Consider the following 113,260-nt stretch of genomic DNA (forward strand, 5'->3'; position numbering starts at 1 on the left):
GGCGCCAGCGCGCTTTAGAAGGCGCAGAATGAAGGGGGAAGCAATTCCGATCAGGACCAATGTTCCCGCCGTGCCGATCAGGAGCATCATCCATGCTGATAGTACGCCGTCTTCATGGAGCGACGACTTGTTTTCCGGCCGTTCTGTCAGGAGGGCATGCCAGAATTTGGGCGCCAGCGGAGATACTGTCCGTTCAGACAGAGCGGCATTTTGCAGGCGTGTCCGACGCGTGGCGATGGCGGAATTGAGCTGCTTGGCCTGAAGATTGTAAAGTTTGGACCGCATCAGGGCAGACTTCACACCCTGGGAGTTCTGCTGCAGTCGCGCGCGCTGTTCCGTGACAGACGGGTCTTCGTTTTCTGCGGCCTTGGGCCCAAGAATTTGAAGATAGGAGTCCGTGATGTCGTCGTAGTTCTGAATCTGTGTCAGTGCGTCCTGTGTATTTTGCTGAACACGCTGAGCACGCGCAGACAGATTGTCCAACTCGGTACTGCCAAGATTGGCGTCTGTCCGGTTAAGAACATTGAGGATCTGTTTCAGCGTTGCTGAACTGTCTTCAAGTTGGCGGTTGATCGTGTCCGATACGGCCGTCCAGCCCAGACCGCCGTTCTTGTCCACAACGGCTTTCTGGGTTGTTGTTGGTGCTGCCTGTGGGGCCGCAGCGGGGGCGGCATGGCCTGTGATCGGTACGCCACACAAGAGCGTCAGGGCAAGGAAAGCGCTTCTGCACGTGAAGCGGGTTCGCCGGCGGGTTTCCGGCCCTGTGAGGTGGGGCTCTTGCATGTGGGGCTTTCACTCCTGGTTTTGATGTTGGGTTTTAACGATCCGAAGAGCCACAAGGTTCAGGAAAGCCTTGCAGAGGCGACGATCGGGGTCTTTTTCGGCTGGCGAGCAAAAAGAAAGCGCCTCTGCCAGACTGGGCAAAGGCGCTGGTATTGATAACGTTTTTTGAAACGAGACGCAGGCTTCAGACGGAAAGAGCGGTCCCGTGTGCGTCTGCAATGGTTTCGAACCCTTCCCGACGCATGGCATTCAGAAGTTCCGTCTTAAGGCGACTGAGAAGAGCGGGCCCCTGGAGCACGAAAGACGTGTAGATCTGGACCATGTCCGCACCCATACGGATACGGTCCAGCACGTCTTCTCCTGTTTCGATACCACCGCAGGAAATGAGCGCGATGCGGCCCTTGTTCAGGTTTGAGACAACCTTGAGAACTTCACGCGACCGGGATGCCAGAGGTCTGCCAGACAGGCCACCGGTCTCGGCTGCCAATGGGCTCGTTAAACTTGCTGGGCGGGCAATTGTCGTGTTGGTCAGGATTAGTCCTTGTGCCCCGCCCGCAATGGCAGCCTCAAGAATGGGCTCGTAGGAGCTGTCGTCCATGTCTGGAGCCAGCTTGACCAGCAGAGGCAGACGATCCGGGTTGCGCGTGTTGATGGCACTCAGCAGGTCCGTCAGCATCTGGGCGGACTGAAGGTCCCGCAGGCCGGGTGTGTTGGGTGAGGACAGGTTCATCGTCACGTAGTCCACATAAGGACTGACGCGGGAGACGAGTTCCGGATAATCCCGCAGAGGCTCTGCGCCGATCTTGTTAATGCCGATGTTCGCGCCCAGAGGCACTGTCGCACCGCGTGTGCGGCCATTAGGCATCGGGCGATGCAGGCGTGCGAGATTGCGGCAGAACCGGTCAATCCCGCAGCCGTTGAACCCCATGCGATTGATGATCGCGCCGTCTTCCGGCAGGCGGAACAGGCGCGGTTGGGGATTTCCCGGCTGCGGTCGTGGTGTGACGGTGCCCGCTTCCACATGGCCGAATCCGAGTTTGGCCAAGGGGCGAACGGCGCGCGCATTTTTGTCAAAACCCGCAGCCAGACCAATTGGGTTCGGAAAGCGGAGTCCGAAAGCGCGGGTGGCAAGTGCCGGTACGTCTTTCGGAGCAGACCCTCCCAGCCCAAGGGCCATGGAGTTTATGGCAAGCTCGTGCGCCGTCTCCGGATCGAAGCGATGCAGGAGGGGCGTGGCCAGTTTTCCAAGATCAATCATGAGTCTTTCCCTTACCGCAAACCTGAGCAGCGTGCACGTGGTGGGGCAGAACGTGAGGGGAGAGGGGTTGGCGGGAGCATGGGGACGCGATAGACGCGAAACAATGTGGGAAGAACCCTATCTAGAAACATGTTGCCGCTCGACCCTGCACCGACTTCTGCTTTGTGGCGATGCAGGGCGGCCAACAGGTCTGCGTGACCAGCCCTGCCTTGAGCGCCTGGAGCGCATGGGGTTCGTTCGCCTGCGCGAAGACGGTCGTTTTGTGATCACGGATGCCGGCATGACCCGGCATCGGCTGGAAATTGGTCCGACTGGCTGATGTCAGGCCTTGTTCCAGGCATTCTCCAGTCCCTTGCGTGATTGACTGATAAGAGCCTCGAGATCTCCGTCATAGAGACTGTCCGGAACCTCTGACGAGAAAATTTCGACGGTGCAGGCTCCACGAAAGCCCGCCTCCCAGGTGGCGCGAAGCATGTCATGCAGAGGAATGACGCCATCGCCGGGAATGAGCCGATCCGTGGCAGAATATGGCGTCCGCCAGTCGCTCACCTGAAGAACGTTGATTTTCTTGCCAGCTTTCCGAATGGCACCACAGACGTCGTCTTGTTGCCAGATGTTCCAGTAATCCAGGCAAAGGCCCATCGCTGGGTGGCCAACACCATCAATGATCTCCAGGGCCTGCTCTATCGTCCAGATTGCGCTCTCAACATTGACGGATGTGGGATTTAGCGGCTCCAGCGACAGGGAAACGCCCAGATCAGCCGCCAGCGGGCACAAGTCTCGCAGATAACGTGCGGTCTCATCCATGACGCGATGCATGTTCCCATTGGGTGGAGCGCCTGTGTTGGTGACAAAAACGGCGCCGGGCGCATAGGGCGCAAGAGTCTCAAGGCTTTTCCTGAGGCATGCTGCACGCTGGGCCGGGTCGGTTGGTTCAGGGGCCATCCGGCTGTCGAAGAAGGTACGGACAGAAGGCTGAATGGCGCTGATGGTCATGCCGCTGTTGGCAGCAAGAGACATCTGTTCATGGATGCGTGCAGGGTCCAGCTTCGCTTCGCAGATCTCGATTGCCTGTACGCCTGCTGCTTTGTAGCGTGCGACATCTTCTTCGAAGGACCAGGGCTGGGTGGTAAATTCGTTCATGCCGAACAGAAAGGGCAGGGACATCGGAATCAGCCTTTCAGGAACTCGATAACGGTCCGATTGAATTTTTCGGTTTCGTCGATGAAGACCATGTGCGCGCTATCCTTAAAGAAAACGGCTTCACAGTTCGGCATATGATCGGCCACCCAGGCTGGCCCCCCTGCGGGCAGGATTTTGTCCTTCTCCGCGACCATCATAAGGGATCGCAGTTTGAGGTGCGGCAAAACGTCCCGCCAGTCCTGTGTGGTGTGATCGGCCATCATGGCGGCGCGGGCATAGTCCGGGCTGGCGGCCATTTCCCGAAGCAGGAAAGCTTTCTCGTCTTCTGGAATGTCCCGGCTCAGGCAGTCTGCCAGATTGCCGCGGTCAAAGTTTTCAGCATCCAGAAAAACCTGCTGCTGAAGATAAGCCAGACCGGCCTGATCGTAGCAGGTTGCGTGACCCAGCTTCCATTCCGGAGAGTAATACTGTTTCGGCGTCTGTTGAACGAAAATGGCGCTTCTGAGCCGATCCTGCCCGAACAGTTCCAGATAGGACCAGATAACGGGGCACCCGATGGACCAGCCCAGAACGGTCGCATCCTTTAGGTTCAATGCACCAATCAGGTCTCGCAGGTCTGCGGCTAGTCTTGCGATGCGGTAACCGTGTTTTGGTTTGTCCGAGCGTCCGTGTCCGCGCAGATCCATGGTGATGACACGTGCATGCTCGGACAGGGCTTCGACGTTGCGGTGGAAAAACCGGCCAGAAAATGTCCATCCGTGGATCAGGACGAGGGGGCGTCCATGCCCCTGTTCTTCGTAATGAATGCGTGTTCCGTCGCTCGCGGTGATGTGGGGCATGAAAACCTCCTGCGTCGCATTGCAAAGTATGAAAGAGATGCAAGTCGATAGCGTTTCAGGGGCATTAACGGTTTCGTGGCAAAGGACCGTTTGCGCTTGAGAGAGTGCATCGGTAAATTAACAGTGTCATGACAGCTTCCTCCTCTTCCGCTCCCCCGAACCGCGTTCTCGCGCCCATTGATCTTGGCCAGGGCGTAGTGATCGAAGATCCGGTGATCCTTGCTCCGCTTTCAGGGGTTACGGATCTGCCGTTCCGCCAGCTTGCGCGCGACCTTGGCGCGGGACTGGTAGTGTCTGAAATGATCGCATCCTGGGCAATGATCCGGGAGAACGAGAACACCATGCGCATGGCGCGTTCGGCCGGGAATGGCCCGAATGCGGTTCAGCTCGCAGGGTGTGATCCGGATGCGATGGCGCAGGCTGCGAAAATTGCGGTCGATGGCGGTGCAAACCTCATCGACATCAATTTCGGTTGCCCTGTGAAGAAGGTCGCGATCGGCCAGATGGCGGGTTCCGCCCTGATGCGGGACGAAGTGCAGGCTGGAAAGATTCTTGAGGCTACGGCAAGGGCCGTGAACGTTCCCGTGACGCTCAAGATGCGGATGGGCTGGGATCACGACTCCCTCAATGCACCACGGCTTGCGAAAATTGCGGAAGAGAGCGGAATCCGGCTCGTGACGGTTCATGGGCGCACCCGTCAGATGTTCTATAACGGAACTGCAGACTGGCGTTTCGTAAAGACCGTGAAGGATGCTGTGGGTCTGCCGGTGATCGTGAATGGCGACATCAATACGATCCGTGATGCACGTGAGGCACTTCATCAGTCTGGCGCGGATGGCGTGATGATCGGGCGAGGGTGTTATGGCCGTCCGTGGTTCACGGCGCAGGTGGCTCAGTCCCTGAAAACCGGGCAGGACGTTCCGGACCCGGATCTGGCAACGGAAAAGTCCATTGCCCTGCGTCACTACAGGATGATGCTGGATCATTTCGGGGAGCGCCCCGGTCTGCGTCTGGCGCGCAAGCATGTGTCCTGGTACTCCGGCGGTCTGCCCGGCTCTGCAACATTCCGTTCCGCCATTAATCGTGTGGATAACGCGCCGGAAGCAATCTCCATGTTGGAAGAGTTCTATGACCGGAACATCGAAGCGGGCGTTGTCCGGGACCGTGAGAACGGACCAGCCGGCAGCATGCCGCGTGATGGATGCAGTGAAGCAGCCTGACCGGCCAAGGTTTAGTCAGGGATGGTGATGCAGGCTGAGCCCTTGCTGGCGGATGAAGCATGCCGTCCGATGTTTCTGTATGGGGCATCCCGGCTTGATCGTCAGGACGTGGCGCGTCGACTGCACACGCATAGTGTTCGGGCGCAGCAGCCATTTGTGGTCGCGGCGCTGACAGCTACCCCCTGTGCACTGCGCGAAGATGCTCTGTTCGGAGGGCGTGAAAGCGGCTGGTTCGAGCAGGCGCAGGGCGGGACTCTGCTTGTCGATGAGATTGACTGCCTGTGCCCTGCGTTACAGGTCCGGTTTGTTTCGGAGATTGAGCGTCCGGAGACGGATCTGCGTGTGATTGCCGCCAGCAGGCATGACCTGACCCTTCTGCTGCGGCAGGGTAATTTTCAAAGCGGTCTGCATCGCTGGTTGGCCGCATTCGAGCCGTCGCAGCGCCTCGGACCTGAGCGCATTAGTGCGGTCTGTCGTCTGCCAGGCACTAAAAATGATCGGCCACGGGGGCTGGCACGGGCTCTCGAACGTCCGTTGATTGAGTATTTTGAGACGGGTCTGGAAAATGATGCGGGTGATCTGCATGCCAGCGTGGTGGGGGAAGTCGAGCGGCCGCTTATCACCATGGTCCTGCGGAGAACAGGCGGGAACCAGCTTCGCGCGGCCGCCATGCTTGGGCTGAACCGCAACACGTTGCGCAAGAAAATCAGGGAACTGGATATTACGGTTCCAAAGGGAAGTGACGAGTGAGTTCTTTTTCTCCGGGGCGTGTGCTGAGACGACTGACAAGCGCCAACGGGGTGGTTCTTCTAACCGTCATGGCACTGATTCTGGCGTTCGCGACTTTTGTCGTTCTCGCGGGCGGCATGTCACTGGCGCATCGTCCGCAGGTGCAGGCCATCATCTTCCTGCTCGACTTCATCATGCTCATGCTGATCACGGCAGCAGGCGTGGTGCAGATCGGGCGCATGATGGCGGAACGGCGGCTTGGGCTAGCCGGTGCAAGGCTTCATGCGCGCCTCATTACCCTGTTTGGAATTGTCGCTGTTGCACCGACCATCGTCGTGGGAGCTGTAGCAGCGCTATTCTTCCATTACGGCGTGGAGATCTGGTTTTCCAATCGCGTCAGTAATGCTCTGACGGAGGCCCGCTCTGTAGCTGCGGGGTATTTGCGGGAGCATAACGACAATATCCGTACAGAAGCATTTGCCCTCGCAAATACGCTGATCCTTATTCAGAACGATGAGCTGTTCACGCACGGGACAGACCTGTTCCACAGTCCATCCCGTCTGCAGGAACTGCTGGACGATGAGGTTTACGAGCGTGGTTTGACCGATGCGGAGGTCTTCGATCCGCTCACGGACAAAGTCCTGGGTGTCGGTGGTCTTCTTGGCAAGACGGACATGAATACCCTGCCGCCTTTACCGCCCAAGTCTGTGGTGGAGATGGCACGCGGGGGAGACGTCGCCATTCTCAACCGCCCTGATCAGCGCATGGTGCGCGCCATTGTCTCGCTGGGCGGGAATTCGGGGCTTATGCTGGTCATTACCCGACCTGTCGATCCTGATGTCCTCGAGCATATGCGGCGTACCAACGAGCTCGTGCAGGATTACCAGCACATGATTGCCAATCGGGGTAAAACGCAGGTCACTGTTGTGGTGATCTTCGGCCTGATGGGATTGCTGGTGTTGGCTGTTGGCATGTTGACAGGGCTTGCGCTGGCCAACCGTATTGCAAACCCGCTAGGCCTTCTCATTCTTGCAGCAACGCGCATTTCCCAAGGCGATCTGGGTGTTCGTGTTCCGGTGCCAGCAAAGACGAGCCGCGAAAAGGACGATGAGGTTGTGGGGCTCTCCAGGGCCTTCAATCGTATGACCGACCAGCTTGAGAGTCAGCGGTCAGAACTGATGCAGGCTTACGATCAGATCAATGAGCGTCGGCGATTTACGGAAACTGTTCTGGCGGGCGTGTCGGCGGGCGTCATTGGTCTGGACCGGGGACAGGTGATCGAACTGCCGAATAGGGCTGCTTCCGTCGTGCTCCAGCGGGATTTGCAACCCGCGATCGGTATGAGGCTCTCTGTCAGTGTCCCGGAATTTTCAGCTTTGCTGGACAAGGCAAGGCAGGCGCCGGAACGCGTCCATACTGATGAAATTCAAGTGGATACAGATGGCGCACAGCGCCCGGGAGGGCCTGGTGACGGTGGCGGTGCCGGTGCCGGACGAACACTCCTGGTGCGGATTGTGGCCGAACTCCGCGGCACGGATGTCGCTGGATACGTCGTAACCTTCGATGACATCACGGCGCTTCAGTCAGCGCAGCGTAAAGCGGCTTGGGCTGACGTGGCCCGACGCGTGGCGCATGAAATCAAGAACCCCTTGACGCCAATCCAGCTTGCAGCAGAGCGGCTGAAAAGGCGCTTCCTGAAAGAAATTCAGAGCGATCCCGACACATATACGCAGCTTGTAGATACAATTGTCCGGCAGGTTGGGGATATCGGCCGAATGGTGGATGAGTTCTCTGCTTTTGCACGGATGCCACAACCCGTGATGCAGAACGAGGACTTTTCCCGGATCTGCCGTGAAGCACTGGTGCTGCAAAGAAACGCTCATCCCGACATTGTGTTCGAAACACGGGATCTGCCGCCCTCAGGGCCTATCGTTCGGTGCGATCGGCGACTCATAGGGCAGGCATTGACAAACCTTCTGCAGAATGCGGCAGATGCCATAACCATGACAGACCGCGGAAAATCGCGGGAAAACGCGTCTGACGCCCTGATGCAGCCAATTGGACACATTGTGGTGGGCTTGCACATTCGGGACGGGCATGTCCTGCTAGGGATAGAAGACGACGGGATTGGTCTGCCGACTGGGGAACGCCACCGGTTGACCGAGCCTTATGTGACACACAAGGCGAAGGGCACAGGTCTTGGCCTTGCGATTGTCAAAAAGATCATGGAGGACCATGCCGGGATGCTTCAGCTCACCGATCGGGACCCCGATCCGTCATCCGGACGGCGCGGGACACTCGTCACACTGTCTCTGCCTCTGGCGGAGCTGGGTGGTGCAGGAGAGAAGGAAGACCGGATCATGAGGGTGACAGATGGAACATGAGATTCTGATCGTCGATGACGAGCCGGATATCCGGTTCCTGATCGAAGGTATCCTGAACGACGAAGGATATGCGACCCGCACGGCCGCGAACTCCGATCAGGCTTTGGAACTTTTCAGGGCACACAGGCCGTCCCTGGCTATTTTGGACATCTGGTTGCAGGGTTCCAAGCTGGACGGGATTGAACTGCTCAAGGTCATGCAGGCTGAAGAGCCAGGTCTGCCGACGCTGATGATTTCGGGTCACGGCACCATTGAGACGGCTGTCGCCAGTCTTAAGCATGGTGCCTACGACTTCATTGAGAAGCCGTTCCAGTCAGATCGTCTGCTTCTGGTGGTTCAGCGTGCCTTGGAAGCTGCCCGTTTGCAGCGCGAAAATGCAGAGCTGCGACTGCGGGCCGGGCCTGAGACGACGCTATCGGGGGAAGGGGCTGCCGTTTCGGCTGTTCGGGCCCAGATCGAACGCGTGGCCCCGACCAACTCCCGGGTGCTGATTACCGGCCCAGCCGGTTCAGGCAAAGAAGTGGCCGCGCGGATGATTCATGCGCGCTCCCGTCGTGCGGAAGGTCCGTTCATCGCGCTGAACTGTGCCACGCTCGCGCCGAACCGTTTTGAAGAAGAGCTGTTCGGTCTGGATGGTACGGACGGCCAGCCCGCACGCCGTGGGGTTCTGGAACGTGCTCATCGCGGAACGTTGTTGCTCGACGAGGTGGCAGATATGCCGCTGGAGACGCAGGGCAAGATCGTTCGTGCCTTGCAGGACCAGACTTTTGAGCGGATTGGAGGCAACACGCGCCTCAAGGTTGATGTGCGGGTTATTGCCACGACAAACCGTGATCTTCAGTCCGAAATCATGGCGCATCGCTTCCGGGAAGATCTATATTACCGGTTGGCCGTGGTCCCTCTGCGCATTCCTTCACTCCGGGAGCGTCGTGAAGATATTCCGGGATTGGCCAAGCACTTTCTGGAGCGTTGCGCACAGTCTTCGGGATTGCCGATCCGCGAACTTTCCGTGGATGCGCTTGCGGCGTTGCAGGCTTATGAGTGGCCCGGCAATGTGCGTGAACTGCGCAACCTGATGGAGCGTCTGCTCATCATGATGCCGGGCTCGGGCAGTGATCCCATTCGTGCAGATATGCTGCCTTCCACCATCAGTCAGGGCGCGCCGTCGATGACGCGTCTGAACTCGGGGGCGGACGTGATGAGTCTTCCGTTGCGGGAAGCCAGAGATCTGTTTGAAACGCAGTATCTACAGGTTCAACTCATGCGGTTTGGTGGCAATATCAGCCGTACGGCCAATTTCGTTTGCATGGAACGCAGTGCATTGCATCGCAAGCTGAAGCAGCTTGGTGTTACCACACAGGAAGATCGCTCGACGTCACCGGCAGTCGGGGGATAAACGGGCAGTGATCCCAATTCCTTTTTTCCTCAGGGCCGGCGAGTCAAAATTATCGTGACGTCAGAAACTTCATCCACTTCCGCCGGAAGAGACGCTGTGCAGGAAGTTTTCCTCCAGCATCTCCATCAGATCGAGGCACCCGTCACGGTGTTTCTCGTCAATGGCGTGAAGCTTCAGGGGGTCGTAGCTCAGTTTGACAGCCACACGCTGCTGCTGCGCCGGGATGGGCATGTTCAACTCATTTACAAGCATGCCATCAGTACAATCATGCCCGTGGGAGCCCTCCCGCGGTTTGCGGACAATGAACTTTGAGCGGATTTGATACCAAGAAGCCTGCCACGCGTGCTGCTGTTATTCTCCCTTGGGAGAAATCGGGACAGCAGGAAGATATCCGGGCTGCAGATGCCCGCCTGGAAGAAGCGGTGGGTCTTGCGGCCTCCATCGGACTGGTAATCGTTCGGCAGGCGGCAATTCTGCTTCGGGCGCGTCGCCCGGCAACGCTGCTGGGTAGCGGGCAGGTTGAACAGCTTGCCGAAGCCGTGAAGCTGGATCAAGTTGATGTCGTCATTATCGATGCCCGCCTGTCTCCGGGGCAGCAGCGCAATCTGGAAAAGGCGCTGGGGTGCAAGGTTATGGACCGGACGGGTCTGATCCTTGATATTTTCGGCGCCCGTGCCGCCACCCGAGAGGGTGTGTTGCAGGTCGAACTGGCCCACCTCGAATATCAGCGCTCTCGTCTTGTACGTCTGTGGACCCATCTTGAGCGTCAGCGCGGCGGCTTTGGCTTCCTTGGTGGACCGGGCGAAACGCAGATCGAAGCAGATAAGCGAATGCTTGCGGACCGGATCGGCCGGATCAAAAAAGAGCTGGAGCAGGTTCGGCGCACACGTGGCTTGCATCGGGATGCCCGCAAGCGGGTTCCATTCCCGATTGTTGCCCTTGTGGGATACACCAATGCGGGTAAGTCCACGCTCTTCAACGCGCTGACAGGCGCGGCAGTCCATGCTGAAAACCAGCTCTTCGCGACGCTGGACCCTACGATGCGCGCGCTGCGTTTGCCTTCAGGACGGAACGTTATCCTGTCTGACACGGTGGGATTCATCAGCGATCTGCCGACAGAACTGATTGCTGCCTTCCGGGCGACGTTGGAAGAAGTCTCGCAGGCAGATGTCATTCTGCATGTTCGTGATGTGGCTCATCCGGATAGTGCCGCTCAGCGTGCTGACGTGTTGAATGTTCTGGACGGCATGGTGCGGGACGGCATGCTGGATGCCCAATGGCCGGAGCGAACAATTGAGGTTCTGAACAAAGCAGACCTGATCGGCGGTGTTGAAGCCGTGCCGAAGCGTGACAACGCTGTGGTGATTTCGGCCATCACAGGCGATGGTATCCCTGATTTGTTCGAGACGCTGGACCAGTACCTGACGCAGTCCATGCAGGATGTGAAAGTCAGCCTGTCCCTGCAGGATGGTGCGGCACTGGCCTGGCTTTACCAGCATGGCGAAGTGGTCGAGCGGTTTGATCATGAGGGCGGGATGGATGTGCAGGTCCGTCTCTTCCCCATGGACTGTGAGCGCTTTGAGATCAGCTATCCCGGACGTGCTGCTACGGCTTGAGGGGCCATGCGTGCACGGGCCGCTTTCGCCTTCTGGCGGGAGCGGTCCAGCGGGATTGCCAGCGCGAAGGTCAGAATAAGCCCCAGAACATTAATAATGATCTGAAGGCCCAGGCCTGTTCCAAAACTTCCAAGGATCAGGCGTCCCAGCAAATCCAGCACTGTGCCGAACGAGAACACTTCCAGTGAATTTCTGCCAAGCAAGGCCAGGATCTGGCCCAGACGATCGGCTGAAAAACGACGTAGAACACGTGAAGACTGCACGAGATAAAAGATCGACATAATGTCGAACAATCGCCAGACGGCGAGAGTCGATTTCCCATTATTGGGTGGGGCCGGAAACAGGCGCAGCCCGCTCAGGTGCCAGTATTCATACGGAAAGCAGAGGATAAAGGCACCAATCAGGTAGCCCCCGCAGAGCACCTTGGCCCATGTTCTGGCTGGCAGGTCGCCATTATGCTTGGATGCCCAAACGGCACCGAGCACACCCAGAATATATAGAAACTGCCAACCGAACGGATTCATGTACCAGCCATTTGGGTCCAGCCAGTTTGGAACCGTGATGCGCGGATCGATATTGGCAATCGCCCAGATGGCTGCGCTGACGCCAAGCAGCAGCCAGACGCTTTTCTTGAGGGCAGCGTAGATCAGCGGGAAAAGAGCCAGAAGAACAATGTAGAGCGGCAGGATGTTGAGGTAGCTCGGTAGCGCATCGAAGGTGAGGATGCGCCATAGCCAGCCGTATCCGTGGGCGAGTTGCGGCTCAAGAATATATTCCGGGACGGGCTCGTAATGGCGCCAGTGCCGAACGGTCCAGACGAACACCAGTGTCATGGCTGTCTGATAAATATACAATTTGGCGCAGCGCGACAGGATGCGGCGGATACCGCTGGTCCACCCGTCGCGGTCGATCAACCGACCATATGCCAAATAGGACGCATATCCTGCCAGCATGACGAAGATTTCAGCTGCGTCGGCAAAACCGAAATTGCGAATGGTGATTCTGTTGATGAGATTATCGGGCACATGGTCAGCCAGCATCATCAGCAGAGCAGCGCCCCGCAAGGCATCAACGCGATGGTCGCGAGTATGCTTGCGCGGTAAAGACTGTGCATCGGATGATGAGGCTGGCAGCTGCATGGTGCCTTAATACAGTTTTCATCAAACGGGAGTATGAAGACTGGATTACCGCAACATTAAAGATTGTATGGAAAACTGCATCGCGGTCTGAAGCAGATTCATTCACCTGCTTCAGGAAGAGCAGTCAGATCATTCTTTTAATACTGCAGGGAATTCAGGGATATTAAATTTCTTGAAGGAAATGAGCCTGGTGCTGGAGGCATCACCGCGGTGGGGTCAGGATGTAATCATCGGCGGTGAAAGGGGGAGCCGAGATTGCGTAAAAACTGAGGGGCGAGTGCGGGGAAGCCGCAATCTTGTGCTTCAAATGTGGGCTGATGCGAATGATGTCGCCTGCTTTGACAAGAGTTATCTGATCTCCAAGCCAGACGGTGCCTTCTCCCTCATGGATCAGGAAGATTTCTTCCGAACGTCGATTGTAACTCTCAGGATAGGTGGTTCCTGCGGTCAGGGTGAAGAGTGCAATGCTCTGATGATGGGACGGGAGTGCAGATCCAATACCGATAAATTCCTGCAGGGTACTGCCTGGTGCGGGGTAAATTGCTGGAACATGGTCTGGGTGGACAACCTGCGCGGCTGCAAAACCAGGTGCGAACAGAAGCGACAGAATACCAAGGCTGATCTTCATTGGGTCTGGACTTTCACACGGGTGAGGGCAGTAATCTGCTTGCGGAAGGCAGGATAACGCTCGCTAAGGGCTTTGCGTTCACCCAGTTGAAAGTCTTCGGGAATAAAGCCCGGAGCCATGGTCGTGCCAACAAATGACCAGCCAGCGGGACCGATAGGTGCCGAGCCCTGCCAAACACCTTCAGGAACGACATAGGCAGGATGGTCCCGGTCCAGCGTGATACTTTGGCCTCGGCCGTCAGGATGAAGCAACAGAAGATGAACGGGATCTCCAGCGTAGAAATGCCAGATCTCGGCTGTCTTCAGGGTGTGAAGTGCAGAGAAGTCCCGTCGTGTTTCCACGAACAGGATCGCTGTGGAGAGAGGGTGTGTGACACCAGCATAGCGTGCAGGCAAAGCCGAGCCCGCAATAGTTTCTGTGGTGCGCTGAAGCTGGGAAAACCAGCCACCTTCCACAGGAACGGGCTGCATGTTGTAGCGATTGATCAGAGCCTGTGCGGCAGCAGGTATCTGAGCTGTGGCGTTTTTATTGTGAAACGCGGGTTGTGCGGAGGCAGAGCTTCCGGAAGCGAGGATGGAGCATAGGAGGCTGGTGATAACAAATCTGCGCATCCGGGCAGGTTCCCCTCTCACAATCATGAGTAGGTCTTTGTATCCTGCTTCCTGTCCGGATGCGATATTCCGTGAAAGGCGTGTCACATTGCCAGAAGCGTATTGTCCGACTGAGATGCAATTATGCCATGCTGCTCATGCTTCAGGCCTGTGACTTCAACTGTACGTCCATGACTTCGAAGCTTGTCCAGGACCTTTTCCAGTGCCTGAACGGACGTGACATCCCAGAACCTTGCATGCGTTAAATCGAGTACGACGAGTTCAGCGTTCGTCAGATAGTCAATCTCGGCCGAAAGGCCGTCTGCGGACGCAAAAAAGACCTGCCCGGAGATGGTATAGGTCTCTGTTGATCCGTCGCGGTGGCTGGTTACAGTCAGCAGGCTGGCAGCGCGCCAGGCAAAGAACACGCCCGACAGGAGAACCCCGGCTAGAACGCCGGCAGCCAGATCATGCGTCAGCACGACCACAACGACGGTTACAAGCATTGTCAGGCTTGAAAGCTTGGGTTGGCGCGTGACGTCCCGCAGGCTGCCCCAGGAGAATGTGCTGATCGAAACCATGATCATGATGGCGACCAAAGCGGCCATCGGAACCTGTCCCACCCAGCGATGAAGAAGGACCATCAGGGCAAGCAGAAAAGCGCCTGCCGTGAAGGTGGAGAGACGTCCGCGGCCGCCGTAACGCAGATTGCCGACTGTCTGGCCGATCATGCCACACCCGGCAATGCCGCCGAATGCTCCAACGAGAATGTTGGAGATGCCAAGGCCTGTGCACTCCATACGTTGATTGCCGTGCGTGTCCGTCAGGTCATCGACGACTGATGCTGTCATCATGGATTCCAGCAAACCCACGGCAGCCATGGCGACGGCATAGGGAATAACGGCTGACAGGGTCGCCCAATCCAGGTTGATGTGGGGAATAGTGAGGTGAGGGAGACCCGTTGGGAGTTCCCCTAGATCTGACACCGTGTGAACAGGCATTGGATGGACCATTGTGATGGCCGTCAGCAGGACAATGCAAATCAACGGGGATGGGATGGCGTCAGAAATCTTGGGAAGCAGGTAGATGATGACGAGACCCAGAGCGATCAGGGCGTAAGTTTCCCAGCCAACACCCAATAGCTGTGGCATCTGTGCGGAAAAGATCATGATGGCCAGCGCATTGACGAAGCCTGTGCGAACTTCCGCAGAAACAAACCGCATAACGGCCTGAAGGCGCAGAAGGCCGAACACAATCTGTAGAGCGCCGGCGATCAGGGTGGCGAGCAGCATGGCTTGCACGCCGTGGGCATGTACGAGTGGTGCGGCAACAAGAGCAACAGATCCTGCGGCTCCTGAGATCATTCCGGGTCGGCCACCAAAAATTGCGATTGAGACCGAAATGACAAAAGACGCGAACAGCGAGACCGCAGGTGAAACACCGGCGATGTAAGAGAAGGCAATGACTTCGGGAATGAGGGCAAAAGTGCCGACCATGCCAGCCAGAACCTCACGCAGCGGGTTTTGTCCCCACTGGCGGCGGTAGAGAGCGGGTGTCATGACAATCCTTGAGAGTGAAGAGCTACAGGGTGCGACGTATTCGGGCCCGGCGCGGCAATGGTGCGGCCAGTGTACCGTGCCTTAGAGCAGGATTGAAGATGTTCACGTGGAAAGATGATTGAACATTCACTGCATTCACAGCGTTGGCATGAGAACAACTTAAGGAGTTCGACATGAGCCGATATCCGAAGCCCCCGTTCGACACACCATTGCAAAAGCATATTCCGGGCCAGACGTCAGAAATGACACCCAAGCCTGATCATGGTGAGCAGACCTATGTGGGGAATGGACGCCTGAGGGGAAAAACGGCGATTATCACCGGAGGCGATTCCGGGATTGGCCGTGCAGTCGCGATTGCCTTTGCGCGGGAAGGGGCGGATGTAGCGTTGTCATTCCTGCCCGAAGAATTGGACGACGCCCGCGAGACTGCAGCATGGGTCGATAAAGCGGGACGAAAAGCGCTGCTCTTGCCGGGAGACATTAAAGAGCGCTTCGTCTGCAAGGAAATCGTCGACAAGACGGTGGCCGAGTTCGGCAAGGTGGATGTGCTCGTCAATAATGCTGCTTTTCAGATCGAACGTGAATCTCTGGAAGATGTCAGCGAAGACGAATGGGATCTGACGTTTGATACGAATTCAGGCGCAGTGTTCCGGCTATCGCGGCTGGTTGTTCCTCATATGCCTGAAGGCGGTTCCCTGATTCACACCGTCTCTGTCAATGCGGATCGGCCAAAGCCAAAGCTGTTGGCCTATTCTGCAACCAAAAGCGCCATATTGAACTTCAGCGGTGGTCTGGCAGAGTTGCTGGCGGAACAGGGAATACGCTCAAACACGGTTGCTCCCGGACCAATCTGGACGCCGCTGATTCCCGCAACCATGGGTGGAGAGCACGTTCGCAACTTTGGAGCAGATGGTCCGATGAAAAGACCGGGGCAACCTGCGGAGCTCGCCGGGGCCTATGTCTTTCTGGCCAGTGATGAGGCAAGTTACGTTTCGGGTGCCAATATTGCTGTAACTGGTGGTGTCCCTGTTATCTAAGCAGAAAATTGAAGAAAACTTTGAGAAAGGGCTAGACGCCAGCTGAACCTTTCTCTAAAGAACGCATCGCTGTGTGGCGGATGTAGCTCAGTCGGTAGAGCGCCGGTTTGTGGTACCGGTTGTCGCGGGTTCGATCCCCGTCATTCGCCCCAGCAATCTCTCTTAAAATATTGCCCGACTAAATCCCATTACGGGTTTGGGTGCGTTCTTTCGGATGTGTGACTGCGCAATCCGTATTTGATGCCGATCAGAAGCTGGAAAGCCTGATCTGTGGTTGTCAAAGCTGTAAAAACTCCTGTTAGTATTGAACTGACAGGAGTTTTTTGTCGTCAGACGATGCGATGCACCCAGCCATGGGCGTCATTGGTGCGGCCGCCCTGAAGATCGGTCAAAATTTTCTTCAGTCTGGTGGCCACCGGACCCGGCGTCTCGCCGTCGCCAAACACGGCTTCCCCGGAAGGCCGGACCAGCTTGCCAACGGGTGAAAGTACCGCAGCCGTGCCGCAGGCGAAGGCTTCGGTGTATTTCCCGGATGCGGCTCCCGTGAAGATCTCGTCGATTTCAACGGGTTCTTCGATAACTTCGATGCCGTTGTCGGCAGCCAGTCTGATCAGGCTGTCACGGGTAATGCCGCGTAGAATGGTGCCTCCGAGGGGAGGCGTGACGATCTTGCCGTCGTTGCGTACGAACATCACGTTCATTCCACCCATTTCTTCGACATAGCGTCGTTCACGGGCATCGAGGAACAGAACCTGATCGCAGCCTTTCTCCTTGGCTTCGGCCTGAGCGACAAGGCTGCCGGCATAGTTGCCGCCGCACTTGGCTTCGCCCGTGCCACCAATCGCTGCTCGGGTGTAGAACTCGGAAACCCAGACAGAAACGCAGCCTGCGCTGAAATAGGCGCCTACCGGGCAGGCGATGACAATGAACAGGTATTCGCTTGCAGGCTTTACGCCGAGGAACACCTCATTGGAGATCATGAAGGGGCGAAGATAGAGGCTTTGTCCTTCACCAGCCGGAACCCAGTCCTGGTCGATACGGACGAGTTCATCAACGGCTTGAATGAAGAGGTCTTCGGGCAGTTCAGCCATGCCCATCCGGCGGGCAGAGGCTGCAAAACGGGCTGCGTTGGCTTGCGGACGGAACGTCGCGATATGACCATCTGCTTCCCGATAGGCTTTCATGCCCTCGAAAATTTCCTGTCCGTAGTGCAGGACTGTGGATGCCGGGTCGATGCTCAAGGGGCGGCGCGCTGTAATTTTGGCGTCGTGCCAGCCTTTTTCGCTCGTATAGCGAATGGTCGCCATATGATCAGTGAAAACACGACCGAAAGCCGGGCTGACAAGAAGCTGCGCGCGATGAGCCGGATCCATCGGGGTTTCGGTTTTTTCAATAGTGAAGGTCGTCATGAAAAGAACTTCCGCAAGCTACTCTGATAAACGTGCGGGGCACTCTGCCACAGGAGTTGGGGAGAGGCGATAGGGAAATATTATTTCCAAATTCACTTTCTGATGGAAATTAAAGTTTGCGCCTCAGGCATGAAAAAACCCCAGCCACAGAGTGACCGGGGTTTCTCCAAAGCTTCGAAAAGCTGACGGATCAGCGCTTCGAGAACTGGAAGGAACGACGTGCCTTCGCACGGCCGTACTTCTTACGCTCGACAATACGGCTGTCACGCGTCAGGAATCCGGCAGCCTTCAGGATGCCGCGCAGGCTCGGCTCGTAGTGCGTCAGTGCACGGGAGATACCGTGACGAACTGCACCAGCCTGGCCGGACAGGCCACCACCAGCGACTGTGCAATACACGTCGAACTGGTTGTAGCGGTCAGCGATCAGGAACGGCTGCGTCAGAAGCATGCGCAGAACCGGACGGGCAAAATACGTCGTGACCGGACGGCCATTGACGATGATGTCCCCCTTGCCAGGCTTGATCCACACACGGGCTACGGCGTCCTTACGACGGCCGGTAGCATAGGAACGGCCCTGGGCGTCACGCTTTACTTCGTGAACCGGGGCGGCGTTGGTGGCTACTGCAGGAGCAACGCTCGCAAGGTCCTGCAGCGTGCCGGTGCGCTCTTGGGTCTCGGACATGGTCAGGCCTTACGACTCGTGTGAGATTGTGTTCTTGCGGTTCAGGGCAGCCACGTCCAGCTTGACAGGCTTCTGGCCGTCATGCGGGTGCTCGGAACCAGCGTAAACATAAAGGTGCTTCATTTGAGCACGCTGCAGCGGACCGCGCGTGATCATGCGCTCAACAGCCTTCTCGACAACGTGACCCGGGTTCTTGCCCGTGAGACGCTGCGTGATGGTGCGCTCCTTGATGCCACCCGGATGACCCGTGTGGTAATGGAAGAGCTTCTGGCCGAACTTGTTACCCGTCAGAGCGATCTTTTCTGCGTTGATGACAACAATGTTGTCACCGCAGTCGACATGCGGGGTAAACTGCGGCTTGTGCTTGCCGCGGAGACGAGTAGCGATGATGGTGGCGAGACGGCCGAGAACGAGCCCTTCGGCGTCGATCAGCACCCAGTTCTTCGTCACCTCCGCCGGCTTCAGCGAACGTGTGGTCTTCATTAGTGACATTCCAGCTTGGGGCGCGACAGGGCCGCGCCGTGGATGGCGCTTTCACAAACAGAAGAATTCTCTGATGAGAATGCTGCTGCCTAGAAAGCGGATCAGGTGCGGCCTTATTGCGGGCTCGCGGCTTTCCGTCAAGTCATCTTTTGGAATCAGGATGGCTGATTCGGCCCGGTTTCCAGCCATTTTGAGCTATGAGGTATTATGATACCGCAATTTTTTTGGGTCTGATTTGCCCCGGACGCCCGGAATGGTATCCTGCCCTCAATTCAGGGACCGCATCTTCCTGTCCCCAGTGTCGATGAAAAACAGGAAAAACAACGTGAAACGCCCTTGGCTCACAACGAGCCTGCTCGCAGTCATCGCTGGAATGAGCGCGATTGGTATCCATCACGCAGCCTCTGTTGCGCTTGATCGGGGGATTTCCCGGTTCCGTGCCTCCCTTCCTGTGGGAGCAACCCTGAGCTATTCCGCCGCGCGCCCGGCCATTCTCGCTCGTGGAGCGTTGCTGACGGATGTCATTCTTCAGAATGGCAACATGACGTTCCGGGCACATACTTTACGTCTGGGTCATCCAATCCCGACACCTGATGGTGGCCTGACGCTGTCCCATATGGATATGGTGGATCCGTCTCTCCAGACGCCTACTGCGGTCATCCGGGCTCATTCCGTCACTCTGAATCATCTGGTGACTCCTCCGCCTCCCGCAGGGAAAAGCGGTCTGGAGTCGCTTGATCTGGGGCATCTGAATCTGGAGCGTGGATATATTGATCATCTGTCGGTGCAGAATCTTTCGCAGGTTCTTCAGCCGAACAGCATGCACTTCAACAGTCTGACGTCAGATTCGATCCAGATTGATGGTTACGGCCCGGGACGCACGACAACGATCGCGATCCAGAACGGCCTTGCCATTGCGTCCCGTACGACGCTTCAGCCTGACGGAACGCCTCGCGCCATGTCAGTGCAGATGTCTCTGAAAAATTTCCAGCTTCGCCAGCCTGAACTTGCCACCCGGATTGCCTACGAGCAGGCGGGGAACGAGGCCGCTGCCTATGCGCTGCCACCTCTTGAAAGCATGAAGCTGAGCGGCACGCAGATCATTTCGGCAGACAGAACGTTCAGCATGGATACGCTGATTGGTACAGGAACGCGTAAAAGCGGCAAAGACACGACGGTTTTCGAAGGAGAGGGTTTTCACACACACTCTTCAAGCGGCAAGGTGCCGGTCCATATTGATGGGCATTCTTCAACCTTGAAATATACGCAAGAGCGGATTGCGCAGACGGGCGAACTGCATGTGCAGGGTGTCTTGAACATTCCAAACTTCACCGAAGCTCATTTCGGCATGAATTTGCTCGGTCCTTCGGATCAGCAGCTCAAGGTTGGAACAGCCAAAAATCCGCATGATGCCATTCAGCTGGCGCAGGTGACTCTCACGTTGCATGGCGATCGTCTGGTCCAGTCTCTTCCGTCCCTGAATGCAGGACGCCCTCTGGACGGTGCAGCGCAGGACCAGGCAAGAACGGTTCTCGCGCAGGGCATGGAAATGGGGCTGTCGCCATATCCTGCCCTGGCGGCTCTGCCGGATTACTTCGCCAACCCCAATGACCGCACGTTATCGATTACTCTGACACCAAAGCCGCCTTTGACGCTCACGGCATTAGCAGCAATAGCGTCGTCGCCTACGGCAGCCATGACGTTGATGTCGCCGGATAATCTCAAGGTGACCGTCCAGTGAGCCAAAGCGTCAGCACGTCTACGATCTGCGTTATTGGCGCCAGTGGTCGTTCAGGCTCGGCGCTCTGTCGTCAGCTGATTGCTCAAGGGCAAAGTGTCATCGCGGTTGTGCGGAGCCGAGGAAAACTGGCTCCTGATCTTGCAGAGATGTGCACAGCCGTAAGACAGGCCGATCTGACAGATCCGGTTGCTCTTCCAATTGCGCTGGAGCATGCGGACGTTGTCGTGAATACAGCTCATGCCCGTCATCTTCCAGCCATTCTGCTTGCAACCCGTGCGCCTGTTGTTGCTCTTGGCAGCACTCGCAAGTTTACGCGTTGGCTGGATGATCATGGTCGTGGGGTGTTGGCCGGCGAAGCTGCCCTCAAGGCAGATGGCCGCCCTTCCATTCTTCTGCACCCGACGATGATTTATGGTGCTCAGGGAGAGGATAATGTGCAGCGGCTTGCGCGGCTTCTGGAGCGTCTGCCGATTGTTCCGCTACCTGGTGGCGGGCGCTCGCTAGTTCAGCCCATTCATCAGCAGGACGTCACACGCTGCGTTGTTGCGGCCATTGATCTTATTCTGGGTGGGAAAGTCAGCGGGCCAGAGGTTTTTGTCATAGCTGGCCCCAATGCTGTTCCCTACCGAACGTTTGTTCGGATGATTCTCTACTTTTCAGGGCTCGGTGGTCGGCCAATCATCTCGCTTCCTGCGTGGTTTCTGATCGCGGCTGCTCACATCATGCGGCACGTTCCTAAGCTGCCCACAATTGCGCCGGAAGAAATCCGACGCCTTTTGGAAGACAAGAACTTCGATATTGCTCCGATGAGGGAGCGCCTGGGCGTGAACCCGATGCCGTTGGAGATAGGGCTGCAGAATCTTTTGGCAGTACCGCCCGCTCATCAGGATCATACAGTTTAGTTTTAATGTTTTGTCACATTGACTGCGCGGCAGATGAGGTCTCCATAGTCTCCGGGCCATTATGTACGGTCCGGAATGCGTGGAGACTCATCGGGTGAATCTGAAGTTCCTCTCATCAGGCATGATGTTGTCTTTCGCGGCTTTTGCCCTTTTTTCCATTAGCGATGCCTGTTCCAAAGGCCTTGCTGGGCAGCTGGATCCGTTTGAAGTTGCTTTTTCAGGCGGTATTTTCGGTTTTCTGATTCTGCCCTTCATCCGAAAGCCACAGGAATCCTATTCCGATATTTTCGCGACGGATCGCCCGTCCATGTGGCTGTTGCGTGCGTTTGCGACATTTGTGTCCACGGCTTCCAGTGTCATGGCTTTTATGCTGCTGCCGATGCCAGAAGCATTGTCACTCATGTTCCTGATGCCATTTTTCGTGACCCTGATTTCCGTCGGAATTCTGAAAGAAAAGGTTTCTGGGTGGACCTGGCTTTCAGTCGGTGTGGGATTTCTCGGAGTCCTGATCGTTCTACGACCGGGTGTGCGGGCGTTTCATCTGGGGCACCTCTGTGCGGTGATCGCAGCCATGGCGAATGCTGCCAGTGTGATCGCATACAGACTGGCCGGAAACCAGAGCGCCCGACTGTCCTTGTTTGGCTCAAGCCTGTTTGGCCCGTTGATCGGCGATGGTCTTTTGATGCTGGCACACGCCACGTGGCCACATGGTGCTGGAAACTGGGCGCTTTTGTTCGGATACGGTTTCCTGGCCGCTCTTGGTCAGCTCTTCATGATGATGGCAACGGCTCTGGCGCCGGCTAACCGGGTTGCACTGCCCCAGTACAGTCAGATGCTCTGGGCAGTCGCATTCAGCTACCTCCTTTTCCATCAGCCCCTGGATAGCTGGACGTTCGTGGGCATCGTTATCGTGACACTTTCTGGCATGCTGCACTGGATGCGACAGAAGCTTCATTACGAACGATTGGCGTTGGAAGAGCACTGGCAAAGACATCATCCGTCTTCTCGCCCGCCCGTTGAAGCCGGTTGAGAGGAGAATTGTATGTTTCGTGCGGTGTTAAGATGCATCAAAGGAGCTGGCAGCACTGAAGAAACGTATGTTTTCTATATAAAGGAGTGTTGATCGTCAGAATTAGAGGCTTTTCCCTTCTGTACGTAAAACGTCGATGTTTGGCGCTGTTTCAATTTTTGATTTTTTGATCTTATTTTTGTCGCGTTGTGACCGTATGGACTTTCGGGCATCTTCAGCGTTCTTCACGTGTGGTGCGATTGGCAACGCTCCTCAGCCTCTGTAAAATCGTCTGCAAATATGGCTGCGGACGTGCGTGGCTACTTCATCAACTGATGGAAGAATATCTGCTTCATGGTTCAGAACGTCGTCCCAGTGATTCTGTCTGGTGGGTCCGGAAGCCGCCTCTGGCCGGTTTCCCGCAAGAGCTATCCGAAGCAGTTCTGGCCCCTGCTTAGCGACAAGACCCTCATTCAGGAAACAGCCCTGCGCGGCCGGGCCGCAGGCTTTGCCGATCCGGTCGTGATCTGTAATTCGGAGCATCGTTTCATCGTCGCCGAACAACTGCGCGATGCTGGAATTCGGAAGCCGAAAATCGTTCTCGAGCCGGTCGGCCGGAATTCAGCCCCTGCCATCGCGGCTGCTGCTTTCATGGTTGCAGAGCAGAACCCGGATGCCATTCTCTGGATCATGGCGGCGGACGCTGCGATTACTGATGAGAAAGCGCTTCAGGAGTCTTTGAAAAATGCCCTGAAGGCTGCTGATGCGGGTCGGATCGTGACGTTTGGAATGAAACCGACGCGCCCTGAGACGGGGTACGGGTACATTGAAGTTGGCTCCGAGCTTGCCGATGTACAGGGCGTTTATGGCGTGTCCCGTTTCATTGAGAAACCGCAGCCCGCCCAAGCCGAAGAACTCATTCAGTCCGAGAAATATCTCTGGAACTCGGGTATGTTCTTTGCAAAGGCCAGCGTATTCCTGAAAGAGACGGAACAATACGAGCCACGGATTTACGAAACCGTCGGGGAAGCAGTTCGCAAGCGCCATACGGATATGGATTTCGAACGGCTGGAAGAAGAAAGCTTTGCAGCTGCGCCTGATATCTCTGTTGATTATGCCATTGCAGAACGTACCAAGCTTGCGGCTGTCGTTCCGGGCAATTTTGGGTGGTCGGACATCGGAAGCTGGGATGCCCTCTGGGATCTGACGCCCAAGGACGCTGAGGGAAATGCAACCTTTGGTGACGTTTTCCTTGACGATGCGCGGAACTGTTACGTCCGTTCTGATGGTATCATTGCCACCGTTGCTGGTGTGGATGATCTGATTGTGGTGGTGACACCGGATGCGGTCATGGTCTCTCATCGCGATCGCGCTCAGGACGTGAAGCATATGGTAACCCGCTTGGTACAGGCAGGGCGCAAGGAAGCGGTCGCGCATAACCGGTGCTATCGTCCATGGGGCTTCTATGAAAGCCTCATTCAGGCCGATCGTTTCCAGGTCAAGCGTATCGTAGTCGAGCCCGGGGCAAAGCTCTCACTGCAGAAGCATTTCCATCGTGCGGAGCACTGGGTTGTTGTTGGTGGAACCGCCATGGTGACACGGGATGAGGACCTGGTGATGGTTCGTGAAAACGAAAGCATCTATCTCCCGTTGGGCTGTGTTCACCGACTGGAAAATCCGGGCAAGATCCCTTTGACCCTGATTGAGGTTCAGTCCGGTCCTTATCTCGGGGAAGATGATATCGTTCGTATCGAAGACGTATACGCACGAAGCTGATCTGAGGCGTCAGGCAGGCGGATCAATCCACCCTGCCTTGACGGCTTCGGCCATTTGATCAGGAGTATCGAGGTCTTCGAGCAATTCGGGGGCCTCGATTTTTTTTGGTGGTAGGTCTGCCCACAGGTCCCGAAACCCCTTGTCCCCACTGAGTTCGGGGGCCTTGGCTAATGTGGCGGCAGACATGCGAACCGGGATCCCCATCGCGCCTTTTTTGTACTGTGTGACGACATTCGCATTGGCTGGGAGGGTGTCCCTCAGCCGGAGCAGGTGTGGCAGAGATAGCCTCGGCTGGTCTGTTCCCGCGATGAGAATTGACCTGTCCCGTCTACTCAAAGCTCGTGCTGCGCATTGAATGGAACTCGCCAAACCGGTGTTCCAAAGCGGGTTGTAGCATATGTCCACAGGGAGCCCGTTAAGGGCTAAAGCGACGGCTTCGGCGGAGCCTCCGGTGATGATGACCAATCGGTCCGGAGATGTGCTCAGGAGAAGTTCTGCAACGTACCGGACAAGCGGTGTGCCCTGACGGGTGAGCAACTGCTTGGGTCGCTTCAGTCTCGTGCTGCCGCCTGCGGCAAGAAGAACTGCGTCATGAGGCATTATGCTGGGCGGTTCGCTATGATCTGGGATAAAATCGACAGAGCAATTTGCATCGGATTACGCGCGTTGATATCCATCCCTGCGGGCAGGTGCAGTTTCTCTAGATCTTCTGAGGTGATGCCGGCTGCGTGTAATGCAGCAAGCCGGTTGGAGATTTTGCGTCGGCTCCCCAGAATTCCAACGCAGAAGGCGTCAGATTTCAGAGCTTTCGAGGCGATGGCCAGGTCAGTGTGAGCATCGTGGGTCAGAGCGTAAACTGCGCTCCAGGCGTCCAGACGCAAGTCATGCAGAGCCTCGTCCAGATAGCGACGATCGTAGCACTCCGGCGCTAATCCTTCCGGCGGAAGCGCAGGGCCCAGTGGGCGTAGCAAGAAAGGCTCAACCCCGAACTGGGGGGCCAGCTTCAGCAGAGCCAGTGTCACCGGATCTCCTCCCGCGACAATCAGTCGAATCGGCGGCGTGTATCGTCGTACAAACAGAGTACCCTGGGTTTGCACAGCTGAAGGCGAAACCTGCATCTCGCCGGTTGCGAGATCCGTTTGTACGGTGATGGCCTGACGGGCTTCTCTCGCCTGACGGAGCGCAGCGACATAAGTCGCAAGGTCTCCGATAGGCCGAACGAAGATACCAATCCTGCCACCACAGGTCAGTTGAATATCGAGAACCGGACTACCTGCGCCATAATCCAGGGTTCTGGGTTGGCGATCTTTCAGGCATTGCAGGGCTTCTGCGGCTACTGCTGCTTCCACGCATCCACCAGACACATAGCCTTGCACGTCTCCCGCGCTGGAAATGGCCATTTCACTGCCAAGGGGGCGTGGAGACGATCCGGTGATTGACACCAGCGTAGCGAGGGCTACCTCTTTCCCCTGTGCCAGCCAGATCTCCAGGTAAGGGAGGAGATCGTCTGTCAGGCCATAGTCTGGCCACTGGGGAAGAGGAACAAGCCCGTCCGGCCCAATCATGAAATATCCTTTCCTTTATGGGGCCATGAGACTAATCCCAAATGCGCTTGTGACATAGCCTGTCACGCTGGGGAGTTGATCAGGACCGCATTGGGTCTATATCGGCAGGAACGGACTCCGGCACGGATCATCAATGGAGCAGAAATTGGTCGAACTCCTGAGCGTCGCACAAGCCGTGGACCTCGTCCTCGGATATGCAGGTCATTTGGGAACAGAACACGTTCCGTTGGCCGAGGCTTCCGGCCGCATCCTACAACAGAGCGTCCATGCCGAACGTGATCAGCCTCCTTATGACCGGGTCATGATGGATGGTATGGCCTATCGTTACGGCACAGGCGCAGTGCTGGGTTGTCATGGCGTCCAGCGTGCTGGGGTGCCCGCGCGGCCTTTGCCCGATGGGGCGACCTGCCTTGATGTCATGACGGGAGCTGTCTTGCCGGAAGGGGCGGATACCGTTGTCCCCGTCGAGCGATTGATCCGGGATGGTCAGCGTGTGCACTTTGAGGCGGGGTACGAGCCGCAGAAAGGCCAGTTCATCCATCTGAAGGGCTCAGACTGCAAGGCGGGACATGAACTCCTGAAGCCAGGCTTGCGTCTGAATGGACCGGCTTTGGCTGTGCTGGCAGGAAATGGATATCCGACCGTTGAAGTGTCCAGCGTGCCTTCGGTCGGGATTATTTCCACGGGCGACGAACTCGTCGATGTCGGCTCGACGGTTCAGAGTTGGGAAATCCGACGTTCAAATGAATACGCCCTGACAGGAGTGCTGGCGTCCAGAGGGTTTACTCGCCTTGAACGCTCGGTTGTCCCCGATGATCTGGCTGAGACCATGCTGGCACTGGAGAAGCAGCTTGCCCGGCATGAGGTGCTGATCCTGAGTGGCGGCGTCTCAATGGGGCAGTTCGATCACGTCCCCAAGGCGCTGACGAAACTTGGTGTAGAGCGGGTTTTTCATAAGGTTGCGCAACGTCCCGGCAAGCCGCTCTGGTTTGGTGTTGGCCCTGAGGGACAACGCGTTTTTGGTTTGCCCGGCAATCCTGTCTCGGCAACCTGCTGTGCTACACGGTATGTCATTCCCATGCTTTTGGCAGGGCAGGGTGTGGCTCGGCCAGAAACCTATATCGTGAAGCTGGAAGCCGATGCTGCACGCGTTTCAACATTGACTCGTTATCTGCCCGTTCGTGTTCAGCATGACGGCTCGGGACAGGCATTGGCCACGCCCTATCCGATGCCGACATCCGGTGATTTCAGTTTTCTCGCGGCAACCGATGGATTTGTAGAGCTGGCCGCCGGAGAGGGCATTGCGCCTGCGGGCTCATATGCTGTGTTCCATGGCTGGTAGCACGACTGACAGATTTGTTCGGGACCGGTTCAATCGTCCTCTGCACGATTTGCGGATTTCGGTGATGGACCGTTGTAATTTCCGGTGCCCTTACTGCATGCCGGAAGCCACGTATCATGAACATTTCCGCTTTCTGGAGCCTAAAGAACGTCTGAGCTTTGACGAGATCGTTCAGGTGGCACGGGCGGCGGTTTCCCTAGGCGTGACCAAGTTGCGCCTGACGGGCGGCGAGCCTCTCCTTCGGCCTGATTTGGTATCTCTGGTTCGCAGACTGGTGGAGATACCGGGCGTCGAAGATGTGGCACTTACGACCAATGGTGTTCTGCTTGATCGTCACGCGCAGTCCCTGAAAGATGCGGGGCTGGGGCGCATTACCGTGAGCCTGGATAGTCTTGATCCGGCTGTGTTTGCACGAATGAGCGGTGGTAGGGCGCAGCTGGAGCCGGTGCTACGTGCGATCGAAAATGCACAGGCGTTGTCATTCCCCGGTGGTGTCAAGCTGAACACCGTCGTGCAGCGAGGTGTAAATGATGATGGTGTGGAGGCTCTTGCGGCCCGCTTTCGTCATACAGGCGTCATTGTGCGCTTTATTGAATATATGGACGTGGGCACGCGGAATCACTGGGAACTGGGTGAAGTCGTCCCGTCCCGCGAACTGGTCGAGCGGTTGAATGCTCTCTGGCCGCTTGAGCCATTAGGCGCGCAGTATCAGGGTGAGGTTGCGCGTCGGTATCGGTATCAGGATGGTGCGGGAGAGATTGGGTTTATTTCTTCCGTCACCGCTCCGTTCTGTGGGGATTGTTCACGGGCGCGGCTGTCGTCGGACGGGCAGATCTATACGTGCCTTTTCGCTTCGGAAGGGACAGACCTGCGGTCACTTCTTCGCAGCGGGGCGGATGAAGAGGCTTTACGCGAACGTCTGGCTTCGGTGTGGCGGATGCGTACCGACAGGTACAGTGAAGAACGAACCGCCGGTGAGGTATCTTCGACGAAACGTCGGATAGAAATGAATTATATCGGTGGTTAGATCGGGAGGTCAGGACGGATGAAAACGCTCACTCATGTTGATGAACGTGGTGAAGATCCGCGCATGGTGGATGTAAGCGGTAAGACCGTGACAGACCGCACGGCTCATGCTCAGGCCCGTGTTCTCTTTCCCCGGGACGTTGCGCAGACGCTAAATGATGCCGGATTCATGACCAAGAAGGGCGCGGTTTTGACTGTTGCTCAGATTGCGGGTGTCATGGGTGTGAAAGCGACGTCCCAGTTGATTCCGCTGTGTCATCCCCTATCCCTGAACGGATGTCGTGTGGAAATCACGATGGAGGGCGATGAAGCCGTCATCGACTGCCGCGTGTCCTGCCAGGGCAAGACAGGCGTGGAAATGGAAGCCCTGACGGGTGCCTCCGTTGCTGCTCTGACGATCTATGACATGTGTAAGGCTCTGTCTCATGACATGGTCATTCGCGAAGTGAAGCTTATGGGGAAGGCCGGTGGGAAACGTGATTTCCAGCGGATTGAAGCATGAGGCCGCTTTACGGTCTGGTTCTGGCGGGTGGCGTCAGTGCGCGGATGGGGCAGGACAAGGCTGAACTGTCCTATCACGGAGCGCCCCAGTTACAGGTTGGGTTTGAGGCGCTCTCTCCTCTTGTCGAGCGCTGTTTTGTTTCCGTGCGTCCGGCACAGAAGGAGGACCCGCTGCGGGCGCAGTTTCCTCAGATTGTTGACGCGGTCACAGTAGACGGTCCCGCTGCGGGCCTCCTGTCCGCGCATCAGGCTTTTCCAGAGGCCGCCTGGTTGGTTCTGGCGTGTGATCTGCCGCTTCTTGATCAGGTTACGCTTGAAACTTTGATTGCTGCCCGGGATGATCAGCATGTTGCGGTAGCCTATCGCAGCGAACATGATGGGCTGCCAGAACCTCTCTGTGCGATCTGGGAGCCGGAAGCGCTGGACGCTCTGGCGCGTCAGGTCGAAGGGGGGCGGAAATGCCCCCGTAAGCTTCTTATCAATAGCCGGACGCTACTGCTTTCTCCGGAGACAGTTGGTGCTCTGGATAACATCAATACTCCGGAAGAGCGTGCAAGCGTCTCACGGCGATTGGGAGGACAGATGATCCGCCTCGATGTGGAATATTTTGCTCAGATGCGTGAACTTGCAGGGCAGAAAACTGAAACTGTGGAAACGCATTTCGGAACGGTCGGTCCGCTTTATGAGCAACTGAAAGAGAAATATGGCTTTCCGTTTGAGGCTGATCGTCTCCGGGTTGCCTTGAATGGAGATTTCGCACCTTGGACGCAGCCTCTGAAGAGCGGGGACCACGTTGTGTTCATTCCGCCGGTGACCGGCGGATGACCCATTTTCTGATGGCTGATGCGCCAGTCGATCTGGACATGCTGCGAGAGGGCTTACATCTGGCCGAAGCTGGTGGCTTCTGCACTTTTGAAGGCTGGGTTCGCAATAGCAACGAGGGCCGTCCAGTGGATGGTCTGGAATATGAATCCTACGCTGCCCTCGCAGAAAAAGAAGGTGCGCGGATTATTGAAGAAGCATTGGCCCGATTTGAAATCAGCCATGCTGTGGCCATGCACCGGACGGGAACACTACGGGTTGGGGATGTTGCCGTCTGGATCGGCGTGTCTGCGCCTCATCGCGATGCAGCGTTCCGGGCATGTCGTTATATCATCGACGAGATCAAGCACCGGGTGCCCGTCTGGAAGAAAGAGCATTATCTGGATGGTGACGCCGAATGGGTGGCCTGCCATCACTGTCAGGTCGCTCCCCGGATAAGCGATGACGATCACGATCATCATCATCACGATCATGGGTCTTGCGGTCACAAGCACTGATCTATTGTCCGGCGAGTACGTCTGACTCTTGCCGGGCATTCTCTTTCTTTTTGAAAATCAGAGTGTTGCTGTCCTCTTTCCAGAAGAGGGCGGCAAGCATTTTTTTCGTGCCACAAGCGTGCGGTCACGCATTTTTAGTTTGATATTGCAAATCATTCTCAATTAGAGTGTCTCTGGTTCTGCTGATTCGGAGATTGATCATGACACGGACACCGCTTTTCCTGTCTGACCTGTGCTGCTGCGAAAGACTGGCACTCTGGAGTATCCGGTGTCTGGTCAGCCGATACCGCCTGCCGTACTGCCATGAAACCCGCACGACGGATGGCATGTTTCCGGCATCTTTCCGTCCTGTTCTTGATGCCGCGGAGCGAGCGTTCGAGGATGCAGCCCAGCATCTGAGAGAAGCCGGGCTCCCTGTGCTGGATATCAATCCGCCGGGCTCTCAGGGGCTGAGTGCGATGGAGGAGCGCTTTCTCCAGGGGATCCAGACGGTGCAGAATGATGGCCAGAAGGAAGTCTTTCACCTTCTTGCTGACCTTTTCCCCGAACGACTGATGCAGGGTTACATTGTCACGGCTCTCGCCCTGATTTCAGACTGTATGGCTGGGATTGGTCACTGGCTTCCGCGGCATGAGCGCAAGACAGCAGGGGCCGGAGCTTTGTCATCTCTGGCGCGGTGGAAAAAGATTCATCCGGCTGAAATGCGCGTGCTTTGGCCACGGGATATCCCTCAGGCCTGGGCGGGACGTACCCTGCACTGAATTCTGCTGAAATCTGCAAGAGACGAAATACCACAGCCTGCAGGGCTTGGATTTAAAAGCGGTCAGACCTCACCAGACTGCCCTGCAATCTGAGTGAAGTCTGGGCCAAGTAGGTGCGTGGGCTCAGTCCACGCCGACCATGACGCTGGAAGCCTTGATAACGGCATAGGCTTCCTTGCCCGCTGTCAGTGACAGTTCCTCAACAGCTTCATTGGTGATGGCACTTGTAATAATCGTCCCGTTGACGTCGATCGTGATGTGAGACGTCGTTGCGCCTTTTACGATCTATGTAATCTGACCTTTGAGCTGATTACGTGCGCTGAGTTTCATGGTGCGGTCCTTTTACTACCCCCTTGGAGATGGGGGTGACACATTAGGACACAAGGCCTGAGGGAGTAGACAAGGCTTTTTTCGGGGATGGTCTGTGCCACCCCCAATCAGAAGCAACTTAGATATAGTGCTCGGTCAGAGGCGGAAAACCATTGAACCCGACGGAGCAGTAGGTCGAAACATAAGCGCCAGTCGCCAGGATTTCGATGCGATCTCCAGACTTTAGGCTGTTCGGCAGCGGGATGCGGTTCTTCTCATAGAGAATATCGACACCATCGCAGCTTGGTCCTGCCACGACGCAGGGGGAACGTGAGCTGTCTGTGTCGTCGCGAGACGTGCGGAATGTGTAGCGAATGGCTTCACCTTCCGTCTCTGCGAGGCCACCGAAGCGCCCGATGTCCAGATAGACCCAGCGTGGGTCTGTTTCTGCACCGCCACGACGGCTCACAAGAATGACCTCGCTCGACACTACACCGGCCTGACCGACCATATATCGGCCCGGTTCCAGCAGAACTTCTGGCTGCTCGTCAGGAAAGTGCTCGCGGAGAGCGGCCTGAATGGCGGCGCCAAATTCCTGCACAGACGGAATGTCTTCCCGATAATGGGTTGGGAAGCCGCCGCCCAGATTGATCATCTGAAGGTCAAGGCCTTCCGCGCGCAGCTCATGATAGAGGCGTGCGGCCGTAGCAATAGCGTGCTGGTAGGCGGCGATACCCGTCTGCTGGCTTCCGACATGGAACGAGAGGCCATAGGGATGCAGGCCCAGATCGCGCGCGCGGATCATCAGGTCGCGGGCGTGGGCAATTGTTGTGCCGAACTTGCGCGACAGCGGCCAGTCAGCGCCTTCGTTCTCAACAGCCAGGCGGCAGAAGACGCGCGCTCCCGGTGCGTTCTCTGCAATCTTTTCGAGCTCTTCCATGCTGTCGAGCACAAAGAGATCAATGCCCATGTCCCGGGCTTCACGGATGGCACCAACCTTCTTGAGCGTATTGCCGTAGGAGATGCGATCAGGTGTGGCGCCAGCCTTCAGGCACATCCGGATTTCTTCGAGCGATGCTGCATCGAAAGACGATCCCAGAGCGACAAGGCGCTTCAGGATGGACGGTGCCGGATTGGCCTTGATGGCGTAATAGATCTTGCCAGCTGGTAGGGCGTCGTGAAGGGCACGATAGTTGCTTTCCACAACATCGAGATCAACGACGAGGCAAGGGGTTGCCGGCTGCTGCTCGGCAAGAAAACGGGTGATTTTGGGAGTCATGACACTCTTTCCCAGAACCGGACTCGTCAGGGAACAGTTACACCCTGCGAGTGTGTTGCGAAACGGTCGAACGGACCAGCGAATAGCGGGGACCCAAAAGAAGCGGGACCCGGAAGGCCAGAACGCTTGACGTCGTTGCGTAACCTCGAGAGGGCCAGTGGCACGTGCGTTGCTGCGTGACGGGGCGTATGAAACCAAAGCCCCGCCGTTGCAAGAGCTAATTTTGCATTATTTGTGTTTTGGAAATATTGAGGAGAGTGAAATCAGGGCAAATTCGGAACGCAGAAGGTGATTTCTGCGTATGCTAGGTTCTGTCGATCTCGAGAACGGAACGACTTAATCTCGCCTGTTGCCCATAACAGGAACTGCCGAGGACCCCTGAGTGAGCTTATTTCCCGATTCTGCGTCAGCTTCCGGTCCAGCGCCAGACGCACCTTCGGACCCTGACCGGAAACAAATCCATCAGGATATCCAGCGTGTCCATGAACTGACGCCTGAACCTAGCGAAGAAGATATTCGCAAGGCACGTGAGCTTGGTCCCGACGCCCCGGGCACGGGAGCGAACTCTCCCCTAAGTATGCCCAAGGCGGGCTGGAAGATTGTCTTACGTCAGGTCTTTTCGGAAGTGGGATCGTCCCAGACGTCCCTCTCTGCCGCGGGCTGTGCGTTCTACGCCACGCTCTCTCTCTTTCCAGCCATATCGAGTCTAATCTCGCTATATGGTCTGGCTTTCGATCTGCAGACCGTTGAGCCGCAGCTTGAAGTGCTGCGTCATCTGCTGCCCCCAACAGCTTATTCGCTGATTGGCAATCGTATTCACGAGCTGGTTTCCCAGCCGCATACGTCTCTGACCATCGGGCTGATTTTTTCTGTTTCCGTCGCGTTGTGGTCCGCTTCAGCCAGTACGAAGTCGATCCTGTCCGCGTTGAACATGGCATATAATGCCACCGAAACACGCGGCTTCCTGAGGTTCCAGGCGACTGCTCTGGCCACCACTCTGATGGCTGTTGTTGGGGCTGCGCTGACATTGGCGCTGATGGTGGCTGCGCCTGCGCTGGTTGATTACCTTCCGCGCTATCTGGGTTTCAGAAAGCCGCCGCCGCCGTTTGATCTGCTGGTGTCTTACGGTGCGCCGCTTGTCGTGCACACGCTTGCACCGATCCTGATGCTGCTGTTCGTCTTCGTGGCAGTAACGATGCTTTATCGCTTTGCCCCCAGTCGGGAGCCAGCAAAGTGGCGGTGGATATTTCCCGGATCAGCGCTGGCGACCGTCCTGTGGGTTCTCATGTCGCTCGGATTTTCGTGGTACGTAGCGCACTTTGCGAGCTACGGCGCAACATACGGGCCCTTGGGGGCGGTTGCGGCGATCATGATGTGGTTCTTTGTGAGTGCGTACGTCGTGCTCTTTGGGGCGGAGCTGAACGCGGGGCTGGAAGAACGCATCAAAGGGGCGCAGCCCCGGATTGCCGGTCTGCCACAGACAGACCCTTTAATTGCTGAAGCCGTTACGGCTGAAAGTACGCCCCGGTAAACACCGGGGTAACTCAGCCCGTCCGTCGTTTTAACGGTGGGTGGGCTGCTTCGTAGTGTCAGACTGGGTGCCCGCAGCCTTGATGGCTTGTTCGCTCGTATCCTTGGACTCGGCTTCCGCGACTTCGCTCGCGGCATCTGACGCGGGCTTGTCAGCCATACGGGCAATGGTGACGTGGGCAGTTCCGCTGTTCAGCATTCCGATCTTCGCCGCTGCCGCATGTGACAGATCGATGATGCGGCTATTGAACGGCCCGCGATCGTTCACTGTGACGACAACAGAACGGCCCGTATCTTCAGACGTCACCAGCAGTTTTGTGCCAATTGGCAGGGAAGGGTGTGCGGCCGTCAGATCATTTGTGTTGAAGATCGTCCCGCTACTGGTGCGACGTCCGTGGAAATGACGCCCATACCAGCTCGCCATGCCATGCTGGGTCCAGGACGCGGCCTTGTGGGCCCGGTTTGCCAGCGCGGATCGAACAGAGGCTGCCCAGCTGGTCCGGACCGTCCCCGCTGCATCACCAGAAGAATCGTCTGCTGCATGGGCAGTCGTTCCAGCTGCAATTCCGGCAAGCGCGAGTGCAAATGTCATGCTGCGCAGGGGAGACAGTCGACGGGATGAGCGAATGGCAGGCGGGGCAAATTTCACTAGACTGGTATCTTCTCCAGTGGACGAAAACGGGCTTGAGCCGTGCTTCCTAGCACAAAACCATGGGCCTGTCCCCCTTTTGAACCCTCTGAAGACGGCAGGATTAGGGCGATGACGCTTTCATGACGGCTCCGAAAGTGCTATCGCGCGGCCAGATGAAACGTCCTCTCATTGCCGTTCTGAACGGTCCGAATCTCAATATGCTGGGTCTGCGCCAGCCTGGAATCTACGGTCACGCTACGCTCGACGATGTCGAGCAGGTGTGTATTCAGGCTGCTGAACGCCTCGATGTCGCGATCGATTTCCGCCAGACAAACGGTGAGGGAGAACTTGTGTCCTGGGTGCAGGAGTGTCGCGGCCGCGCTGATGGAATCGTGATTAATCCTGCTGCTTATGGGCATACCTCGATTGCCCTGCTCGACGCGCTTCTTGCGGTTGAGTTGCCGATAGTTGAGGTTCATATTTCCAACATTCATCGCCGGGAGCCATTCCGCCATCATACCTACGTCTCGCAGGCCGCCATCGGTGTGATCTGCGGCCTCGGCGTCAGGGGATACGCGCATGCGCTTCAGGCAATAACCGACATGATCGAAGACGAAGGATGAGCCGCATGCTCGTGGACAAGGATGCCATTCGGGCATTGGCCGATATTCTGACGCAGACCGGCCTGACCGAAATCGAGATCTCCGAAGCTGATAGCCGCATTCGCGTGGCGCGCAACGTCAACGTGGTTCAGGCTGCTGCACCAGCCGTTGCGGCCGCTCCCGCCGCAGCGCCAGCCGCTGCTCCTGTTGCGGCACCTCCGGCTGATCCTGCCAAGCATCCTGGTGCGGTTCCAAGCCCGATGGTGGGTGTCGCCTATCTGGCACCCGATCCGGCTTCTCCGGCATTCGCTCAGGAAGGTCAGACGGTTTCTGCCGGTCAGACGATCATGCTGATCGAAGCTATGAAAACCTTTAACCAGATTAAGGCTCCCCGCTCTGGTACCCTGACAAAGTTCTTTGTCGAGTCCGGGCAGCCTGTTGAATTTGGCGAAGCTCTGGCGATCATCGAGTAATGATTTCTAAAGTCCTTATTGCCAATCGAGGCGAGATCGCGCTGCGTATCCAGCGCGCCTGCCGTGAGATGGGCATCAAAACCGTGGCTGTGCATTCAACGGCCGACGCCGATGCAATGCATGTGCGTCTTGCCGATGAAGCCGTCTGCATCGGTCCACCAAGTGCACGCGATTCTTATCTGAACGTCGCTGCCATTCTGTCAGCCGCCATGATTACGGGCGCGGATGCCATTCATCCGGGTTATGGCTTTCTGTCAGAAAATGCCGAGTTCGCCGAGACTGTTGAAGAGCATGGTCTGGCGTTCATTGGCCCGACGGCGGAGCATATCCGCACGATGGGCGACAAGATTACCGCCAAGACGACCATGCGCGCGCTTGGCGTGCCGCTGGTGCCGGGCTCCGATGGGGCGCTGGTCGATATTCAGGCTGCCCGTGAAGTCGCCGAGAAGGTCGGTTATCCGGTCCTGATCAAGGCCGCTGCCGGCGGCGGTGGTCGCGGCATGAAGGTTGCGCAGACCGCAGATGATATCGAGGAAGCCTGGTCGGTAGCTCGTGCAGAAGCCCGCGCCGCCTTTGGCAATGACGAAGTCTATCTTGAGAAGTATCTCGATCGCCCGCGTCATATCGAGCTTCAGGTCCTTGGGGATGCCCATGGCAACGTGGTGCATTTCGGCGAGCGTGACTGCTCCCTCCAGCGTCGTCACCAGAAGCTGCTTGAAGAAGCCGGTTCCCCGGCTCTGACAGATGCCGAACGTGAAGAAATCGGTCGGACTTCGACCGAGGCTCTGGCACGCATGGGCTACCGGAATGCTGGCACACTTGAGTTCCTGTATCAGGACGGCCAGTTCTGCTTCATCGAGATGAATACCCGCCTTCAGGTGGAACATCCGGTGACGGAAATGGTGTGCAGTGTCGATCTGGTGCGTGAGCAGATCCGGATCGCTGCTGGTGAGCAACTCGGTTATACGCAAAAGGACATCAAGATGTCCGGCCATGCGATCGAGTGCCGCATCAACGCTGAGAACCCGGAAACCTTTGCGCCGAGCCCGGGCACGGTCAATGTTTTCCATGCACCTGGCGGCCTTGGTGTGCGAATGGACAGCGCCATTTACGCTGGCTATCGCATCCCGCCTTACTACGACAGCATGATCGCCAAGCTTATCGTTCATGCGCCGACGCGCCAGGAAGCCATTGCCCGCATGCAGCGTGCTTTGGATGAATGTGTGGTGGATGGAGTGGAAACGGTTATCCCGCTTCATCGGAAAATTCTGGCGGATCCGACTTTCCAGAAAGGTGACTACACAATTCACTGGCTGGAAAACTTTGTCGCCGCCCAGACCAAGTCCTGAAGCGGAGATGATATGATGAGTTATGTAGAGACCATCTTTCTGGACGTTCAGCCGGGGCATATCCCGCAGGTGGTCTCTGCTCTCTCAGGTCTTGAGGGGGTAGGGGCATGGGTGACCGAAATAGGTCGCCTGAACCGCATTACCCTTCTCAGGACAGCGCAGACCTACGAGGCGCTCTTGAATGGCCGTCCAGACGTCTTGTCTAGTCTGCCTCATGAGAACCTGTTTCGGGTGGAAGTGACATCCTGGCGCGCCATCACGCCTGTCGCTAACCCCGGCTCTTATGGAAGTGTCTATGAATGGCGCTGCTATGGGGCCAAGCCGGATGGCATGCCTGACGTTGAGGAGCGTTTCCTCGCTGCTGTGCCGGAGAGAGAAGCGGTCTCCCCGCTGACGTGCACACTCGTCTCTCTTGAGGGCACGCCGCGCATTGCGCATCTGTGGCCTTATGCAGACCTGAATGCACGATCGGAAAAGAGGGCCGCTGCTGTGGCTACCGGAAGCTGGCCGCCAAAAGTCGCGCCGTTTCTGACGCGGATGGAAAGCGAGATTTTGCTTCCATTGGCGATCTCTCTCTGGAACTGAAGTGTTCGGTCTTTAGTGTCCGTATTCAAAAAAGGCGGCCTGCAGAATATGCAGGCCGCCTTTTTTTTGTTTCTGGTTTCGCGCGTTAGATGGGCGCGGGAGCTTACTTCTTGGTCGGATTTGCTGGGGCCAGTGTCGTAACGAAGTCTTCGGACACGAACACAATGGAATCCAGAGCTTCATCCAGAGCCTCTACAGCTTGTTGCGGATGGCGACCTTCCGTGAAGACAGTTGCCCGATTGATTGCACCCTGGAACGGAGCAATCGGGGCAAGAGCGAGAATGAAGTCCGCATTCTGGCCGACGACTTTCATTGTCTGGGCAGCTGAATCCGTATCACCGTTTTTCAGCTGAGCATTGGCAGATGCGACGGCTGCTTTCTGCTCTGGGGCAAGTGTCTCGCTGGCAATGAACTCACCACCTACGGGTAGCCAGTCAACCTGGCCGGAGATCGCATGATGCGTTGAGGGAATTGGGTGCTGTGGGGCTGCGTGCAGATCGTTTTCTGCAGCCTGGAACTTCTGACTGGCCGTTGTTGCGGCTGTCAGTCGCTTCTGGGCGTCGTAGAGAGCCGGAATGGCCGCATCTGTCTGTCCGGCACTCAGGATCTGACGTGCCTTGAGAATGTCCGTAACGGCGCGTTGTCCGTCAGCAGACAGGTGATGAAATGCCCGATGGGCTTTGAAAGATTCCCAGTCCTTATGAAGAGATCCGGCATGCGCTGGCATGGCGGAGAGTGTCAAAGCTGCTGATGCAAGGATGGGAAGTAGAATTCGCATGATGAGATCCTAATGAATATAAAATCAATATCGGGAAACATAAAAATATAATTCAGAACCTATCAAATGAAAGTTGATTTATATTTCATCATTAATCCGGATCAATTTCGTTCTGATTTCCCGTGGTGGGAATTCATTTTGAGTATTTGCTCATCATCGCATCTGCGTATATGAAAATACATAATATTGAAAATACTGGGTAAATCTGAATTTGTACTTTATTTTCATTTTTTCGAAAAAAAACGGTTTAAATGAAAAGATAAAAAGCCATTCTGAGAAATAAAAATAATAAATTTTCTCGGAAAGGCATTGTGAGGTGTTGCTGTTCCAAGTTCGGTTCCGTATGAAAGTAGCCCCTTCACGAGGCTGTGTCTTTCAGCGGAAAGAGCGTTTTTTCCGTCTGGCAGCGCGTGTGTCAGTCGAGCAGCGAGTGTTCCAATGTCTTTGAATTCCGTCGTCGAGAGCGTGACCGCCCGGATCATCGAGCGTTCGAAAGTCTCCCGTCGCCGTTATCTTGCTCTGATGGAGCGAAACCGGGCTAAAGGCGTCTCCCGCCCACGCCTGGCCTGCGGAAACCTCGCTCACGCCATTGCAGCGGCTGCGTCTGACAAGCCGGAGCTCATGCGTCCGGCCAGCACGAACCTCGGGATTGTGACGACTTACAACGACATGCTGTCGGCGCATCAGCCATATGGACGTTACCCGGACCAGATGAAGCTGTTCGCCCGCGAAGTTGGTGCAACTGCTCAGATCGCCGGTGGTGCGCCAGCAATGTGTGATGGCGTGACGCAGGGACAAGAGGGAATGGAGCTTTCCCTGTTCTCCCGTGACGTTATTGCCATGTCCACGGCTGTCGGCCTGAGCCACGGCATGTTCGAAGGTGTCGCGCTTCTGGGGATCTGTGACAAGATTGTCCCGGGCCTGCTGATGGGCGCACTGCGCTTCGGGCATCTGCCGACAATGCTGATCCCGGCCGGCCCTATGCCGTCAGGCCTTCCTAACAAGGAAAAGCAGCGGATCCGTCAGCTCTATGTGCAGGGCAAGGTCGGGCAGGATCGTCTGATGGAAGCGGAAAACGCCTCCTACCATAGCGCCGGCACATGCACCTTCTACGGCACGGCCAATACGAACCAGATGATGGTTGAGATCATGGGCCTCATGATGCCTGATTCTGCGTTCATCAATCCGAACACGCCGCTTCGGCAGGCCATGACGCGCGCAAGCGTCCATCGTCTGGCGGAAATCAGCCTGAATGGCGAAGATGTCCGCCCACTGGCGCAGTGTGTTGATGAAAAGGCCATTGTGAATGCGGCAGTCGGCTTGCTGGCAACTGGCGGTTCGACCAATCACACCATCCACCTGCCTGCCATTGCCCGAGCTGCTGGTATCATTATTGACTGGGAAGATCTGAGCCGCCTCTCAGCAGCAGTTCCGCTGATGACGCGCGTTTATCCCAGTGGCTCTGAGGACGTGAACGCCTTCAATCATGTGGGTGGTATGCCGACACTGATTGCCGAGCTTTCCCGTGCTGGTCTTTTGCACACGGACATCATGACGGTCTCACGCGGCGGGTTCGCGGATTATGCCTGCCGTGCCAGCCTGCAGGACGACGAAGTCGTTTACACGCATGCCAAACCATCGCTGGACCGTGATATTCTCCGGGACGTCAAGGAGCCGTTCAAAGCTGATGGTGGTATCAAGCTCATGCAGGGCAATGTCGGTCGTGGCATCTATAAAAGCAGTGCCATTGCTGAAGAATTCCTGACCATTGAAGCCCCGGCGCGCGTTTTCCATGATCAGCATGATGTCGCCACGGCGTTTCAGAAGGGTGAACTTGAGCGGGATGTCGTTGTTGTTGTGCGGTTCCAGGGGCCGGAAGCCAACGGGATGCCGGAACTGCACAAACTGACGCCAACGCTCGGCGTGTTGCAGGATCGGGGCTACAAGGTGGCTCTTCTGACAGACGGACGGATGTCAGGTGCGAGTGGTAAGGTGCCTGCTGCCATTCACGTCGGCCCGGAAGCTCAGGTCGGCGGCCCGATTGCCCGCGTTCGGGATGGTGACATGATCCGGGTGTGTGCCGTAACGGGGCAGATTGAGGTTCTCGTCGATCCGGCAGAATGGGAGGCACGCGAACCTGTTGCGCCGCCGCCGCCTGCTCTCGGAACTGGGCGTGAGTTGTTTGCCCTCATGCGTTCAGTGCATGATCCGGCCGAAACCGGCGCATCCGCCATGCTGGCCCAAATGGATCAGGTAATCGAAGCCGTTGGCGACGCCATTCACTAAGGACCAAATTTCATGACTGATACTGCCAAACTTGATGCTGTCATGACCCGCTGCCCGGTTATTCCGGTGCTGGTGGTCAATGATGTTGCACAGGCTCGTCCCTTGGCTGAAGCGCTGGTCGCTGGTGGCCTGACCACTCTGGAAGTGACGCTGCGGACGCCTTGTGCGCTTGAAGTGATCGAGGAAATGTCCAAGGTGGACGGTGCGTTTGTTGGTGCCGGCACTGTGTTGAACCCGACGGATCTGGAGCGTGCAGTCAAGGCTGGCTCCCGCTTTATCGTGAGCCCTGGCTTAACCGCACCGCTGGCTGACGCTGCCCGCGACCATGACATGCCTTTCCTTCCGGGCGTCGCAAATGCTGGTGATATCATGCGCGGTCTGGATCTGGGCCTGACACGCTTCAAGTTCTTCCCGGCTGTGACCAATGGTGGCATTCCGGCGCTGAAGAGCTTGGCCAGTGTATTCGGCAATGTCCGCTTCTGCCCGACAGGCGGCATCACTGAAGGGAGCGCTCCCGACTGGCTGGCACTTCCTTCCGTATCCTGTGTTGGCGGATCGTGGATTACGGCAGGTGAGTTCGACGCAAAGACGGTGACGCAGCGTGCTACGGCTGCTGCTCTTTTGCGCCAGAGCTAAGATCCCTTGTAAATTTTTCGCTCCATTGAAAACAGGAAGGCGGTCTGGAAGTGATCCGGATCGCCTTTCTTTTTTCATTAAGGGCCTGTTTCTCTGACTGAGAACGGATAAAGAACATCTCCAGAAGAAGATGGGGGATGGAATTTATGAATATCTTTGCAGGAAAAGGGGTTACGGCCCTTTCCGATAACGTCCGAATCGGATCATAAGAGCCCGTGACTGGACGTTCTCATCTCCTGATTGGCGGATTTGCTGTCTTGTGTGCGATGCGCTGGCATGTGCTGTCGCCTGACCCTTTTTCGGTTTGTACAGGGTTGCTGGGCAGCCTGCTTCCAGACATTGATACGGAGCGCTCCATGCTGGGAGCGCGAGTCAAATTTCTGTCCCGTTTCCTGGCTCGAACCTTCGGCCACCGGGGGATGACGCATTCCGGCGTTGTGCTGCTTCTGGTTGCAGGGCTGGTTGGAGCTTTTATGGGTGAAGGGGCGCTAAGGGGGCCCATTGGTGCTCTTCTTCTGGGCGTTGCCACCCACATTGCGGCTGACCTGCCAACCGGTGGCTGCCAGCTTCTGGCACCTCTTAGCCGGTCCAGACTGTCTTTCTGGCCCTATGTCCGCACAGGCGGCCTAGGCGAGATCATGCTTCTTCTGCCTACTCTCTTTCTATTAGGGTGGGCAGGGTTCGCGGGACGTGACCCATTTGGTAGTCACGCTCCTTACGTCGTGCATCACCAGCGGTTGCACGGACATGTTTTGAAGGATATTGCATTTCCATCATGACTGAGACCCGACTCCCCGTCCGTCGCGCCCTTCTCTCCGTTTCTGACAAGACGGGACTGATTGAACTGGGGCGCGCACTTGCCGCCCACGGTGCAGAACTGCTTTCGACGGGGGGCTCGGCAAGGGCGCTGCGTGAAGCGGGTCTGACTGTCAAAGATGTTTCAGAACATACAGGCTTCCCCGAAATTCTTGACGGTCGTGTCAAGACGCTGGTTCCGCAGGTTCATGGCGGCATTCTCGCACGTCGTGACCTGCCGGCTCATCTGAGCCAGATGGAAGAACACGGCATCGTGCCAATCGATCTGGTCTGCGTTAACCTGTATCCTTTCGCCGCTACGGTTGCATCCGGCGCGGGCGATGAAGACTGTATCGAGAATATCGATATTGGTGGTCCGGCCATGATCCGTGCTGCGGCCAAGAACTTCGATCATGTCACGATCCTGACGTCTCCTCAGCAATACGGTGATTTCGTTCAGTCTCTGGACGCGGGCGGAACGTATCTAAGTGAGCGTCGTGATTATGCCGGTGCTGCGTACGCCCATACGGCGTCTTATGACGGTATGATCTCCCGTTGGTTCGCGGAGCGTGCGGGCGAATTGTTGCCCCCTGTTCTGACGCTCAGTGGCTCTCGCGACGAGCTTCTGCGTTATGGTGAAAACCCACATCAGAAAGCTGCTTTCTATCGTGATGGCAGCACACGGGCGGGCATCGCGACGGCTCGTCAGGTGCAGGGCAAGGCGCTGAGCTACAACAATCTTAATGACACAGACGCAGCGTTCGAGGCTGTTGCTGAGTTTGATGCGCCGACTGTCGTGATCGTCAAGCACGCTAATCCATGCGGTGTGGCGTCTGCTGAAACGCTGGAACAGGCATGGATTGCGGCGCTGCGGTGTGATCCGGTTTCGGCATTTGGTGGCATCGTCGCTGTGAACAGAACGCTAGATGCAGAAACGGCTCAACGCATTAGTGCGATTTTCACGGAAGTGATTGTTGCCCCAGATGCGGATGCGCAAGCTATTGAAATTCTTTCTCGCAAGAAGAACCTGCGTCTGTTGCTCACAGACGGAATGCCTGATCCGGAAGCTGAAGGTCTGGCTTTTCGCTCTGTCGCCGGTGGTTTTCTGGCGCAAAGCCGGGATGCAGGTCGCGTCCTTGAGAGCGATCTGAAGGTCGTCACTAAACGCGCGCCCACGGAAAAGGAGATGAAAGATCTCCTGTTCGCGTTCCGAGTGGCCAAGCACGTGAAATCCAACGCAGTCATTTATGTTCGCAACAATGCGACTGTCGGGATCGGGGCGGGGCAGATGTCCCGTGTTGATAGCGCGCGCATTGCGGCTCGCAAGAGCGAAGATGCTGCGAATGTTGCGGGTGAGACTGCCCCGTTGACCAAGGGATCTGTGGCCGCATCGGATGCGTTCTTCCCGTTCGCAGATGGTCTTGAGAGTGTTGTTGCTGCTGGTGCTGTGGCTGTGATCCAGCCCGGTGGCTCAATCCGCGATCAGGAGGTGATCGACGCTGCCGATGCAGCTGGAATCGCCATGGTCTTCACTGGCATGAGGCATTTCCGGCATTGAAACCTTTCGCTCTCGCAAGCCTGCTTCTGGCTTTCTCCGCCCCGATGGTCGCCGAGGCAGCGCCATGTCTGTATGACATGTCACCGCTGCCCGTCACGAAAGGGATTGTCTCCCGTATTACGCCTACAGGTGTGATGCTGCGTGATGGGACGACTGTCATTCTTCCAGAAGAGCTTCTGGCAGGTGTACGTCTGGCACAGCCTCTTGCTGTGAGAGGACTTGTGGCAGCTTCGTCCCATACGGTGCAGGCCTTTGCGCTTGATGGAATACCGCCGGTTTGTCCGGCACCAGCAGCGATTACGCGAGGACCATTTCCTGGTTCTCCCGGATACGATCACATTCAGAACTGAGTTTGATACGCGGCTTCTTGGAAAAGGGCCGCGTATAAACCTTTTCTTTACGCCTGTCGTGCCACTCTTCTTTCCGGTTGTTTCACCGGGTGTAGGAGGGCTTATCATTGTCGCAGATTTTGCCCGTAGCAACGCCCGCGATAGCGCTTGGTGGCAGCGTCTTTCCTGTTGGTGCACAGCTTGCTTCCAAAGAACGATTTCAGGATTTTCTGAAAAGCTACGTTCACGAGAAGACACAGCCGCCTGACGCCAAAGCTGTCTCTAGCAAAAATACTCCTCCGTCGCCGGGTGAAAAAAGTACCCAGACGGCCAGAGTACCTGAAGGCGGCCAAGGCCCCCGTGTTTCAACGGAAAACTGCGGGGGGGCTCGAAGCTTAAAATCTTCGAGCCCGGCTACAAAGGTCTCCGAACAGCCTGTTCAATCGAGTTCGCTTCCAGAGAAATTTGAGAAAACATCGAGTGCGACCAAGGTGGTTCAACGTCCCTCGGAAGTATCGGCTCAGAAGATTTCTATGGGTCCCTCTACAGAGGAAGTTACAGAAACGTTTTTGCCCGCGCTGCAAAATGATAACGTATCCGCACCAGGGAAGACGGATGAACCTGGTTCGGGCGAACGCGTTGAGTTGCCTACACAGTGCGTTTCGGATCTAGAAGACGATAGCACTCAAAGTTCGGTATCTGAGCCTTCTCTCAGTGTCGCTTCGTTCAATTGTGAAACGAAACCCGCGACAGATCAGCTTGAAGTAAGCAAAGACCTGCAAGTTTCTGAAACAGAGAGTGCAGGGGTGGTCTCTCTTGCGTTGGTAGAAAATGTTGATGTTGCGCCAGCACCGATTGCTGAGGTCCCGGGGTTATTCCTGGAACTTTCGACCTCGAAATTGCAGAACTCTGATTCCGGACATAATAGCCTTCTAACACCGACGCAGGACGAGGCGCGTCAGTCAGCTTTGAACGGCCCTGTCATCACGCACCAGGCAACAGGTCAGCACCTCAATACCCAGATTGAAATGTCCTTAGAGCGTGAAGGCAAAATCCGCATGTCTGTTGAGGAAGACAAGGACGGGGGACGCCACATCCACATTCTGGCTGAAAGTTCAGATGCACTGCGAAGTCTTTCAACAAATAAAGAGAGCTTATTGTCCTCACTGAACCAGAGAATTTTGCCTGTCTCAGCAGACCGGACTGCAATATCCACAGAAGTTACGTTTGGTTTTCTGGGATCTTTCTCTCAAGACTATCCCAGAAGTTCTGATCGGGAAGGCAGTCAGCAACGATCGCCCGCTGTTGGTGGTTCTTCCGAGGTCTCATCTGAAGATCTTAATGAGAGAGCCTCCGTATTTCCTCGAAAAATTTTACGCGGTGTTGTTGATCTGACCGCATAAAGGACGCTTGTTTTATGGTCTCTTCTGTCAATTCATCATCGCTTCTCAGCCAAGCTGTTTCGGCAGCCAAGTCCAGTGCATCATCGCAAGCGTCTGGTGCAGCCACATCTACGGCGAGTAGTGTCGGCAGTGCTGCGCTGTCCTCCATGGCGGGAAATTTTAATCAGTTCCTGACGCTTCTGACTACTCAACTCCAGCATCAAGACCCGAGTAATCCAACCAGTACCGACAGCTTCACAAGTGAGTTGGCGCAGTTCGCAGGTGTGCAGCAACAGGTTGAGACGAACACCAATCTTACCAGCCTGATTTCTGCTACTCAGGACACGCAGATTACGTCTGGTGTCGCTCTTGTGGGTAAAACAACCACGGCCACAACTGCTTCGTTGCCCTTACAGAATGGCAACGCGAGCATGACATTTACGGCGCAGCAAGCCGGACCTGTAGCCATTGCAGTTACCGATGCCAGCGGTCAGGTCGTCAAGACCGACACGATGACGGCGACTGCGGGGACGAACTCCTGGTCATGGGATGGTATTGATAGCAGTGGAACAAAAATGTCTGACGGTCAGTACTTTGTTGCTGTCGAAGGGACTGGAACAAGTGGGGAAACGGCGTCTTTTCCAACAACGGTTTCCGGTACGGTAACAGGTCTGACGCGGACATCGAGTGGTATCAATGTACAAATGGGAAGTGCAACAGTGCCGCTGAGTGACTTGGATGGATTTTCGGGAGTCTGAACGACGAGCGGGGGAAATTCTGTCGTTTTAAGCGGACGTTAACCTTTCCTGTCCACAATACCTGTCAGTAATTGCAGCAGGACAGGGTGAACGCACATGTGGGCAGGGCTTGAGGCACCTCCTGGAAAAGCTTGTACGCAGATGACCGCATGGTGGGCGCATAAGTGAAGGCTCTTCTCACAAATCTGAAGCAGCTTGGCCTCCCGCGTCTGGCTGCCCTGGGTGCAGTGGGTGTGGCTCTGCTTGTGCTTCTCGGAGTTTTGGTCATGCATGGTGTAAACTCTGCTACCGGGCTGCTTTACAGAGATCTCGATCCCAGAGAAGCCGGTGAAATCGTAGATCAGCTTGCTAAGGCCCATATCGTTTATCGCCTGCAGGATCAGGGGGCGACGATTATGGTCCCTGATGATGAGGTTGCTAAGGCGCGCCTTCTTCTCGCAAAAAGTGGACTGCCGTCGGGAGGCTCGGTCGGGTACGAGATTTTCGATAAGGGAAACAGTTTTACAGCGACGCAGTTTGAGCAAACAATCAATGAAACGCGTGCGCTGGAGGGAGAATTGGAACGGTCAATCCGTCTGATTCACGGTGTTCGTAATGCGCGTGTTCATCTTGTACTGCGCCACAGAGAACTCTTTTCGACGAACGAACAGGGAGCTCAGGCGAGTGTGCTTCTTTCCATGGAAGGTGCGCGCCGTTTGGATGAGGAGAGTATTGCGGCGGTCGTTAACCTGGTTTCCGCAGCCGTACCGGGTTTGGAGGCACAGAATATCTCGCTTGTCGACAATCGCGGGCATGTCCTGCTGCGGCAAGGCGCGGGAAGTGTCGATGGTAATCAAACGGCGGAAATGCAACGGCAGGCGCTGGAGCAACGCATCGCTCGTGAAGTTGAGGATATGTTGGGAGCTTCTGTTGGCATAGGGCATGTGCGGGTGGAAGCGACCGTAGCGATGAATAATGATCGTGTGCGGGAAACTCAGGAAAGTTACGATCCTGACCAGCAGGTTCTTCGTTCTCAGCAAACCAAAAACGACAAAAGTATAAATACACAAGGAACAGCGAATACGACGGTTGGAAACAATCTGCCGAACGCTAATGCTGGTCAGCCGCAGAACGGAAGTCAAAGCAGCAGGCAGGAGCAGACGGATAATTACGAGATCGGCAAGAAGGTTCGGACCCTGGTACAGGATCAGCCTCGAATTGCTCGTATCAGCGTTGCTGTCATGGTTGATGGAGCCGTCCAGACGGATGTGAAAGGTCAGCATGCCTGGCAACCAAGGAATACTCAGGAACTGGATAGGCTAACGGCTCTGACCAAGACGGCCATTGGTTTCGATCAGGCTCGTGGCGATGTTGTGACCGTAATGTCGATGCAGTTTTCTGATCTCGAAGCGGCAATGCCCGCACCACAGCAGCCTTTTCTAAAGGGTTTCCTGAGCCGCTCGAATGAAATGGAAGCCGTTCGTTTCGGTATTTTTGCTCTGTGTCTTTTGATGGTGCTCTTCTTTGTTGTGCGGCCCCTGCTACGCCCGGCTGGGGGCGGAGTTACGGCAGGAAATGTTCTTTCTGATGAAAGTCGCGGCGTTGTTTCCATGCGTGAGTTAGGAGGTGCACTGGCATCTGAGACTGGAAACCCTACTGCTCTTTTGCCTGCTCCATATGATGCCACAACCCCTCTAACGGAGAGTGATGAAGAAACAATCGCTGTAAGTGGCGTTTCCGGCCGTATTCGAGCTTCTTCTGTTCAGAGGGTTGTTGATCTCGTCGAAACGCATCCTGCGGAAAGTATTGCACTGATGCGTAATTGGCTGATGCCGAGACAGGAGGGGCACTGAAAATGATTGGATTGGAAAAATCTGTCACGGGTGCGCAGAAATCCGCGATTTTAATGATGGCATTAGGAGAAGAAAACTGCGCTCGCTTGTTTGAGCAGATGCATGAAGAAGAAATTCGAGAGATTTCTGCCGCCATGTCTCAGCTTGGAATGGTTTCTGCAGAAACTGTTGAAAGTGTCTGTCACGAATTTAGTCGGAGCCTTGGGTCTTCAGAAGTCTTGATCGGGGATATCGAGACAACAGAACGATTGCTCAAAAATACGCTCCCCGCTGGGCGAGCCGCAGCCATCATGGAAGAAATTCGTGGTCCTGCCGGGCGAACTATGTGGGACAAACTCGGAAACGTTTCAGAGGTAGTACTCGCGAACTATTTAAAAAATGAATATCCACAAACTGTCGCTGTTATTCTCAGTAGAATCAAAGCTGCACATTCTGCGAAAGTATTAGCCCTGCTTCCAGAAGAATTTTCGCTCGATGTTATGACGCGAATGCTCAAAATGGAGAATGTGCAGAAAGGTGTTCTGCATAGTGTAGAGCAGACGTTGAGATCTGAATTTGTCTCTAATCTCCCTCGTGGCTCACATAGAGACAGCCATGAAGTCCTCGCAGATATCTTCAATAACTTTGATCGAAGACTTGAAGCGCGCTTTATGACGGCCCTGGATGAGCGCAGTCATGATGATGCGGAACGAATTAAGAGCCTTATGTTTACTTTTGAGGAGTTGGCTCAGGTCCCTGTAGAGGGCCTCATGGTGTTGCTCAATCAGATCGCCCGAGAAAGTTTGCCAATTGCTCTCAAAGGCGCAAGCGACAAACTGCGAAGTGCATTCCTCGCTGCAATGTCTGAGCGTGCAGGGCGCATTCTGATAGATGAAGTTGAGGCATTGGGGCCTGTGCGCGTTAAGGACGTTGACGCGGCCCAGAGTGATATTCTTCTTGTTGCGAAAGTTCTGCTTGATCGTGGGGAAATTGAACTCCTGGACCAAGAGCAGGCTGCAAATGAGATGCTTGTATGATCATGACTGACTATGACCGTCGTGTTCAGGTTTCTAAGGCTCTTTATGCTGAAGATTTTGACGTTCCTGCTTTGCCAACTGTCGAACCAGAGTCAGCTTCAGAAATGTGTCCCGTAGAAGTAAATACACCTGAGATCTATACTGAAGAAGATTTGGATCGTGCTCGGAGGCAGGAAAAGGAGCGTGTATCTGCATTAGAACGCAGTTATTATAAAAAAGAAAAATCTGAATGGAAGAATTGCATTGAGAGCAGTTCTTTGAATATTCTAAAAAAAATTTCGGATCAGGCAAACCAGTGTGCACATCAAGCGGCCGAAGATGTTGCACATGCTATTTTCTCTTATTTGGCTAAAATTTTTCCAACCCTCCTAGAGAGTTACGGGCCAGGAGAACGGGATGCCTTGGTTGATAAAATCATGCCGACGCTCCGGGAAGCAGCGCGCGTCAGAATAGAAGCTAAATCTCAAGAACTTCAGCATTTATTAACGCTGTGTGAGCGAGAAGGAGTGGAAGTGATTGATTGTCGTGCAGATGACACTTTGTCTTCGGGAGACTTTCGAATTTCCTGGTCGACGGGAAAGGCCAGCCGAGAGGCAGGAAGCCTGGTGCAGGAAATTTTGAAGGTATTTTCTTTGGATAAAATTTCACCTGCCGTTAGCGCGGAATAATTGAAATGCCTGATACACAGAATAATTTCGATCTTGATGACGTCGAGGCAGTATCGGCGCAGTCTGTAGAACCGCCACGCTTCGCTCATGATCTCGAAGCGATCTACGATATCCCGGTAACGGTAAGTGCAGTTCTGGGACGTGCGAATATGCAGGTAAGCCAGTTATTACGCTTGGGTCGTGGGGCCGTTGTGGAGCTTGATCGCAAAGTCGGTGATTCGATTGATATTCTTGTGAATAATCGTCTGATAGCCCGTGGTGAAGTGGTGATGGTTGATGAAAACCGACTTGGGGTAACCATGACGGAAATCATCAAATCTGGAAAAGTTAAAAACTGAAAAAATTTCCGAATATTTAACTTATAGGGATGTATTTTTCCTGAGGTGAAAATTTAATCAGGTAAGATTATTATTATGAATACATCAGAAGGGGCTCTTTCTTCCATTGTGAAAAAGACCACTCTCTCTGGTTACTTTCAGAAATTTCCTTTGCCTGTCTGGTTGCGAGGAGGGCAGCGTTGGTTGCCGGGCACCGATGTTGGATTGGCATTGGCTGTTGCGGCATTGCTTTCAATCCTCGTCTTGCCGCTTCCGACATTCATTCTGGATGTGGGGCTTGCGCTCTCAGTGACGGCGTCTGTGCTCGTTTTGATGGTTGCCTTGTTTTTGACGCGACCACTCGACTTCACCTCCTTCCCCACATTGCTCCTCCTCACAACACTGCTCCGTCTGTCGTTGGAGGTTGCGACGACCAGACTCATTCTTAGTCACGGCTATGAGGGGATGTATGCAGCAGGCCATGTCGTAGCTGCTTTCGGGGGCTTCCTCATGGGAGGTGATGTCGTAATCGGCGCGATCCTGTTTGCAATCCTTCTGGTTGTGAATTTCATGGTGATCACCAAAGGATCAGGACGTATTGCCGAAGTGGCAGCACGCTTTTCGCTGGATGCCATGCCTGGAAAGCAGATGGCGATTGATGCTGAACTGTCTTCTGGCGCCATCAGTGACAAAATTGCTCGTCAGCGTCGCAAAGAGCTTCAGGAAGAAAGCGGGTTTTATGGAGCGATGGATGGTGCGGCCAAGTTCGTTCGTGGAGATGCAATCGCAAGTCTGATTATTACGGCAATCAATATCGTCGGGGGGTTGGCAATCGGCATTGGGCGTCATGGAATGTCTGTGGCGGATGCAGCTTCTGCTTTTACGACTTTGACGATTGGCGATGGTCTGGTGTCGCAAATTCCTGCTCTGCTGGTCTCTACGGCCTCGGGTATTGTGGTGACTAAGGGAGGGACAGAAGGAGCAGCAGACGTGGCTTTGGTGCGGCAACTTGGGGGTAATCCCAAACCGCTGGCTCTGGCTGCTGGCTCAGCGGCTGTTCTTTCATTGATGCCCGGTCTGCCAACGCTTCCTTTTCTTGGTTTGGCGGCTCTTGCAGGAGGAGGAGCATGGTTGCGGTACCGCTCTCCGGTTACGGATCATGATGCTGAAGAGGATGCCGTTAGCCTTCCTGAAAATACGCAACCCGGTGAGCCCCCTCTTACTGAGAGCTTACGCGTCGATTTGTTGCGTTTGGAATTGGGTTTCAATTTACTGTCAATCGCGAGCGGTGATGGCGCGCGTTTGACAGAGCAAATCAAGGTTCTCAGGAGAACAATTGCTGGAGAAATGGGGTTTATTTTACCTCCGGTTCGTATTCAGGACAATTTACAGCTATCGTCCAATGCCTATTCTGTAAAAATTAAAGAAATCGAAATTGGGCATGGGGAAGTACAGATAAGCAGGCTTCTGGCAATGAACCCTAAGGGCGGATTACCGGATTTGCGTGGCGAAGAAACACGAGAGCCCGCATTTAATCTACCGGCCTTGTGGATTGATCAAAGTGAACGAGAGAACGCGATAATTAAAGGTTATACTGTTGTTGATCCAGCAAGTGTTATTATTACGCACTTAACTGAGTTGGTTCGGGAAAACATGGCAGACCTTCTCTCTTACTCCGAAACACAGAAACTTCTGGATGAAATGCCACGTGATCAGCAAAAACTGATTGTCGATCTCATTCCGTCTCAAGTGTCAGTAAGTGTTGTTCAGAGAGTTCTACAAAGTCTTCTGGCTGAGCAGATTTCAATTCGTGATCTGTCGGGTATTTTAGAGGCGCTTCAGGAAGGCTGTGGGCAAGGTCTGAAATCTGTTGTGGCGTTGACCTCACATGTCCGTAGTCGTCTGGCGCGTCAGATCAGTTTCGCTGTGACCGGGCCGAAAGGTTATATTCCTGTTCTGACACTCAGCCCCGATTGGGAAGTCGTGCTGTCAGAGAACATGATTGGTCCTGCAGATGACCGCCAGTTGGCTCTCCCGCCATCTCGCCTTAGCGAATTGGTAGGAAAGCTGAGGCAGGCGCTGGATGTAGCTTTGGGGCAGGGTGAAAACCCGGTTATTCTTGTCGCCGGGGGGATGCGTCGTCCCATGCGAATGATTGTGGAGCGTATCCGTCCTTCGACAATGGTGCTCTCGCAGACAGAAATTTCTACTCGCGCAAAGATACGGACCGTTGGGGTAATCCAGTAAAAACGCGAGAGATCATGTCCTCATGCATTGAAAGCGGCGACTGTAACTCGAGAAATCCGGGCTTACCTCGGACTCTGTGATCGCTTATGGTCTCGGGTCATTGCTTAAGGAAATGTACTGACCATGCGTGTTGCACTGATCCAGATGGCTCCTTCGGCTGACCGGGAGGCGAATATTTCCCAGGCTCAGCGTCTCGTCGCGGATGCTGTAAAAGCTCGAAACCCTGCGCTGGTCGTTTTGCCAGAGGTGTGGAGTTGTCTAGGCGGGACAGCCGAGACAAAGCATGCAAATGCTGAGAGACTGCCTACTCCAGGAGAGCAGGGCGGCCCTCTGTACGAAGCTTTGCGTGCGATGGCGAAGGAGCATGGGATCTGGGTTCATGGTGGCTCGATTGGGGAGATCGTGTCGGGTGAGGGTAAAAACAAGTTGGCGAATACGTCGCTGATTTTTGACCCTCAAGGTAATGAGTGCGGTCGCTACAGGAAAATTCACCTTTTTGATGTGGTGACGCCGAATGGTGAGGGCTATCGGGAGAGCGATAGTTATGTGCCGGGTGACAGTGTAGAGGTCGTGGACATCTCGAGCGTCCCGACTGGTCTTGCCATCTGTTACGACCTGCGATTTGCTGAACTGTTCCTCGCATTGCGGGCAGCCGATGTGGCGATGATCATCTTGCCTGCTGCGTTTACACAGCAGACAGGGGAAGCTCATTGGGAAATCCTGATTCGGGCGCGTGCCATAGAGGCGCAGGCATGGGTTATTGCTTGCGGTACAGCCGGTTGGCACACGGATGCTGCTGGAAACGAGCGTCAAACGTATGGGCACTCCATGATTGTGAATCCCTGGGGCGAGGTTGTTCTGAAACTGGGTGGTGAAGCCGCTTGGGGAACTGCCGATCTCGATTTTGATCAGGTGCGTCAGGTGCGTGAGCGTATGCCCATTCAGGCAAACAGGCAGTTGATCTAACCCTCATGAAAATTGCTTTTGTAGCGGCGTCAACAGATGTCGCCCAGGATGCGCTTGCTGTTCTGGTTGCCCGGTATGGCAATGTGCCGCTCGAGAACGCGGATGTAGCTGTCAGTCTTGGGGGCGACGGCTTCATGCTTGAAACGCTTCATCGTGTCCTTGGACTTGAACTGGCTGTGTACGGCATGAATTACGGGACCATCGGGTTCCTCATGAACACGCCAAATGAAGATAATCTTCCGGAACGCCTGTTAAACGCGCAGCCTTCTTTACTGCATCCGTTGCATATGACAGCGAGAACAGTCAGTGGGGAGGTTTTCGAAGCACGCGCGTTCAATGACGTGTTCCTGTTTCGGCAGACACGTCAGACATCCCGTATTCGCATTGAAGTTGATGGGCGGGTCAGATTGGAAGAGTTGATCTGTGATGGCGTGATCGTCGCGACCCCTGCGGGATCGACGGCATATAATCTTTCGGCACATGGGCCTATTGTGCCGTTAAGCGCTAACATATTGCCCCTGACGCCGATTTCTGCTTTCCGGCCCAGGCGCTGGCGGGGTGCCCTTTTGCCATCGTCAGCCGTGGTCAGACTGACTTTGATGGATACAGACAAACGGCCAACAGCTGCAGTAGCAGATTTTAAAGAAATTCGTGATGTCGCGGAGGTCATCGTAAAAGAGGACCGTAAGCTGCATGCCACGGTCCTCTTCGATCCAGATCATGGACTGTCCGAGCGTATTATTGCCGAGCAGTTTCTGGAGTAGTGCTTTTTACAGGATTGGTGTCAGCAAGGGTTTTCCGTCAAAGTGCGCGATGAGATTATCTACCATCAGGTTGCCCATGATGGTCCGTGTTTCTACGGTTGCTGAGGCCTGGTGAGCTTGTAGGACCGTATTGTCCAGCTTGAAAAATGCTGGATTGATATTTGGTTCATTCTGGAACACGTCCAGTCCGGCGCCTGCAATTCGCTTTTCTTGCAAAGCTGAAAGCAAAGCCGCCTCATCGACAACCGATCCGCGAGCAATGTTGATCAGGACGCCGTCTGGCCCGAGAGCGTCAAGAATTTCCGCGTCAACCATATTGGCTGAGCGAGGGCCTCCCGAGACTGCCAGAACGAGAATATCGCTCCATTCAGCCAGTTTCTTCAGATCACTTTCGAAACGTACGGCGCTTTCAGGACGAGGCTTCGAATTGAAATAGGCCAGTTCCATACCGAATGCGGCTGCACGGTGGGCGATGGCTTGCCCGATCTGACCAAAACCTGCGATGCCCATCCGTTTTCCGGTCACGCTTCGGGAAAGTGGGAGGGAGTTTTTGGACCACTCACCAGAGCGAACAAAGCGGTCATTCAAGACCGTATCGCGCATCACGGAAAGGGTCAGAACAATGGCCATGTCTGCAACGTCATCGGTGAGCGTGCCAAGCGTTGTGGCAACACCAATTTTGCGACGGCGTGCTTCTTCAAGATCGATCTGATCTGTGCCAACGCCATTGACAGCGATGACTTCCAGCGCGGGGAGTGCGTCCATGATGGGGCGTGGAAGTCCTGAACCTCCCCCTGTAGCAACTCCCCGGATTTTATCTGCGAGTGGCTTGAGCTGATCGAGATCACTATATTTGTGCAGGTTAAAATGCTCTGCAAGTCGCGCCACGATCCCGGCTGGGAATGGGTCGATCATGAGCAGGTCAGGTTTGGAAGACAAGGCAGTTCTCCTGTTGATCAGTGACGGGAGGGGAGGGCGTCGAGCTCTTTGTCCGCAAGGGCGCGGCATGCTTGTTCAACGTCGTTCCATGTGACTGTAAAGCCGCTCTCTGGGCCATAATAAGGGTCATCGACGTCTTCACCCTCTCGGCCAGGAATGTGGTCAAGCATAAGGGAAAGGCGTGCTCTGCTATCCGCAGGCTGTATATTTTGCAGGTGGGTCAGGTGTGAGTGATCGAGAGCAATGATGTGGTCAAAGCGGTAGAAGTCATCTTCGCAGACCAAGCGTGATCTGAGTGCCGAAGCATCCAGGCCATGTCGACTTGCCACCTTGCAGGCTCTCGGATCAGGGGGATACCCGAGGTGCCAATGGCCGATTGCTGCAGAATCAATATCGAGTTCAAGCTGTCGCCTTGCAGCCTCTCGGCGCATGGCGAGTTCAGCGAGTGGAGAACGGCAGATATTGCCTGTGCAGACAAACAGAAAGCTACTTAAGCGCCGGTTAACCATATAAAAAATGCCATTGTTGCAATGGAGGTGAGTGTTCCGAAAAACAGGACGGAAGCGATTTCGCGTTCCAGAACGTGATACCGCATTGCCAGAATAACGTTGATGGAGGCACTTGGGATCGCCATCGTCAACACACTTTCCTGAAGGGCCTGCGGCGGAAGGTGCCATGCGCGTGCCAGAGCATAGATTATGCTTGGAATGACAATGTTGCGGATCCCCACAATTGTGCCCACCAGAGGACTGAAACGGACCTGTCGCGTAAATAACACCACGCCGGATGCGAACAGGGCCGCTCCTCCGGTCGTGTGGCCAAGCAGAAGAAAAGATCCCTTCAGAAAGACGGGAAGGAAAGCGCCAGCGCTGACCAAAACAAGAGCTAACAAGGGCACCCAGACCACGGGTTCGCGGCATGAATGAAGAAGGTGTCCTACCAGCTCTCTGAATTCGTTACGTGTTTCCGTGGCAGTATCGCGAGCCGGTTGATTGCCGTGGTCGTGACCCATCAGAATAAGGGTGATGGGCAACTGGATCAGATTCATGGCCAGGGCGGCGATAGAAATCGGTACACCGCTGGCGGCCCCGAAAATCTGCCCCAAGACGGGAATACCAATAAACGGGACCGAAGGCCCGGTGATTGTCATGGCAATAATTGCGGCTTCGCTCAGTCGGCGCTTCAGTGCAAAACGGAACACGCTGAAAACGGCGGCATATCCGCCCACCATAGCCAAAAGTATGAGCGCCGCTACCGGGCCAGCAGATAGCACCTGTGCTTTGGGTGTGCTCAGAATGGAGACGAAGAGTTCGAGCGGAAGGGCATAGAGCATGACCAGTCGCGTCAGAACGCCTGCCTGCTGGGCATCGAAATCTTTACGGTATGCGGCGAAATAGCCGAAGCCCAGTGTGACCAGAATGGGCAAAATAGCCTGGATGATCGTGAGCAGCAGGTTGGGCGAAGAGGTCATGAGATGCTCATAAAAAGTCTGATGTTCCAGGTGGCGCTACCCTCTTTCGTAATGACATCGTTATCATCCGTCCATCCCCGGCTCTGGAAGCGATTGACCGAAGGAAGAGGGTGATGTCTTTGTAGGATGCTTCTAATTCAATTCATGCCCTGGGCGACCCATGCAATCCATTTTTGACACCTTGCTCAGTTTCATCCTGATGCTGCTGGGCTTCATCGTTGCGGCTGTAGCCTTTGTGGAGGTTTCCGCACGTGCCGTGCTGAGTAGTATCGGAGTACATGGGCAGTTTCAGACAGTCCTTTTATTCTGCCTGTTGTGTGCTCTGATTGTTTTGGCATTTCGCATTTTTGGACGGTTACTGGCGGTGCTTCTGACAGCGGCTATCGTCGTATATTTATTGCATGCGCTTCTTGGTATTCCTCACAACATTCCCGTCAGGGGCACGGCGCAGGATAAGGCAATTACGCTGTGAAGTTGTGGTGTCCGCGAGAGGATTCGAACCTCCGGCCCCAGGATTCATACCACTTCGACTTTCGCCGCCACACTCATAGCTGAGCATGTTCGTGGTCTGGACTGTCTCTTCACCACGACCCCGCGAGAGGAGCCAAGGTGTCACCCGTACAGTCTCTACACCTTCTTTCCGCTAAGGGCGGAAAGCTTGGCTCGGGATTGGCACGGCTTAAGTGAGCCAGAGCGTTCCCCGAATTTGAGTGAATCCACCATGAAGTTTCCTGTCATGGCGCCCAATTCAGACTTTAGGAATCCTGTGCTCTATCCTGCTGAGCTACGCGGACACACGTGCAGTTTGTTATCCCAAGATGCCTGCGGCTGCAAGCTGGGCTCTTGGATGTATATAAATTGAAAACTTGTGTTAATATATTAAAAACGTTATATGATATCAGTGGGATGCACTCATTGCGCGTGTTGCAATATAATTACTAAATTAACATAAAAACGTAATTTATATTTCTGTTTGTGGGGGTTCTGGCATATTTATGTATTCAAATTGGACTTCGAAAATGGAAGAAGATTCTTGCACTTTCGTTTTGTCTGTGGTTCCAGTCATCCCTGTCTAGGAAGTTTCTTGATATCAAACTTTCAGAAGTGTCTGTGTCAAAAACTGTCTTTGGTGGTGCGCCATACTCGTGGCTTACCCTCAGGGTAGGCGGAGACTAGTGCGTAAATAGGTGGAATATTTTTCACGTCGGAAGATGTGTGGAAAAGTTCGACCTTTGAAATAGATCTTTCCACAGGGATTTTAAAAATCTTTTGCTGGAAAGGTGGTTGCTGGACATCATCAGCACCTGGGTAGGGAGGATGGCAATGCCACAACCTGTTCCTACAGCGAGCGTTTTGAAGCGCCTGTTTCAGGTCTGTCAGGGTTGAGAGTTGCTTGCCATGGTTTCGTATCGAATATCTGATCAAGATAATCTTCGTCTTTTTCATGCATTTCGGTCTGACTGCGGGTATTGATGGGTATGACTAAGATGCTTTCAAGTTCAGTGCGACAGGCCCGTGAAGCAGACCCGACACTTTTACGCCTCAAGCTGATTGGGCAAATGGAAGCACGGACCCTGACAGGGGAGAGTGTTCTTCCTGTTGGGGGTAAAACACGCGCGCTTTTGGCCATTCTGGCTCTCTCTGACAGGAAGCCCGTCCTTCGTTCTCGGCTGGCTGAATTGCTCTGGAGTCGCCGGCCAGAAGATATGGCTCGTGCGTCGTTGCGGCAGGAAATTCATCGTCTTCTTGATGCTCTAAGCCCGCTTGGCGTCGAAATCATAGACGTACAGCGGCATTCTCTCATGCTTAAGCCTGCCCTGACTTCTGTAGATGCAGAACGTATTCTGACGGCGAGCGTAAGAACCATTGATAGCATCCCGGCTCCTGAGGAAGTGCTGCTTGGGGAGTTGAGTGGCATTGATGTGGCCCTGGATGAGTGGCTGAACCAGCAACGCGCCCGGCTGTCGCATCATCTACTGGGGCTTTATGAAAGCTGCCTGCGTGAGTTGACTGACCCGGAGCAGGTTGATGACGTTACTGACCGTCTTCTGAAAGTTGATTCTCTGAATGAGGCTGCATGGCGCGCTAAAATTCAGAGCGCCCTCCGTCGCGGTGAGCAGGCAAGGGCCGTACTCCTGGCGGAGCAGGCTGTGCGGGCTTTCGGGCAGGAAGAAGGGCATGTGGCAGGCCCTGTTACTCAGGCACTGATTTCGAGTGTTCTGAAAGCGGCGGGGCTTGAGCCAAGTCTTACGACCGCTGGAATTGCAGAACTGGAGAGTACGTCTGTACTGTTTCCGGGGAGCGACGAAAATCTTCTCGGCGCTGCTGGCGCACAACGCACCGATCCAATGCTGGCATTGCCTCTGCATCTTTCGCAAATGGCGGCTGGGCAGTCTCGAAAGATTTCGTTGCTGGTCCTTTCGCCCTTTGCCGCTGACGGGTTGAAAGATGCTGAGTTAAAATGTGCGACCAGCCTTAGTGATCAGTTTGAGTTGCTGTTCGTCCATGTCGATACATTCGACATCGTTGCAAAGCCTGAAGGGTTTGTGCCTGATCCGGCTAATCCGATGGCATCGTATCGGGGGCTCGGGGCTGATTATGTTGTCACGGGGGCTGTCCGTTCAGGGGCTTCGGATAATACCTTCCGGCTTATCCTGAAGGTTCTGGACGTTCGGGCGGGCGGATTTATTGTCTGGGGTACGTATTACGATCTGCCTGATCTGGACCCGATGTCAGTCAGTAACGGGCTGATCGGCCCGGCGACAGCAATGCAATGGGGTCTTCTTCTTGCCGAGGGGCGCCGTACAGCGAACCGGGCTGACACGGAGCTTTCGGCTCTGGGTAAAGCCACTCGGGTCTTCATGTTGCTATTGAAGCGGGACAATGCCCTGTTCCCGAGGATTAGGCAGCTTCTGGATGCTGCCGGACTGGAAGACCCCCGGGAAGGCACTGTAGCGGTCATGCAGGTGCTTTACTGCCTGATCCGCTACGAAAATGACTGGAGTGCTGAAGGTACAGCTCTACTTGCGAATGGTATCAAGTTCGCGCGGTTGCTGGTTAATCTCAAGCCAGATGCGCCTGGTATGGCTATCCTTTTGTCGGCGTTTCTCATGCATGATCCGGCATCTGTGCCTTTGGCACGGTCAATCGTGCGGATGTGTGAAAAGTCCATGGCGGGGCCTTCCGGGACACATAATCTGCACGATGTGCTGCTCTGTCGCGTCCTGCTGCATGTTCTGGACGGAGATCTGGAGGGTGCAGCTGCGATCGCTGGAAAACTGCGCCATAATCCGTATCATTCTCCGCTTTCCACATTGATCAGACCATTTTTCATGATGATCATGATGCTGGGTGGAGAGAGGCAGGACGTCATTGAAATGGGGCGCCTGATGGCAGGGCTACACCCCAATTATTCAAGTGCGTTGGTCTATTATCTGGCGGCTTTGGTGCTGGAGGGCGAAAGTGCTGAGGAGATCCAGCAGGTTCGCGAGCACTTGCACCGGTTGGTCCCCGACCTGACAATTGAGAAGATTTTGAGCCGTTTCCCATATCTGAATGCCACTAAAAAGGCAGAGCTTCAGCAGGCTTTCAGCTCGACAGGTCTTTTATAAACCGCTCATGTGCGGGTAGGGCGCTTGGCCTTACCCGGTGAGCGCGATATGAACACGGAATTGATGTTGCCCGGATTCAGGTTTCGCCAGTCTGTCTCCATGCCCGTGACGGCCCTGGCCCGGCCCGCAGGACCACCATGATGTCTCGTATGCAGATGATTGTTTCCAGCTCTTCCCGTCGTTCCGCGTTCCGGACGGCCCTAGGCATTCTTGCCGTCGGTACAGTTGCAGCCTGTGGCGGCGCTCGTGATCCCAGTAGCCTTACTGCCCCCCGTAATCATCTGCTTGGCGTTGATCGCGGTGCAGAGGGTGGTGCGGACCAGCTCAAGGGCGGCGTTAATGCCTATCTGTGGCGTGGTGCGATTGATACGCTCTCGTTCATGCCATTGGCTTCGGCAGATGCTGTTGGTGGGGTCATTCTGACGGATTGGTATCAGCCGCCATCCAGCAAGGATGAGCGTTTCAAGATTGCTGCGTATGTACTCGACCGCCGGATGCGCTCTGACGCGCTTCGTGTCTCGGTATTCCGGCAGGTGTTCCAGGATGGTGAATGGCAGGATACTCCGGTTTCAGCCACGACTACATCTGACATTACGACCCGCATCCTGACCCGCGCCCGCCAGTTGCGCGCAGAAAACGGCGAACAGGGTAACTGAGTTAGACATGAGCGATACGACAACCACGGCTTTCGATTTTCAGTCCCGGGAGCCATTCTGGCAGGCAGAGTGGAAGCAGCGAAATGTATTTGCTGTTCCAGATGTGCCTCCTGCTGACCGGCCAAAATATTACGTTCTGGAGATGTTTCCGTACCCCTCCGGCCAGCTGCATGTTGGCCATGTGCGGAATTATACGCTTGGAGACGTCGTAGCGCGTTACAAGCGCGCACGAGGGTTTTCGGTGCTTCATCCCATGGGATGGGATGCTTTTGGACTGCCCGCTGAGAATGCAGCGCGGGAACGCAATGTGCATCCTGGCAAGTGGACGATGGAAAACATCGCCACAATGCGCGGCACGCTGCAACGTCTCGGCTTTTCCTTGGACTGGGACCGCGAAATCGCGACCTGTCTTCCGGAATATTACGGCAAGCAGCAGAAACTGTTTCTGGACATGCTCGCCGGTGGTCTGGTTGAGCGCCGGGATTCGTCTGTAAACTGGGACCCGGTCGATGAGACGGTTCTGGCCAATGAGCAGGTTGTCGAGGGACGCGGATGGCGGTCCGGAGCGCTGATTGAGAAGAAAGTTCTTTCTCAGTGGTTCCTGAAAATCACCAAATTTGCTCAGCCGCTGCTTGATACGCTGGGGCAGTTGGATCGCTGGCCGGAACGCGTGCGGACGATGCAGGAGCGCTGGATTGGGCGTTCAGAAGGTGCGCGTGTCCGTTTCGCTCTTCATAGCCCGCCGTCGGGCTTCGACATTGAGCTGGATGGTATCGAAGTCTTCACGACCCGGCCGGATACGCTGTTCGGATTGAGCTTCGTTGGTATTGCTGCGGATCATCCGCTGGCAGCCAAGGTCGCGCGGACCAATCCTGCTGCGGCTGAATTTATTGAAGAATGCCGTCGTCTTGGAACATCCGAAGAGGTGATTGAGGCCGCTGAAAAGCGTGGCTTCGATACGGGTCTTCGCGTCAGTAATCCCTTGAATCCGGATCAGACGGCGCCTGTCTGGATCGCCAATTTCGTGTTGATGGATTATGGCACGGGGGCAGTGTTTGGGTGCCCGTGTGGCGATCAGCGTGATCTTGATTTTGCTCACAAGTATGATCTCGCTGTGCCGCAGGTTCTGCTGCCCGCTGGTGAAGATGCTGAGACATTCCGCGTTGGCCGGAAGGCAGTCTCGGGCGAAGCTACGCTCTACAATTCGGGATTTCTGGACGGTCTGGCTGTTGCAGTCGCCAAAAAAACAGTCATCGAGCGTCTCGAAGGCATGGGCGTTGGGCATGGCGTCGTAAACTGGCGTCTGCGGGACTGGGGAATTTCCCGTCAGCGCTACTGGGGCTGCCCGATCCCCATTATTCACTGTGAGAAGTGTGGTGCAGTTCCGGTTCCGGATGATCAGCTGCCAGTTGTCCTGCCAGAAGATGTGACATTTGATCGGCCGGGCAATCCGCTGGATCATCATCCGACCTGGAAGCACGTTTCCTGCCCAAGCTGCGGGTCTGCCGCCACGCGTGAGACAGACACGTTTGACACGTTTGTGGACAGTTCCTGGTACTTTGCCCGCTTTACCAGCCCGCACGCGTCGACGCCGACCGTGCCGGCTGCGGCTGATGGCTGGCTGCCCGTCGATCAGTATATCGGCGGAATTGAACATGCGATCCTCCATCTGCTCTATGCGCGCTTCTTTACCCGCGCCATGCATGAGACGGGTCATTTGGGTCTGGATGAGCCGTTTGACGGCCTCTTCACTCAGGGCATGGTCACGCACGAAAGCTACAAGGACGGGGCAAACTGGCTCTATCCGGAAGAAGTCGAGCGTCGCGGTGATGTGGTTGTCCGACGCGACACGGGAACGCCCATTCAGGTTGGACGCTTTGAAAAGATGTCCAAATCCAAGCGCAATACGGTCTCTCCGGTAGAGATTATTGAGCGTTTTGGTGCTGATACAGCGCGGTGGTTTGTTCTGTCTGACAGTCCGCCAGAGCGTGACATGGAGTGGACAGCGTCTGGCGTGGCTGCTGCGGCCCGGTTCGGGCAGCGTCTGCATCGTCTGGTTTCGGCTGTGGCTGCGGCTGATCCGATTGACAGTGTGCATAGCCCGGCTGGAGATGATCTGCGCCGTGCTACCCATCGGGCGATTGCAGCGGTCACAGAAGCTTTGGAAGCGTTCACGCCGAACGTCGCAGTGGCTCGATTGCATGAGCTAACCTCCGCTCTGGCAGAGGCGCAGGGCAAAGAAGGGGCTGGTTTTGCTGCCGCACGACGGGAAGCTGCCTCCGCGCTGTGCCTGCTGTCTGCGCCAATGATGCCGCATCTTGCTGAAGACATGATGGCGGTTCTCGAACCTGGTGGTGAACTCGTTGTGGATCGGGCATGGCCTGAGGCGCAGGATGAGTGGCTTGCAGTTCAAAGCGTCACGATCGGTGTGCAGGTGCTTGGCAAGTTGCGTGGAACGATCCAGGTGCCGCCTGATGCACCAAAGGATGACGTTCTTGCTGCGGCTAAGGCTGAGCCTAATGTTGCCCGCGCCCTTGAGGGTAAGCGTCTGGTGAAGGAAATCCACGTTCCCAACCGGATCGTCAATTTTGTGGTAGCAGGCTGATCGTGAAACATCGCAGTTCCCTGACTCTCTCTGCGTTCCTTCTGTTGGGAGGGTGTGGTTTCACCCCCCTCTACGGCAAGATGGACACGAAAACCGATATTTCGGCTGAACTCGCACAGGTTTACGTCGCGAATATTCCGGGAAGATATGGTCAGGAACTGCGGCTGGCCCTGCAAAAAAATCTTGCAGGCGCCGGTCCGGAAAATCCTCAGCGTTATACGCTGCGGGTCAACTCGGGCGCGAACAGTGAAGCCATTGATATTCACCAGGACAACACGGCTGGCCGTATCCGCGTTTCCGGTTCCGCGCACTGGCAGTTGTTCACAGTGGAGCAGTCTCCCCAGTTAATCACGCAGGGAGATGCAACGACACTGGACGGTTACAACGCCAGTTTCGAACAGTATTTTGCTCAGACGCTGAATGACGAAACGACCAAGGGGCGCGTTGCGGACACCCTGGCTCAGAGCCTTACGCAGCAGCTTGCTGTCTGGTTCCGCTCTCATAATATGCCGTCTAATGCGGCACCTGTTGATATGCCGCGGTATATCAATACGGATAGCATGCCGTCTGATAATGGATCGGCGACGGATCGTGTTGGCGTGGATGGCTTCCCAGCCTCTGCGACAGGACGTCTCTCTCAGGGCACCACAAGCAATTAATGAAAATTGAGGCCCGTAATATTGGCCGCGCCTTATCCGATGCCGGAACGTGGCGCGCCATTCTTCTTCATGGCGAAGACACGGGGCTAATACGGGAAAGAGCGGCTCAGGCCGTTCGGCTCGTTGCAGAGACGCTGGACGATCCATTTCGCGTCTCCCAACTCGATCGCGAGACGCATGATCGTCTTGAGGAAGAGGGCACTGCTCTTTCGTTGATCGGTGGTCGGCGTGTCGTGTGGGTTCGGAGCGGCACGGATGCTCTGACGCCCATGCTGACGCGTGCTCTGGAAGTTTCGACGGACACGCTGATCGTTATTGAGGCGCCCGGCCTTTCGTCAAGATCCACCTTGCGTGCATTCGCCGAGCGCCGGAAGGACGTGGCATCTATTGCCTGCTATCCCGAGGAAGGGCGGGCATTATCCCAGACGGTCACAGATGCACTGTCTCAGGCTGGAGTTTCTATCGATCGGGATGCGTTGACCTGGCTGATGGGGCGGCTTGGTGCAGATCGAAGCGGCGTTCGTGGAGAAATCGAGAAGCTTGTGCTCTATGCGGGCCCGAATGGACGGCTTGATCTGGATGCTGTTCAGGACTGCGTAGGCGATGCAGGGGGAAGCTCTTTGGAGGATGCAGTATTTGCTGCATTGTCCGGCCATCGGGCAGAAGCAGATCAGGCCCTGGAGCGCGCTTTGGCCGATGGGGCTAATCCCGTAGCTGTCGCGCGTGCGGTATTAAGCGTGCTGACGCGGCTTCAGAAAGTGGCACTTGCAGTGAAGGCTGGCCAAGGCCGCGCAGAAGCCATGAAAGCGCTCAAACCCCCGGTGTTTTTTAAACGGACAGCCGCCTTTAATCAGGCTCTTGATCGTTGGTCTCTGGCTGCGTTGAGCCGGGCGGCACGCGAAACGCAGACTTTTGAACTGGCCTGCAAGCACAGCGGGGCACCTGATCTGGCGCTTTGCCGACGTCATATCTCGGCGCTGTGTGGCATCTGGAAAGTCTGAGTTTCCAGCGTCTGCATTAAGTGGATGGGTTGTCAGTGTTGTGGTTATGGAAAACGGCGGAGTTGAGCTCCGCCGTTTTGCGTTCTGGCTTAGAAGCGCGCAGACACATCCAGATAATAATATCCGCCAGCAATACCGAGCTGGTTGGTGCTCATGTAATACTTGGGCGCACCAAGATAGCGGTTTTCCTTTGGCACGACGGAGGGGTACGCAGCAAAGATGTTGTTGCCGCCAATCGTCGCACTCCAGCGGGTGTTGATGTTGTAGGTTACAGACGCATTGGTGGTCCATTTAGGTGCATTCTGGAACTCACGATAGTTCGTTGTCGAGAACGCGTTCGGGCCAGTGTAATAGGTCAGGTTTGATGTCGTCTGGCCGTAGCGGATTTCATGAATGGCGACGGCCCATGTGTTGTTGGGCGAGTGCCAGCGACCGCCAAAGATAATCTTGGAGCGTGGATAGGCTGTCGTCAGATAGGCGAGAGTGGGGATGGTCAGCAGGTCTGCACCGCTGGTGGTTGTACCCTGGTGACGCAGGCGCGTCCGGTTCAGGTTGATGGCAACGTCCCAGTCCACATGACCGAAGCGGCCGAACTCGCTTGGGTAAGTTGCATTGATGTCCAGACCCTGTGTGCGGGTCGTGGCGACGTTCGCGAACCAGTAAGCTGACAACTGGCCAGCACCCCAGTTTTCGGAGCCTGACGGCAGTGGGAAGCCGTTTGCGTAGAGGGCCTTATACGCCTGTGAACCGTAGATCGTTCCGCCTGGCTGGATACGATCACGCAGATCAATTTGATAGGCGTCGACCGTGACGTGAAGCTTACGGATCGGCTCAACAATGATGCCGCCTTCGACGCTTGTGGCCTGCTCCGGCTTCATCTGTGAAGCGCCGTTAGCCAACGCGCCGGTGGAGTTGGCTGCAATCAGGCCGCGCGCTGCTGTTGGGGAAACGGCAAGCGCGGAGTAATGCTGCTGGGCCAGTGTCGGGGCATGGAAGCCACTGCTGAATGTTCCGCGAACAGCAAATCGCGGGCTGAAGTCGTAGCGTGTGGAGACTTTGCCGGTTTTGGCGTTTCCAACATCTGTATAGTGCTCGACGCGGCCCGCCAGATCGACCTGCCAGTTCTTCATCAAGTGGGTAGAGATATCGACGTATCCAGACGCGACATCACGGGACCAATTGCCGGCGTTGTAAGTTGTCGTCCCGGGAATGCCGTCAGCGCCTGTGCCCGCAATGCTGTCTGCGGAGCCGGTGCCCATGGAATAGGATTCATAGCGATACGCTGCGCCACCGGCGACGTTGATGCTATGAGGCCAGAAAGAGAAGTTGAACTTCCGGGACAGATCGAAACTGCTCGTCCACTGAGAGTTGTTATACCCCTGCGCATTGTAAAAGTTCGTAGGCGTCCGTCCGTCGGCTTTGTAAACGGCGCTGTTAATCGTACTGAGGGCATCAAACCGATCAAAGTCACGGCCATACACTGTGGAAAGATCCCAGTGCCAGCCAGCCAGCATACCCTTGAAACCAGCTGTCAGTTCGTAATCGTTTTCTTCCAGCCCAAGGATCGGCGAATAGCCATACGGGTATTTTGCGGCGTATCCGGGATAGGCGCTCAGGGTCGAGGGCAAGCGATAGTTCTGGTAGGATTCCGCATGCCGATGGGCATAGGTGGCACTCGCATAGGCCTGAACAGTTTCGGTGATGTCGTAACCTGCAGTGATGGCGACGCTCTCACGTGTCTGTTCGGGCTGGCTCAGCACCTGGTTAGTATACTGGTTGGTACGATTGTCTTTACCGGACCGGAACGTATGGTCCTGATGCACAAAATCGCCACCGATATGCACATAGCCACGGTTATTCAGATTGAACCCGCCATCCAGATACACACCCTGCTGGAAGCCATCCCCCTCGCTGGTGATGCCGGTGTTGGAGCGCATGCTCAGACCGTGGTCCTGCTTCTTGGTGATGATGTTCACCACGCCAGCGATCGCGTCCGAGCCGTACTGGGCTGATGCGCCGTCACGCAGGACTTCAATGTGATCGATCATGGACATGGGCAGCATGTCGATATCAACCGGGGTTGCGCCCTGAGACGGCCCCGGATCGGCATAAATGTTGGCCGTTGTATGACGACGCTTTCCATCTACGAGCACAAGGGTTTCGTTAGGGTTCAGGCCACGCAGGGCAATCGTGTCCGTCAGGGCGCCAGCGTCGAAACCTGCTGTCGGGACTGTCAGGGACGGTAGCAACAGGGAGAGGGCGTCGCGAAGCGTCGGCTGACCTGTGGACGTGATCTGACGATTCGAGACGACGTCGATCGGGGAAATGGAATCCCGTGCTTTTTTGCCGAACTCACGCGTTCCCGTGACAATCACAGCCTCAGTGCCGCCGGAGACGTCTTTGGCGTGTGCGGGGGAAGCATTGCGGACTGCTTGGCTCTTGGTTTTCTTGTGATCGTTGTCCGTTGTCGGGACGGCTGCGCATAGTCCTGCAACCGGCATCATGAGAGAGGAGCCAAGAAGTGTGGTACCAAGGAGGCCCAGATGTCGGGAAGAAAAGCGTACAGCCACGATTTAACGATCTCACGAGAGTGTATGGAGAATTCGACAATCTGGTGTCGTGTATCGTTTTGGTCAACGCAATTTCTTACAGTTTGATAACATTCCCGAAAATTATGTCCTGGTGTTGCTTCATTCCCTCAGTTGGGGCGTTGCTGTTTGACTGACCACTTGGAGCTTGAACAGTGAAGCGTCGTCATTTTCTGCGCGCGGCTTCTGTCGCGCCCGCCTCTCTCGCTGCATCCTCTCTCGTGCCCCAATCAGCTTGGGCTGATGGAAATGAAGACCGGGGAACAGGCCCTTCCGGTGTATTCGAAGTGGTGGCCCAGTTTGATGGACCAGGGCCTTCGGGCGTCGTGGTTCTGCCAGATGGTCGCATATTCGTTGGTTTTCCACGGCATGCGGTTGACCATAAGGGGGCGACACTGGGTGAACTCGTGAAGGGGAAGGTTGTTCCTTATCCTTCGGTCGAAGAAAGTATGCCCGGCAGCCGCTCGGCCGCGGATTGCCTTGTGTCCGTGCATGGCATGACGCTGGATGCAAAGGGCCGGATCTGGGCAATCGATGATGGCAAAAGAGCCGGTCACCCGTTGGCGCTTGGTGCCGCCAAGATCATTTGTATCGATCCACAGACCAACACGATTGTTCACAGGATTATCCTGAAAGCGCCGGCACTTTTGCCGGACAGTCATATGAATGATCTGCGTGTGTCCCTGTCTCATGGATCCCAAGGCACGGTATTCGTAACGGATTCTTCATTTGGGACGAAGCCGGGACTTGTGGTGGTGGATGTCGCGACGGAGCAGGTGCGTCGTGTCCTGACGCAAAGCAAGGCCATTCTGGCGGAACAGGGCTTTCTGGCAATCGTGGAGGGCGAGCCCCGCCAATACATTCCCGGCAAGCCCCAGCTTGTTTCGGGCGGTGTGGATGGTATCGCCATCACAAAGGACGAGCAGCGTCTGTACTTCTCGCCTCTGACAAGTCGCCGTCTTTATAGCTTGCCTGTTGCTCTGCTCGCAGATGTCTCCTCGGATGATGCAACGCTTGAGCCAGCAATCAGGGATGAAGGTGAGAAAGGGGTGGCTGATGGCCTCGATTTCGACCGGCATGATCGCCTTTACACGACCAATTACGAACACGACTGTATCCTGCGACGCGATCCGGATGGCAGTTTTAAGATGATGCTGCGGGACCCGCGCGCGCTCTCGCCGGATGGTATTTTTGCATCCGACAATTATGTCTACTGCACGTTTGGTCAGTGGAACCGGCTGGCGTCTTTCAATGACGGCAAAGACCGGCGCGTTCCGCCCTATCTGCTGGTCAGGTTCCCGATTGAAGCGCCGGAAGCCTACAATGCCCTACCCGAGGGGGCACCATCCAAAGCCGGGACACCGGGGGATTAAAAACGAAAAAAGCCCTCGACCAGATGACTGGATCGAGGGCTTTTTCGGGCTTGGAGCCTTTAGACTGTCTGCTGCGGTGGCAGTTGGTCTTCTGTCGTGTGCTTGTCCACTGCCGCAGGAAGCAGTTGGGCAATAGCCGGAAGAATTGTTGCTGCCGGAAGACCTGTCTTTGCAACAATCATCTGGATCTGCTCGTTCGTCAGCAGGTTGCGGAGTTCATCCGTGGTGATGGGCAGGTTCTCGCCATTGCCAATCCAGGAATGGATCTTTTCATCAAGGCCTGCGCTCTTGGCCTGTGCGATGAGCATGTTCAGGCCTTCGCCTTTGAGCATGTCCCCAAAGCTACCGCCCAGCTTATCGCCGAGTTGGCCGCCGAGAGCGCCCATTGCCTGATTCACGATGTTACCGAAAAAGCCGCTCATGGCGCGTATTCCGTCTTTGACGCGGCCTGAACGCCGCTAGGAGAAAAAAGGGCCGAGCCAAAATGATCGGCCCGGCTTTAAATCAGGATGCTCGTTTTTTGTTGAGTTCCTGAGGAACTTCGACATCAATTTCGAGCATCGAACAGCCGCTGCCGCGGTCAAGCTTGATCTTGACCTTGTCCTGATCGACGGCGACGTGGCGTGCGATGACTTCCATGATTTCTTTGTGAAGCTGCTTGATTAGGTCTGACTCGCCTTCTTCACCTGCGCCACGTTCGTGGGCGAGGAGAATCTGGAGGCGATCCCGTGCGACAGCGCTACTGGACGTCTGCTGACGTTTTGCGAAGAGGTTTGCGAGGAAGCTCATGCCGCACCCTTCTTGCCAAGGAGCCAGTCAAAGAAGCCACGCTTCTCGACCGGGACTGAAACTTCAATCTTCTCACCAGCCAGACGACGTGCGGCTTCGAAATAGGCGCGCGCCGGGAGGCTTTCCGGAGAGGATAGGGTGACAGGAGCGCCAACGTTGGACGCCTTCAGAACATCATCGCTTTCCGGAACAATACCAACCAGCGGGATGGACAGGATTTCCAGAACGTCTTCAACGCTCAGCATTTCCTTGCGGGCAGCGCGGATCGGGTCATAACGCGTGATGAGAAGGTGCTTTTCAATCTTCTCGCCGCGTTCGGCCTTTTCGGTTTTGCTATCCAGCAAGCCGATAATGCGGTCTGAGTCACGTACGGAGCTGACTTCAGGGTTCGTCACGATGACCGCAGCGTCAGCATGGTACATGGCGAGTTGCGCACCGCGTTCAATGCCGGCCGGGCTGTCACAGATAACCCAGTCAAACTTCTCGCGAAGTTCTTCCATGACGCGGGCTACGCCTTCTGACGTCAGCGCGTCTTTGTCGCGCGTCTGGGAGGCCGGAAGAATGGACAGGGTTTCGCAGCGCTTATCGCGGATCAGAGCCTGGGACAGTCTTGCGTCGCCCTGCACCACGTTGATGAAGTCAAACACAACGCGACGTTCTGCACCCATCACCAGATCAAGGTTACGCAGGCCAACGTCAAAATCCACCACAACGACGTTCTGGCCGCTCTGCGCGAGTGCGGCGCCGAGAGCGGCGGTCGATGTCGTCTTGCCGACGCCACCTTTGCCTGAGGTGACAACCAGAACCTTGGCCATGAATACTCCAAAAACTGCTTCTGTGACGTAATGCCGCCCGTTGTGCGGAACCCGCGCCTGATGCCTTATCCTATGGGATAGTAAAGCCTTACGGCAACACGGGAATAAGGGCTGTTTCGTGGCATGAGGTCACTTTCTTGCAGTTCCCGCCTCCGGATCAGCGCGGAAGAGGCAAAACGCGGACCCGGTCCTCATCCAGAAGGACCTGTGCGGGCTGGCCAAAAATCGCAGCGTCAATGTCTTCCGTAACGGCGTAAAAGCCATCCAGAGCAAGGAGTTCGGCCTCCATTCTGGACGCAAAAATTCGCGCTTCAGACTTGCCGCCGACACCGGCAATCGCGCGCCCACGTAACGAACCGTAAACGTGGATAGAACCTGCTGCAACGATCTCGGCTCCTGATGAAACGGAGCCGATAATGATCACGTCGCCCTGCATGTGCTGGATGCACTGTCCTGAGCGGATGGCACCGTCGAGGATCAGCGTTTGACCGCCTGCGGGCGCCGCGACGGCTGTGGCATCTGCTGCGGCCCCTTGATCGGGAAGCTCCACTTCGCCGGAAGGGCGGCCGCCTTCGAAGGAAGCAGGCCAGTCCCACCCTGCGACAGCTGGCCATGAACGATCACCACCTTCAATGCTGATAACCCGCACCCCACGGCTGCGGATGTCTTCCAGAAGGGTTGGCAGGCCCGGTGTTTCCTCCGAGAGAAGTCCGAGGTCGAGAATCACTGGCTTTCCGCTGAAAAGGCCGCCCGAACGGACGACCTGCTGATCCAGGCCGGCCAGCCAGAGGTTCAGGGGAGCCTCCGGTGACAGGACCAGCGCCAGAAAAGAGCGGCCGCGGGCACGGATGCGCATCGGGGAGGAGGCGTGAGAAGCGGATGCGGTGTCTGACATCGGAAAATTCGTTGGCCCTGTATGGAAGCAATGACGGAGGCTCTTGTGAGCGCGTAATGGCTGACTTAGAACATGAAGAATGCGTATCCTGCATCACCTTCCACTCTCCCCGCAATGCCGTCTTGTTCGGCTTGTGCTTGGCGAGAAGAGACTGCCCTGTGAACTCGTGATCGAACGGGTGTGGGAACAGCGCGAGGAATTCCTCGCTCTGAACCCTGCTGGTGAGGTTCCGGTTCTTGTTGAAGAGAACGGGCTTGCCGTACCCGGCGCCCGCGTCATCTGCGAATATCTGGATGAAGCCTATCCGGATACACCCCTGCTTGGCCGTACGCTTGCCGAACGTGTCGAAGTCCGTCGATTGATGGACTGGTTTGAGACCCGTTTCGGGCAGGAAGTGACCCGCAACCTGTTGGGCGAGAAAGTTGACAAGCGGTTGTATGGCCGTGGTCACCCAGACGGAAACGCCCTGCGGGCCGGTTACGGCAACATGCGCTTCCATCTGGACTATATCGGCTGGCTGGCAGAAACGCGGTCCTGGCTTGCGGGGCCGTCCATTTCGATGGCTGACTTTGCTGCTGCTGCGCATCTCTCGGCGCTGGACTTCATTGGGGATGTGAACTGGGCAAAAGCGCCGGCCGCCAAGGACTGGTATGCTCGGGTGAAGTCTCGCCCGTGTTTCCGCGGCCTTCTGACTGACCGGATGAGTGGCATCACGCCGCCCGGTCATTATGCGAATCTGGATTTCTGAGCGGGAGCTGTCCGTGACATTTGATGTGGTGGTCCTTGGGGCTGGTGCGGCTGGCCTCATGACTGCTGCAACAGCGGGACGTGGTGGTGCGCGTGTACTGGTTCTGGATCATGGGTCCGAACCCGGACGCAAGATCCTGATTTCGGGCGGTGGACGCTGTAACTTCACGCATCTGGAGACGGGGCCGAACTGTTTCCTGTCCCAGAACAAGCATTTTGCGCGCTCGGCGCTGGCACGGTACACGCCGCGTGATTTCGTGAAGTTGGTGGATCGCTATCAGATTGCCTGGCACGAGAAGGCCAAGGGGCAGTTATTCTGCGATGGGTCTGCCCGTCAGATCGTGGATATGCTGGTGTCTGAATGTCAGGATGCTGGTTGTGAAGCGCGGATGGAGACCCGGATCACAGATGTCGAGGCCGATGCGGATGGCTTTGTCGTTCGCACGGATGCCGGGGATGTTCGAAGCCGTTCTGTGATTTTGGCAACCGGCGGTCTGTCTATTCCCAAGCTGGGCGCTACTGACCTTTCCCTTCGGATCGCACGATCCTTCGGTTTGAAGATTGTCCCGACCGCTCCCGCTTTGGTGCCGTTAGTCCTGGATGATGCTGACCCTTCTCTGGCGGGGGTGTCACTGGATGTCGTGACAACTTGCGGGAAAAAAGGGCCTCGCTTTGCCGACGGGATGGTTTTCACCCATCGTGGGCTGTCAGGCCCAGCCATCCTCCAGATTTCCTCTTATCTTGAGGCAGGCAGCACGGCTCATATTGACCTGATGCCGGGGCGAAATGCGTTGGAGGTTTTGCTGGCGATCAAGAAGGCACGGCCGCGCGCGCTTCCTCCCAGCCTGCTTGAAGCACTTCCTGCGCGTCTGGCGAAAGAACTGGCTGCCGGGCTTGGAGACGTCATGCTGGCCAATCAGCCGGACAAGAATATCAAAGCGCTCGCAGAACGTCTGTCCCGATGGGAGGTCCGTCCTTCTGGAACGGAAGGGTACGCGAAGGCCGAAGTTATGCGCGGAGGGATCGATACGAGCGGTCTTTCGTCCCAGACAATGGAAGTGCGGGACGTCCCGGGGCTGTATGCGATTGGTGAAGCAGTGGATGTCACGGGATGGCTCGGTGGCCACAATTTCCAGTGGGCCTGGTCCAGCGGTGTTGCTGCAGGGCAGGCTGCTGCTGCTCGTGTATAGGCTGGGGCGCCACAGGATTGCCATATCGGCATAGGATTCCCGCAACTGATGAGCGGAAGATCCGTTTTGCGCTCACATGAATTGTTTTGAGAGGGTCATGTTGATGTCTGGTTCTATTCGCCGTTCAGTCCTGCGTGCTGTTGCAGGCCTTTCATTCCTTGGATTGGGTGCATGCGTCGGAACGGCCGCGCCGGGCCCTGTTAACCCGTCAGCGCCGGTCGCCGGGTATGGCTATACCTGCAAGGCCGGGATCTACACCTGCAAGATGCCAACTCAGGTTCCTTTGGGCACCTCCTGTTCCTGCCCGGGACTGGGCGCTGCAAGCTACGGCAACATCCATCAGCCCTGAGGCTGCCAGGATTGGACATGAGCTTCTAAGGGGCTAGAACCGCGCCATGCAGGATGGGAGTTCCGGTATGGTGCAGTTCGTTCCATGGATTATTGCAGCAGCGGCTCTCGTGGTAGCTGCACTGGCATTATTGCGTGGGAATAGCGGGGAGGTCGCCCGCCTTCTGGACCGTGAAGCCGATGAGCGTGCGCGGGATGCGGACTATCAGCGGGCACACTTGGCCGAGGTTGAGCGTGTCCTGTCCGGTCGGATGGATGCTCTTCGGCTTGAAACCAGCGAAAAACTTGGTGATCTGGCGCGTCGTGTTGGGCAGGATCAGGCAGAAGGGCGTGTTCTGCTCTCTGATGCGTTGCGTGACATGGCACAAAGTCAGAACGAGCAGATCGAGCGGATCCGCCTGGCCGTAAATGAACAGTTGCACGGTGCTGTCGAAAAGCAGATGCAGACCAGCTTTCAACGCGTGGTTGAGCAGTTCAGTGCAATGCAGAAAGCTCTCGGTGAGGTCACAAGCGTTACAGCCCAGATCGGGGACCTCAAGCGTCTGTTCTCGAACGTCAAGACGCGCGGTGGCTGGGGCGAGGCACAGTGCCGGGCTATTCTGGACGATATTCTTCCGGAAGGGAGCTATGACACCAACTTCCGACTGGGAGACAGCGGAGAGTCGGTAGAGTTTGCCATTCGCATGCCTGTGAAAGGGCATGTCGCCCCTCGGCTGGCGATTGACAGCAAATTTCCCACGGAGGCTTACGAGCGTCTTTTGAATGCATCAGAGCTTTCGGATGCATCGGCTGAAAAGGCTGCAAGGCGCGAGCTTGAAACGGCGATCAAATTCGAGGCGCGCAAGATCGCGTCCAAGTATATTCGGCCACCTGTCACGGTCGAATTCGCCGTCCTGTATCTGCCGACGGACGGTCTTTATACCGAAATTGCCCGGATGCCTGGCGTTATTGATGAAATCGGGCGGTTGTATCGGGTGATTGTCATGGGACCGTCATTGCTACCTGCCATGCTGCGTACGGTTCATCTCGGTTATGTGACGCTCGCGCTGGAAGAGCGGACAGAAACCATTGCCAGGCTGTTAGGCGCGACACGGCAGGAAATGCTTCGGATGGATCAGGTTCTTGAACGGTTGCAGCGAAATGCCGGTACGATGGGAAACACGATCGAAGAGGCGCGCCGCCGGACCCGTGTTCTTGGGCGTCGCCTGAGATCACTGGATGGTATTGATAAAATGGATGAGGAGCAGGACGAGATTGATAGTCTGGAAGCTTAAGACTGATTTTAATTGGATGACAGGATATATTCCCGCATGTGACAGTTATGAGCATGATGCCCGTACCTGAGCACGAGGCGGTCTCCCGCCCGATTGAGCCTGTCATTCGTCTCCTGCTGATTGAGGACGATGAAAGTATTGCGTCGGAAGTCTCCGAAGAACTGAAGACGCGCGGTTATGATGTGACGTGGGTCGATAACGGCATTCTGGGCCTCGAAGCAGCGCAGTCCGGTCAATACGACCTGATGGTCGTTGATCGTATGTTGCCTGAGATGGACGGCCTGAGTGTTATCGAGGCCCTTCGCCGCCAGAAGATCACACTTCCTGTTCTGGTTCTTTCCGCATTGTCCGCAGTTGATGACCGTGTGAATGGCCTGAAGGCTGGCGGTGACGACTACCTTACAAAGCCGTTCGCCATGGAGGAGCTTGCTGCCCGATTGGAGGCTTTGCTGCGGCGTCCTACGGATAGCCGTGTAACGGTTCTGCGTGTTGGTCCGCTCGAGATGGACCTGATTGAGCGCAAGGTGTCTCGCAATGGCCGGGACGTCGAGCTTCTACCGCGTGAGTTCCGCCTTCTGGAATATATGATGCGTCGTCCCGGCACGGTTCTGACCCGAACGATGCTGCTGGAGGATGTCTGGAACTATCGTTTTGTTCCACAGACCAATCTGGTGGACGTGCATATCGGTAAATTGCGCAGGAAGATTGATCTTCAGGGCGAAACGCCGCTGATCCATAGCATCCGGGGCGCGGGGTTCAGTCTGCGTGTATCGGACTGACATTTTCCGGACGGCCACGTTCCGGCTGACACTGGCATTCGTGGTGGCGATGATCGGCGGCATCACGATGCAGTTCCTTCTCGTCTATGCCCAGATGAACGGTTACGAAAGCGCCCGTTCCAGCGATCTGCTCCGGCGTGAGGCAGCTCTGCTCGTTCAGGAAACGCCTGAGCGTTTGGAGGACGAAGTTCGGGAACGAAGCAAGACGGATTTGCGCGTCATTCTGAATGGTGCTGGCCTGTTCGACCTGAATCACAATCGCATTGTTGGTGACATTCGGCGCTGGCCTGAAGGGTTGGAGGTGTCTAACCGGACGCGTCGGCTCAAGGTCGCGCCTCCGGGGGATACGCCTTATGAGATGCGATATCTGGCGATAGAGGTTCCGGGGCCGGGTGGCGGAGCAGGCGATCGGATTCTGGTCCTTGCCCGCTCCATGCATATGGCGGATGAGCTCCGGTACATTATCAAGCGGGCTGCGTTGATTTCACTGGTGCCAATGGTGCTGTTTGCGCTGCTGGCGGGATTGTTTCTCAGTCATCGGGCCTTGGCGCGGGTCAAGGAGATGCGGCAGGCCATTGAACGGATCATGGCGGGCGATCTGCATGAGCGTTTGCCCGCCGGGCGCGAATGGGATGATATCGAGCGTCTTGCAGGCGCCGTGAACCGGATGCTGGATCGGCTTGAGCATCTGCTCGATGAAATTCGGGATGTTGGCAACGATATTGCGCACGATCTTCGGACCCCGCTGGCCCGTGTGCGGGCGCGGTTGGAGCGGGCACTCTCATCGTCAGATGATCCTGCTCACCTCAAGTCCATTATCCTACGGGCCACGCAGGATCTGGATCAGTGCTTTTCGGTGATTACGGCACTGCTGCGTATCGGCGAAATCGAGAACGGGCGTCGGCAGGCAGGTTTCACAACAATGGATCTGTCGGAACTGGTTGCGGGTATTGCAGATCTCTATGAGCCGATTGCCGAGGCTGGTGGACTGGCACTAACTGTCGAAGGGGCGGATCGCGCAATCCCACTGTATGGAGATATGGATCTCCTGAATGAGGTTCTGGCGAATCTTGTGGACAATGCCATCAAGTTTACGCCTCCAGGCGGGGATGTTGGGTTGATGGTCGGGCAGGACGAGCAGGGCTGCGCCTGGCTTCAGGTGCATGACACGGGCATCGGGATTGCGGAAGAAGAGCGGGGCGCCGTATTGGGGCGATTCTACCGTTCAGACAAAAGTCGTCACATTCCGGGAAGTGGTCTTGGTTTGAGTCTTGTATCTGCAATTCTGCATTTGCATGGGGCAACGCTGAAAATCAGTGCGTTCCGGCCCAATCAGGAACTGGCAGGATCAGTATTTACGATCCATTTTTCAGGGTGGAGTGGCTCTGAGCGTAGCGCCAGTATTACATGACATTTCTGTTTCATGCCTGAATCCGGTCTTTCTTAAATTCAATTTTGCTTGTCGCACTTCCTGTGTCCGGTATGACTTGTCTCAATTTAAAGGGGACGCCCGTTGAGACTGAAAAAGACTGACGTAATCGCGCAGCTCCGATCATCAAGGAACGGGAGCATCGCAGACGCATGAATGCCATCGTCGTAACGGCCCTCAAGCGGCCTTATACGTTCGTTGTTCTTTCAATCATGATCCTGATTTTCGGGGTCAGGGCGATTGTTTCGACACCGACGGACGTTTTTCCTTCAATCAAGATCCCTATTGTTGCGATTGTCTGGTCCTATACTGGGCTTATGCCAGACGATATGTCGGGCCGTATTGTTTATTATTACGAACGGTCTCTTACGGCGACTGTCAGTAATATCGAGCATATTGAAAGTTCGTCTTACTACGGTCGTGGCATCGTCAAGGTTTTCTTCCAGCCAGGGACGAATACTGCGGTTGCGCAAACCCAGATTACGTCTGTTTCCCAGACGGTTATCAAGCAGATGCCGACTGGGGCGACGCCGCCGTTGATTATCGCGCTCGATGCATCTTCCGTCCCGGTTCTGACGTTGCAGGTCAACAATTCGACCATGTCCGGGTCGGAAATCTACAACATGGCGTCCAACCTGATTCGCCCGGCGCTTGTGCCGGTCGCGGGTGCGGCCATTCCGAATCCATATGGTGGTCTTGCGCCGGACATCATGGTCGATATCGACCCGATCAAACTTCAGGCTCACCGTCTTTCACCTGAGGACGTTGCGAATGCGCTGAACCGGCAGAACATTGTTCTGCCGGCTGGTGATCAGAAGGTCGGTTCCATTGACTGGATGGTGAAGACCAACTCGACCCCGCTTGATCTCTCGGTCTTCAACAAAATGCCCATCAAGCAGGTGGGGAACTCCGTTATCTACCTGCGAGATGTCGCGTGGGTGCATCGAGGAGGGCCTCCTCAGATCAACGCTGTTCTGGTGAAGGGACAGCAGGCCGTTCTGATTGTCATTCTGAAAAGTGGTGATGCCTCGACCCTCTCTGTCGTCGCGGGCGTGAAGGCGCTTCTGCCTCAGATCAAGGCTACATTGCCGGCGGGCACTACTCTGAACGTACTGACGGACGCGTCAGGCTTCGTGAAAGAGTCGGTTTTCGACGTGGTGCGTGAGATGATCACCGCTGCGATCCTGACCAGTTTGACAGTTCTGCTCTTCCTTGGTTCCTGGCGCTCTACCGTCATCGTTGCGACGTCCATTCCGCTGGCCATGCTCTGTTCGTTGATCGGCCTCAGTATTGCGGGGCAGTCGATTAACGTCATGACATTGGGTGGTCTTGCTCTGGCTGTCGGTATTCTTGTCGATGACGCGACCGTCATGATTGAGAATATCGATGCCCATCTTGAGATGGGAAAAGAGCTTGAAGACGCCATCATTGATGCGGCCAATCAGATCGTCATCCCGACATTCGTGTCGACAACCTGTATCTGTATCGTCTGGCTGCCGCTTTTCGAGTTGACGGGCGTTTCCGGCTGGCTCTTCATGCCGATGGCCGAGGCCATCATCTTCGCGATGATTGCGTCCTTCATTCTCTCACGAACCCTCGTCCCGACAATGGCGAACTGGCTGCTTCCGGCGCAGGTGAAGATGCACCGCGATCCGGAGTGGCATCATCGTAAGCCAGGCTTTTTCGGCAGGTTCCAGAGAGGCTTTGAAGCCCGGTTTACGAGCTTCCGCGAGCATTACAAAGGTATCCTGTCTGGCCTTATCGCCATTCGCGGCCGGTTTGTTGCCATGTTCCTTCTGGCGGCTGTGGCGTCCATGGCCCTGCTGTTGTTCGTCGGGCAGGATTTCTTCCCGGAAATCAAATCCGGTACGCTTCAGATGCATATGCGCGCACCGGTTGGTACGCGTATTGAAGAGACGGGTAAGATTGCCGGGCTGGCAGAAAAGCGCCTGCGGCAGATCCTGCCGGGTCAGGTCGAGAATGTCGTCAATAACTGTGGCTTGCCGTTCAGTCAGTTGAACCAGGCCATGGTGCCGTCACCGACAACCGGTGCGCAGGATTGTGACATCACGATCCAGCTCAAGAATGATGAAAGCCCTATCCCGGAATACCGTCAGAAAGTCCGTAAGGGTCTGATAGATGCGTTTCCTGGAACAATCTTCACGTTCCAGCCGGGCGACATGACCGCCAAAATCCTGAACTTCGGTCTGCCAGCGCCGATTGACGTTCAGATTTCGGGTCGTGATCTGCAGAACAACTTTGCCTTTGCAACGCATCTGGCCAAGAAACTGCGCCATATTCCGGGTATCACGGACGTATCCGTTCAGCAGCCGATGACCCAGCCAACGTTGCTGATCAACAACCGTCGAAGCTTTGCATTGGGAACGGGCATTACACAGCGGGACGTTGCGTTGAATGCTCTCGTCACGCTGTCTGGTAGTGCGCAGGTGGGGCAGACCTACTACCTGAATGCTCAGGGGACGTCTCAGCTTATCGATGTGCAGACACCTGCGAACTATCTTCAGACCATGAATGATCTGGAAATTGTTCCAATCGACAAGGGCGACGGCAACCCGACCAACCAGAACCCGCAGATGCTGGGTGCCCTGAGCGAACTGGTTCAGACCGGTACGCCTGCGGAAATCTCACATTACAACATCATGCCGGTCTTCGATATTTACGCAGCGCCAGAGGGTACGGACCTTGGCACTCTGTCTCGGGCGGTGAACCGCGTCGTTGATGGAGAGCGTAAAGACCTGCCGCACGGATCAACCCTTGTGGTGCGCGGTCAGGCTGTGACCATGAATGATGCCTATGTGCAGCTGATTGGCGGCCTCGCCCTGTCCATTGTTCTTGTTTACCTGATCATCGTGGTGAATTTTCAGTCCTGGCTTGATCCGTTCGTGATCATCACGGCGTTGCCGGGTGCGCTTGGTGGTATTTCCTGGAGCCTGTTCCTGACCCACACGCCATTGTCTGTGCCGGCATTGACTGGTGCGATCATGTGTATGGGAACGGCTACCGCGAACGCCATTCTTGTTGTCTCGTTTGCGCGAGAGCGGCTGGATCACCACGGTGATGTTCTGTTGGCGTCTCTGGAGGCGGGATATGAGCGTATCCGCCCGGTTCTGATGACAGCGCTTGCCATGATGATCGGCATGATTCCGATGTCGATCAGTAATTCCTCGAACGCTCCGCTGGGTAAGGCCGTGATTGGTGGCCTGCTCATCGCAACAGTGGCAACGTTGCTGTTCGTTCCCTGTGTCTTTGCCTTAATGCATTACAAGCGGCCTGCTAGGCCTGAAGGAGACCGCGCGTGACCCACCCGACACAACAGGGGCAGACGCCTCAGGGAAACCGACAGGAAAGTGGATCACCCGTGCGGAACAGACTGATTCTTCTTGGTGTCGTGGTGGTTGCCATTGTGCTGGCTGCCTGGGGTATCGTTGAAAGAGGCGTGCACTATCATTCGCTCAGCGGTGTGACTGAAGAAGCGGCCATTCCGCCGGTAACGCTGATTTCTCCGCAGCCTGGGCCGAAAACGCGTCAGGTAGATCTGCCTGCCAATCTGGCAGCCTGGTATGAAGCGCCGATCTACGCTCAGGTCTCCGGCTATGTGAAAATGTGGTACAAGGACTACGGCGCGCATGTGAAGCGTGGCGATGTTCTGGCTGAAATCAATACGCCAAGCATTGATGCCCAGTTCCAGGCGGCCAAGGCGCAATATAACGTAAAACTGGCGCGCTATAACCTGGCCGTTATCACGACGCAGCGCTGGACCGCTCTGAAGGGGACGCAGGCTGTGTCCCGGCAGGAAGTGGACGTGCAGGCTGCAAATGCAGCGGCACAGAAAGCTGAGTTGGAAGCTGCCGAGCATGAAGTCGAGCGGTTTCAGGCGCTGGAAGATTTCAAAAAAATTGTCGCTCCATTCGATGGAATCGTGACGTCACGTCTGGTGAACGTCGGTGACTATGTGAATGCAGGGGGTGGAAACGTGAATTCGCGCGGAACAGCCTCAGAGCTGTTTTCGGTGGCAGATGTTCATCGGATGCGCGTTTTCGTCTCTGTTCCGCAGGATTTTGCGAGCGTTATTTCGCCTAAAATTACGGCTGATCTGTCTGTTCCTCAGTATCCAGGGCGCCGCTTCCGTGCCACGTTCCTGGCAACGGCAAACGCGTTCAATGCGTCTACGCGAACTGTGACGACAGAGCTGACGATCGGGAATGAGGACAATCTTCTCTGGCCGAATTCCTACGCAACGGCTCATATCGCTGCTCCCGGAAATCCGGACATTTTGATTCTTCCCGAGGGCGCTATCATTTTCCGGGCCCAGGGAATGCAGGTTGCCAAAGTTATCAACGGACATGTCCATCTGGTCAGCGTGACCGTTGGCATCAACTTTGGGACGACTGTGCAGATCCTGAGTGGTGTGACGAAGGATGACCAGCTTATTGCCAACCCGACCGCTGATCTGCTGGAAGGGGATGAGGTTCGTGTTGTGCCAACGACACCGGGCTATAACATTCCGACCAAGGCTCAGCAGGAAGAGGACCAGAAATCTGTGCGTTCGCATGATGCCAATCCGGATGAGGCTGGATCCCGTTGATGAGATTGACTGATCGCAAGCGCGGATATTTCTCCAGGCCCCGCCGTCATGTGGCGACAGCTTTGGCTGGTGTCCTGTCCATCGGTCTGGCGTCCTGCAACCTGGCGCCAGAGTACCATCCCCAGAAATTCCTCTATCCGGAAGGCTGGGAAGGGAAGGGGGTCATGGGCAACGCCCGTCCTGCGGATGATGCGCTCCGCAGTGACTGGTGGACGATGTTCAAGGACCCGATCCTGAACGAGATGGAAACGCGGATGCTGCAGGTCAATCCGGACCTGCAAGCCGCCGCAGAAGCCTTTACCCAAGCCCGGGACGTCGCGCGCGAGGCGGAGAGCAAGCTCTATCCGCAGCTCACCGGTGCAGCTCATATGAGCTATAACAAGGGCTCGGTGGGGCGGTTGTATAACAACCCGAGAACCAGTTCATCGCTCGTCTATGAGTCAAATCAGGCTTATAGTGGTGCTGCAACCTGGGAGCCCGATTTCTGGGACTCCATCCGTAACTCGACACGGATGGAGAAAAATCTCGCTCAGGCGACGGCCGCAGAATATGCCTCAGCCAAGCTGAGTCTGGAGGCGGAGCTCGCCAGCGATTATATCGCGTTGCGAGGGCTTGATGCCCAGAATGCGGTTTATGAAGACTCAATCCATTACTTCAAGGCCGCAGTAGAAATTACGGAGCTGCGTCAGGCTGGGGCCATTGGTGCCGGGCTTGACGTTTCGCGTGCCCAGAATCAGCTGTTTTCAGCCATGGCCGCTCAGAGCACTCTGGTTGCAGACCGCAGAGTAATGGAAAATGCGATCGCCGTGTTGCTGAATACAGCGCCTGCGGGTTTCCATATTGCGCCAGTCCGCGACGTGAAGATGCGGTTTGGTGTCGTGAAGGTAAATCCGGGCTTTCCGTCGTCCCTGCTGGAGCGGCGTCCGGATATTGCATCAGCTGAACGACATATGGCCGCAGCCTCCCGGGCGATTGGCATATCACGCGCAGCGTTCTATCCGCATATTACGTTGAGCGCGGATGGGGGCTTTGAGGATGGCGGGTTTGATCTTGCCAGTGTCTCCCGTGCATTCTGGAAAATTGCAGTTCAAGCTGTGGAGCCAGCATTTACGGGTGGACTACGGCGTGCGGCCTTGCAGCGGGCGTGGTCTCAATATCGGGCTTCAGTTGATGACTATCGCGGCGTTGTCCTGTCGGCGTTTCAGGACGTGGAAAACGGTCTGACCCAGAGCGGGCAATACAAAATTGCTCAGGACCAGCAGCAGAAAGCTGTTGAGGCCGCACTGCGGACGCAGAGCATGACCATGGCGCTCTACACAGGCGGATTGTCGAATTACCTGGATGCTCTCGTGGCGCAGCAGGATGCGCTTCAGGCACGGCTGGGGCTGGTTCAGACGCAGACGTCACAGATACAGGCGACAGTCCGTCTTGTGCGCTCTCTGGGCGGCGGATGGAATGTCAGTGAGCTTCCAGGTGTGAAGCAGATCGATCCGTTTGGTGCGTTCCAGTATGAAGGATTGCACAAGCCGGCACCTGTGGCGGGAATTGATGCCCATGAGTCTGCAGCTGACAACGATCTAAGCGGAGACAAAGGGACGAAAAATGTCCGCGGAGGGTTGACGCACTAGGCTAAACCAGTCTAGGGGACCGCCTCACTTCGAACGCGGGAGGGGGCGGCTGTGTCCGACTCCGTTGTCACCGCGGTTCGGGAACGACAAACAGGGGAGTCCCGGATATGGCCAAAAAAGTTGTTGGCTACATCAAGCTTCAGATCCCGGCTGGTAAAGCCAACCCGTCTCCGCCGGTAGGTCCGGCACTGGGTCAGCGCGGCCTGAACATCATGCAGTTCTGCAAAGAGTTCAACGCGAAGACGCAGCAGCTTGAGCCAGGTATGCCGATCCCGGTGGTTATCACCGCGTATGCAGACCGTACGTTCTCCTTCATCACGAAGACCCCGCCGAACACGTACTTCCTTCTGAAGGCCGCCAAGATTTCCAAGGGCAGCCAGACGGTTGGTAAGGCTGCGGCTGTTGGTTCCGTGACGACGTCTCAGCTTCGCGAGATTGCTGAAACGAAGTTCAAGGACATGAACGCCAACGATCTCGATGGCGCTGTGCGTATGCTCGCAGGCTCCGCGAAGTCGATGGGCCTGAACGTGGTGGAGGGCTGATATCATGGCCAAGAACAAGCGTCTGAATGCTGCGCAGGCTACTGTCGAGCGCAACAAGCCATATGCCCTTTCCGAAGCTGTTGCTCTGGTGAAGAGCAACGCCAAGGCAAAGTTCGATGAGACCATCGAAATCTCCCTGAACCTTGGTATTGACCCGCGTCATGCTGATCAGATGGTTCGTGGTCTGATTTCCCTGCCGAACGGCACGGGCAAGACACTTCGCGTTGGCGTGTTCGCACGTGGCGCCAAGGCTGAAGAAGCTCTCGCAGCTGGTGCAGAAGTTGTTGGTGCAGAAGACCTGGCTGAAAAGATCCAGGCTGGTGAAATCGCTTTCGACCGCTGCATTGCAACGCCTGACATGATGGCTCTCGTTGGTCGTCTCGGTAAGGTTCTTGGTCCGCGTGGCCTGATGCCGAACCCGCGTCTTGGCACGGTAACGATGGACGTCAAGGGTGCGATCACGGCTGCCAAGTCCGGTCAGGTTGAGTATCGCGCTGAAAAAGCCGGTATCATCCACGCTGGCGTTGGTAAGGCTTCTTTCGATGAAGCCAAGCTGGTCGAGAACATCAAGGCTCTGGTCGATGCCGTTCAGAAGGCTCGTCCGTCTGGCGCTAAGGGTACCTACATGAAGAAGGCAGCGCTGTCTTCCACGATGGGTCCGGGCGTCCGCGTTGACGTGTCCTCCTTCGAGGCTTGATTGAATTGAGGGCTTTCTGTAGAAAGCCCTCAACAAGGAATGACGCCATGTTTCGGCATGGTGGCGTAGGGGTAATTCGCTCGCGAATTGCTTCCAAACCTGTCCAAGACCGCACGTAGCACCTCTAGTGCTTTAAATGCTCCTTTCGTGGAGTGGCGAGCGTCAGGCGGGGCGCCAGTGTTTCAATGGCTTTGCCAGGATGCACTGGGTTCGCTCACTTCTGTGGACAGGCGAGCGGGGTATTTTCCGGAAACGGGGGTATCCCATGGGTAACTTGGTCCGGATCGTTCCGGACTGACGAGGAGACAGGTTTTGGACCGTACGGAAAAGCGGGCCTTTGTCGAGTTCCTCGCCGATGTGTTCAACAGCACGTCCATGGTTGTCGTCACCCAGAATAAGGGTCTGACGGTTGCTGATGTGACGGAGCTGCGTCGACGCATTCGTGCGGCAGGTGCGACATATAAGGTTGCGAAGAACCGGCTGGCCAGCCGCGCTCTGGATGGGACCCAATTCGACGGCATCGCGCCGCTGCTCAAGGGGCCGACGGCCCTGGCCTGGTCTGAAGATCCGGTTGCAGTTGCAAAGGTGATCGTCGAGTTCGCCAAGACGAATGACAAGCTTGTAGTGCTCGGTGGCTCCCTTGGTTCCCAGACGCTTGACGTCGCTGGAATCAAGACACTTGCCGAGCTGCCGTCTCTGGACGAACTGCGTGCGAAGCTGGTGGGTATGATTCAGACCCCCGCTACGCGTATCGCAGGTGTTGTTCAGGCTCCGGCAGGCCAGCTTGCTCGCGTCTTCGGCGCCTATGCCAAGACCGGCGAAGCCGCCTAAGAGTAAAATCAACGCTGCGGCGTAGATTTGAACCCAATCAAACAGTGCATCACGTAGGATAAGACCATGGCCGATCTGGCAAAGATTGTTGAAGAGCTATCCGCTCTTACCGTTCTCGAAGCTGCTGAGCTTTCCAAGCTTCTCGAAGAGAAGTGGGGCGTTTCCGCTGCTGCTCCAGTAGCTGTTGCTGCTGGCCCGGCTGCTGCTGCAGCTCCTGCTGAAGAGCAGACCGAGTTCACCGTTGTTCTGGCCGCTGCTGGCGACAAGAAGATCAACGTGATTAAGGAAATCCGTGGCATCACGGGTCTGGGTCTGAAGGAAGCTAAGGACCTGGTTGAAGGCGCACCGAAGACCGTCAAGGAAGGCGTGTCCAAGGACGAAGCCGAGAAGATCAAGAAGACCCTGGAAGACAACGGCGCCAAGGTCGAAATCAAGTAATCAACTTGATCGGGTCGTTTCCTCTCTGAGGGGCGGCCTCTGCGAAAGCAGACGGATAGGGCGGGGATCGCATGCGGTTCCCGCCCGATTTGCCGTTGGTGGAAATAAGAGTATAATACGCGGCTCGCTACGTATTGAAATTACTGAAAGCCGGTCGTTCCGGTCGTCCGTGTCGTGTCAGGCGTTCGTCTGACAATGAAATCCCGGGCGACTCGAAGGTCTGGTGCAGAGGGCAAGATAGATGAACGCGATCACCAAATCGTTCACGGGACGCAAGAGGATCCGCAAAAGCTTCGGGCGCATTCCCGAAATTGCGCCGATGCCCAATCTGATCGATGTGCAGCGCGCGTCCTACGAAGCGTTCCTGCAAATGAACGTGAGTCCTGACAGCCGTCAGAACTCCGGTCTGCAGGAAGTCTTCCGTTCGGTTTTTCCAATCAATGACTTTGCTGGTCGCGGTCGTCTGGACTTCGTGTCTTACGAGTTCGAAGAGCCGAAGTATGACGTTGAAGAGTGCATTCAGCGCGGTCTGACATTTGCAGCTCCGCTGAAGGTTATCCTCCGTCTTACGACTTGGGATATCGATGAAGACACAGGTTCACGCTCCATTCATGATCTGAAGGAACAGCCGGTTTACATGGGCGACATGCCGCTCATGACCAATAACGGCACCTTTATTATCAATGGTACCGAGCGTGTCATCGTTTCTCAGATGCATCGTAGCCCGGGCGTCTTCTTCGATCATGATAAGGGCAAGACGCATTCCTCGGGCAAGTATCTTTTTGCTGCCCGTGTGATTCCGTATCGTGGTTCGTGGCTGGACTTCGAATTCGATGCAAAGGACCTGATTTACGTCCGTATCGATCGTAAGCGCAAGCTGCCGGTCACGACGCTGCTTTACGCTCTCGAGGGTGCGAACTATATCGCCCAGCGCGAAGAGAAGGTCGCAGAAGGCGGTGATGTCGAAGGTCTCGACATCCGGGGTATGGATCAGGATGAAATCCTGTCCTACTTCTACGACATGGTCACCTTTACCCGCATGGGTGATGGCTGGGCACGTCCGTTCGAGCCTGATGCGTTCCGCGGCCAGAAGCTGCTGAGCCCGTTGGTTGACGCTGATACCGGTGAAGTCGTTGCTGAAGCCGATGCCAAGCTGACAGCGCGCATGGTTCGCAAGATTGCTGAAAAGACCCGTGTGGTTCAGGTCGGCCGTCTTGACGTTCTTGGTTGCTATCTTGCCCATGATCTCATCAATGAGAACACTGGCGAGATCTACGGTGAAGCTGGTGAAGAGCTGACGGAAGACCGCCTGGCAGCACTTGAAGAGCTGGGAATTACAGAGCTTCCAACGCTTTCCATTGATGGTTCGCACGGTCCTTGGATCCGCAATACGCTTTCAGTTGATAAGAACACGAGCCGTGACGAAGCACTGATCGATATTTATCGTATCATGCGTCCGGGCGAGCCGCCGACCAAGGAAACCGCTGAAGCGATGTTCCGCGGTCTGTTCTTTGACCAGGATCGCTACGATCTTTCGTCTGTTGGTCGTGTCAAGATGAACATGCGTCTTGATGTAGACGCTCCGGACACCCTGCGCGTTCTGCGCAAGGAAGATATCCTGCGTACCATCAAGATCATGTGCGATCTGAAGGATGGTCGTGGCCAGATCGACGATATCGATAACCTTGGTAACCGTCGCGTTCGCTCTGTCGGCGAACTGATGGAAAACCAGTATCGCGTTGGCTTGCTTCGTATGGAGCGTGCCATCCGCGAGCGTATGGGCTCCGTCGACATCGACACGGTCATGCCGCATGATCTGATTAACGCCAAGCCGGCGGCTGCTGCCGTACGTGAGTTCTTCGGATCGTCGCAGCTGAGCCAGTTCATGGATCAGACAAACCCGCTTTCCGAAGTGACGCATAAGCGCCGTCTTTCGGCGCTTGGCCCGGGCGGTCTAACCCGTGAACGTGCGGGCTTTGAAGTTCGTGACGTCCATCCGACGCATTACGGTCGTATCTGCCCAATTGAAACGCCTGAAGGCCCGAACATTGGTCTGATCAACTCGCTTTCGACCTATGCCAAGGTTAACAAGTACGGCTTCATTGAGACACCGTATCGTCTTGTGAAGGACGGTATTCTGCAGGATGGTTGGAAATATCTTTCCGCCATGGAAGAAGAGAAGCTTGTTGTTGCACAGGCCGATGCGAAGCAGAGCGCCGACGGCCATCTGACGGACGAACTGGTCTCGGTTCGTAAGTCTGGCGACTTCCGCGTTGTTCCGCCTGAGCAGGTTACGGCTTGCGACGTGTCACCGAAGCAGCTTGTGTCTGTTGCGGCAGCTCTCATTCCGTTTCTTGAGAACGATGACGCGAACCGCGCCCTGATGGGTGCGAACATGCAGCGTCAGGCCGTTCCGCTGGTGAAGGCTGATGCCCCACTGGTTGGTACGGGCATGGAAGCAGCTGTTGCACGTGACTCTGGTGCAACAATCGTAGCCAAGCGTGACGGTATTATCGACCAGATCGATGGTGCTCGTATCGTTGTCCGCGCGACCGACGATGCCGGTGCAACTCAGGGCGTCGATATCTATCGCCTTCGCAAGTACATGCGTTCGAACCAGTCGACGTGCATCAACCAGCGCCCGCTGGTGAAGGTTGGCGATACGGTTCATGCTGGCGACATCATTGCTGATGGTCCGTCCACGGAACTGGGTGAACTGGCTCTGGGTCGTAACGTGCTCGTCGCGTTCATGCCTTGGAACGGTTACAACTTCGAAGACTCCATCCTGATTTCTGAGCGTATTGCTCGTGATGACGTGTTCACCTCGATTCATATCGAGGAATTCGAAGTCATGGCTCGTGATACGAAGCTGGGTCAGGAAGAAATTACGCGCGACATTCCTAACGTTGGCGAAGAAGCTCTTCGTAACCTTGACGAGGCTGGCATTGTTTATGTCGGCGCGGAGGTTAATCCGGGCGACATTCTTGTTGGTAAGGTGACACCAAAGGGCGAAAGCCCGATGACGCCAGAAGAGAAGCTTCTGCGGGCCATCTTTGGTGAAAAGGCTTCTGACGTTCGTGACACGTCTCTGAAGCTTCCACCTGGAACGACCGGAACGATCGTTGACGTTCGTGTCTTCTCACGCCGCGGCGTGGACAAGGACGAACGTGCCATGGCCATCGAACGCGCTGAAATCGAGCGTCTGACGAAGGACCGTGACGACGAGCGTTCCATTCAGGAGCGTAGCTTCCACAACCGTTTGCGTGAGCGTCTGGTTGGTGAAGTTGCAGGAGCAGGCTTCAAGGGCATTCGTGCAGGAACGCCGATCACAGTAGAGGTGCTTGATGAGCATCCTCGCGCTGCATGGCGGAACGTTACGGTTGCTTCCGACGAAGTCACCGCTGAGCTTGAGACCCTGCGTTCAGAGTTCGACGAAGCTGTTCGCCTCATTAACTCTCGCTTTGAGAACAAGGTCGAGAAGCTTCAGCGTGGCGATGAACTGCCGCCTGGCGTGATGAAGATGGTCAAGGTCTTCGTTGCTGTGAAGCGTAAGCTTCAGCCTGGTGATAAGATGGCCGGTCGTCATGGTAACAAGGGTGTTGTTTCCCGCGTTGTGCCAGTCGAGGACATGCCGTTCCTGGAGAACGGTCAGGCGGTTGATATCGTTCTGAACCCGCTGGGTGTGCCGTCTCGTATGAACATCGGTCAGATCCTTGAAACCCATCTGGGTTGGGCCTGTGCCAATATTGGCGCAAGCATCGGGGAAATGGTCGACGAGTATCAGCGGTCTGGCGAGCGTAAGCAGGAACTGCTTGATCGCCTGCGTGATGTCTATGGCGACGAAGTGTTCGAGACGGATGTGGCAACGCTTCCTAACGAGCAGCTTGTTGAGCTGGCCAATAACCTCCGCAAGGGCCTGCCGATTGCTACGCCTGTTTTCGATGGGGCTTCTATCCCTGATATCGAAAACATGCTGGAGAAGGCTGGCGTTGATAAGTCTGGCCAGTCCCAGCTGATCGATGGTCGTACAGGCGAGCTGTTCGAGCGTAAGACGACAGTTGGCTACATCTACATGCTGAAGCTGCATCACCTTGTCGACGACAAGATCCATGCACGTTCGATCGGTCCTTACTCGCTTGTTACGCAGCAGCCGCTGGGTGGTAAGGCGCAGTTCGGTGGTCAGCGCTTCGGTGAGATGGAAGTGTGGGCACTTGAGGCGTATGGCGCAGCATATACGCTGCAGGAAATGCTGACGGTGAAGTCGGATGACGTGTCCGGCCGTACCAAGGTTTATGAGGCGATCGTGCGTGAGCAGGATGACTTCGAGGCCGGTATTCCTGAGAGCTTCAACGTTCTGATCAAGGAACTGAAGTCGCTCGGTCTGAATGTCGAACTTGAGCAGGGCGCCGCTTAATTGGCGTCTCTGCTGCTCGCTTTACGGTTCAATTTTGACGCGCCCGCAGGACGCTGCGGCGCGCATTGGGGTTTCGGCGCATGAACGAACTCATGAAGATCCTGGGTCAGGCTGGCCAGTCGGTAGCCTTCGATCAGATCAAGATCCAGCTTGCTTCGAGCGAGCAGATCCGTTCCTGGTCTTACGGTGAAATCAAAAAGCCGGAGACCATTAATTACCGGACGTTCAAGCCTGAGCGTGACGGCCTTTTCTGTGCTCGTATTTTTGGTCCGATCAAGGACTACGAATGCCTGTGCGGAAAATACAAGCGGATGAAGTTCCGCGGCATTGTCTGTGAAAAGTGCGGTGTTGAAGTTACGCTGGCGAAGGTTCGCCGTGAGCGTATGGGCCATATCGAGCTCGCTTCACCCGTTGCACATATCTGGTTCCTGAAGTCGCTTCCTAGCCGTATTGCCACGATGATGGATATGGCTCTCAAGGATGTTGAGCCGGTTCTGTACTTCGAGAAGTTCCTGGTGCTCGACAAGGGAGTCTGTGACTCCGATCAGATCGAGTCTTACAAGAACGGCAAGAAGCGCGACCAGTACCTTCTGGACGAAGTGCGGTGTGAAGATCTTCTGGATGAGTATCCGGATGCAGGCATTGACGTCGGTATCGGCGCTGAAGCCATCAAGCGTGCACTTTCCACATATGACTGGGGTATTCCCAACGCTCAGGAGCGTGAGCTGAGCCTTGCTGCCAAGGCGAAGGGGCTACCGGATCCGTTCGACTATGACGCTGAAGTCATGGAAGGCGATTCCGAGAAGACGATGATGCGCAAGAAGCTGCGCAAGGCAACGTCTGAGGCTGCTCGTAAGAAGCTGGTCAAGCGTCTGAAGCTTGTCGAGGCATTCGTTGAGAGTGGTTCGCGCCCGGACTGGATGATCATGGACATTATTCCGGTGATCCCGCCGGAACTGCGTCCGCTGGTCCCGCTGGATGGCGGTCGTTTTGCCACGTCCGATCTGAATGATCTGTATCGTCGCGTTATCAACCGTAATAACCGTCTGAAGCGTTTGATCGAGCTTCGTGCGCCGGACATTATTGTTCGCAACGAAAAGCGTATGCTTCAGGAATCTGTCGATGCGCTGTTCGATAACGGTCGTCGTGGACGTGCCATCACGGGTGCCAACAAGCGTCCACTGAAGTCTCTGTCCGACATGCTCAAGGGCAAGCAGGGCCGTTTCCGTCAGAACCTTCTTGGTAAGCGCGTTGATTACTCTGGCCGTTCGGTCATCGTGGTTGGCCCGGAACTGAAGCTGCATCAGTGCGGTCTTCCGAAGAAGATGGCGCTCGAGCTTTTCAAGCCGTTCATCTATTCCAAGCTGGAAAAATACGGTCACGCTACCACCATTAAAGCTGCAAAGCGCATGGTGGAGAAAGAGCGTCCGGAAGTTTGGGATATCCTCGAAGAGGTCATCCGCGAACATCCCGTGATGCTGAACCGCGCACCGACGCTTCACCGTCTTGGTATTCAGGCATTTGAGCCAACGCTGATCGAAGGGAAGGCTATCCAGCTTCACCCGCTGGTCTGCACCGCGTTCAATGCTGACTTCGACGGCGATCAGATGGCCGTGCACGTTCCGCTGTCGCTTGAAGCGCAGTTGGAAGCCCGTGTGCTGATGATGTCCACAAACAACATCCTCAGCCCGGCGAACGGTAAGCCGATTATCGTGCCGTCTCAGGATATTGTTCTGGGTCTCTATTATTTGAGCCTTGAAGTTCCTGAATATCGCGCAACGCCTGACGAAGCGGTCATCGAAGATGGCAAGGTCGTTAAGGCTGCCCCGCCGGCTTACTCGGATGTTGCAGAAATCGAGAGCGCCATGCTCGCAGGTTCCCTGCAGCTTCACGATAAGATCCGTCTGCGTCTACCGACCGTTGATGAAAACGGTAACCCGATCCGCCAGACGATCCTGACGACCCCGGGACGTGCGCTTATTGCGCAGATCCTGCCGAAGCATCCTGCGATTCCGTTCAGCCTGATCAATAAGCAGCTGACGAAAAAGAACGTGTCTGACGTGATTGACACGGTCTATCGTCACTGTGGTCAGAAGGAAGCCGTGATCTTCTGTGACCGTCTCATGGGCCTTGGTTTCAAGCACGCTGCCCGTGCTGGTATTTCCTTCGGCAAGGATGACATGATCATCCCGGCAGAGAAGGCGCCTCTCGTTGCCAAGACCTCGGAAGAGGTCAAGGAATTCGAGCAGCAGTATCAGGACGGTCTGATCACCGCTGGCGAGCGCTACAACAAGGTGGTTGATGCCTGGTCACGTTGCACGGACGAAGTCCAGGCAGCCATGCTGAAGGAAATCTCCAAGCAGGTTATCGGTAAGCCGACCAACTCTGTCTGGATGATGAGCCACTCCGGTGCTCGTGGGTCGCCAGCCCAGATGAAGCAGCTCGCTGGTATGCGCGGTCTGATGGTGAAACCTTCGGGCGAAATTATCGAACAGCCGATTATCGCGAACTTCAAAGAAGGTCTGTCGGTTCTCGATTACTTCACGTCCAGCCACGGTGCTCGTAAGGGCCTCGCGGATACGGCTCTGAAGACTGCAAACTCGGGTTATCTGACGCGTCGTCTCGTTGACGTTGCCCAGGATTGCATCATCGTCGAGCCGGATTGCGGTACCGAACGCGGCCTGACGGTTCGCGCGGTTATGGATAGTGGCGAAGTGGTCGCTTCGCTGTCTGAGCGTATTCTGGGACGTACGACGTCCAAGGATGTGTTGCATCCGGTGACGCATGAAGTTCTGCTTCCGCGCAACACCCTGATCGAGGAGCCTGAAGCCGAGCTCATCGAGAAGGCCGGCGTCGAAAGCATGGAGATCCGCTCGGTTCTGACATGCGATAGCCGCGTTGGTATCTGTGCGCATTGCTATGGTCGTGATCTGGCTCGCGGTACGCCGGTGAACATTGGTGAAGCTGTTGGCGTTATCGCCGCTCAGTCCATCGGTGAGCCTGGTACACAGCTGACGATGCGTACCTTCCATATTGGTGGTGCGGCAACGCGTGGCGCCGAGCAGTCCATGGTCGAAGCGTCTCGCGATGGTCAGGTGACGATCAAGAACCGCAACGTGGTTGAGAACTCTCAGAAGGTTCTGGTTGTGATGTCGCGTAACTGCGAGATCCTTCTGACCGATGAGAACGGTGTCGAGCGCGCTCGTTACCGTGTGCCATACGGTGCACGTCTGATGGTGGGCGAGGGTGAGGCAGTTGCACGTGGCCAGAAGATGGCCGAGTGGGACCCGTACACCCTTCCAATCATCACCGAGCAGGCTGGTACGGTGGAATACCTTGACCTGATCGACAGCATCACGCTTGTCGAACGTATGGATGAGGTCACAGGCCTTAGCTCCAAGGTTGTGGTTGACTATAAGCAGGCTTCCAAGGGTGTTGATCTTCGTCCACGTCTGCAGCTCAAGGATGCTGCGGGCAATGTGGTCAAGCTCGCCAACGGCAATGATGCTCGCTACTTCCTCTCACCAGACAGTATTCTGTCGATTGAGAATGGTGCCGAAGTTCATGCTGGTGACGTGCTGGCGCGTATTCCGCGTGAAGGCTCCAAGACCCGTGACATTACCGGTGGTCTGCCGCGTGTTGCCGAACTGTTCGAAGCCCGCCGTCCGAAGGATCATGCGATCATTGCCGAGGGCGATGGGCGTATCGAATTCGGGAAGGATTACAAGTCGAAGCGTTGCGTTATCGTGAAGAACGACGAGACCAGCGAAGAGACGCAGTATCTCATCCCGAAGGGCAAGCACGTTTCCGTTCAGGAAGGTGACTTCGTCCAGAAGGGTGACCCGCTGGTCGATGGTCCGCGTGTGCCGCATGACATTCTGAAGGTTATGGGTGTCGAGGCGCTTTCGGACTATCTCGTCAACGAGATCCAGGACGTCTATCGACTGCAGGGCGTGAAGATCAATGACAAGCATATTGAGGTCATTGTTCGTCAGATGCTGCAGAAGGTTGAGATTCTGGAACCGGGTGACTCGACCTATCTGATCGGCGAGACTGTTGATCGGATCGAGTACGAGATCGAGAACCAGCGTCTTCAGGAAAATGGTGATACACCAGCAGTGGCTATGCCGGTGCTACAGGGCATTACCAAGGCTTCCCTGCAGACGCAGTCCTTTATCTCAGCGGCGTCCTTCCAGGAGACCACACGGGTGCTTACAGACGCTGCGACCTCGGGCAAGGTCGACACACTGAACGGTCTCAAGGAGAACGTGATTGTGGGTCGTCTGATCCCGGCTGGTACGGGTAGCGTTATGAACCGTCTGCGGGGCATTGCTGCCAGCCAGGACCGTCATCGCGTTGGTCGTTCAGCGGCGGAAGTGAAAGACGCGGCTGAATAATGAAAAACCTCTCTGCTTCTCTTTTAAAAGAAGGGCAGAGGGGAAATTGCAGCGATTCCAGAAACTCTATCTTCAGAATCGCTGCAATTTTAGCCGAAACACTTGACTCAACGCGGAACCCTTCGTAGGTTCCGCGCCCTCGGCTACTCCCGTCTAATTAGGCGAAAAAAAGCCGTCGAAGACAAAGAATCGCATGTGGTGCCGCTACCTCGGATTCGGGGGATGCCAAGGCCGCACGCTACAAAAGGAGGGAAATGGCTTTTGCTGTTTCTCTTTCCAAATGTGGGATAGGCAGGCGGTTCAGCCGCATGTCGATTTGAATAAAATGTCATGGCAGAAAGTCTGGTGCTTTCTGTCCGGAATAGGACAAGGATTGGGAAGGGCGCATGCCGACCATCAACCAGTTGATCGCGAACGGCCGTGAGCCGGCCGCAAAGCGGAATAAGGTCCCTGCACTACAGGGATGCCCCCAGAAGCGTGGCGTATGCACGCGCGTGTACACGGTAACGCCAAAGAAGCCGAACTCCGCTCTGCGTAAGGTCGCCAAGGTGCGTCTGACCAACGGGTACGAGGTCGTAAGCTACATTCCGGGTGAAGGTCATAACCTTCAGGAACACAGTGTTGTTCTTATCCGTGGTGGGCGAGTGAAGGATCTTCCTGGTGTGCGTTATCACATCCTGCGAGGCGTGCTTGACACGCAGGGCATCGCTAAGCGTCGTCAGCGTCGTTCGCTGTATGGCGCGAAGCGTCCGAAGTAAGAGGTATTTGGAATGAGTCGCCGTCACCGCGCTGTAAAGCGTGAGATCCTTCCCGATCCAAAGTTCGGAGACATCGTCATTACGCGCTTCATGAATGCGCTGATGTATGATGGAAAGAAATCCACCGCCGAAGGCATCGTTTACGGTGCTCTCGAGGTTCTGCGTCACCGTGGTGGTGCAACTGCTGACCCGGTGGCCATGTTCCACTCGGCTCTGGACAACGTGAAGCCGGCTGTTGAAGTCCGTTCACGTCGTGTTGGTGGTGCTACCTATCAGGTGCCTGTCGAAGTGCGCACTGAGCGCCGTCAGGCTCTGGCGATCCGGTGGTTGATCGATGCCTCCCGCAAGCGCGGTGAGAACACGATGCAGGAGCGCTTGTCCAACGAACTGATGGACGCGGTTAACAATCGTGGCGCTGCTGTAAAGAAGCGCGAAGACACCCACCGTATGGCTGAAGCTAACAAGGCATTCAGTCACTATCGCTGGTAATCAGAACCCGCTAAAGGGCTTCCGGCAGTATCTTGGAATCTAACAGATACTGACTGGATGAACTTTCAGTCTTATTCTCTGCCTCGTGGAAGGCAGGGTTTTGGAGAAAGACGATGGCAAAGGCTAAATTCGAGCGGAACAAGCCGCACTGCAACATTGGAACGATTGGTCACGTCGATCACGGCAAGACCTCGCTGACTGCTGCAATCACCAAGGTGCTGGCAAAGTCCGGTGGTGCAACGTTCAGTGCATACGACCAGATCGACAAGGCTCCTGAAGAGCGCGCTCGTGGTATCACCATCTCCACGGCTCACGTTGAGTATGAGACGAAGAACCGTCACTACGCTCACGTCGATTGCCCGGGCCATGCTGACTACGTCAAGAACATGATCACCGGTGCCGCTCAGATGGACGGCGCGATCCTGGTTGTGTCCGCTGCTGACGGCCCGATGCCGCAGACGCGTGAGCACATTCTGCTTGCTCGTCAGGTTGGTGTTCCTGCTCTGGTTGTGTTCCTGAACAAGGTTGACCAGGTTGACGACGCTGAGCTGCTCGAGCTCGTGGAAATGGAAGTTCGTGAGCTTCTGTCTTCCTACCAGTTCCCGGGCGACGATATCCCCATCGTCAAGGGTTCTGCTCTTGTGACCCTTGAAGATGGTGACGCCACCATCGGTGAAGATCGCGTTCTTGAGCTGATGGAAGCTGTAGACACCTACATTCCGCAGCCTGAGCGTCCGGTTGACCGTCCGTTCCTGATGCCGATCGAAGACGTGTTCTCGATCTCGGGTCGTGGTACGGTTGTCACGGGTCGTGTTGAGCGTGGCGTTGTGAACGTCGGCGACGAAGTTGAGATCGTTGGTCTGAAGGATACCATCAAGACAACCGTTACGGGTGTTGAGATGTTCCGTAAGCTGCTCGATCGTGGTGAAGCCGGTGACAACATCGGTGCACTGGTTCGTGGTACGAAGCGTGAAGACGTTGAGCGTGGTCAGGTTCTTGCAAAGCCAGGCTCCATTACGCCGCACAAGACGTTCAAGGCTGAGGCTTACATCCTCACGAAGGAAGAAGGTGGCCGCCATACGCCGTTCTTCACGAACTACCGCCCGCAGTTCTATTTCCGTACGACCGACGTCACGGGCGTCGTGACGCTGCCGGAAGGCACGGAAATGGTCATGCCGGGTGATAACGTAGCCATGGATGTCGAGCTGATTGCTCCGATCGCCATGGACGAAGGCCTCCGCTTCGCAATTCGCGAAGGTGGCCGCACCGTGGGTGCAGGCGTGGTTTCTTCAATCAGCGCCTAAGTCCTACGTTTCGCCGTTGATATGGAAGCCCCGGCCAGATTTATTTCTGGCCGGGGTTCCCTTTCAGATGCAATGGCAGTAGGACGAGACCCGAATTTTTGAGTTGGACGAATTAAGACTATGGACAACCAGAACATCCGCATTCGCCTTAAGGCGTACGATCATCGAGTGCTGGACAACAGCACCAAAGAGATCGTAAACACGGCGAAGCGTACGGGTGCGCGGGTTCGGGGTCCGATCCCGCTGCCGACGCATATCGAACGTTTCACGGTGAACCGTTCGCCACACGTGGATAAGAAAAGCCGCGAGCAGTTCGAAATTCGGACTCACCGCCGGCTGCTCGACATTGTCGAGCCGACACCGCAGACCGTGGACGCCCTCATGAAGCTCGACCTCGCCGCTGGCGTTGATGTCGAGATCAAACTCTAAGGTCCAGACGATGCGTACCGGATTGATTGCAAAAAAGCTGGGGATGACCCGGCTGTTTAAAGAAGACGGCACTCATGTGCCTGTGACGGTCCTGCACCTTGACGAAGTTCAGGTTGTGGATACCCGCACGAATGAGCGTGATGGCTATACAGCCGTTCAGCTCGGTCTTGGTAATGCCAAGGTGAAGAATGTCACCAAGGCAAATCGTGGCCACTTTGTCCGTACCAAGGTTGAGCCGAAGAAGCACCTCGTAGAGTTCCGCGTTGCGGAAGATGCTCTGCTTGAGGCCGGCGCAAAGCTCTCCGCTAACCATTTCGTGGTTGGGCAGAAAGTTGATGTCACGGGCCAGAGTAAGGGTAAAGGTTTTGCGGGTGTTATGAAGCGTCATAACTTCGCTGGCCTTGAAGCCTCTCACGGCGTTTCCATTAGCCACCGTTCTCATGGTTCTACGGGCCAGCGCCAGGATCCTGGCAAGGTCTTCAAGGGCAAGAAGATGGCAGGTCATATGGGTGACGAGCGTGTTACAACGCTGAACCTGGAAGTGGCAGCCGTGGATGAAGAGCGTAACCTGATTATGGTCAGGGGTGCGATTCCTGGTGCGAAGAATAGCCTTGTGCTGATTCGCGATGCAATCAAGAAGGCTCGCCACGCCGATGCGCCGTACCCGGCTGCAGTCGTAGCGGCCGCCGGTTGAGGACGAGGGGCATGGAATACGATATCAAGACCCTCGATAATGGCAGCGCTGGCTCGGTCGCGCTTCCAGAAGAGATTTTCGCGGTTTCTCCGCGTGCCGACATCATGGCGCGAGTTGTTCACTGGCAGCTGGCTAAGCGCCGCGCTGGCACGCATCGCACCAAAGGCATGGGTGAAGTTTCTGGTACGACGAAGAAGCCGTTCCGCCAGAAGGGCACCGGTTCTGCACGTCAGGGCTCGCTGCGTGCGCCGCAGTTCCGTACGGGTGGCGTTGTTCATGGTCCGGTTGTCCGTGACCACGGATACGATCTGCCAAAGAAGGTTCGTCGTCTCGGCCTGATTTCTGCGCTTTCGCAGAAGGCTGCTGCTGGCAAGCTGGTTGTGCTCGATACCGCCAATGGCGTGAGCAAGACCCGTGAAGCTGCTGCTAAGCTCAAGGTTCTCGGCTGGTCCTCCGCGTTGATCGTGGATGGTGCGGTTGATGAGCAGTTTGCTCGTGCGGTTGCGAACCTGCCGAAGATTGACGTCCTGCCGACCATCGGCGCGAACGTCTATGACATCCTCAACCACGATGTACTGGTTATTACCCGTGCGGGTCTTGAGGGTCTTAAGGAGCGTCTGGCATGACCATCTCTATCGTCATGAACGCACGTAAGACAGCTGAGAACATGTCTCAGGAAGCTCTTTACGATGTGGTCCGTTCGCCGCTGATCACGGAAAAGGCTACGCTTCTTTCGGAGCGTAATCAGGTTGTTTTCAAGGTCTCCACGACTGCAACCAAGCCGCAGATCAAGGCCGCTGTCGAAAAGCTCTTCAACGTTAAGGTTTCTGGCGTGAACACGCTGGTCCAGAAGGGTAAGACGAAGCGCGTCAAGGGTCGTCCTGGTCGCCGCTCTGACATCAAGAAGGCGTATGTACAGCTTGCAGAAGGTCAATCCATTGACCTTACAGCGAAGCTGGGCTGACGCGGGGTAATAACCATGGCACTAAAGCACTTTAATCCCACGACGCCGAGCACACGCGGCACCGTGCTGATTGATCGTAGCGAGCTCTGGAAGGGCAAGCCGGTCAAGCAGCTGACGGAAGGTAAGAACAAGTCTGGCGGTCGTAATAACCACGGCCGTACGACAGTTCGGTTCCGTGGCGGCGGGCACAAGCAGTCCTATCGTTACGTCGATTTCAAGCGTCGTAAGTTCGATGTGGGTGCAACGATTGAACGCCTTGAGTACGATCCAAATCGTACGGCGTTTATCGCGCTCATCAAGTACGATGACGGCGAGCTTGCTTACATTCTGGCTCCGCAGCGCATCAAGGTTGGCGATCGCGTCATCTCTGGCGCCCATACGGATGTGAAGCCGGGCAATGCGATGTCTCTCGGCGCTATGCCGGTTGGTACGATTGTTCACAACATTGAACTGAAGCCAGGTGCTGGCGGCAAGATGGCACGTTCCGCTGGAACGTATGCTCAGCTCGTTGGTAAAGATGCGGGCTACGCCCAGATCAAGCTTCAGTCTGGTGAACTACGTCTTGTTCGCGGCGAATGCATGGCAACGGTTGGTGCTGTCTCTAACCCAGACAACATGAACCAGCACATGGGTAAAGCTGGACGTTCCCGTTGGCTCGGACGTCGTCCGCATAACCGTGGCGTTGTCATGAACCCGGTTGATCACCCGCATGGTGGTGGTGAAGGTCGTACCTCTGGTGGCCGTCATCCGGTTACGCCATGGGGCGTTCCGACGAAGGGTTACAAGACGCGTGTTAACAAAAAGACGGATAGCTTGATCATCCGTCGCCGTAAGTCCGGCAAGTAAGAGGGGGCAAACAGAGATGGCACGTTCCGTCTGGAAGGGCCCGTTCGTTGACGGGTATCTGTTCGGCAAAGCAGAAGCAGCTCGTGCTTCTGGTCGTAACGAAGTGATCAAGATCTGGTCACGTCGTTCCACGATTCTGCCGCAGTTCGTCGGGCTTACGTTCGGCGTCTATAATGGTCACAAGTTCCTGCCTGTGCAGGTCACGGAGAACATGGTCGGTCATAAGTTCGGTGAATTCTCACCGACACGGACCTACACCGGTCATGGCTCTGACAAGAAGTCGAAGCGGGGCTGAAAATGAGCAAGCCGAAGCACATCCGCACGCTTGCTGATACGGAAGCGCAAGCAATTACGCGTAACATCCGTGTTAGCCCGCGTAAGCTGAACCTGGTTGCGGCAATGATCCGTAACCAGCCAGCTGACAAGGCTATTGCCGCTCTGACCTTCTCGCGTCGTCGTATCGCGCAGCAGGTTAAGAAGACTCTTGAGAGCGCCGTGGCCAACGCTGAGAACAATCATCAGCTGGACGTTGATCGTCTGGTTGTGAAGACGGCTGAAGTCGGCAAGTCCATCGTCATGAAGCGTTTTCACGCTCGTGGCCGTGGTCGTTCGGCTCGCGTTGAAAAGTTCTTCAGCCACCTGAAGATTGTTGTGGCCGAAGCTGCAGAAGCGTCGGAAACCAGCGAAGAGCAGAAGGCAGCTTGATCCATGGGACATAAGGTCAATCCAATCGGGCTTCGGCTCGGTGTTAACCGTACCTGGGATAGCCGCTGGTACGCAGGTGCAGACTATGCACGTCTTCTTCATGAAGACCTTAAGCTGCGTGCATTCCTGCGTCGTAAGCTGTCTGGTGCTGGCGTCTCTCGTGTTGTTATCGAGCGTCCGGCAAAGAAGCCCCGCGTAACGATCTACGCTGCCCGTCCGGGTGTCGTGATCGGTAAGAAGGGTCAGGACATTGATGCACTGCGTAAGGAACTGAGCCGTATGGCGAAGACCGACGTAGCGCTGAACATCGTTGAGATCCGTAAGCCGGAAATCGACGCAACTCTGGTTGCTGAAAACATTGCTCAGCAGCTTGAGCGTCGCGTTGCTTTCCGCCGCGCCATGAAGCGCGCAATCCAGTCTGCAATGCGTCTGGGCGCCCAGGGCATCCGTATTACTTGCAGCGGACGTCTGGGTGGTGCCGAAATCGCACGTGACGAGAAGTATCGTGAGGGACGTGTGCCGTTGCATACGCTCCGCGCTGATATTGACTATGGCACGGCGACGGCCAAGACGACTTATGGAACCTGCGGTGTGAAGGTCTGGATCTTCAAGGGTGAGATCCTGGCTCATGACCCCCTGGCACAAGACCGTCGTGCCGCGGAGCAGGCTCCGCAACGTTGAATTGTAGGCGAAAGCCTACAGTTCCATTGCTGGTGCTGATTGAGGATTTAACAACATGCTTTCCCCAAAGCGGACAAAGTTTCGTAAAGCTCACAAAGGCCGTATCCACGGCCTGGCGAAAAGCGGAACGCAGCTGAACTTCGGTGCATATGGTCTGAAGGCTCTTGAGCCAGAGCGGATCACGGCCCGTCAGATCGAAGCGTCCCGTCGTGCTATTACTCGTGCGATGAAGCGTGCCGGTCGCGTCTGGATTCGTATTTTTCCTGACCTTCCGGTCTCGACAAAGCCTGCAGAAGTGCGTATGGGCTCGGGCAAGGGTTCCCCAGAGTACTGGGCAGCTCGTGTCAAGCCAGGTCGCATCCTGTTTGAGATCGAAGGCGTTCCGCCGGAAGTCGCTCGCTTGGCACTGAGCCTGGGAGCTGCAAAGCTTCCGATCAAGACCAAGTTCGTTCAGCGTATCGGAGACGCGTAAGATGGCCGACACGTACAAGCCTACAGATCTGCGCGCGAAGAGCGAGGACGAGCTGAACGCTCTGCTCATCGATCTGAAGCGTGAACAGATCAATCACCGTTTTGCGGCTGCCACCGGGCAGTCGGAAAACACCAGCCGTGTTAAGGTCGTGCGTCGTGCTGTCGCGCGCATCAAGACACTGGCTCATCAATCGAAGAACCGTGCGGGCGCCCAAACGTCCGCCGCAAAGTCCTGAGAGGAGACGGACGATGCCAAGGCGCGTCCTGACAGGGCGAGTAACGAGCGACAAGATGGACAAGACGGTTACCGTTCTTGTTGATCGTCGTATCATGCACCCGCTCTATAAGAAATTCATCCGCCGCTCCAAAAAGTATGCGGCTCATGATGAAGCCAATGTCTGCCAAATTGGCGATCTGGTTCGCATTGAAGAATGTGCACCGATTTCCAAGCGCAAGACTTGGTCTGTCGTCGCACGCAACGGAGAGGACATGGCTTCGGCTTCCTCTTCCGTCAGCGCATAAGGGGGTAGGCACATGATTCATCCCGAGACCAACCTTGACGTCGCCGATAATTCCGGTGCGCGTCGGGTGCAGTGCATCAAGGTGCTGGGCGGCTCCAAGCGGAAGACTGCCTCGGTCGGCGACATCATTGTCGTATCCGTTAAGGAAGCCATTCCCCGCGGTAAGGTGAAGAAGGGTGACGTCCATCAGGCCGTTATCGTTCGTACGTCTTATCCGGTACGTCGTGCAGACGGATCTGCGATCCGTTTTGACAAAAATGCTGCTGTGCTGATTAACAAGCAGCAGGAGCCGATTGGCACGCGTATCTTTGGCCCGGTCGTTCGTGAACTGCGTGCTCGCAAGTTCATGAAGATTATCTCCCTGGCGCCGGAGGTGCTGTAATGGCTGCACGTATTAAAAAAGGCGATCAGGTCCTCGTTCTTTCCGGCAAGTCCCGGGGTGTTCGTGGCGAAGTCCTTTCAGTGATGCCAAAGGCTGAGAAAGCTGTCGTTCGCGGCGTAGCTATCGCTAAGCGTCACACGAAGCCCAACCGCGCAGGTGGCGAAGGTGGTATTATCGAGCAGGAAATGCCGATCCATCTGTCCAACCTAAAGCTGGTTGATCCCAAGAGCGGTAAGCCGACACGCGTTGGTTTTCGGGTTCTTGAAGACGGTCGCAAAGTTCGTGTTGCTAAGGCAACCGGCGAAGTGATCGAAGGCTGAGGAACGCAAAAATGAGCGATAACAACACCGCTTTGCCGCGTATGCAGCAGCGCTACGAAGAAATTCTTCGTAAGCAGCTTCTTGAGCAGTTCGGCTACGCAAACCCGATGCAGGTTCCTAAGCTCGAGAAGATCGTGCTGAACATGGGCGTCGGTGAAGCCGCTGGCGACCAGAAGAAGCTGGATGCAGCAGTTGCTGAAATGGCAGCGATCTCCGGTCAAAAGCCGGTTAAGACGCTGGCACGCAAGGCTATTGCTGGCTTCAAGATTCGTGAAGGTCTTCCGATCGGTTGTAAGGTTACTCTGCGTCGTCAGCGTATGTATGAGTTCCTCGACCGTCTCGTGACGATCGCAATGCCTCGCATTCGTGATTTCCGTGGTCTTCCGGCAAACAAAGGCTTTGATGGTCGTGGCAACTTCGCCATGGGCATCAAGGAACAGATTGTTTTCCCGGAAATCGAATATGACAAGATCGATGCCGTTCGCGGTATGGACATCATCTTCGTGACCACTGCAAAGACCGATGCCGAAGCAAAGGCTCTGCTGAAGGCCTTCGATCTGCCGTTTGCAGGTTGATCAGGTAATTTTTCAGACCGATCGCGACTAAAAATAAGGATTCGGCCTTCCATTGGAAGGCCGCTTTCCTTTATAGACACGCAGATTGGAAAACCGTCGGGATAGGCCTGACAGGTTCCGGGAGAAAATTCGAGATGGCGAAGATCTCAGCGGTTAACCGTAATAACCATCGCGCAGCTCTTGCGAAGCGCGATAAGGAAAAGCGGACCGCTCTTAAAAACATCATCAAGGATCGTTCCCTTTCGGTTGAAGACCGATTTGAAGCGACTCTTAAGCTGGCACAGATGCCACGTAACGGATCTGCAACGCGCGTCCGTCTTCGTTGCAAGCTGACCGGTCGTCCCCGTGCTAACTACCGTAAGTTCGAGCTTTGCCGTATCGCTCTGCGTGATCTTGCGTCCGCCGGCCAGATTCCTGGCATGGTCAAGTCGAGCTGGTAAGGGATAGATCGAATGTCGTTGTCTGATCCACTGGGTGATATGCTTACCCGGATCCGTAATGCTCAGCGTGCTCGTCATGCTGCCTGCGTTGCGCCCGCTTCCAAGCTTCGCACGAACGTGCTTGAGGCTCTGAAGCGTGAAGGTTACATCCGTGGTTTTTCCACGGAAGAAGTCCGTAAGGGCGTATCGCAGCTCCGTATTGAGCTGAAGTACGTTGAAGGGCAGCCGGTCATTAAGGAAATCCATAGGGTCTCCAAGCCTGGCCGTCGTGTCTATTCGAAGATCAAGGAACTTCCGCGCGTTTATGCCGGCCTTGGTGTGTCGATCCTGTCCACCCCGCGTGGCGTCCTTTCGGACGTCGAGGCCCGCGCTGCCAATGTTGGCGGCGAGGTTCTCTGCCGCGTCTTCTGAGGAGGGTCGCATGTCTCGCGTAGGTAAATATCCCGTAGAAGTTCCGGCAGGTGTGCAGGTCGCAGTTGCCAATGGTGTCTTCACGGCCAAAGGCAAGCTTGGTGAACTGAGCTTCCCGGTTTCTCGTCACGTGGACGTAAAAATCGAAGACAACTCAGTTGCAGTTGCTCCGATTGGTCGTCGCTCCCGTGAAAACTGGACGATGTGGGGAACGACGCGCGCTCTGATCGCAAATATGGTCAAGGGTGTGTCTGTTGGTTTCACCAAGGGTCTTGAAATTCAGGGTACGGGTTTCCGTGCTGCTGTTCAGGGCTCCAATCTGGTGATGAACCTCGGCTTCTCGCACGATGTCGTTTATCCGATTCCGGCCGGTATCAAGATCACCACACCGCGTCCGACCGCTATTGTTGTTGAAGGTAACGACAAACAGCGCGTTGGTCAGGTCGCTCTCGATATTCGCAGCTTCCGCAAGCCTGAGCCATACAAGGGCAAGGGCGTTCGTTATGACACGGAAGTTCTGCGTCGCAAGGAAGGTAAGAAGAAGTAATGGCATCGCAGCAAGGATTGCAGGAACGCCGCCGTCAGCGGCTGCGTTTCCAGCTTCGTCGCAAGAGCGGCGGCCGGCCGCGTTTGTCGGTCTTCCGTTCCAGCAAGCACATTCACGCCCAGATCATCGACGATGCACAGGGTCGTACGCTCGCCAGCGCTTCTACGCTGGAAAAAGAGTTGCGCGACAATGGCAACACCGGTGCCAACGTGGACGCAGCTTCTGCGATCGGTAAGCTGATTGCGGAACGTGGCCTGGCAGCTGGCGTGACGGCCGTCGTGTTTGATCGCGGCGCTTATGTCTATCATGGCCGGGTCAAGGCCCTGGCAGAGGCTGCCCGTGAGGGCGGACTCTCGTTCTAAGGAGGATCACACATGGCACGTGAGCCAAGAGAAGGCGGCCGTGGTGGTCGTGAGCGCGAGCAGGGCGACGATCTGGTCGACAAGCTCGTAACCATCAATCGTGTTGCCAAGGTTGTTAAGGGTGGCCGTCGCTTTGCTTTCGCAGCGCTGGTTGTCGTTGGCGATCAGAAGGGACGCGTTGGTTACGGTGCGGGTAAAGCTCGTGAAGTGCCCGAAGCCATCCGTAAGGCTACCGAGCGCGCCAAGCGTACAATGATCCGCGTACCAATGAAGGAGGGTCGTACCCTTCATCATGATACGTCAGGTCACTACGGCGCTGGTAAGGTTGTTGTTCGTGCGGCTGAAGCTGGTACGGGTATCATCGCTGGTGGTCCGATGCGTGCGGTTTTCGAGAGCCTAGGTGTTAACGACGTTGTCGCTAAGAGCCTTGGAACGCGTAACCCGCACAACATGATCAAGGCTACGTTCGCTGCTCTTGAAAAGGCAAGCAGCCCTCGCAACGTCGCTTCGCGTCGTGGCAAGAAGGCCGCTGAGCTTTTCGGTAAGCGCGAGCAGGCTCAGACTGAGGAGACTGCAAATGTCTGAAAACGGTAAGACCGTTCAGGTAAAGCAGATTGCTTCTGTCATTGGTCGCAAACCGGGCCAGGCTGAGACCATTGTTGGTCTTGGTCTGCGCGGTATCGGTTCCACCCGTACGCTGGAAGATACTCCGGCTGTGCGTGGGATGATCCGCAAGGTTGCCCACCTCATCCAGGTGGAGGGTTGAAATGAACCTTAACGAACTGCGCGATAACGAGGGCTCTCGGTATCGCAAGAAGCGCCTAGGACGTGGCATTGGTTCCGGTAAGGGTAAGACCTCCGGACGCGGTGTTAAGGGTCAGAAGGCTCGTGAAGGCGTCTCGCTGAATGGCTTTGAAGGTGGTCAGCTTCCGCTGTATCGCCGTATGCCTAAGCGTGGCTTCGTGAACATCTTCCGCAAGGAATATGCTCCGGTAAACCTTGGCGCGATTTCCAAGGCTATCGAAGCAGGTAAGCTGGATAAGTCGGCTCCTGTCACGGAAGCAACACTTCGCGCTGCTGGGCTTGTCAATGGCAAGACCCATGGTGTTCGTCTTCTTGCGAAGGGTGAACTTTCGCATGGCGTAACCATCGAAGTTGACGGCGCTTCCGCAGCAGCTCTTGCTGCTGTTGAGAAGGCTGGTGGCTCCGTTAAGGTGCTTGCACCGAAGAAGGAAGTTCAGGCTGAAGCCTGAGTTCTCCTCTCCCAGATTTATCTGGGGTATGGTTAGATAGTGAACAGCGTCCCGTGCAGATGTGCGGCGACGCTGTTTTCATGAAAGGACAGGTGGATGGCTTCCGCAGCAGAGCAGCTCGCCGCCAATCTCAATATGAGTTCCTTTGCCAAGGCGACTGAACTCAAGAAGCGTATCTGGTTTACGCTTTTGGCCCTCATCGTTTATCGCCTCGGAACATACATTCCTGTTCCTGGTGTTGATGCGACAGTCATGGGTCAGCTGCTGGCACAGCATCAGGGTGGCATTCTGGGCATGTTCGACATGTTCACGGGTGGTGCTCTCGGACGCATGACTGTGTTCGCCCTGAACATCATGCCGTACATCAGTGCATCGATTATCATTCAGCTTCTTTCAACTGCTCTTCCGTCTATGGAGGCAATGAAGAAAGAGGGTGAGGCGGGGCGCAAAAAGCTTAACCAGTATACCCGTTACCTCACTGTTTTCATCGCACTCTTCCAAGCGTACGGCATCGCTGTTGGGCTGGAGAACATGACGTCTCATGGCGCGAGCGCTGTGGTGATGCCGGGTGTCTTCTTTCTCGCGTCGTGTGTCGTGACGCTGGTCGGTGGCACGATGTTCTTGATGTGGCTTGGCGAGCAGATCACATCACGGGGTGTCGGTAACGGTATTTCACTGATTATTTTCGCGGGTATTGTCGCCAATTTGCCTCATGCGCTGGCCAGCCTTTTTGAACTGGGCCGCACCGGGGCATTGTCTCCGATTTTCGTGATGATCTTTTTGGTTATGGCGATCGCTGTCATTGCCTTTATCGTCTTCATGGAGCAGGCACAGCGTCGTGTTGTGATCCAGTATCCGAAGCGTCAGATTGGCAATCGCATGTTCGGCGGTGATTCCACGCATATGCCGTTGAAGGTAAACACGGCGGGTGTAATCCCTCCCATTTTTGCTTCTTCCGTATTGCTGATTCCTGTGACGATTTCAGGATTCATGAACGGGCATAATATGCCGGGCTGGCTTTCCGTTCTTGGGCAGCAGCTTGGTCAGGGACAGCCTCTTTATATGCTGTTCTATGCCGCAATGATTCTGTTTTTCTCGTACTTCTACGCTGCTGTGACATTCAATCCTGAAGAAACGGCTGAAAATCTGCGTAAGCAGGGCGGCTTTATTCCGGGTATTCGTCCGGGAGCAAGCACCGCGTCATATTTCGATCGGATTCTGTCGAGGCTGACCACGATCGGTGCTCTGTATCTGGTCGTTGTCTGTCTCCTGCCGCAGATTTTGATCAGCAAGTACAACGTGCCATTTTATTTTGGCGGTACGAGCCTCATCATTATTGTGTCGGTCACAATCGATACCGTGACGCAGGTCCAGTCTCATCTTGTTGCCCACCAGTATCAGGGGCTGATCCGCAAGCAGCGTAGCCGTGGTTCCAGGAATGGCATTTCGGGAGGAAATAAGCGTCGATGAATATCATTCTTCTTGGCCCTCCCGGGGCAGGCAAGGGGACGCAGGCGAAACGTCTTGAGCAGCTTTATGGGCTAAAGCAGATCTCGACTGGAGATATGCTGCGGGCGGAAGTCGCTGCGGGAACGCCAATCGGCAAGGAAGCAAAAGCCATTATGGAGAAAGGGGAGTTTCTTCCTGATCCGATAATGGTGAAGATGATCCAGGGACGGATTGCCCAGCCAGATTGTGCTCAAGGGTTCATTCTGGATGGTTTCCCAAGAACGGAAAGCCAGGCGGAAGCACTTGATGCCATGTTGGGCACCGACGGATTGAAGATTGACGCCGTCATTCTTCTGGATGTCGCCGAAGATCAGCTTGTCGAGCGTATTGCCAGTCGTACTGCGGAAGATGGTACACGTCGGCCAGATGACAATCCTGAGGTCGTGAGGTCTCGCCTTGATATTTATCGCCGCCAGACTGCACCCATCCTTCCCTATTATGAGAAGGCTGGTCGTCTGAAACATGTTGACGGCATGCGTGGCGTTGACGAAGTGGGCGGGGAGATTGACGCGCTCATTGGAAAGACCGCAAAAAATTGAAGAAATGAGGAAGATCACGAAGAAGTGATCATTCTCATTTGACTCAAGGGGGGTGCCCGGTATATTGCGCGCCCTCGACATATCTGCAGCGTAGAGGTGGCCTGTGTTCCGGAATCGGACTGGGAGCTGACATGCCTGCGATGCAATCGATCCGGTTTCGACCGGACATGAAACAGGCTGACGCGGTCAATTGATCGCGTCGATGGGAGAATTGGCGTGGCACGTATTGCCGGCGTAAACATTCCGACCAACAAGCGGGTGGTCATCAGCCTGCGCTATGTCTACGGCATTGGCCCGTCGACCGCGCAGGCAATCTGCAGCAAGCTCGGTATCCCCGATGCAAAGCGCGTTAACGAACTGTCTGACGATGAGATCGTAAAGATCCGTGAGCTGATCGATGGCGAATTCCGCGTCGAAGGTGATCTGCGTCGTGAGACGGCCATGAACATCAAGCGTCTGATGGATCTGGGCTGCTACCGCGGTCTGCGTCATCGTCGCGGCCTCCCGGTCCGCGGTCAGCGTACGCACACGAATGCACGTACCCGTAAGGGTAAGGCAGTGGCGATTGCTGGCAAGAAGAAGGTCACGCGCTAATTCGCGCCTGACTGCTTCACTCTGACGCTTCTCGCTAACTTTTAGGACGACCTCTATTATGGCTAAGGCCGCAGCACCGCGCATTCGTAAGAAAGAGCGCAAGAATATTATCTCTGGCGTTGCACACGTGCTTTCCACGTTCAACAACACCATGATCACGATCTCCGACGCGCAGGGTAATGCAATTGCATGGTCCTCCTCGGGCGCACAGGGCTTCAAGGGCTCGCGTAAGTCTACACCGTATGCTGCACAGGTTGCTGCAGAAGACGCAGGCCGCAAGGCTCGCGAGCACGGTATGGAAACGCTTGAGATCGAAGTGTCCGGTCCGGGTTCGGGGCGTGAAAGTGCTCTTCGTGCGCTGCAGGCTGTTGGCTTCACCATTACGTCCATCCGTGACATGACGCCGGTGCCCCATAATGGCTGCCGTCCGCGCAAGCGTCGTCGCGTTTGAGTGATGCCATGCCGTACATTCGTGAGGATGTACGGCATGTGTAGTGATTGCATCTCCCTCCGCACGATTTGTGCGGGCCAGGTGCCGCCAATTTTTGTTGGCGGGCTTCGTTGTTTGAAAGGCCACGACCTTGGTTCTCCAGAAAAACTGGCAGTCCCTCATCAAGCCGGAGAAGCTTGAAGTCGAGCCCGGCCCGGTTGCCTCGCGCATCGCCACAGTCGTGGCGGAGCCGCTGGAGCGCGGTTTCGGTATGACGCTCGGTAATGCGCTGCGTCGTATTCTTCTGTCCTCACTTCAGGGCGCTGCAGTAACTGCCATTCAGATTGATGGCGTGCTGCATGAGTTCTCTGCTGTACCTGGCGTGCGTGAAGACGTAACGGACATCGTCCTGAACGTTAAGCAGCTTGCTCTGCGTATGCACAGTGAGGGGCCGAAGCGCATGATTCTCACGGCGACTGGTCCGGGAGAAGTAAAGGCAGGGCAGATTCAGGCCGGGCATGATATTGAAATCATGAACCCTGATCTTGTGATCTGCACTCTTGATGATGGTGTGAAGCTCGGAATGGAGTTCACCGTCAACATGGGCAAGGGTTACGTTGCTGCTGTTGCAAACCGTCCGGAAGATGCTCCGATTGGTATGATCCCGATCGATGCAATCTACTCACCGGTTCGCCGCGTGTCTTACAAGGTCGAGCAGACCCGCGTTGGTCAGGTCACTGACTACGATAAGCTGCTGCTGACGGTTGAGACGAACGGTGCTGTAACGCCGGAAGACAGTCTGGCTCTTGCTGCGCGTATTCTTCAGGATCAGCTCCAGCTGTTCATCAACTTTGATGAGCCGCGTCCGGTCCAGCATGAAGAGCCGCAGGACGACCTGCCGTTCAACCGCAATCTTCTTCGCAAGGTTGACGAACTCGAGCTTTCGGTGCGTAGCGCCAACTGCCTCAAGAACGACAACATTGTTTACATTGGCGATCTGGTGCAGAAGTCCGAACAGGAAATGCTCCGTACGCCAAACTTCGGGCGTAAATCGCTCAACGAGATCAAGGAAGTTCTCACCGGTATGGGGCTGTCGCTCGGCATGAGCGTCCCGGCCTGGCCGCCCGAGAACATCGAGGATCTGGCCAAGCGTCTCGATGAGACGTTTTGAGAACTTCTTAGGGTAAGGAAAACTAGCAATGCGTCATGGTGTGAGCGGGCGTAAGCTCAATGTCACCTCTTCTCACCGCGCTGCCATGTTCCGCAACATGGCCGTCGCACTCATCAAGCACGAGCAGATCACGACGACTCTGCCGAAGGCGAAAGAACTTCGTCCGGTTGTTGAGAAGCTGATCACTCTCGGTAAGCGCGGTGACCTGCACGCTCGTCGTCAGGCATTCGCTCAGCTGCGTGATGACACGGTTGTCAGCAAGCTCTTCAGCACGGTTGCTGAGCGCTACAAGGCTCGTGCCGGTGGCTACTCCCGCGTTCTGAAGGCTGGCGTACGCTACGGCGACAATGCCGACATGGCAGTCATCGAACTCGTAGAGCGCGATGTTGATGCCAAGGGCCAGGACAGCGGTCCGAAGCCAGTTGCAGAAGAGCAGGAAGCCGCCTGAGGCTTCTCGTTTCGAGACGAAAAAAGGGCCGGTGCAGCAATGCACCGGCCTTTTTTTTATTCTGCGGTTCACATTGCTGTGCAGAGTGTGTAGTTTTGCCACATCTCTTGCAGGACGATTCCCGTCTGGTTTCTTAACCGGCTGTTTTTCTCCCGCCCGTCAGGGCGGGGAGGGTGTCTCTTTTCCTGAAGGTCGACAATCTGTTGGCCTCGCTGTCCTGCATAATTTTGAGAAACGGGTCCGAGCACTCTCGTAGGGCCCGCAACGACGCCTCCCATATCTGTTTCGGCAATGAGGTCGAAGCAGGTTCGTGACGCGCCTATGCCTGGAGAGCATGAAAATGTCCGAAACAGCCGCACCTAAACGCGGACTAGCGGAAATTCTTGGCATCCCACGCGCCCTTTTCTGGGCTTTTGTTGGTCAGCTTTTATTCATGGTGGGAGACGGTGTCGAAGCCGGATATCTCGACACCTACATGCTGCACCACGGCCACTCCCAAGGGTTCGTCAACGAACTCTTCACTCTTTACGGCATCACGGTCATGATTGCAGCCTGGTTTTCCGGGCCTCTGTCTGATCTGATGGGCCCCAAAAAGGTCATGTGGATCGGCCTGATCCTTTGGGCTCTTCTGGAAGTCTGCTTCCTGACGTTCGGGCTGGGTCCGAATAGTGGGCCTATGATCCTTCTCTTTTATGCGCTGCGTGGATTTGCCTATCCGCTGTTCGCATACGGTTTCCTCGTGTGGATTGCTGCCGCCACTCCGGCTGCCATGCTTGGATCGGCTGCTGGATGGTTCTGGTTCTCTTTCTCTGCGGGGCTGCCGACACTTGGCTCCCAGTTTGCACGCTATACGATCCCATATCTTGGTGAACTCAAAACGTTCTGGTGCTCACTGGGGCTGGTGATTATTGGTGGCCTCGTCGCATTGCTGTTCACGCACGAGCCTACAGGCAAGAAGCGCCTTTTGCCTGATCACGTGCCCACCAAAGATATTTTCTTTGGCTCACTCAGCATTATGTGGCGTGAGCCCAAGACGACGATTGCTGGGATTGTCCGTATTATCGATACGTCTTCGGAATACGCTTTCCTCGCCATCATGCCAGCGTTCTTTGTGGACCAGCTACACTTTAGCCTCGAACAATGGCTCAACCTGCTGTCGCTGATCTTCCTCAGCAACATCCTGTTTAACCTTGTCTCCGGCATGATTGCTGACACTTTGGGACATCGTTTCGTGGTGTCGGTCTTCGGTGGTATCGGCGGCTTCATTGCCATTCCGCTGTTTTACTATGTGCCTATCTGGTATCCGGGGAATTTCTGGGCGGTTGCCGCAGCGGGCATTTTCTATGGTGCAACGGTCGCTGCCTTCGTGCCGCTTTCAGGCCTGATGCCGCAGATTTGCCCACGTGAAAAAGCTGCAGCTCTGTCCATTCTGGGTCTCGGCGCAGGTGCCTCGACATGGGTTGGTCCGGCAATCGTCTCGTTCTGTGGAGCGGTTTTCGGTCCGGGCATGAGCTATGTGATCTGGACATTTGCTGTGATCTACCTTGCTTCCGCTGGTATGACGCTTGCCCTTAAGATTTCTCCTGAGGCTCGTCGTTACACAGAAGAAGCTACGGCCCGAGGCGAAGTGAGCACGACTGTCGGTCACTAAGAGCGATCTGTCACATCTTTGTTAAAGAGCAGGGGTGGTTCGTTATCGAACTGCCCCTGTTTTTGTATGTCGTGGATGAAATGGTTTGGGAGTTGAAAACTATGGATGCAGATCTGG

At 55.8% G+C, this 113,260-nt stretch carries 116 protein-coding genes and 1 tRNA gene (2 of these 117 cut by a window edge); 92 read left to right on the top strand and 25 right to left on the bottom strand.

The window, feature by feature from the left end; genetic code table 11:
- Both KP702_RS08965 and KP702_RS08970 read right to left on the bottom strand, forming a co-directional pair.
- A protein-coding gene (locus KP702_RS08965; protein WP_215768806.1) for a DUF3772 domain-containing protein crosses the window boundary here: on the bottom strand, nucleotides 1-783 show its 5' portion. The gene continues 1,593 nt to the left of window position 1, outside the view; only the first 783 of its 2,376 coding nucleotides appear in the window; the start codon lies at nucleotides 781-783; the stop codon falls past the left edge of the window.
- 184 nt (nucleotides 784-967) lie between these two features.
- Nucleotides 968-2,041 (bottom strand): quinone-dependent dihydroorotate dehydrogenase, encoded by a 1,074-nt coding sequence (locus tag KP702_RS08970; protein ID WP_202207773.1) that lies wholly within the window; start codon nucleotides 2,039-2,041, stop codon nucleotides 968-970.
- Between the two features lie 103 nt (nucleotides 2,042-2,144).
- Between KP702_RS08970 and KP702_RS08975 the strand changes: the two genes are divergently transcribed.
- Nucleotides 2,145-2,360 carry a hypothetical protein gene (locus tag KP702_RS08975; protein ID WP_064275151.1) on the top strand — a complete coding sequence of 72 codons (216 nt, stop codon included), beginning with the start codon at nucleotides 2,145-2,147 and terminating at the stop codon, nucleotides 2,358-2,360.
- A 2-nt stretch (nucleotides 2,361-2,362) separates the two neighbouring features.
- Here the strand turns inward: KP702_RS08975 and KP702_RS08980 are convergent, their stop codons facing one another.
- Together KP702_RS08980 and KP702_RS08985 are read right to left on the bottom strand one after the other, a co-directional pair.
- Nucleotides 2,363-3,208 carry a sugar phosphate isomerase/epimerase gene (locus KP702_RS08980; protein ID WP_202207772.1) on the bottom strand — a complete coding sequence of 282 codons (846 nt, stop codon included), beginning with the start codon at nucleotides 3,206-3,208 and terminating at the stop codon, nucleotides 2,363-2,365.
- Nucleotides 3,209-3,213: 5 nt separating this feature from the next.
- A complete protein-coding gene (locus KP702_RS08985) occupies nucleotides 3,214-4,023 on the bottom strand; it encodes an alpha/beta fold hydrolase (RefSeq protein WP_202207771.1) in 810 nt (269 codons plus the stop codon).
- 128 nt (nucleotides 4,024-4,151) lie between these two features.
- Between KP702_RS08985 and dusB the strand changes: the two genes are divergently transcribed.
- The 6 genes from dusB (at nucleotide 4,152) to hflX (ending at nucleotide 11,368) form a co-directional block, all read left to right on the top strand.
- Nucleotides 4,152-5,243, top strand: a complete 1,092-nt coding sequence (dusB, locus tag KP702_RS08990; RefSeq protein ID WP_046901104.1) for a tRNA dihydrouridine synthase DusB — start codon at nucleotides 4,152-4,154, stop codon at nucleotides 5,241-5,243.
- 21 nt (nucleotides 5,244-5,264) lie between these two features.
- Complete coding sequence (locus tag KP702_RS08995) at nucleotides 5,265-5,993, top strand: helix-turn-helix domain-containing protein (protein WP_202207770.1); 729 nt, start codon at nucleotides 5,265-5,267, stop codon at nucleotides 5,991-5,993.
- Nucleotides 5,994-6,061: 68 nt separating this feature from the next.
- The gene (locus KP702_RS09000) at nucleotides 6,062-8,356 is read left to right on the top strand and encodes a PAS domain-containing sensor histidine kinase (RefSeq protein WP_237389983.1); all 2,295 of its coding nucleotides are present in this window, start codon (nucleotides 6,062-6,064) and stop codon (nucleotides 8,354-8,356) included.
- Nucleotides 8,346-9,752 (top strand): sigma-54 dependent transcriptional regulator, encoded by a 1,407-nt coding sequence (locus tag KP702_RS09005; protein ID WP_202207768.1) that lies wholly within the window; start codon nucleotides 8,346-8,348, stop codon nucleotides 9,750-9,752. The genes KP702_RS09000 and KP702_RS09005 overlap by 11 nt, the downstream gene beginning before the upstream one ends.
- A 96-nt stretch (nucleotides 9,753-9,848) precedes the next feature.
- On the top strand, nucleotides 9,849-10,064 hold the full coding sequence (hfq, locus tag KP702_RS09010; RefSeq protein WP_369826498.1) for an RNA chaperone Hfq: 216 nt from the start codon (nucleotides 9,849-9,851) through the stop codon (nucleotides 10,062-10,064).
- Complete coding sequence (gene hflX, locus KP702_RS09015; protein ID WP_046901109.1) at nucleotides 10,061-11,368, top strand: GTPase HflX; 1,308 nt, start codon at nucleotides 10,061-10,063, stop codon at nucleotides 11,366-11,368. Before hfq ends, hflX begins: the two co-directional genes overlap by 4 nt.
- On the opposite strand, the gene KP702_RS09020 is transcribed toward hflX, so the two are convergent.
- From KP702_RS09020 to KP702_RS09035, 4 genes are all read right to left on the bottom strand, one after another.
- Nucleotides 11,341-12,507 carry an OpgC family protein gene (locus tag KP702_RS09020; RefSeq protein WP_202207767.1) on the bottom strand — a complete coding sequence of 389 codons (1,167 nt, stop codon included), beginning with the start codon at nucleotides 12,505-12,507 and terminating at the stop codon, nucleotides 11,341-11,343. The two genes, hflX and KP702_RS09020, sit on opposite strands and share 28 nt — an antisense overlap.
- A gap of 202 nt (nucleotides 12,508-12,709) precedes the next feature.
- Entirely contained in the window at nucleotides 12,710-13,135 is a 426-nt protein-coding gene (locus KP702_RS09025; protein WP_202207766.1) for a cupin domain-containing protein, read from the bottom strand.
- The gene (locus KP702_RS09030; RefSeq protein WP_202207765.1) at nucleotides 13,132-13,746 is read right to left on the bottom strand and encodes a cupin domain-containing protein; all 615 of its coding nucleotides are present in this window, start codon (nucleotides 13,744-13,746) and stop codon (nucleotides 13,132-13,134) included. Before KP702_RS09030 ends, KP702_RS09025 begins: the two co-directional genes overlap by 4 nt.
- 83 nt (nucleotides 13,747-13,829) lie before the next feature.
- On the bottom strand, nucleotides 13,830-15,284 hold the full coding sequence (locus KP702_RS09035; RefSeq protein ID WP_202207764.1) for a SulP family inorganic anion transporter: 1,455 nt from the start codon (nucleotides 15,282-15,284) through the stop codon (nucleotides 13,830-13,832).
- A 173-nt stretch (nucleotides 15,285-15,457) separates the two neighbouring features.
- Between KP702_RS09035 and KP702_RS09040 the strand changes: the two genes are divergently transcribed.
- Both KP702_RS09040 and KP702_RS09045 read left to right on the top strand, forming a co-directional pair.
- Complete coding sequence (locus KP702_RS09040; RefSeq protein ID WP_202207763.1) at nucleotides 15,458-16,321, top strand: SDR family oxidoreductase; 864 nt, start codon at nucleotides 15,458-15,460, stop codon at nucleotides 16,319-16,321.
- A 76-nt stretch (nucleotides 16,322-16,397) separates the two neighbouring features.
- Nucleotides 16,398-16,473 (top strand) — tRNA-His (locus KP702_RS09045).
- A gap of 177 nt (nucleotides 16,474-16,650) precedes the next feature.
- Here KP702_RS09045 and KP702_RS09050 read toward each other — a convergent pair.
- The 3 genes from KP702_RS09050 to rplM all read right to left on the bottom strand — a co-directional run bounded on the left by KP702_RS09050 (nucleotide 16,651) and on the right by rplM (nucleotide 18,895).
- Nucleotides 16,651-17,730 carry a branched-chain amino acid aminotransferase gene (locus KP702_RS09050; RefSeq protein WP_202207762.1) on the bottom strand — a complete coding sequence of 360 codons (1,080 nt, stop codon included), beginning with the start codon at nucleotides 17,728-17,730 and terminating at the stop codon, nucleotides 16,651-16,653.
- Nucleotides 17,731-17,920: 190 nt separating this feature from the next.
- Entirely contained in the window at nucleotides 17,921-18,412 is a 492-nt protein-coding gene (rpsI, locus tag KP702_RS09055) for a 30S ribosomal protein S9 (protein ID WP_010502298.1), read from the bottom strand.
- 9 nt (nucleotides 18,413-18,421) lie between these two features.
- Nucleotides 18,422-18,895: a 50S ribosomal protein L13 gene (gene rplM / locus KP702_RS09060; RefSeq protein WP_046901116.1), complete on the bottom strand. Its 474-nt coding sequence runs from the start codon at nucleotides 18,893-18,895 to the stop codon at nucleotides 18,422-18,424.
- Between the two features lie 325 nt (nucleotides 18,896-19,220).
- On the opposite strand from rplM, the gene KP702_RS09065 reads away from it, so the two are divergent.
- The 4 genes from KP702_RS09065 to KP702_RS09080 all read left to right on the top strand — a co-directional run bounded on the left by KP702_RS09065 (nucleotide 19,221) and on the right by KP702_RS09080 (nucleotide 24,323).
- Entirely contained in the window at nucleotides 19,221-20,636 is a 1,416-nt protein-coding gene (locus KP702_RS09065; RefSeq protein ID WP_237389973.1) for a hypothetical protein, read from the top strand.
- Complete coding sequence (locus tag KP702_RS09070) at nucleotides 20,633-21,538, top strand: SDR family oxidoreductase (protein WP_202207761.1); 906 nt, start codon at nucleotides 20,633-20,635, stop codon at nucleotides 21,536-21,538. Before KP702_RS09065 ends, KP702_RS09070 begins: the two co-directional genes overlap by 4 nt.
- A gap of 94 nt (nucleotides 21,539-21,632) precedes the next feature.
- A complete protein-coding gene (locus tag KP702_RS09075; RefSeq protein WP_237389972.1) occupies nucleotides 21,633-22,568 on the top strand; it encodes a DMT family transporter in 936 nt (311 codons plus the stop codon).
- A 333-nt stretch (nucleotides 22,569-22,901) separates the two neighbouring features.
- Nucleotides 22,902-24,323, top strand: a complete 1,422-nt coding sequence (locus KP702_RS09080) for a mannose-1-phosphate guanylyltransferase/mannose-6-phosphate isomerase (protein ID WP_202207760.1) — start codon at nucleotides 22,902-22,904, stop codon at nucleotides 24,321-24,323.
- A gap of 9 nt (nucleotides 24,324-24,332) precedes the next feature.
- On the opposite strand, the gene KP702_RS09085 is transcribed toward KP702_RS09080, so the two are convergent.
- Entirely contained in the window at nucleotides 24,333-24,923 is a 591-nt protein-coding gene (locus tag KP702_RS09085) for an NTP transferase domain-containing protein (protein WP_202207759.1), read from the bottom strand.
- Nucleotides 24,923-25,888 carry an XdhC family protein gene (locus tag KP702_RS09090; protein ID WP_215768807.1) on the bottom strand — a complete coding sequence of 322 codons (966 nt, stop codon included), beginning with the start codon at nucleotides 25,886-25,888 and terminating at the stop codon, nucleotides 24,923-24,925. Before KP702_RS09090 ends, KP702_RS09085 begins: the two co-directional genes overlap by 1 nt.
- A gap of 133 nt (nucleotides 25,889-26,021) precedes the next feature.
- On the opposite strand from KP702_RS09090, the gene KP702_RS09095 reads away from it, so the two are divergent.
- The 6 genes from KP702_RS09095 to KP702_RS09120 all read left to right on the top strand — a co-directional run bounded on the left by KP702_RS09095 (nucleotide 26,022) and on the right by KP702_RS09120 (nucleotide 30,837).
- Complete coding sequence (locus KP702_RS09095; protein WP_202207757.1) at nucleotides 26,022-27,230, top strand: molybdopterin molybdotransferase MoeA; 1,209 nt, start codon at nucleotides 26,022-26,024, stop codon at nucleotides 27,228-27,230.
- Nucleotides 27,220-28,257 carry a GTP 3',8-cyclase MoaA gene (moaA, locus tag KP702_RS09100; protein WP_202207810.1) on the top strand — a complete coding sequence of 346 codons (1,038 nt, stop codon included), beginning with the start codon at nucleotides 27,220-27,222 and terminating at the stop codon, nucleotides 28,255-28,257. The genes KP702_RS09095 and moaA overlap by 11 nt, the downstream gene beginning before the upstream one ends.
- Before the next feature lie 18 nt (nucleotides 28,258-28,275).
- The gene (moaC, locus tag KP702_RS09105) at nucleotides 28,276-28,758 is read left to right on the top strand and encodes a cyclic pyranopterin monophosphate synthase MoaC (RefSeq protein ID WP_202207756.1); all 483 of its coding nucleotides are present in this window, start codon (nucleotides 28,276-28,278) and stop codon (nucleotides 28,756-28,758) included.
- A complete protein-coding gene (locus tag KP702_RS09110) occupies nucleotides 28,755-29,582 on the top strand; it encodes a MoaD family protein (protein ID WP_202207755.1) in 828 nt (275 codons plus the stop codon). The genes moaC and KP702_RS09110 overlap by 4 nt, the downstream gene beginning before the upstream one ends.
- On the top strand, nucleotides 29,579-30,076 hold the full coding sequence (locus KP702_RS09115) for a molybdenum cofactor biosynthesis protein MoaE (RefSeq protein WP_202207754.1): 498 nt from the start codon (nucleotides 29,579-29,581) through the stop codon (nucleotides 30,074-30,076). The genes KP702_RS09110 and KP702_RS09115 overlap by 4 nt, the downstream gene beginning before the upstream one ends.
- Nucleotides 30,077-30,276: 200 nt before the next feature.
- Entirely contained in the window at nucleotides 30,277-30,837 is a 561-nt protein-coding gene (locus KP702_RS09120; RefSeq protein ID WP_202207753.1) for a hypothetical protein, read from the top strand.
- Between the two features lie 123 nt (nucleotides 30,838-30,960).
- Here KP702_RS09120 and KP702_RS09125 read toward each other — a convergent pair whose 3' ends face one another.
- Together KP702_RS09125 and KP702_RS09130 are read right to left on the bottom strand one after the other, a co-directional pair.
- Nucleotides 30,961-31,122, bottom strand: coding sequence for a molybdopterin-binding protein (locus tag KP702_RS09125; RefSeq protein ID WP_237389982.1), 162 nt, complete (start codon nucleotides 31,120-31,122; stop codon nucleotides 30,961-30,963).
- A 163-nt stretch (nucleotides 31,123-31,285) separates the two neighbouring features.
- Nucleotides 31,286-32,425 carry a type III PLP-dependent enzyme gene (locus KP702_RS09130; RefSeq protein ID WP_064275088.1) on the bottom strand — a complete coding sequence of 380 codons (1,140 nt, stop codon included), beginning with the start codon at nucleotides 32,423-32,425 and terminating at the stop codon, nucleotides 31,286-31,288.
- A 382-nt stretch (nucleotides 32,426-32,807) separates the two neighbouring features.
- Between KP702_RS09130 and KP702_RS09135 the strand changes: the two genes are divergently transcribed.
- Nucleotides 32,808-33,956, top strand: coding sequence for a YihY/virulence factor BrkB family protein (locus KP702_RS09135; RefSeq protein WP_202207752.1), 1,149 nt, complete (start codon nucleotides 32,808-32,810; stop codon nucleotides 33,954-33,956).
- Between the two features lie 30 nt (nucleotides 33,957-33,986).
- Here KP702_RS09135 and KP702_RS09140 read toward each other — a convergent pair whose 3' ends face one another.
- A complete protein-coding gene (locus KP702_RS09140; protein WP_237389971.1) occupies nucleotides 33,987-34,604 on the bottom strand; it encodes a septal ring lytic transglycosylase RlpA family protein in 618 nt (205 codons plus the stop codon).
- Nucleotides 34,605-34,759: 155 nt separating this feature from the next.
- Between KP702_RS09140 and aroQ the strand changes: the two genes are divergently transcribed.
- From aroQ to KP702_RS09160, 4 genes are read left to right on the top strand one after another with little or no spacing between them, the layout of a single operon-like run.
- Complete coding sequence (gene aroQ / locus KP702_RS09145) at nucleotides 34,760-35,209, top strand: type II 3-dehydroquinate dehydratase (RefSeq protein WP_023943307.1); 450 nt, start codon at nucleotides 34,760-34,762, stop codon at nucleotides 35,207-35,209.
- Entirely contained in the window at nucleotides 35,206-35,661 is a 456-nt protein-coding gene (locus KP702_RS09150; RefSeq protein WP_099213141.1) for an acetyl-CoA carboxylase biotin carboxyl carrier protein subunit, read from the top strand. Before aroQ ends, KP702_RS09150 begins: the two co-directional genes overlap by 4 nt.
- Nucleotides 35,661-37,010, top strand: coding sequence for an acetyl-CoA carboxylase biotin carboxylase subunit (gene accC / locus KP702_RS09155; RefSeq protein ID WP_215768808.1), 1,350 nt, complete (start codon nucleotides 35,661-35,663; stop codon nucleotides 37,008-37,010). The genes KP702_RS09150 and accC overlap by 1 nt, the downstream gene beginning before the upstream one ends.
- Nucleotides 37,011-37,022: 12 nt before the next feature.
- Nucleotides 37,023-37,595: an NIPSNAP family protein gene (locus tag KP702_RS09160; protein ID WP_252348633.1), complete on the top strand. Its 573-nt coding sequence runs from the start codon at nucleotides 37,023-37,025 to the stop codon at nucleotides 37,593-37,595.
- A 103-nt stretch (nucleotides 37,596-37,698) separates the two neighbouring features.
- Here KP702_RS09160 and KP702_RS09165 read toward each other — a convergent pair whose 3' ends face one another.
- Nucleotides 37,699-38,373: a YfdX family protein gene (locus KP702_RS09165; RefSeq protein ID WP_215768809.1), complete on the bottom strand. Its 675-nt coding sequence runs from the start codon at nucleotides 38,371-38,373 to the stop codon at nucleotides 37,699-37,701.
- A gap of 438 nt (nucleotides 38,374-38,811) precedes the next feature.
- On the opposite strand from KP702_RS09165, the gene edd reads away from it, so the two are divergent.
- The 14 genes from edd to KP702_RS09235 all read left to right on the top strand — a co-directional run bounded on the left by edd (nucleotide 38,812) and on the right by KP702_RS09235 (nucleotide 53,927).
- Nucleotides 38,812-40,659 carry a phosphogluconate dehydratase gene (gene edd / locus KP702_RS09170; protein ID WP_202207748.1) on the top strand — a complete coding sequence of 616 codons (1,848 nt, stop codon included), beginning with the start codon at nucleotides 38,812-38,814 and terminating at the stop codon, nucleotides 40,657-40,659.
- Nucleotides 40,660-40,671: 12 nt separating this feature from the next.
- Nucleotides 40,672-41,295 (top strand): bifunctional 4-hydroxy-2-oxoglutarate aldolase/2-dehydro-3-deoxy-phosphogluconate aldolase, encoded by a 624-nt coding sequence (eda, locus tag KP702_RS09175; RefSeq protein WP_202207747.1) that lies wholly within the window; start codon nucleotides 40,672-40,674, stop codon nucleotides 41,293-41,295.
- 215 nt (nucleotides 41,296-41,510) lie between these two features.
- The gene (locus KP702_RS09180; RefSeq protein ID WP_202207746.1) at nucleotides 41,511-42,074 is read left to right on the top strand and encodes a metal-dependent hydrolase; all 564 of its coding nucleotides are present in this window, start codon (nucleotides 41,511-41,513) and stop codon (nucleotides 42,072-42,074) included.
- The gene (purH, locus tag KP702_RS09185) at nucleotides 42,071-43,648 is read left to right on the top strand and encodes a bifunctional phosphoribosylaminoimidazolecarboxamide formyltransferase/IMP cyclohydrolase (protein WP_202207745.1); all 1,578 of its coding nucleotides are present in this window, start codon (nucleotides 42,071-42,073) and stop codon (nucleotides 43,646-43,648) included. Before KP702_RS09180 ends, purH begins: the two co-directional genes overlap by 4 nt.
- The gene (locus KP702_RS09190; protein WP_215768810.1) at nucleotides 43,645-43,998 is read left to right on the top strand and encodes a hypothetical protein; all 354 of its coding nucleotides are present in this window, start codon (nucleotides 43,645-43,647) and stop codon (nucleotides 43,996-43,998) included. The genes purH and KP702_RS09190 overlap by 4 nt, the downstream gene beginning before the upstream one ends.
- 107 nt (nucleotides 43,999-44,105) lie before the next feature.
- Nucleotides 44,106-45,380: a hypothetical protein gene (locus KP702_RS09195; protein WP_202207743.1), complete on the top strand. Its 1,275-nt coding sequence runs from the start codon at nucleotides 44,106-44,108 to the stop codon at nucleotides 45,378-45,380.
- A gap of 14 nt (nucleotides 45,381-45,394) precedes the next feature.
- Nucleotides 45,395-46,117: a flagellar hook assembly protein FlgD gene (locus tag KP702_RS09200; RefSeq protein WP_202207742.1), complete on the top strand. Its 723-nt coding sequence runs from the start codon at nucleotides 45,395-45,397 to the stop codon at nucleotides 46,115-46,117.
- Between the two features lie 164 nt (nucleotides 46,118-46,281).
- Entirely contained in the window at nucleotides 46,282-47,949 is a 1,668-nt protein-coding gene (gene fliF, locus KP702_RS09205) for a flagellar basal-body MS-ring/collar protein FliF (protein WP_215768811.1), read from the top strand.
- A gap of 2 nt (nucleotides 47,950-47,951) precedes the next feature.
- On the top strand, nucleotides 47,952-48,965 hold the full coding sequence (locus tag KP702_RS09210; RefSeq protein WP_202207740.1) for a flagellar motor switch protein FliG: 1,014 nt from the start codon (nucleotides 47,952-47,954) through the stop codon (nucleotides 48,963-48,965).
- A gap of 2 nt (nucleotides 48,966-48,967) precedes the next feature.
- Nucleotides 48,968-49,633 carry a hypothetical protein gene (locus KP702_RS09215; protein ID WP_215768812.1) on the top strand — a complete coding sequence of 222 codons (666 nt, stop codon included), beginning with the start codon at nucleotides 48,968-48,970 and terminating at the stop codon, nucleotides 49,631-49,633.
- A 5-nt stretch (nucleotides 49,634-49,638) separates the two neighbouring features.
- A complete protein-coding gene (gene fliN / locus KP702_RS09220; RefSeq protein WP_202207738.1) occupies nucleotides 49,639-49,971 on the top strand; it encodes a flagellar motor switch protein FliN in 333 nt (110 codons plus the stop codon).
- Between the two features lie 75 nt (nucleotides 49,972-50,046).
- Entirely contained in the window at nucleotides 50,047-52,197 is a 2,151-nt protein-coding gene (flhA, locus tag KP702_RS09225) for a flagellar biosynthesis protein FlhA (RefSeq protein ID WP_202207737.1), read from the top strand.
- Nucleotides 52,198-52,320: 123 nt separating this feature from the next.
- Nucleotides 52,321-53,163 carry a carbon-nitrogen hydrolase family protein gene (locus KP702_RS09230; RefSeq protein WP_202207736.1) on the top strand — a complete coding sequence of 281 codons (843 nt, stop codon included), beginning with the start codon at nucleotides 52,321-52,323 and terminating at the stop codon, nucleotides 53,161-53,163.
- A gap of 5 nt (nucleotides 53,164-53,168) precedes the next feature.
- Nucleotides 53,169-53,927: an NAD kinase gene (locus KP702_RS09235; protein ID WP_202207735.1), complete on the top strand. Its 759-nt coding sequence runs from the start codon at nucleotides 53,169-53,171 to the stop codon at nucleotides 53,925-53,927.
- Nucleotides 53,928-53,933: 6 nt separating this feature from the next.
- Here the strand turns inward: KP702_RS09235 and KP702_RS09240 are convergent, their stop codons facing one another.
- The 3 genes from KP702_RS09240 to KP702_RS09250 are packed head-to-tail and all read right to left on the bottom strand — an operon-like array spanning nucleotide 53,934 to nucleotide 56,337.
- Complete coding sequence (locus KP702_RS09240) at nucleotides 53,934-54,866, bottom strand: 2-hydroxyacid dehydrogenase (RefSeq protein ID WP_202207734.1); 933 nt, start codon at nucleotides 54,864-54,866, stop codon at nucleotides 53,934-53,936.
- Nucleotides 54,867-54,883: 17 nt separating this feature from the next.
- Nucleotides 54,884-55,375 carry a low molecular weight protein-tyrosine-phosphatase gene (locus KP702_RS09245; protein ID WP_202207733.1) on the bottom strand — a complete coding sequence of 164 codons (492 nt, stop codon included), beginning with the start codon at nucleotides 55,373-55,375 and terminating at the stop codon, nucleotides 54,884-54,886.
- The gene (locus KP702_RS09250; protein WP_202207732.1) at nucleotides 55,357-56,337 is read right to left on the bottom strand and encodes an AEC family transporter; all 981 of its coding nucleotides are present in this window, start codon (nucleotides 56,335-56,337) and stop codon (nucleotides 55,357-55,359) included. Before KP702_RS09250 ends, KP702_RS09245 begins: the two co-directional genes overlap by 19 nt.
- Nucleotides 56,338-56,497: 160 nt before the next feature.
- On the opposite strand from KP702_RS09250, the gene KP702_RS09255 reads away from it, so the two are divergent.
- The 6 genes from KP702_RS09255 (at nucleotide 56,498) to holA (ending at nucleotide 64,869) form a co-directional block, all read left to right on the top strand.
- Nucleotides 56,498-56,809, top strand: a complete 312-nt coding sequence (locus KP702_RS09255; protein ID WP_202207731.1) for a hypothetical protein — start codon at nucleotides 56,498-56,500, stop codon at nucleotides 56,807-56,809.
- 1,000 nt (nucleotides 56,810-57,809) lie between these two features.
- On the top strand, nucleotides 57,810-59,948 hold the full coding sequence (locus tag KP702_RS09260; RefSeq protein WP_202207730.1) for a hypothetical protein: 2,139 nt from the start codon (nucleotides 57,810-57,812) through the stop codon (nucleotides 59,946-59,948).
- Between the two features lie 74 nt (nucleotides 59,949-60,022).
- Nucleotides 60,023-60,604 carry a DUF3576 domain-containing protein gene (locus KP702_RS09265; protein WP_215750795.1) on the top strand — a complete coding sequence of 194 codons (582 nt, stop codon included), beginning with the start codon at nucleotides 60,023-60,025 and terminating at the stop codon, nucleotides 60,602-60,604.
- Nucleotides 60,605-60,611: 7 nt separating this feature from the next.
- The gene (gene leuS, locus KP702_RS09270) at nucleotides 60,612-63,209 is read left to right on the top strand and encodes a leucine--tRNA ligase (protein WP_215768813.1); all 2,598 of its coding nucleotides are present in this window, start codon (nucleotides 60,612-60,614) and stop codon (nucleotides 63,207-63,209) included.
- A 2-nt stretch (nucleotides 63,210-63,211) separates the two neighbouring features.
- Complete coding sequence (locus KP702_RS09275) at nucleotides 63,212-63,868, top strand: hypothetical protein (protein ID WP_202207728.1); 657 nt, start codon at nucleotides 63,212-63,214, stop codon at nucleotides 63,866-63,868.
- Nucleotides 63,868-64,869 carry a DNA polymerase III subunit delta gene (holA, locus tag KP702_RS09280; protein ID WP_202207727.1) on the top strand — a complete coding sequence of 334 codons (1,002 nt, stop codon included), beginning with the start codon at nucleotides 63,868-63,870 and terminating at the stop codon, nucleotides 64,867-64,869. The genes KP702_RS09275 and holA overlap by 1 nt, the downstream gene beginning before the upstream one ends.
- A gap of 89 nt (nucleotides 64,870-64,958) precedes the next feature.
- Here the strand turns inward: holA and KP702_RS09285 are convergent, their stop codons facing one another.
- Nucleotides 64,959-67,439, bottom strand: coding sequence for a TonB-dependent receptor (locus tag KP702_RS09285; protein ID WP_215768814.1), 2,481 nt, complete (start codon nucleotides 67,437-67,439; stop codon nucleotides 64,959-64,961).
- A 173-nt stretch (nucleotides 67,440-67,612) separates the two neighbouring features.
- Here KP702_RS09285 and KP702_RS09290 point away from each other — a divergent pair, with 173 nt between their 5' ends.
- Nucleotides 67,613-68,830, top strand: coding sequence for an L-dopachrome tautomerase-related protein (locus tag KP702_RS09290; RefSeq protein ID WP_215768815.1), 1,218 nt, complete (start codon nucleotides 67,613-67,615; stop codon nucleotides 68,828-68,830).
- A gap of 59 nt (nucleotides 68,831-68,889) precedes the next feature.
- Here KP702_RS09290 and KP702_RS09295 read toward each other — a convergent pair whose 3' ends face one another.
- From KP702_RS09295 to minC, 4 genes are all read right to left on the bottom strand, one after another.
- Nucleotides 68,890-69,252 (bottom strand): YidB family protein, encoded by a 363-nt coding sequence (locus KP702_RS09295; RefSeq protein WP_215750699.1) that lies wholly within the window; start codon nucleotides 69,250-69,252, stop codon nucleotides 68,890-68,892.
- 82 nt (nucleotides 69,253-69,334) lie between these two features.
- Nucleotides 69,335-69,619: a cell division topological specificity factor MinE gene (gene minE, locus KP702_RS09300; protein WP_202207723.1), complete on the bottom strand. Its 285-nt coding sequence runs from the start codon at nucleotides 69,617-69,619 to the stop codon at nucleotides 69,335-69,337.
- Nucleotides 69,616-70,434 carry a septum site-determining protein MinD gene (gene minD / locus KP702_RS09305; RefSeq protein ID WP_215768816.1) on the bottom strand — a complete coding sequence of 273 codons (819 nt, stop codon included), beginning with the start codon at nucleotides 70,432-70,434 and terminating at the stop codon, nucleotides 69,616-69,618. The genes minE and minD overlap by 4 nt, the downstream gene beginning before the upstream one ends.
- A gap of 157 nt (nucleotides 70,435-70,591) precedes the next feature.
- Nucleotides 70,592-71,329 carry a septum site-determining protein MinC gene (minC, locus tag KP702_RS09310; RefSeq protein ID WP_064275066.1) on the bottom strand — a complete coding sequence of 246 codons (738 nt, stop codon included), beginning with the start codon at nucleotides 71,327-71,329 and terminating at the stop codon, nucleotides 70,592-70,594.
- A 79-nt stretch (nucleotides 71,330-71,408) separates the two neighbouring features.
- Between minC and KP702_RS09315 the strand changes: the two genes are divergently transcribed.
- From KP702_RS09315 to KP702_RS09545, 47 genes are all read left to right on the top strand, one after another.
- Nucleotides 71,409-72,077 carry a glutathione S-transferase family protein gene (locus KP702_RS09315; RefSeq protein WP_202207722.1) on the top strand — a complete coding sequence of 223 codons (669 nt, stop codon included), beginning with the start codon at nucleotides 71,409-71,411 and terminating at the stop codon, nucleotides 72,075-72,077.
- Complete coding sequence (locus KP702_RS09320; RefSeq protein WP_202207807.1) at nucleotides 72,058-73,266, top strand: NAD(P)/FAD-dependent oxidoreductase; 1,209 nt, start codon at nucleotides 72,058-72,060, stop codon at nucleotides 73,264-73,266. The genes KP702_RS09315 and KP702_RS09320 overlap by 20 nt, the downstream gene beginning before the upstream one ends.
- A 97-nt stretch (nucleotides 73,267-73,363) precedes the next feature.
- On the top strand, nucleotides 73,364-73,615 hold the full coding sequence (locus KP702_RS09325; protein WP_237389968.1) for a hypothetical protein: 252 nt from the start codon (nucleotides 73,364-73,366) through the stop codon (nucleotides 73,613-73,615).
- A 46-nt stretch (nucleotides 73,616-73,661) separates the two neighbouring features.
- Nucleotides 73,662-74,888 (top strand): DNA recombination protein RmuC, encoded by a 1,227-nt coding sequence (locus KP702_RS09330; RefSeq protein WP_202207720.1) that lies wholly within the window; start codon nucleotides 73,662-73,664, stop codon nucleotides 74,886-74,888.
- Nucleotides 74,889-74,935: 47 nt separating this feature from the next.
- Complete coding sequence (locus tag KP702_RS09335) at nucleotides 74,936-75,667, top strand: response regulator transcription factor (protein ID WP_252347476.1); 732 nt, start codon at nucleotides 74,936-74,938, stop codon at nucleotides 75,665-75,667.
- Complete coding sequence (locus tag KP702_RS09340) at nucleotides 75,654-77,078, top strand: ATP-binding protein (RefSeq protein ID WP_215768817.1); 1,425 nt, start codon at nucleotides 75,654-75,656, stop codon at nucleotides 77,076-77,078. The genes KP702_RS09335 and KP702_RS09340 overlap by 14 nt, the downstream gene beginning before the upstream one ends.
- A gap of 170 nt (nucleotides 77,079-77,248) precedes the next feature.
- Nucleotides 77,249-80,416 (top strand): efflux RND transporter permease subunit, encoded by a 3,168-nt coding sequence (locus KP702_RS09345; protein WP_202207718.1) that lies wholly within the window; start codon nucleotides 77,249-77,251, stop codon nucleotides 80,414-80,416.
- A 59-nt stretch (nucleotides 80,417-80,475) separates the two neighbouring features.
- The gene (locus tag KP702_RS09350) at nucleotides 80,476-81,702 is read left to right on the top strand and encodes an efflux RND transporter periplasmic adaptor subunit (RefSeq protein ID WP_046901168.1); all 1,227 of its coding nucleotides are present in this window, start codon (nucleotides 80,476-80,478) and stop codon (nucleotides 81,700-81,702) included.
- Nucleotides 81,702-83,330: an efflux transporter outer membrane subunit gene (locus tag KP702_RS09355; protein ID WP_202207717.1), complete on the top strand. Its 1,629-nt coding sequence runs from the start codon at nucleotides 81,702-81,704 to the stop codon at nucleotides 83,328-83,330. The genes KP702_RS09350 and KP702_RS09355 overlap by 1 nt, the downstream gene beginning before the upstream one ends.
- Nucleotides 83,331-83,437: 107 nt before the next feature.
- Complete coding sequence (gene rplK, locus KP702_RS09360; protein WP_046901169.1) at nucleotides 83,438-83,872, top strand: 50S ribosomal protein L11; 435 nt, start codon at nucleotides 83,438-83,440, stop codon at nucleotides 83,870-83,872.
- A 4-nt stretch (nucleotides 83,873-83,876) separates the two neighbouring features.
- Complete coding sequence (gene rplA, locus KP702_RS09365; protein WP_046901170.1) at nucleotides 83,877-84,569, top strand: 50S ribosomal protein L1; 693 nt, start codon at nucleotides 83,877-83,879, stop codon at nucleotides 84,567-84,569.
- A gap of 312 nt (nucleotides 84,570-84,881) precedes the next feature.
- On the top strand, nucleotides 84,882-85,400 hold the full coding sequence (gene rplJ, locus KP702_RS09370) for a 50S ribosomal protein L10 (RefSeq protein ID WP_046901171.1): 519 nt from the start codon (nucleotides 84,882-84,884) through the stop codon (nucleotides 85,398-85,400).
- 66 nt (nucleotides 85,401-85,466) lie between these two features.
- Nucleotides 85,467-85,838, top strand: coding sequence for a 50S ribosomal protein L7/L12 (gene rplL / locus KP702_RS09375; protein WP_064275059.1), 372 nt, complete (start codon nucleotides 85,467-85,469; stop codon nucleotides 85,836-85,838).
- Nucleotides 85,839-86,079: 241 nt separating this feature from the next.
- Nucleotides 86,080-90,252: a DNA-directed RNA polymerase subunit beta gene (gene rpoB, locus KP702_RS09380; RefSeq protein WP_211501358.1), complete on the top strand. Its 4,173-nt coding sequence runs from the start codon at nucleotides 86,080-86,082 to the stop codon at nucleotides 90,250-90,252.
- An 80-nt stretch (nucleotides 90,253-90,332) separates the two neighbouring features.
- The gene (gene rpoC, locus KP702_RS09385; RefSeq protein ID WP_215768818.1) at nucleotides 90,333-94,649 is read left to right on the top strand and encodes a DNA-directed RNA polymerase subunit beta'; all 4,317 of its coding nucleotides are present in this window, start codon (nucleotides 90,333-90,335) and stop codon (nucleotides 94,647-94,649) included.
- A 386-nt stretch (nucleotides 94,650-95,035) separates the two neighbouring features.
- Entirely contained in the window at nucleotides 95,036-95,407 is a 372-nt protein-coding gene (gene rpsL / locus KP702_RS09390) for a 30S ribosomal protein S12 (RefSeq protein ID WP_010502158.1), read from the top strand.
- A gap of 12 nt (nucleotides 95,408-95,419) precedes the next feature.
- Nucleotides 95,420-95,896, top strand: coding sequence for a 30S ribosomal protein S7 (rpsG, locus tag KP702_RS09395; RefSeq protein WP_046901175.1), 477 nt, complete (start codon nucleotides 95,420-95,422; stop codon nucleotides 95,894-95,896).
- Between the two features lie 113 nt (nucleotides 95,897-96,009).
- Nucleotides 96,010-97,200, top strand: a complete 1,191-nt coding sequence (gene tuf / locus KP702_RS09400) for an elongation factor Tu (RefSeq protein WP_202207715.1) — start codon at nucleotides 96,010-96,012, stop codon at nucleotides 97,198-97,200.
- Nucleotides 97,201-97,320: 120 nt separating this feature from the next.
- Nucleotides 97,321-97,629, top strand: a complete 309-nt coding sequence (gene rpsJ, locus KP702_RS09405; RefSeq protein ID WP_007282720.1) for a 30S ribosomal protein S10 — start codon at nucleotides 97,321-97,323, stop codon at nucleotides 97,627-97,629.
- 10 nt (nucleotides 97,630-97,639) lie between these two features.
- Nucleotides 97,640-98,323, top strand: a complete 684-nt coding sequence (gene rplC, locus KP702_RS09410) for a 50S ribosomal protein L3 (protein ID WP_215768819.1) — start codon at nucleotides 97,640-97,642, stop codon at nucleotides 98,321-98,323.
- 11 nt (nucleotides 98,324-98,334) lie between these two features.
- Nucleotides 98,335-98,949 (top strand): 50S ribosomal protein L4, encoded by a 615-nt coding sequence (gene rplD, locus KP702_RS09415; RefSeq protein WP_046901178.1) that lies wholly within the window; start codon nucleotides 98,335-98,337, stop codon nucleotides 98,947-98,949.
- A gap of 41 nt (nucleotides 98,950-98,990) precedes the next feature.
- Nucleotides 98,991-99,287: a 50S ribosomal protein L23 gene (locus KP702_RS09420; protein ID WP_174694852.1), complete on the top strand. Its 297-nt coding sequence runs from the start codon at nucleotides 98,991-98,993 to the stop codon at nucleotides 99,285-99,287.
- A gap of 15 nt (nucleotides 99,288-99,302) precedes the next feature.
- A complete protein-coding gene (rplB, locus tag KP702_RS09425; RefSeq protein ID WP_046901180.1) occupies nucleotides 99,303-100,133 on the top strand; it encodes a 50S ribosomal protein L2 in 831 nt (276 codons plus the stop codon).
- 16 nt (nucleotides 100,134-100,149) lie between these two features.
- Nucleotides 100,150-100,428, top strand: a complete 279-nt coding sequence (rpsS, locus tag KP702_RS09430; RefSeq protein WP_007282725.1) for a 30S ribosomal protein S19 — start codon at nucleotides 100,150-100,152, stop codon at nucleotides 100,426-100,428.
- 2 nt (nucleotides 100,429-100,430) lie between these two features.
- Complete coding sequence (rplV, locus tag KP702_RS09435; protein ID WP_046901181.1) at nucleotides 100,431-100,838, top strand: 50S ribosomal protein L22; 408 nt, start codon at nucleotides 100,431-100,433, stop codon at nucleotides 100,836-100,838.
- Between the two features lie 3 nt (nucleotides 100,839-100,841).
- Entirely contained in the window at nucleotides 100,842-101,519 is a 678-nt protein-coding gene (rpsC, locus tag KP702_RS09440; RefSeq protein ID WP_046901182.1) for a 30S ribosomal protein S3, read from the top strand.
- 55 nt (nucleotides 101,520-101,574) lie between these two features.
- Entirely contained in the window at nucleotides 101,575-101,991 is a 417-nt protein-coding gene (gene rplP, locus KP702_RS09445) for a 50S ribosomal protein L16 (RefSeq protein WP_007282728.1), read from the top strand.
- A 1-nt stretch (nucleotide 101,992) separates the two neighbouring features.
- Nucleotides 101,993-102,226 carry a 50S ribosomal protein L29 gene (rpmC, locus tag KP702_RS09450; RefSeq protein ID WP_252347459.1) on the top strand — a complete coding sequence of 78 codons (234 nt, stop codon included), beginning with the start codon at nucleotides 101,993-101,995 and terminating at the stop codon, nucleotides 102,224-102,226.
- 13 nt (nucleotides 102,227-102,239) lie between these two features.
- Complete coding sequence (gene rpsQ, locus KP702_RS09455; protein WP_010502113.1) at nucleotides 102,240-102,512, top strand: 30S ribosomal protein S17; 273 nt, start codon at nucleotides 102,240-102,242, stop codon at nucleotides 102,510-102,512.
- A 12-nt stretch (nucleotides 102,513-102,524) separates the two neighbouring features.
- Nucleotides 102,525-102,893, top strand: coding sequence for a 50S ribosomal protein L14 (gene rplN, locus KP702_RS09460; protein WP_007282731.1), 369 nt, complete (start codon nucleotides 102,525-102,527; stop codon nucleotides 102,891-102,893).
- Nucleotides 102,893-103,213: a 50S ribosomal protein L24 gene (gene rplX / locus KP702_RS09465; protein WP_046901183.1), complete on the top strand. Its 321-nt coding sequence runs from the start codon at nucleotides 102,893-102,895 to the stop codon at nucleotides 103,211-103,213. The genes rplN and rplX overlap by 1 nt, the downstream gene beginning before the upstream one ends.
- A gap of 11 nt (nucleotides 103,214-103,224) precedes the next feature.
- Nucleotides 103,225-103,788 carry a 50S ribosomal protein L5 gene (gene rplE, locus KP702_RS09470; RefSeq protein WP_046901184.1) on the top strand — a complete coding sequence of 188 codons (564 nt, stop codon included), beginning with the start codon at nucleotides 103,225-103,227 and terminating at the stop codon, nucleotides 103,786-103,788.
- Between the two features lie 134 nt (nucleotides 103,789-103,922).
- Nucleotides 103,923-104,228, top strand: coding sequence for a 30S ribosomal protein S14 (gene rpsN / locus KP702_RS09475; protein ID WP_007282734.1), 306 nt, complete (start codon nucleotides 103,923-103,925; stop codon nucleotides 104,226-104,228).
- 12 nt (nucleotides 104,229-104,240) lie between these two features.
- Nucleotides 104,241-104,639 carry a 30S ribosomal protein S8 gene (gene rpsH, locus KP702_RS09480; protein WP_010502111.1) on the top strand — a complete coding sequence of 133 codons (399 nt, stop codon included), beginning with the start codon at nucleotides 104,241-104,243 and terminating at the stop codon, nucleotides 104,637-104,639.
- Between the two features lie 10 nt (nucleotides 104,640-104,649).
- A complete protein-coding gene (rplF, locus tag KP702_RS09485) occupies nucleotides 104,650-105,186 on the top strand; it encodes a 50S ribosomal protein L6 (RefSeq protein ID WP_046901185.1) in 537 nt (178 codons plus the stop codon).
- The gene (gene rplR, locus KP702_RS09490; RefSeq protein ID WP_046901186.1) at nucleotides 105,186-105,548 is read left to right on the top strand and encodes a 50S ribosomal protein L18; all 363 of its coding nucleotides are present in this window, start codon (nucleotides 105,186-105,188) and stop codon (nucleotides 105,546-105,548) included. The genes rplF and rplR overlap by 1 nt, the downstream gene beginning before the upstream one ends.
- Before the next feature lie 12 nt (nucleotides 105,549-105,560).
- Nucleotides 105,561-106,133 carry a 30S ribosomal protein S5 gene (gene rpsE / locus KP702_RS09495; RefSeq protein ID WP_046901187.1) on the top strand — a complete coding sequence of 191 codons (573 nt, stop codon included), beginning with the start codon at nucleotides 105,561-105,563 and terminating at the stop codon, nucleotides 106,131-106,133.
- Nucleotides 106,126-106,314 carry a 50S ribosomal protein L30 gene (gene rpmD, locus KP702_RS09500; protein ID WP_203547652.1) on the top strand — a complete coding sequence of 63 codons (189 nt, stop codon included), beginning with the start codon at nucleotides 106,126-106,128 and terminating at the stop codon, nucleotides 106,312-106,314. The genes rpsE and rpmD overlap by 8 nt, the downstream gene beginning before the upstream one ends.
- 1 nt (nucleotide 106,315) lies before the next feature.
- On the top strand, nucleotides 106,316-106,801 hold the full coding sequence (gene rplO / locus KP702_RS09505) for a 50S ribosomal protein L15 (protein WP_046901189.1): 486 nt from the start codon (nucleotides 106,316-106,318) through the stop codon (nucleotides 106,799-106,801).
- A 96-nt stretch (nucleotides 106,802-106,897) separates the two neighbouring features.
- Nucleotides 106,898-108,271 carry a preprotein translocase subunit SecY gene (gene secY, locus KP702_RS09510; RefSeq protein ID WP_202207713.1) on the top strand — a complete coding sequence of 458 codons (1,374 nt, stop codon included), beginning with the start codon at nucleotides 106,898-106,900 and terminating at the stop codon, nucleotides 108,269-108,271.
- Nucleotides 108,268-108,849 (top strand): adenylate kinase, encoded by a 582-nt coding sequence (locus KP702_RS09515; RefSeq protein ID WP_202207712.1) that lies wholly within the window; start codon nucleotides 108,268-108,270, stop codon nucleotides 108,847-108,849. The genes secY and KP702_RS09515 overlap by 4 nt, the downstream gene beginning before the upstream one ends.
- Nucleotides 108,850-109,065: 216 nt before the next feature.
- Complete coding sequence (gene rpsM, locus KP702_RS09520; RefSeq protein WP_202207711.1) at nucleotides 109,066-109,443, top strand: 30S ribosomal protein S13; 378 nt, start codon at nucleotides 109,066-109,068, stop codon at nucleotides 109,441-109,443.
- Between the two features lie 58 nt (nucleotides 109,444-109,501).
- Nucleotides 109,502-109,894: a 30S ribosomal protein S11 gene (gene rpsK, locus KP702_RS09525; protein ID WP_007282744.1), complete on the top strand. Its 393-nt coding sequence runs from the start codon at nucleotides 109,502-109,504 to the stop codon at nucleotides 109,892-109,894.
- A 130-nt stretch (nucleotides 109,895-110,024) separates the two neighbouring features.
- Nucleotides 110,025-111,044, top strand: a complete 1,020-nt coding sequence (locus KP702_RS09530) for a DNA-directed RNA polymerase subunit alpha (RefSeq protein WP_202207710.1) — start codon at nucleotides 110,025-110,027, stop codon at nucleotides 111,042-111,044.
- A 28-nt stretch (nucleotides 111,045-111,072) separates the two neighbouring features.
- Complete coding sequence (rplQ, locus tag KP702_RS09535; protein ID WP_046901194.1) at nucleotides 111,073-111,492, top strand: 50S ribosomal protein L17; 420 nt, start codon at nucleotides 111,073-111,075, stop codon at nucleotides 111,490-111,492.
- 334 nt (nucleotides 111,493-111,826) lie between these two features.
- Nucleotides 111,827-113,143 carry an MFS transporter gene (locus KP702_RS09540; RefSeq protein ID WP_174694847.1) on the top strand — a complete coding sequence of 439 codons (1,317 nt, stop codon included), beginning with the start codon at nucleotides 111,827-111,829 and terminating at the stop codon, nucleotides 113,141-113,143.
- Nucleotides 113,144-113,244: 101 nt separating this feature from the next.
- Nucleotides 113,245-113,260, top strand: partial view of a hypothetical protein gene (locus KP702_RS09545; protein WP_202207709.1) — the beginning only. It continues 218 nt past the right edge of the window; 16 of the gene's 234 nt are visible here — the first part of the coding sequence; the start codon lies at nucleotides 113,245-113,247; its stop codon lies off the right edge, out of view.

The sequence above is a fragment of the Gluconobacter sp. P5B12 genome, from assembly GCF_018812035.1.
In the GTDB taxonomy this organism is placed as follows: Bacteria; Pseudomonadota; Alphaproteobacteria; order Acetobacterales; family Acetobacteraceae; genus Gluconobacter.

Coding starts and splice junctions, on each gene's coding strand:
- KP702_RS08970 (WP_202207773.1), bottom strand. CDS start 2,041: ATGATTGATCTTGGAAAACTGGCCACGCCCCTCCTGCATCGCTTCGAT.
- KP702_RS08975 (WP_064275151.1), top strand. CDS start 2,145: ATGTGGGAAGAACCCTATCTAGAAACATGTTGCCGCTCGACCCTGCAC.
- KP702_RS08980 (WP_202207772.1), bottom strand. CDS start 3,208: ATGTCCCTGCCCTTTCTGTTCGGCATGAACGAATTTACCACCCAGCCC.
- KP702_RS08985 (WP_202207771.1), bottom strand. CDS start 4,023: ATGCCCCACATCACCGCGAGCGACGGAACACGCATTCATTACGAAGAA.
- dusB (WP_046901104.1), top strand. CDS start 4,152: ATGACAGCTTCCTCCTCTTCCGCTCCCCCGAACCGCGTTCTCGCGCCC.
- KP702_RS08995 (WP_202207770.1), top strand. CDS start 5,265: ATGGTGATGCAGGCTGAGCCCTTGCTGGCGGATGAAGCATGCCGTCCG.
- KP702_RS09000 (WP_237389983.1), top strand. CDS start 6,062: ATGGCACTGATTCTGGCGTTCGCGACTTTTGTCGTTCTCGCGGGCGGC.
- KP702_RS09005 (WP_202207768.1), top strand. CDS start 8,346: ATGGAACATGAGATTCTGATCGTCGATGACGAGCCGGATATCCGGTTC.
- KP702_RS09020 (WP_202207767.1), bottom strand. CDS start 12,507: ATGCAGCTGCCAGCCTCATCATCCGATGCACAGTCTTTACCGCGCAAG.
- KP702_RS09025 (WP_202207766.1), bottom strand. CDS start 13,135: ATGAAGATCAGCCTTGGTATTCTGTCGCTTCTGTTCGCACCTGGTTTT.
- KP702_RS09030 (WP_202207765.1), bottom strand. CDS start 13,746: ATGCGCAGATTTGTTATCACCAGCCTCCTATGCTCCATCCTCGCTTCC.
- KP702_RS09035 (WP_202207764.1), bottom strand. CDS start 15,284: ATGACACCCGCTCTCTACCGCCGCCAGTGGGGACAAAACCCGCTGCGT.
- KP702_RS09040 (WP_202207763.1), top strand. CDS start 15,458: ATGAGCCGATATCCGAAGCCCCCGTTCGACACACCATTGCAAAAGCAT.
- KP702_RS09050 (WP_202207762.1), bottom strand. CDS start 17,730: ATGACGACCTTCACTATTGAAAAAACCGAAACCCCGATGGATCCGGCT.
- rpsI (WP_010502298.1), bottom strand. CDS start 18,412: ATGTCCGAGACCCAAGAGCGCACCGGCACGCTGCAGGACCTTGCGAGC.
- rplM (WP_046901116.1), bottom strand. CDS start 18,895: ATGAAGACCACACGTTCGCTGAAGCCGGCGGAGGTGACGAAGAACTGG.
- KP702_RS09080 (WP_202207760.1), top strand. CDS start 22,902: ATGGTTCAGAACGTCGTCCCAGTGATTCTGTCTGGTGGGTCCGGAAGC.
- KP702_RS09085 (WP_202207759.1), bottom strand. CDS start 24,923: ATGCCTCATGACGCAGTTCTTCTTGCCGCAGGCGGCAGCACGAGACTG.
- KP702_RS09090 (WP_215768807.1), bottom strand. CDS start 25,888: ATGATTGGGCCGGACGGGCTTGTTCCTCTTCCCCAGTGGCCAGACTAT.
- KP702_RS09095 (WP_202207757.1), top strand. CDS start 26,022: ATGGAGCAGAAATTGGTCGAACTCCTGAGCGTCGCACAAGCCGTGGAC.
- moaA (WP_202207810.1), top strand. CDS start 27,220: ATGGCTGGTAGCACGACTGACAGATTTGTTCGGGACCGGTTCAATCGT.
- moaC (WP_202207756.1), top strand. CDS start 28,276: ATGAAAACGCTCACTCATGTTGATGAACGTGGTGAAGATCCGCGCATG.
- KP702_RS09110 (WP_202207755.1), top strand. CDS start 28,755: ATGAGGCCGCTTTACGGTCTGGTTCTGGCGGGTGGCGTCAGTGCGCGG.
- KP702_RS09115 (WP_202207754.1), top strand. CDS start 29,579: ATGACCCATTTTCTGATGGCTGATGCGCCAGTCGATCTGGACATGCTG.
- KP702_RS09120 (WP_202207753.1), top strand. CDS start 30,277: ATGACACGGACACCGCTTTTCCTGTCTGACCTGTGCTGCTGCGAAAGA.
- KP702_RS09130 (WP_064275088.1), bottom strand. CDS start 32,425: ATGACTCCCAAAATCACCCGTTTTCTTGCCGAGCAGCAGCCGGCAACC.
- aroQ (WP_023943307.1), top strand. CDS start 34,760: ATGAAACGTCCTCTCATTGCCGTTCTGAACGGTCCGAATCTCAATATG.
- KP702_RS09150 (WP_099213141.1), top strand. CDS start 35,206: ATGAGCCGCATGCTCGTGGACAAGGATGCCATTCGGGCATTGGCCGAT.
- accC (WP_215768808.1), top strand. CDS start 35,661: ATGATTTCTAAAGTCCTTATTGCCAATCGAGGCGAGATCGCGCTGCGT.
- KP702_RS09160 (WP_252348633.1), top strand. CDS start 37,023: ATGATGAGTTATGTAGAGACCATCTTTCTGGACGTTCAGCCGGGGCAT.
- KP702_RS09165 (WP_215768809.1), bottom strand. CDS start 38,373: ATGCGAATTCTACTTCCCATCCTTGCATCAGCAGCTTTGACACTCTCC.
- edd (WP_202207748.1), top strand. CDS start 38,812: ATGTCTTTGAATTCCGTCGTCGAGAGCGTGACCGCCCGGATCATCGAG.
- eda (WP_202207747.1), top strand. CDS start 40,672: ATGACTGATACTGCCAAACTTGATGCTGTCATGACCCGCTGCCCGGTT.
- purH (WP_202207745.1), top strand. CDS start 42,071: ATGACTGAGACCCGACTCCCCGTCCGTCGCGCCCTTCTCTCCGTTTCT.
- KP702_RS09200 (WP_202207742.1), top strand. CDS start 45,395: ATGGTCTCTTCTGTCAATTCATCATCGCTTCTCAGCCAAGCTGTTTCG.
- KP702_RS09210 (WP_202207740.1), top strand. CDS start 47,952: ATGATTGGATTGGAAAAATCTGTCACGGGTGCGCAGAAATCCGCGATT.
- KP702_RS09215 (WP_215768812.1), top strand. CDS start 48,968: ATGACTGACTATGACCGTCGTGTTCAGGTTTCTAAGGCTCTTTATGCT.
- fliN (WP_202207738.1), top strand. CDS start 49,639: ATGCCTGATACACAGAATAATTTCGATCTTGATGACGTCGAGGCAGTA.
- flhA (WP_202207737.1), top strand. CDS start 50,047: ATGAATACATCAGAAGGGGCTCTTTCTTCCATTGTGAAAAAGACCACT.
- KP702_RS09230 (WP_202207736.1), top strand. CDS start 52,321: ATGCGTGTTGCACTGATCCAGATGGCTCCTTCGGCTGACCGGGAGGCG.
- KP702_RS09235 (WP_202207735.1), top strand. CDS start 53,169: ATGAAAATTGCTTTTGTAGCGGCGTCAACAGATGTCGCCCAGGATGCG.
- KP702_RS09245 (WP_202207733.1), bottom strand. CDS start 55,375: ATGGTTAACCGGCGCTTAAGTAGCTTTCTGTTTGTCTGCACAGGCAAT.
- KP702_RS09250 (WP_202207732.1), bottom strand. CDS start 56,337: ATGACCTCTTCGCCCAACCTGCTGCTCACGATCATCCAGGCTATTTTG.
- KP702_RS09255 (WP_202207731.1), top strand. CDS start 56,498: ATGCAATCCATTTTTGACACCTTGCTCAGTTTCATCCTGATGCTGCTG.
- KP702_RS09260 (WP_202207730.1), top strand. CDS start 57,810: ATGGGTATGACTAAGATGCTTTCAAGTTCAGTGCGACAGGCCCGTGAA.
- leuS (WP_215768813.1), top strand. CDS start 60,612: ATGAGCGATACGACAACCACGGCTTTCGATTTTCAGTCCCGGGAGCCA.
- holA (WP_202207727.1), top strand. CDS start 63,868: ATGAAAATTGAGGCCCGTAATATTGGCCGCGCCTTATCCGATGCCGGA.
- KP702_RS09295 (WP_215750699.1), bottom strand. CDS start 69,252: ATGAGCGGCTTTTTCGGTAACATCGTGAATCAGGCAATGGGCGCTCTC.
- minE (WP_202207723.1), bottom strand. CDS start 69,619: ATGAGCTTCCTCGCAAACCTCTTCGCAAAACGTCAGCAGACGTCCAGT.
- minD (WP_215768816.1), bottom strand. CDS start 70,434: ATGGCCAAGGTTCTGGTTGTCACCTCAGGCAAAGGTGGCGTCGGCAAG.
- minC (WP_064275066.1), bottom strand. CDS start 71,329: ATGTCAGACACCGCATCCGCTTCTCACGCCTCCTCCCCGATGCGCATC.
- KP702_RS09315 (WP_202207722.1), top strand. CDS start 71,409: ATGCGTATCCTGCATCACCTTCCACTCTCCCCGCAATGCCGTCTTGTT.
- KP702_RS09320 (WP_202207807.1), top strand. CDS start 72,058: ATGCGAATCTGGATTTCTGAGCGGGAGCTGTCCGTGACATTTGATGTG.
- KP702_RS09325 (WP_237389968.1), top strand. CDS start 73,364: ATGTTGATGTCTGGTTCTATTCGCCGTTCAGTCCTGCGTGCTGTTGCA.
- KP702_RS09330 (WP_202207720.1), top strand. CDS start 73,662: ATGCAGGATGGGAGTTCCGGTATGGTGCAGTTCGTTCCATGGATTATT.
- KP702_RS09335 (WP_252347476.1), top strand. CDS start 74,936: ATGAGCATGATGCCCGTACCTGAGCACGAGGCGGTCTCCCGCCCGATT.
- KP702_RS09345 (WP_202207718.1), top strand. CDS start 77,249: ATGAATGCCATCGTCGTAACGGCCCTCAAGCGGCCTTATACGTTCGTT.
- KP702_RS09355 (WP_202207717.1), top strand. CDS start 81,702: ATGAGATTGACTGATCGCAAGCGCGGATATTTCTCCAGGCCCCGCCGT.
- rplK (WP_046901169.1), top strand. CDS start 83,438: ATGGCCAAAAAAGTTGTTGGCTACATCAAGCTTCAGATCCCGGCTGGT.
- rplA (WP_046901170.1), top strand. CDS start 83,877: ATGGCCAAGAACAAGCGTCTGAATGCTGCGCAGGCTACTGTCGAGCGC.
- rplL (WP_064275059.1), top strand. CDS start 85,467: ATGGCCGATCTGGCAAAGATTGTTGAAGAGCTATCCGCTCTTACCGTT.
- rpoB (WP_211501358.1), top strand. CDS start 86,080: ATGAACGCGATCACCAAATCGTTCACGGGACGCAAGAGGATCCGCAAA.
- rpoC (WP_215768818.1), top strand. CDS start 90,333: ATGAACGAACTCATGAAGATCCTGGGTCAGGCTGGCCAGTCGGTAGCC.
- rpsL (WP_010502158.1), top strand. CDS start 95,036: ATGCCGACCATCAACCAGTTGATCGCGAACGGCCGTGAGCCGGCCGCA.
- rpsG (WP_046901175.1), top strand. CDS start 95,420: ATGAGTCGCCGTCACCGCGCTGTAAAGCGTGAGATCCTTCCCGATCCA.
- tuf (WP_202207715.1), top strand. CDS start 96,010: ATGGCAAAGGCTAAATTCGAGCGGAACAAGCCGCACTGCAACATTGGA.
- rpsJ (WP_007282720.1), top strand. CDS start 97,321: ATGGACAACCAGAACATCCGCATTCGCCTTAAGGCGTACGATCATCGA.
- rplC (WP_215768819.1), top strand. CDS start 97,640: ATGCGTACCGGATTGATTGCAAAAAAGCTGGGGATGACCCGGCTGTTT.
- rplD (WP_046901178.1), top strand. CDS start 98,335: ATGGAATACGATATCAAGACCCTCGATAATGGCAGCGCTGGCTCGGTC.
- KP702_RS09420 (WP_174694852.1), top strand. CDS start 98,991: ATGTCTCAGGAAGCTCTTTACGATGTGGTCCGTTCGCCGCTGATCACG.
- rplB (WP_046901180.1), top strand. CDS start 99,303: ATGGCACTAAAGCACTTTAATCCCACGACGCCGAGCACACGCGGCACC.
- rpsS (WP_007282725.1), top strand. CDS start 100,150: ATGGCACGTTCCGTCTGGAAGGGCCCGTTCGTTGACGGGTATCTGTTC.
- rplV (WP_046901181.1), top strand. CDS start 100,431: ATGAGCAAGCCGAAGCACATCCGCACGCTTGCTGATACGGAAGCGCAA.
- rpsC (WP_046901182.1), top strand. CDS start 100,842: ATGGGACATAAGGTCAATCCAATCGGGCTTCGGCTCGGTGTTAACCGT.
- rplP (WP_007282728.1), top strand. CDS start 101,575: ATGCTTTCCCCAAAGCGGACAAAGTTTCGTAAAGCTCACAAAGGCCGT.
- rpmC (WP_252347459.1), top strand. CDS start 101,993: ATGGCCGACACGTACAAGCCTACAGATCTGCGCGCGAAGAGCGAGGAC.
- rpsQ (WP_010502113.1), top strand. CDS start 102,240: ATGCCAAGGCGCGTCCTGACAGGGCGAGTAACGAGCGACAAGATGGAC.
- rplN (WP_007282731.1), top strand. CDS start 102,525: ATGATTCATCCCGAGACCAACCTTGACGTCGCCGATAATTCCGGTGCG.
- rplX (WP_046901183.1), top strand. CDS start 102,893: ATGGCTGCACGTATTAAAAAAGGCGATCAGGTCCTCGTTCTTTCCGGC.
- rplE (WP_046901184.1), top strand. CDS start 103,225: ATGAGCGATAACAACACCGCTTTGCCGCGTATGCAGCAGCGCTACGAA.
- rpsN (WP_007282734.1), top strand. CDS start 103,923: ATGGCGAAGATCTCAGCGGTTAACCGTAATAACCATCGCGCAGCTCTT.
- rpsH (WP_010502111.1), top strand. CDS start 104,241: ATGTCGTTGTCTGATCCACTGGGTGATATGCTTACCCGGATCCGTAAT.
- rplF (WP_046901185.1), top strand. CDS start 104,650: ATGTCTCGCGTAGGTAAATATCCCGTAGAAGTTCCGGCAGGTGTGCAG.
- rplR (WP_046901186.1), top strand. CDS start 105,186: ATGGCATCGCAGCAAGGATTGCAGGAACGCCGCCGTCAGCGGCTGCGT.
- rpsE (WP_046901187.1), top strand. CDS start 105,561: ATGGCACGTGAGCCAAGAGAAGGCGGCCGTGGTGGTCGTGAGCGCGAG.
- rpmD (WP_203547652.1), top strand. CDS start 106,126: ATGTCTGAAAACGGTAAGACCGTTCAGGTAAAGCAGATTGCTTCTGTC.
- rplO (WP_046901189.1), top strand. CDS start 106,316: ATGAACCTTAACGAACTGCGCGATAACGAGGGCTCTCGGTATCGCAAG.
- secY (WP_202207713.1), top strand. CDS start 106,898: ATGGCTTCCGCAGCAGAGCAGCTCGCCGCCAATCTCAATATGAGTTCC.
- KP702_RS09515 (WP_202207712.1), top strand. CDS start 108,268: ATGAATATCATTCTTCTTGGCCCTCCCGGGGCAGGCAAGGGGACGCAG.
- rpsK (WP_007282744.1), top strand. CDS start 109,502: ATGGCTAAGGCCGCAGCACCGCGCATTCGTAAGAAAGAGCGCAAGAAT.
- rplQ (WP_046901194.1), top strand. CDS start 111,073: ATGCGTCATGGTGTGAGCGGGCGTAAGCTCAATGTCACCTCTTCTCAC.
- KP702_RS09540 (WP_174694847.1), top strand. CDS start 111,827: ATGAAAATGTCCGAAACAGCCGCACCTAAACGCGGACTAGCGGAAATT.